Annotated in this window: 99 protein-coding genes, 2 pseudogenes and 1 riboswitch (1 of these 102 cut by a window edge); of the genes and pseudogenes, 53 read left to right on the forward strand and 48 right to left on the reverse strand. The window is 54.8% G+C overall.

Annotated features, from left to right (window positions below; genetic code table 11):
- A protein-coding gene (locus ACR0AL_RS17115) for a Rossmann-like and DUF2520 domain-containing protein (protein ID WP_480639204.1) crosses the window boundary here: on the forward strand, positions 1 to 191 show its end. It extends 664 nt beyond the left edge of the window; only the last 191 of its 855 coding nucleotides appear in the window; its start codon lies beyond the left edge, outside the window; it ends in the stop codon at positions 189 to 191.
- A gap of 146 nt (positions 192 to 337) precedes the next feature.
- Here the strand turns inward: ACR0AL_RS17115 and ACR0AL_RS17120 are convergent, their stop codons facing one another.
- From ACR0AL_RS17120 to ACR0AL_RS17135, 4 genes are all read right to left on the reverse strand, one after another.
- Complete coding sequence (locus ACR0AL_RS17120) at positions 338 to 520, reverse strand: AraC family transcriptional regulator (RefSeq protein WP_480639205.1); 183 nt, start codon at positions 518 to 520, stop codon at positions 338 to 340.
- 98 nt (positions 521 to 618) lie between these two features.
- Positions 619 to 4,302: a class I adenylate-forming enzyme family protein gene (locus ACR0AL_RS17125; protein WP_480663994.1), complete on the reverse strand. Its 3,684-nt coding sequence runs from the start codon at positions 4,300 to 4,302 to the stop codon at positions 619 to 621.
- Positions 4,303 to 4,557: 255 nt separating this feature from the next.
- Positions 4,558 to 5,643 carry a polyamine ABC transporter substrate-binding protein gene (locus ACR0AL_RS17130; RefSeq protein WP_170551065.1) on the reverse strand — a complete coding sequence of 362 codons (1,086 nt, stop codon included), beginning with the start codon at positions 5,641 to 5,643 and terminating at the stop codon, positions 4,558 to 4,560.
- Positions 5,644 to 5,875: 232 nt separating this feature from the next.
- Complete coding sequence (locus ACR0AL_RS17135) at positions 5,876 to 6,280, reverse strand: RrF2 family transcriptional regulator (RefSeq protein ID WP_170351190.1); 405 nt, start codon at positions 6,278 to 6,280, stop codon at positions 5,876 to 5,878.
- A 104-nt stretch (positions 6,281 to 6,384) separates the two neighbouring features.
- On the opposite strand from ACR0AL_RS17135, the gene ACR0AL_RS17140 reads away from it, so the two are divergent.
- From ACR0AL_RS17140 to ACR0AL_RS17185, 10 genes are all read left to right on the forward strand, one after another.
- On the forward strand, positions 6,385 to 7,596 hold the full coding sequence (locus tag ACR0AL_RS17140) for a GTP-binding protein (RefSeq protein ID WP_480663996.1): 1,212 nt from the start codon (positions 6,385 to 6,387) through the stop codon (positions 7,594 to 7,596).
- Positions 7,593 to 8,228 carry a DUF1826 domain-containing protein gene (locus ACR0AL_RS17145; RefSeq protein ID WP_480663998.1) on the forward strand — a complete coding sequence of 212 codons (636 nt, stop codon included), beginning with the start codon at positions 7,593 to 7,595 and terminating at the stop codon, positions 8,226 to 8,228. The genes ACR0AL_RS17140 and ACR0AL_RS17145 overlap by 4 nt, the downstream gene beginning before the upstream one ends.
- Positions 8,225 to 8,497: a DUF6525 family protein gene (locus tag ACR0AL_RS17150; RefSeq protein WP_425082575.1), complete on the forward strand. Its 273-nt coding sequence runs from the start codon at positions 8,225 to 8,227 to the stop codon at positions 8,495 to 8,497. The genes ACR0AL_RS17145 and ACR0AL_RS17150 overlap by 4 nt, the downstream gene beginning before the upstream one ends.
- Positions 8,498 to 8,662: 165 nt before the next feature.
- Positions 8,663 to 8,869, forward strand: a riboswitch (cobalamin riboswitch).
- 102 nt (positions 8,870 to 8,971) lie between these two features.
- Positions 8,972 to 9,328 carry a DUF1636 family protein gene (locus ACR0AL_RS17155; RefSeq protein ID WP_425082576.1) on the forward strand — a complete coding sequence of 119 codons (357 nt, stop codon included), beginning with the start codon at positions 8,972 to 8,974 and terminating at the stop codon, positions 9,326 to 9,328.
- A complete protein-coding gene (locus ACR0AL_RS17160) occupies positions 9,325 to 10,110 on the forward strand; it encodes an ABC transporter ATP-binding protein (RefSeq protein WP_480664000.1) in 786 nt (261 codons plus the stop codon). The genes ACR0AL_RS17155 and ACR0AL_RS17160 overlap by 4 nt, the downstream gene beginning before the upstream one ends.
- A gap of 18 nt (positions 10,111 to 10,128) precedes the next feature.
- Positions 10,129 to 11,076, forward strand: coding sequence for an ABC transporter substrate-binding protein (locus ACR0AL_RS17165; RefSeq protein ID WP_480664002.1), 948 nt, complete (start codon positions 10,129 to 10,131; stop codon positions 11,074 to 11,076).
- 40 nt (positions 11,077 to 11,116) lie between these two features.
- Positions 11,117 to 12,091, forward strand: a complete 975-nt coding sequence (locus ACR0AL_RS17170) for a FecCD family ABC transporter permease (RefSeq protein WP_480664004.1) — start codon at positions 11,117 to 11,119, stop codon at positions 12,089 to 12,091.
- Positions 12,092 to 12,364: 273 nt separating this feature from the next.
- On the forward strand, positions 12,365 to 13,879 hold the full coding sequence (locus ACR0AL_RS17175; protein WP_438826487.1) for an FMN-binding glutamate synthase family protein: 1,515 nt from the start codon (positions 12,365 to 12,367) through the stop codon (positions 13,877 to 13,879).
- Between the two features lie 53 nt (positions 13,880 to 13,932).
- On the forward strand, positions 13,933 to 15,594 hold the full coding sequence (locus ACR0AL_RS17180; protein WP_480664006.1) for an acetolactate synthase large subunit: 1,662 nt from the start codon (positions 13,933 to 13,935) through the stop codon (positions 15,592 to 15,594).
- Positions 15,591 to 16,988 (forward strand): aldehyde dehydrogenase family protein, encoded by a 1,398-nt coding sequence (locus tag ACR0AL_RS17185; protein WP_480664008.1) that lies wholly within the window; start codon positions 15,591 to 15,593, stop codon positions 16,986 to 16,988. Before ACR0AL_RS17180 ends, ACR0AL_RS17185 begins: the two co-directional genes overlap by 4 nt.
- Positions 16,989 to 17,179: 191 nt before the next feature.
- Here ACR0AL_RS17185 and ACR0AL_RS17190 read toward each other — a convergent pair whose 3' ends face one another.
- From ACR0AL_RS17190 to ACR0AL_RS17205, 4 genes are read right to left on the reverse strand one after another with little or no spacing between them, the layout of a single operon-like run.
- Positions 17,180 to 18,982: a metallophosphoesterase family protein gene (locus ACR0AL_RS17190; RefSeq protein ID WP_480664010.1), complete on the reverse strand. Its 1,803-nt coding sequence runs from the start codon at positions 18,980 to 18,982 to the stop codon at positions 17,180 to 17,182.
- Between the two features lie 23 nt (positions 18,983 to 19,005).
- Positions 19,006 to 20,514 (reverse strand): tripartite tricarboxylate transporter permease, encoded by a 1,509-nt coding sequence (locus ACR0AL_RS17195; protein WP_480664012.1) that lies wholly within the window; start codon positions 20,512 to 20,514, stop codon positions 19,006 to 19,008.
- Between the two features lie 13 nt (positions 20,515 to 20,527).
- Entirely contained in the window at positions 20,528 to 21,043 is a 516-nt protein-coding gene (locus ACR0AL_RS17200) for a tripartite tricarboxylate transporter TctB family protein (protein ID WP_480664014.1), read from the reverse strand.
- Positions 21,044 to 21,045: 2 nt separating this feature from the next.
- Positions 21,046 to 22,245 carry an ROK family transcriptional regulator gene (locus ACR0AL_RS17205; RefSeq protein ID WP_480664016.1) on the reverse strand — a complete coding sequence of 400 codons (1,200 nt, stop codon included), beginning with the start codon at positions 22,243 to 22,245 and terminating at the stop codon, positions 21,046 to 21,048.
- Positions 22,246 to 22,337: 92 nt separating this feature from the next.
- On the opposite strand from ACR0AL_RS17205, the gene ACR0AL_RS17210 reads away from it, so the two are divergent.
- The 4 genes from ACR0AL_RS17210 to ACR0AL_RS17225 all read left to right on the forward strand — a co-directional run bounded on the left by ACR0AL_RS17210 (position 22,338) and on the right by ACR0AL_RS17225 (position 25,964).
- Positions 22,338 to 23,321, forward strand: a complete 984-nt coding sequence (locus ACR0AL_RS17210; RefSeq protein WP_480648369.1) for a Bug family tripartite tricarboxylate transporter substrate binding protein — start codon at positions 22,338 to 22,340, stop codon at positions 23,319 to 23,321.
- A 76-nt stretch (positions 23,322 to 23,397) separates the two neighbouring features.
- Positions 23,398 to 24,933, forward strand: a complete 1,536-nt coding sequence (betC, locus tag ACR0AL_RS17215) for a choline-sulfatase (RefSeq protein ID WP_170351204.1) — start codon at positions 23,398 to 23,400, stop codon at positions 24,931 to 24,933.
- Between the two features lie 614 nt (positions 24,934 to 25,547).
- Entirely contained in the window at positions 25,548 to 25,757 is a 210-nt protein-coding gene (locus ACR0AL_RS17220; RefSeq protein ID WP_254428626.1) for a hypothetical protein, read from the forward strand.
- Positions 25,758 to 25,793: 36 nt separating this feature from the next.
- On the forward strand, positions 25,794 to 25,964 hold the full coding sequence (locus tag ACR0AL_RS17225; protein WP_254440255.1) for a site-specific integrase: 171 nt from the start codon (positions 25,794 to 25,796) through the stop codon (positions 25,962 to 25,964).
- 66 nt (positions 25,965 to 26,030) lie between these two features.
- Here ACR0AL_RS17225 and ACR0AL_RS17230 read toward each other — a convergent pair whose 3' ends face one another.
- Both ACR0AL_RS17230 and ACR0AL_RS17235 read right to left on the reverse strand, forming a co-directional pair.
- On the reverse strand, positions 26,031 to 27,137 hold the full coding sequence (locus tag ACR0AL_RS17230) for a ParB/RepB/Spo0J family partition protein (protein WP_170351205.1): 1,107 nt from the start codon (positions 27,135 to 27,137) through the stop codon (positions 26,031 to 26,033).
- Positions 27,134 to 28,441 carry an AAA family ATPase gene (locus ACR0AL_RS17235; protein WP_170362595.1) on the reverse strand — a complete coding sequence of 436 codons (1,308 nt, stop codon included), beginning with the start codon at positions 28,439 to 28,441 and terminating at the stop codon, positions 27,134 to 27,136. Before ACR0AL_RS17235 ends, ACR0AL_RS17230 begins: the two co-directional genes overlap by 4 nt.
- Before the next feature lie 466 nt (positions 28,442 to 28,907).
- On the opposite strand from ACR0AL_RS17235, the gene ACR0AL_RS17240 reads away from it, so the two are divergent.
- From ACR0AL_RS17240 to ACR0AL_RS17255, 4 genes and pseudogenes are all read left to right on the forward strand, one after another.
- Complete coding sequence (locus ACR0AL_RS17240) at positions 28,908 to 29,591, forward strand: DnaA N-terminal domain-containing protein (RefSeq protein WP_480664019.1); 684 nt, start codon at positions 28,908 to 28,910, stop codon at positions 29,589 to 29,591.
- 286 nt (positions 29,592 to 29,877) lie between these two features.
- A complete protein-coding gene (locus ACR0AL_RS17245; RefSeq protein ID WP_480664021.1) occupies positions 29,878 to 30,192 on the forward strand; it encodes a DUF4178 domain-containing protein in 315 nt (104 codons plus the stop codon).
- The gene (locus tag ACR0AL_RS17250; RefSeq protein ID WP_174818681.1) at positions 30,189 to 30,377 is read left to right on the forward strand and encodes a hypothetical protein; all 189 of its coding nucleotides are present in this window, start codon (positions 30,189 to 30,191) and stop codon (positions 30,375 to 30,377) included. Before ACR0AL_RS17245 ends, ACR0AL_RS17250 begins: the two co-directional genes overlap by 4 nt.
- A gap of 44 nt (positions 30,378 to 30,421) precedes the next feature.
- Positions 30,422 to 31,104: pseudogene (locus ACR0AL_RS17255) on the forward strand (IS6 family transposase).
- Positions 31,105 to 31,326: 222 nt separating this feature from the next.
- On the opposite strand, the gene ACR0AL_RS17260 reads toward ACR0AL_RS17255, so the two are convergent.
- Positions 31,327 to 32,310, reverse strand: coding sequence for a LysR family transcriptional regulator (locus ACR0AL_RS17260; protein WP_480664023.1), 984 nt, complete (start codon positions 32,308 to 32,310; stop codon positions 31,327 to 31,329).
- Between ACR0AL_RS17260 and acdA the strand changes: the two genes are divergently transcribed.
- Complete coding sequence (acdA, locus tag ACR0AL_RS17265; protein ID WP_480664025.1) at positions 32,310 to 33,515, forward strand: 3-sulfinopropanoyl-CoA desulfinase; 1,206 nt, start codon at positions 32,310 to 32,312, stop codon at positions 33,513 to 33,515. The genes ACR0AL_RS17260 and acdA overlap by 1 nt on opposite strands.
- A 61-nt stretch (positions 33,516 to 33,576) precedes the next feature.
- Here the strand turns inward: acdA and ACR0AL_RS17270 are convergent, their stop codons facing one another.
- From ACR0AL_RS17270 to ugpB, 6 genes are all read right to left on the reverse strand, one after another.
- Positions 33,577 to 33,870 (reverse strand): NUDIX hydrolase, encoded by a 294-nt coding sequence (locus ACR0AL_RS17270; RefSeq protein WP_170351212.1) that lies wholly within the window; start codon positions 33,868 to 33,870, stop codon positions 33,577 to 33,579.
- Between the two features lie 207 nt (positions 33,871 to 34,077).
- The gene (locus ACR0AL_RS17275) at positions 34,078 to 35,025 is read right to left on the reverse strand and encodes a glycerophosphodiester phosphodiesterase family protein (RefSeq protein ID WP_170351213.1); all 948 of its coding nucleotides are present in this window, start codon (positions 35,023 to 35,025) and stop codon (positions 34,078 to 34,080) included.
- Positions 35,025 to 36,080 (reverse strand): sn-glycerol-3-phosphate ABC transporter ATP-binding protein UgpC, encoded by a 1,056-nt coding sequence (gene ugpC, locus ACR0AL_RS17280; protein ID WP_480664027.1) that lies wholly within the window; start codon positions 36,078 to 36,080, stop codon positions 35,025 to 35,027. Before ugpC ends, ACR0AL_RS17275 begins: the two co-directional genes overlap by 1 nt.
- A 3-nt stretch (positions 36,081 to 36,083) precedes the next feature.
- Positions 36,084 to 36,920 carry a sn-glycerol-3-phosphate ABC transporter permease UgpE gene (gene ugpE, locus ACR0AL_RS17285; RefSeq protein ID WP_480664063.1) on the reverse strand — a complete coding sequence of 279 codons (837 nt, stop codon included), beginning with the start codon at positions 36,918 to 36,920 and terminating at the stop codon, positions 36,084 to 36,086.
- A 20-nt stretch (positions 36,921 to 36,940) separates the two neighbouring features.
- Positions 36,941 to 37,822, reverse strand: coding sequence for a sn-glycerol-3-phosphate ABC transporter permease UgpA (gene ugpA / locus ACR0AL_RS17290; protein WP_170351215.1), 882 nt, complete (start codon positions 37,820 to 37,822; stop codon positions 36,941 to 36,943).
- A gap of 61 nt (positions 37,823 to 37,883) precedes the next feature.
- The gene (gene ugpB, locus ACR0AL_RS17295; protein ID WP_170351216.1) at positions 37,884 to 39,194 is read right to left on the reverse strand and encodes a sn-glycerol-3-phosphate ABC transporter substrate-binding protein UgpB; all 1,311 of its coding nucleotides are present in this window, start codon (positions 39,192 to 39,194) and stop codon (positions 37,884 to 37,886) included.
- Positions 39,195 to 39,374: 180 nt separating this feature from the next.
- On the opposite strand from ugpB, the gene ACR0AL_RS17300 reads away from it, so the two are divergent.
- Positions 39,375 to 40,289, forward strand: coding sequence for a LysR substrate-binding domain-containing protein (locus tag ACR0AL_RS17300; RefSeq protein WP_480664029.1), 915 nt, complete (start codon positions 39,375 to 39,377; stop codon positions 40,287 to 40,289).
- Between the two features lie 410 nt (positions 40,290 to 40,699).
- Here ACR0AL_RS17300 and ACR0AL_RS17305 read toward each other — a convergent pair whose 3' ends face one another.
- Complete coding sequence (locus ACR0AL_RS17305) at positions 40,700 to 41,701, reverse strand: hypothetical protein (protein ID WP_480664031.1); 1,002 nt, start codon at positions 41,699 to 41,701, stop codon at positions 40,700 to 40,702.
- Between the two features lie 536 nt (positions 41,702 to 42,237).
- Here ACR0AL_RS17305 and ACR0AL_RS17310 point away from each other — a divergent pair.
- From ACR0AL_RS17310 to ACR0AL_RS17320, 3 genes and pseudogenes are all read left to right on the forward strand, one after another.
- Positions 42,238 to 42,360 (forward strand): annotated as a pseudogene (locus ACR0AL_RS17310) (IS6 family transposase); the annotation flags it as partial.
- Between the two features lie 72 nt (positions 42,361 to 42,432).
- Positions 42,433 to 42,630 carry a hypothetical protein gene (locus ACR0AL_RS17315; RefSeq protein WP_170351219.1) on the forward strand — a complete coding sequence of 66 codons (198 nt, stop codon included), beginning with the start codon at positions 42,433 to 42,435 and terminating at the stop codon, positions 42,628 to 42,630.
- Between the two features lie 159 nt (positions 42,631 to 42,789).
- Complete coding sequence (locus ACR0AL_RS17320) at positions 42,790 to 45,576, forward strand: bifunctional aconitate hydratase 2/2-methylisocitrate dehydratase (protein ID WP_170351220.1); 2,787 nt, start codon at positions 42,790 to 42,792, stop codon at positions 45,574 to 45,576.
- 151 nt (positions 45,577 to 45,727) lie between these two features.
- Here the strand turns inward: ACR0AL_RS17320 and ubiV are convergent, their stop codons facing one another.
- Genes ubiV through ubiT form a run of 3 tightly spaced genes read right to left on the reverse strand, consistent with a single transcriptional unit; the run spans position 45,728 to position 48,148 of the window.
- Entirely contained in the window at positions 45,728 to 46,624 is an 897-nt protein-coding gene (gene ubiV, locus ACR0AL_RS17325) for a ubiquinone anaerobic biosynthesis protein UbiV (protein ID WP_170351221.1), read from the reverse strand.
- A gap of 4 nt (positions 46,625 to 46,628) precedes the next feature.
- Positions 46,629 to 47,606, reverse strand: coding sequence for a ubiquinone anaerobic biosynthesis protein UbiU (gene ubiU / locus ACR0AL_RS17330; protein ID WP_480664065.1), 978 nt, complete (start codon positions 47,604 to 47,606; stop codon positions 46,629 to 46,631).
- A complete protein-coding gene (ubiT, locus tag ACR0AL_RS17335; protein ID WP_170362670.1) occupies positions 47,606 to 48,148 on the reverse strand; it encodes a ubiquinone anaerobic biosynthesis accessory factor UbiT in 543 nt (180 codons plus the stop codon). The genes ubiU and ubiT overlap by 1 nt, the downstream gene beginning before the upstream one ends.
- Before the next feature lie 125 nt (positions 48,149 to 48,273).
- Between ubiT and ACR0AL_RS17340 the strand changes: the two genes are divergently transcribed.
- From ACR0AL_RS17340 to ACR0AL_RS17350, 3 genes are all read left to right on the forward strand, one after another.
- Positions 48,274 to 49,782: a UbiD family decarboxylase gene (locus tag ACR0AL_RS17340; RefSeq protein WP_480664067.1), complete on the forward strand. Its 1,509-nt coding sequence runs from the start codon at positions 48,274 to 48,276 to the stop codon at positions 49,780 to 49,782.
- The gene (locus ACR0AL_RS17345) at positions 49,779 to 50,351 is read left to right on the forward strand and encodes a UbiX family flavin prenyltransferase (RefSeq protein ID WP_170394548.1); all 573 of its coding nucleotides are present in this window, start codon (positions 49,779 to 49,781) and stop codon (positions 50,349 to 50,351) included. The genes ACR0AL_RS17340 and ACR0AL_RS17345 overlap by 4 nt, the downstream gene beginning before the upstream one ends.
- 91 nt (positions 50,352 to 50,442) lie before the next feature.
- Positions 50,443 to 53,805 carry a DUF3857 domain-containing transglutaminase family protein gene (locus ACR0AL_RS17350; protein ID WP_480664033.1) on the forward strand — a complete coding sequence of 1,121 codons (3,363 nt, stop codon included), beginning with the start codon at positions 50,443 to 50,445 and terminating at the stop codon, positions 53,803 to 53,805.
- Positions 53,806 to 53,822: 17 nt separating this feature from the next.
- Here the strand turns inward: ACR0AL_RS17350 and ACR0AL_RS17355 are convergent, their stop codons facing one another.
- Positions 53,823 to 54,731 (reverse strand): LysR substrate-binding domain-containing protein, encoded by a 909-nt coding sequence (locus ACR0AL_RS17355; RefSeq protein ID WP_480648347.1) that lies wholly within the window; start codon positions 54,729 to 54,731, stop codon positions 53,823 to 53,825.
- A 95-nt stretch (positions 54,732 to 54,826) separates the two neighbouring features.
- On the opposite strand from ACR0AL_RS17355, the gene ACR0AL_RS17360 reads away from it, so the two are divergent.
- The gene (locus ACR0AL_RS17360) at positions 54,827 to 56,347 is read left to right on the forward strand and encodes a trimethylamine methyltransferase family protein (RefSeq protein WP_480648345.1); all 1,521 of its coding nucleotides are present in this window, start codon (positions 54,827 to 54,829) and stop codon (positions 56,345 to 56,347) included.
- 45 nt (positions 56,348 to 56,392) lie between these two features.
- Positions 56,393 to 58,861 (forward strand): GcvT family protein, encoded by a 2,469-nt coding sequence (locus ACR0AL_RS17365; protein WP_480664035.1) that lies wholly within the window; start codon positions 56,393 to 56,395, stop codon positions 58,859 to 58,861.
- 76 nt (positions 58,862 to 58,937) lie between these two features.
- Here the strand turns inward: ACR0AL_RS17365 and ACR0AL_RS17370 are convergent, their stop codons facing one another.
- Positions 58,938 to 59,186: a hypothetical protein gene (locus ACR0AL_RS17370; protein ID WP_170351229.1), complete on the reverse strand. Its 249-nt coding sequence runs from the start codon at positions 59,184 to 59,186 to the stop codon at positions 58,938 to 58,940.
- Between the two features lie 291 nt (positions 59,187 to 59,477).
- Here ACR0AL_RS17370 and ACR0AL_RS17375 point away from each other — a divergent pair, with 291 nt between their 5' ends.
- Together ACR0AL_RS17375 and ACR0AL_RS17380 are read left to right on the forward strand one after the other, a co-directional pair.
- Positions 59,478 to 61,535 carry an adenylate/guanylate cyclase domain-containing protein gene (locus ACR0AL_RS17375; RefSeq protein ID WP_368040049.1) on the forward strand — a complete coding sequence of 686 codons (2,058 nt, stop codon included), beginning with the start codon at positions 59,478 to 59,480 and terminating at the stop codon, positions 61,533 to 61,535.
- Between the two features lie 171 nt (positions 61,536 to 61,706).
- A complete protein-coding gene (locus tag ACR0AL_RS17380; RefSeq protein WP_437436691.1) occupies positions 61,707 to 63,590 on the forward strand; it encodes an SLC13 family permease in 1,884 nt (627 codons plus the stop codon).
- A gap of 199 nt (positions 63,591 to 63,789) precedes the next feature.
- On the opposite strand, the gene ACR0AL_RS17385 is transcribed toward ACR0AL_RS17380, so the two are convergent.
- Together ACR0AL_RS17385 and ACR0AL_RS17390 are read right to left on the reverse strand one after the other, a co-directional pair.
- Complete coding sequence (locus ACR0AL_RS17385; protein ID WP_170351230.1) at positions 63,790 to 64,338, reverse strand: isochorismatase family protein; 549 nt, start codon at positions 64,336 to 64,338, stop codon at positions 63,790 to 63,792.
- A gap of 12 nt (positions 64,339 to 64,350) precedes the next feature.
- On the reverse strand, positions 64,351 to 65,211 hold the full coding sequence (locus ACR0AL_RS17390; protein WP_170351231.1) for a HalD/BesD family halogenase: 861 nt from the start codon (positions 65,209 to 65,211) through the stop codon (positions 64,351 to 64,353).
- A gap of 129 nt (positions 65,212 to 65,340) precedes the next feature.
- Between ACR0AL_RS17390 and ACR0AL_RS17395 the strand changes: the two genes are divergently transcribed.
- The 7 genes from ACR0AL_RS17395 to ACR0AL_RS17425 all read left to right on the forward strand — a co-directional run bounded on the left by ACR0AL_RS17395 (position 65,341) and on the right by ACR0AL_RS17425 (position 74,042).
- Positions 65,341 to 66,210, forward strand: coding sequence for a LysR family transcriptional regulator (locus ACR0AL_RS17395; protein WP_480664038.1), 870 nt, complete (start codon positions 65,341 to 65,343; stop codon positions 66,208 to 66,210).
- A 629-nt stretch (positions 66,211 to 66,839) separates the two neighbouring features.
- Positions 66,840 to 68,285, forward strand: coding sequence for a MocR-like pyridoxine biosynthesis transcription factor PdxR (gene pdxR / locus ACR0AL_RS17400; RefSeq protein WP_170351233.1), 1,446 nt, complete (start codon positions 66,840 to 66,842; stop codon positions 68,283 to 68,285).
- Between the two features lie 179 nt (positions 68,286 to 68,464).
- On the forward strand, positions 68,465 to 69,967 hold the full coding sequence (locus ACR0AL_RS17405) for a CoA-acylating methylmalonate-semialdehyde dehydrogenase (RefSeq protein ID WP_480648334.1): 1,503 nt from the start codon (positions 68,465 to 68,467) through the stop codon (positions 69,965 to 69,967).
- A 565-nt stretch (positions 69,968 to 70,532) separates the two neighbouring features.
- The gene (locus ACR0AL_RS17410; protein WP_170351235.1) at positions 70,533 to 71,039 is read left to right on the forward strand and encodes a TRAP transporter small permease subunit; all 507 of its coding nucleotides are present in this window, start codon (positions 70,533 to 70,535) and stop codon (positions 71,037 to 71,039) included.
- A 76-nt stretch (positions 71,040 to 71,115) separates the two neighbouring features.
- Entirely contained in the window at positions 71,116 to 72,165 is a 1,050-nt protein-coding gene (locus ACR0AL_RS17415; RefSeq protein WP_170351236.1) for a TRAP transporter substrate-binding protein, read from the forward strand.
- 154 nt (positions 72,166 to 72,319) lie between these two features.
- Positions 72,320 to 73,627 (forward strand): TRAP transporter large permease, encoded by a 1,308-nt coding sequence (locus tag ACR0AL_RS17420; RefSeq protein ID WP_170351237.1) that lies wholly within the window; start codon positions 72,320 to 72,322, stop codon positions 73,625 to 73,627.
- A gap of 10 nt (positions 73,628 to 73,637) precedes the next feature.
- Positions 73,638 to 74,042, forward strand: coding sequence for a universal stress protein (locus tag ACR0AL_RS17425; RefSeq protein WP_170351238.1), 405 nt, complete (start codon positions 73,638 to 73,640; stop codon positions 74,040 to 74,042).
- Between the two features lie 830 nt (positions 74,043 to 74,872).
- Here the strand turns inward: ACR0AL_RS17425 and ACR0AL_RS17430 are convergent.
- On the reverse strand, positions 74,873 to 75,292 hold the full coding sequence (locus ACR0AL_RS17430) for a hypothetical protein (protein WP_170351239.1): 420 nt from the start codon (positions 75,290 to 75,292) through the stop codon (positions 74,873 to 74,875).
- Between the two features lie 32 nt (positions 75,293 to 75,324).
- Between ACR0AL_RS17430 and ACR0AL_RS17435 the strand changes: the two genes are divergently transcribed.
- A complete protein-coding gene (locus ACR0AL_RS17435; protein WP_480664040.1) occupies positions 75,325 to 75,528 on the forward strand; it encodes a hypothetical protein in 204 nt (67 codons plus the stop codon).
- 429 nt (positions 75,529 to 75,957) lie between these two features.
- On the opposite strand, the gene ACR0AL_RS17440 is transcribed toward ACR0AL_RS17435, so the two are convergent.
- On the reverse strand, positions 75,958 to 76,986 hold the full coding sequence (locus ACR0AL_RS17440) for a LacI family DNA-binding transcriptional regulator (protein ID WP_170362682.1): 1,029 nt from the start codon (positions 76,984 to 76,986) through the stop codon (positions 75,958 to 75,960).
- A 113-nt stretch (positions 76,987 to 77,099) separates the two neighbouring features.
- Between ACR0AL_RS17440 and ACR0AL_RS17445 the strand changes: the two genes are divergently transcribed.
- The 7 genes from ACR0AL_RS17445 (at position 77,100) to ACR0AL_RS17475 (ending at position 85,795) form a co-directional block, all read left to right on the forward strand.
- A complete protein-coding gene (locus ACR0AL_RS17445; RefSeq protein ID WP_170379681.1) occupies positions 77,100 to 78,611 on the forward strand; it encodes a tripartite tricarboxylate transporter permease in 1,512 nt (503 codons plus the stop codon).
- Positions 78,608 to 79,063 (forward strand): tripartite tricarboxylate transporter TctB family protein, encoded by a 456-nt coding sequence (locus tag ACR0AL_RS17450; RefSeq protein ID WP_170379684.1) that lies wholly within the window; start codon positions 78,608 to 78,610, stop codon positions 79,061 to 79,063. Before ACR0AL_RS17445 ends, ACR0AL_RS17450 begins: the two co-directional genes overlap by 4 nt.
- A 44-nt stretch (positions 79,064 to 79,107) precedes the next feature.
- Positions 79,108 to 80,067: a Bug family tripartite tricarboxylate transporter substrate binding protein gene (locus ACR0AL_RS17455; protein WP_480664043.1), complete on the forward strand. Its 960-nt coding sequence runs from the start codon at positions 79,108 to 79,110 to the stop codon at positions 80,065 to 80,067.
- A gap of 58 nt (positions 80,068 to 80,125) precedes the next feature.
- On the forward strand, positions 80,126 to 81,547 hold the full coding sequence (sauS, locus tag ACR0AL_RS17460) for an acylating sulfoacetaldehyde dehydrogenase (protein WP_170351244.1): 1,422 nt from the start codon (positions 80,126 to 80,128) through the stop codon (positions 81,545 to 81,547).
- Entirely contained in the window at positions 81,544 to 83,055 is a 1,512-nt protein-coding gene (locus ACR0AL_RS17465) for an AMP-binding protein (RefSeq protein ID WP_480664045.1), read from the forward strand. The genes sauS and ACR0AL_RS17465 overlap by 4 nt, the downstream gene beginning before the upstream one ends.
- Before the next feature lie 1,075 nt (positions 83,056 to 84,130).
- The gene (locus tag ACR0AL_RS17470) at positions 84,131 to 84,808 is read left to right on the forward strand and encodes a M48 family metalloprotease (protein WP_368040065.1); all 678 of its coding nucleotides are present in this window, start codon (positions 84,131 to 84,133) and stop codon (positions 84,806 to 84,808) included.
- A 276-nt stretch (positions 84,809 to 85,084) separates the two neighbouring features.
- Positions 85,085 to 85,795 (forward strand): glutathione S-transferase N-terminal domain-containing protein, encoded by a 711-nt coding sequence (locus tag ACR0AL_RS17475; RefSeq protein WP_480664047.1) that lies wholly within the window; start codon positions 85,085 to 85,087, stop codon positions 85,793 to 85,795.
- Here the strand turns inward: ACR0AL_RS17475 and ACR0AL_RS17480 are convergent.
- The 3 genes from ACR0AL_RS17480 to ACR0AL_RS17490 all read right to left on the reverse strand — a co-directional run bounded on the left by ACR0AL_RS17480 (position 85,792) and on the right by ACR0AL_RS17490 (position 88,331).
- A complete protein-coding gene (locus ACR0AL_RS17480; protein ID WP_480664049.1) occupies positions 85,792 to 87,369 on the reverse strand; it encodes a GMC oxidoreductase in 1,578 nt (525 codons plus the stop codon). The two genes, ACR0AL_RS17475 and ACR0AL_RS17480, sit on opposite strands and share 4 nt — an antisense overlap.
- Positions 87,370 to 87,411: 42 nt before the next feature.
- Positions 87,412 to 87,963 carry a gluconate 2-dehydrogenase subunit 3 family protein gene (locus ACR0AL_RS17485; RefSeq protein WP_170362691.1) on the reverse strand — a complete coding sequence of 184 codons (552 nt, stop codon included), beginning with the start codon at positions 87,961 to 87,963 and terminating at the stop codon, positions 87,412 to 87,414.
- Between the two features lie 92 nt (positions 87,964 to 88,055).
- Positions 88,056 to 88,331 carry a hypothetical protein gene (locus ACR0AL_RS17490; RefSeq protein WP_170362692.1) on the reverse strand — a complete coding sequence of 92 codons (276 nt, stop codon included), beginning with the start codon at positions 88,329 to 88,331 and terminating at the stop codon, positions 88,056 to 88,058.
- Positions 88,332 to 88,553: 222 nt separating this feature from the next.
- Between ACR0AL_RS17490 and ACR0AL_RS17495 the strand changes: the two genes are divergently transcribed.
- Positions 88,554 to 88,958 (forward strand): PaaI family thioesterase, encoded by a 405-nt coding sequence (locus ACR0AL_RS17495; RefSeq protein WP_170550969.1) that lies wholly within the window; start codon positions 88,554 to 88,556, stop codon positions 88,956 to 88,958.
- Between the two features lie 329 nt (positions 88,959 to 89,287).
- Here the strand turns inward: ACR0AL_RS17495 and ACR0AL_RS17500 are convergent, their stop codons facing one another.
- A complete protein-coding gene (locus ACR0AL_RS17500) occupies positions 89,288 to 90,076 on the reverse strand; it encodes a class I SAM-dependent methyltransferase (RefSeq protein ID WP_480664051.1) in 789 nt (262 codons plus the stop codon).
- Positions 90,077 to 90,217: 141 nt separating this feature from the next.
- Between ACR0AL_RS17500 and ACR0AL_RS17505 the strand changes: the two genes are divergently transcribed.
- Complete coding sequence (locus tag ACR0AL_RS17505) at positions 90,218 to 91,108, forward strand: DMT family transporter (RefSeq protein ID WP_170351253.1); 891 nt, start codon at positions 90,218 to 90,220, stop codon at positions 91,106 to 91,108.
- 29 nt (positions 91,109 to 91,137) lie between these two features.
- Here ACR0AL_RS17505 and ACR0AL_RS17510 read toward each other — a convergent pair whose 3' ends face one another.
- The 6 genes from ACR0AL_RS17510 to ACR0AL_RS17535 form a co-directional block, all read right to left on the reverse strand.
- Positions 91,138 to 92,307, reverse strand: coding sequence for a cupin domain-containing protein (locus tag ACR0AL_RS17510; RefSeq protein WP_480664053.1), 1,170 nt, complete (start codon positions 92,305 to 92,307; stop codon positions 91,138 to 91,140).
- A gap of 404 nt (positions 92,308 to 92,711) precedes the next feature.
- Positions 92,712 to 93,365 (reverse strand): fructose-6-phosphate aldolase, encoded by a 654-nt coding sequence (gene fsa, locus ACR0AL_RS17515; protein WP_170351255.1) that lies wholly within the window; start codon positions 93,363 to 93,365, stop codon positions 92,712 to 92,714.
- Positions 93,366 to 93,462: 97 nt separating this feature from the next.
- The gene (locus ACR0AL_RS17520) at positions 93,463 to 94,134 is read right to left on the reverse strand and encodes a nucleoside/nucleotide kinase family protein (protein ID WP_170351256.1); all 672 of its coding nucleotides are present in this window, start codon (positions 94,132 to 94,134) and stop codon (positions 93,463 to 93,465) included.
- Positions 94,131 to 94,913, reverse strand: a complete 783-nt coding sequence (locus ACR0AL_RS17525; protein WP_170351257.1) for an ATP-binding cassette domain-containing protein — start codon at positions 94,911 to 94,913, stop codon at positions 94,131 to 94,133. Before ACR0AL_RS17525 ends, ACR0AL_RS17520 begins: the two co-directional genes overlap by 4 nt.
- Positions 94,913 to 95,983: an ABC transporter permease gene (locus tag ACR0AL_RS17530; protein ID WP_480664055.1), complete on the reverse strand. Its 1,071-nt coding sequence runs from the start codon at positions 95,981 to 95,983 to the stop codon at positions 94,913 to 94,915. Before ACR0AL_RS17530 ends, ACR0AL_RS17525 begins: the two co-directional genes overlap by 1 nt.
- 118 nt (positions 95,984 to 96,101) lie before the next feature.
- Positions 96,102 to 97,076: a sugar ABC transporter substrate-binding protein gene (locus ACR0AL_RS17535; protein WP_254428641.1), complete on the reverse strand. Its 975-nt coding sequence runs from the start codon at positions 97,074 to 97,076 to the stop codon at positions 96,102 to 96,104.
- Positions 97,077 to 97,307: 231 nt separating this feature from the next.
- Between ACR0AL_RS17535 and ACR0AL_RS17540 the strand changes: the two genes are divergently transcribed.
- Positions 97,308 to 98,507, forward strand: a complete 1,200-nt coding sequence (locus ACR0AL_RS17540; protein WP_480664057.1) for an ROK family transcriptional regulator — start codon at positions 97,308 to 97,310, stop codon at positions 98,505 to 98,507.
- A 319-nt stretch (positions 98,508 to 98,826) separates the two neighbouring features.
- Here the strand turns inward: ACR0AL_RS17540 and ACR0AL_RS17545 are convergent, their stop codons facing one another.
- The 5 genes from ACR0AL_RS17545 to ACR0AL_RS17565 all read right to left on the reverse strand — a co-directional run bounded on the left by ACR0AL_RS17545 (position 98,827) and on the right by ACR0AL_RS17565 (position 104,570).
- On the reverse strand, positions 98,827 to 99,972 hold the full coding sequence (locus ACR0AL_RS17545) for an ABC transporter permease (protein ID WP_170351261.1): 1,146 nt from the start codon (positions 99,970 to 99,972) through the stop codon (positions 98,827 to 98,829).
- Positions 99,969 to 100,895, reverse strand: a complete 927-nt coding sequence (locus ACR0AL_RS17550; RefSeq protein ID WP_480664059.1) for an ABC transporter ATP-binding protein — start codon at positions 100,893 to 100,895, stop codon at positions 99,969 to 99,971. The genes ACR0AL_RS17545 and ACR0AL_RS17550 overlap by 4 nt, the downstream gene beginning before the upstream one ends.
- Complete coding sequence (locus ACR0AL_RS17555) at positions 100,892 to 101,854, reverse strand: HlyD family secretion protein (RefSeq protein WP_302477203.1); 963 nt, start codon at positions 101,852 to 101,854, stop codon at positions 100,892 to 100,894. The genes ACR0AL_RS17550 and ACR0AL_RS17555 overlap by 4 nt, the downstream gene beginning before the upstream one ends.
- A gap of 353 nt (positions 101,855 to 102,207) precedes the next feature.
- Positions 102,208 to 103,083 (reverse strand): aminotransferase class IV, encoded by an 876-nt coding sequence (locus ACR0AL_RS17560; protein WP_480648303.1) that lies wholly within the window; start codon positions 103,081 to 103,083, stop codon positions 102,208 to 102,210.
- An 11-nt stretch (positions 103,084 to 103,094) separates the two neighbouring features.
- On the reverse strand, positions 103,095 to 104,570 hold the full coding sequence (locus ACR0AL_RS17565) for an N-acyl-D-amino-acid deacylase family protein (RefSeq protein WP_170351264.1): 1,476 nt from the start codon (positions 104,568 to 104,570) through the stop codon (positions 103,095 to 103,097).
- A gap of 564 nt (positions 104,571 to 105,134) precedes the next feature.
- Between ACR0AL_RS17565 and ACR0AL_RS17570 the strand changes: the two genes are divergently transcribed.
- Positions 105,135 to 105,323 (forward strand): methyltransferase family protein, encoded by a 189-nt coding sequence (locus ACR0AL_RS17570; protein ID WP_170351265.1) that lies wholly within the window; start codon positions 105,135 to 105,137, stop codon positions 105,321 to 105,323.
- Positions 105,324 to 105,458: 135 nt separating this feature from the next.
- On the opposite strand, the gene ACR0AL_RS17575 is transcribed toward ACR0AL_RS17570, so the two are convergent.
- The 3 genes from ACR0AL_RS17575 to ACR0AL_RS17585 form a co-directional block, all read right to left on the reverse strand.
- Positions 105,459 to 106,367: a sigma-70 family RNA polymerase sigma factor gene (locus ACR0AL_RS17575; RefSeq protein WP_170351266.1), complete on the reverse strand. Its 909-nt coding sequence runs from the start codon at positions 106,365 to 106,367 to the stop codon at positions 105,459 to 105,461.
- The gene (locus ACR0AL_RS17580; RefSeq protein ID WP_170379721.1) at positions 106,364 to 106,825 is read right to left on the reverse strand and encodes a carboxymuconolactone decarboxylase family protein; all 462 of its coding nucleotides are present in this window, start codon (positions 106,823 to 106,825) and stop codon (positions 106,364 to 106,366) included. Before ACR0AL_RS17580 ends, ACR0AL_RS17575 begins: the two co-directional genes overlap by 4 nt.
- Positions 106,826 to 107,121: 296 nt before the next feature.
- Positions 107,122 to 107,907: a helix-turn-helix domain-containing protein gene (locus ACR0AL_RS17585; protein ID WP_480648301.1), complete on the reverse strand. Its 786-nt coding sequence runs from the start codon at positions 107,905 to 107,907 to the stop codon at positions 107,122 to 107,124.
- 105 nt (positions 107,908 to 108,012) lie between these two features.
- Here ACR0AL_RS17585 and ACR0AL_RS17590 point away from each other — a divergent pair, with 105 nt between their 5' ends.
- The gene (locus ACR0AL_RS17590; RefSeq protein WP_170362711.1) at positions 108,013 to 108,420 is read left to right on the forward strand and encodes a hypothetical protein; all 408 of its coding nucleotides are present in this window, start codon (positions 108,013 to 108,015) and stop codon (positions 108,418 to 108,420) included.
- A gap of 78 nt (positions 108,421 to 108,498) precedes the next feature.
- On the opposite strand, the gene ACR0AL_RS17595 is transcribed toward ACR0AL_RS17590, so the two are convergent.
- Genes ACR0AL_RS17595 through ACR0AL_RS17605 form a run of 3 tightly spaced genes read right to left on the reverse strand, consistent with a single transcriptional unit; the run spans position 108,499 to position 110,802 of the window.
- A complete protein-coding gene (locus ACR0AL_RS17595; protein ID WP_480648299.1) occupies positions 108,499 to 108,876 on the reverse strand; it encodes a nuclear transport factor 2 family protein in 378 nt (125 codons plus the stop codon).
- Complete coding sequence (locus tag ACR0AL_RS17600) at positions 108,860 to 109,852, reverse strand: DMT family transporter (protein ID WP_480648297.1); 993 nt, start codon at positions 109,850 to 109,852, stop codon at positions 108,860 to 108,862. Before ACR0AL_RS17600 ends, ACR0AL_RS17595 begins: the two co-directional genes overlap by 17 nt.
- Positions 109,852 to 110,802, reverse strand: coding sequence for a glutathione S-transferase family protein (locus ACR0AL_RS17605; protein ID WP_170351272.1), 951 nt, complete (start codon positions 110,800 to 110,802; stop codon positions 109,852 to 109,854). The genes ACR0AL_RS17600 and ACR0AL_RS17605 overlap by 1 nt, the downstream gene beginning before the upstream one ends.
- A gap of 112 nt (positions 110,803 to 110,914) precedes the next feature.
- Here ACR0AL_RS17605 and ACR0AL_RS17610 point away from each other — a divergent pair, with 112 nt between their 5' ends.
- Both ACR0AL_RS17610 and ACR0AL_RS17615 read left to right on the forward strand, forming a co-directional pair.
- Complete coding sequence (locus ACR0AL_RS17610; protein ID WP_170351273.1) at positions 110,915 to 111,838, forward strand: LysR family transcriptional regulator; 924 nt, start codon at positions 110,915 to 110,917, stop codon at positions 111,836 to 111,838.
- A 367-nt stretch (positions 111,839 to 112,205) separates the two neighbouring features.
- A complete protein-coding gene (locus tag ACR0AL_RS17615; protein WP_480664069.1) occupies positions 112,206 to 112,961 on the forward strand; it encodes an SDR family oxidoreductase in 756 nt (251 codons plus the stop codon).
- Positions 112,962 to 113,256: the final 295 nt, after the last annotated feature.

Consider the following 113,256-nt stretch of genomic DNA (forward strand, 5'->3'; position numbering starts at 1 on the left):
CTCAGAACGTCATTGCCCTGGGCCCCCGACGCGCGTTGACCGGTCCAGCAGCCAGAGGAGACGATGAAGTTGTCACCTCGCAGGGCAAAGATGTTGCGGACTGGCACCCTGATGCTGGGGAGGTTTACCGAATTTTGAGCGACATGGCCCGGTCACTCAAAACGAGTGGCGTAACCAAATCTGATCGTTGAGTTTCGATAGTCAGTTTTCGAGAGATCGCATTGCCCCAGCAAGAACCAAAAGAAGATGGTGGAGCAGCGCGTGATCTAAAGGCCTGTTTCAATTTCAGTGGTTCCTCGTCGGCCTGGTCAAAATTCAGTGGTGTTTTCTAACTCAGCTATGTCGGAGTGTTCTGATCGGGGAACCGTTCTCTCGGGGCAGCTTTGCTGTTGACGTTCAGTACCTCTGTCGGGCCGACACTGAAAACTTTGCGGAATGTAGCGGAAAAGGCGCTGGTACTGCCGTACCCAAAATCCTGTGCCACAACACCGACGGGCGTGTTTTTGGCAAACGCTTCCAAAACACTCCTCTGGGCCGGAACCTTCCAACATTCCTAGCAGGCTATTGACCCTCAAACTGTTTCAGGCGCTGCGTCAATAAAGTCCGACCCTAGGAACATCAGTTTTCAGACCGCGAGTTAACACAGGCTTTCGGTCCAAGAGCTTCTGCAAGCTCGCGCCAGGTCGCTGATTCCTGACGATCAAAGACATTTGCGGGTGGGATATTTCCAAACTTTTCTTCAATGCTCAGCATGAGTATCAGACTAAGGATGGAATCGAGAAACGGGTGTGTGTTGTCGGGATCAAAACCTGCGCGCGGGACCAACCCCTCGTGATCTGCGAAGTTTCGCAACACCTCAAGCATTGGGGACAGAGATGACTCAGACACAGTAGCAGCCTTCGGTTGCCGCGTTGGCAAACCAGATGTGTCTGCCCCCCCATTTTCCAATATTGATCGAAGCCTTTTACGATCCAATTTCCCACTGGGAAGACGCGGCAGTTCCTCTGTGTGTACAAATCTCAATGGCGCGGCGGCGGGAAAGAAATTTTCGGTAATGGCCTGCCGCAATTCCTTTTCCAGAATGTCGACATCCTTGCGTTTGGTTTCAATGGCAATGGCAACCGCATCTGCCTCGCGAATTTGCGCGACGGTGACAAAGGCCCGCTCGATCCCTGCTACGTTTTCTGCAATTTCGGTAACGGCATTCAGCGACAGTCTACGCCCCCGGATGTTAACCACATCATCCACTCTTCCTAATACATCTAAACTCCCGTCAGGCAGAATGGTCACCCAATCATCAAGAAGAATGGGATCCTTGAGTGGATCAAAAACCGGCTCACCTGCCTGCAAATTCTTGAAATTGCCCAGGGTCCGGTCGTAGCCAACGGCCTTGACCCGGCCAATTTCGCCGGGTTGCAAGTCGTGACCGTCTGCATTGACTGCTTTTGCACCAGCCAAGAACATTCCACCCGGAGATCCCTGATACTTGGCAAAACCTTCGGCGGGAAGCTTTCCATGTGAAACTTCAATAAACTCCGAAGCGCCGTAGGTCGCGTTTAGTTCAGCTTTGGGAAAACGCTTCACTAAATCCCTGATGAGACGCGCGCGACTCGGTTCCCCCCAGGGGTAAAAGACGAACAATCCGGGCAAAAACTCGGGTGAGAAATCGGGGTTTTGCAACATACCGTGCAATACGCTGCACGGTGCGGATAAAGCTGTGGTGGACGTTGCGACCATAAGATCACAAAGCTGCTTTAGATCGGAGAACCCGGTGATTGGAGGCAGAACAATCGTGTGCCCCCCCACAAAAGCAGGCAGTGTTTCCAGCGCAGTTGCCGTGTCCCAACGCACAACTGTTAGCAAAGTTTGCGGCCGATCATAATCGAACACCCGCATCCGCGAGGCCATGCCCGCTGCCAGGACAACGCCTTTGGGCTCGCCCGAGCTGCCAGACGTGTAAACAACATAGGCGGGACACCGAAGATCAAGGGGTGGTAAAGCCGGGGCTTCGGCAAAACTGTCTAAAAGAAAGTCCAGAGCAGCTGCGTCGCAATCGTCGCCGATGATCACAGCGTTCACATTCTCAAGCTCTGGGTTTGAAGCTATCAAACGACTCCAAAGTGAAAACGTGACAAGAACCAAATCAGGGTCAAACGCTTTCAGGCGATCGACAAGCTGTTCGTTTGAATCCTCTGGCAGACCAACGCAAAGCAGACTTCCGGTTGCCGTCGAGGCCAGTTGCGTCACAATTGCCGCAGGGCTGGCCGGTAGCAGGCACAAAACCCGGTGTTGGCACCCAAATTTACGCACGGGGTCTGAGTGATTGGGGGCAATATCCTGAAAATGCAACAACATGCTGGACATGCGCAAACACAGGCTTGCCAAAACCCCATAGGTGATAAACCCAGACGCGGTTTGAATAGCGACATGGTCCGGGTCATGATTGGATAGCCAACACAACTTACTACGGCGCACCGTGTCGCTGCGCGTCCAGGTTTCCAAATCAACCAGTTCGCGCCTTGGCATTGCTCCTCCGTAAGCGGCGATCAAGTGCCGCTGAACCGGCATTTTCTGTGTCAAAACAAAGCTTCGGCAAGTGCGGGCCAGTTGCTGGGTAAGCCACAACCGCTGAACCAGATTTGAACCCGAACGAGGCGGCAGTTTGAGCGGGACGAGGTCAATGATCGGCACGCCATCCTCGTCAATCCATGTCGCAGCAAAGCAGACATCCGCACCGCTGGAAATCGCAAGTTGCGCCGGAAATCCGGGCAATTTGCCGGGGCGTAAAAGCCACGGTACCAACAACCGTTTGCCGGGGGCTCTTTCTCCGTCGAAGTATATTTGAAGCACTCCGCCCGCCCGCAAATGGTCCAGGTATCGGTTTGAGTAGGAATTGCGTTTCGTCACCCGCCGACCCGATAAAGTGATGTCGTAGCCTTCGCGACGCGCGGCGGTCAGAAAGTCCGAGGGTTCAGCAGGGTCGCCAACTTCGGGTGCAACCTCGACAAGTGTTTGTACCGGCTTCCCCATTCCCGCCAATGCGACTTGCAAACGTCTTGAAGCGAAAGTCAGGTTCTGAGAGTGAGGCGAGTACACTACGATCCCGTTGGCGTTTTCAGCATTTTTTTCCAGCCAGGATTTTGCCCGATCGGTAAGCGCAGAGCCGACACCGTATGCTACCCCTTTCGACGAGGTTGCATAGTCCTGATCTGCTGGAAATGCGGTGGGCATTGATTCTGGACCAACCACGCGCACACCCTGAGTTTTCGCCACCTCAATCAATGGATCATTTCCAAACGACACCCAACCCCTCGCAAGGCGTAACAGTTTGTCGAACAACCGCTTCTTGGCCGCGTTCCTTTTTGGCGGAGATATTCGACCCGACATCGCACGAGTAAGCGATGCTTCGACATGATAGGTTTTACCGTCTGAGATTGCCTCATCCAGCGCGTTAACCAGATGCTTTTCATCGACCCAATGCCAGTGTGACAAAATCACGAAACGCGCCATTGGTGGAAGGGGCGATGCAGAAATAATCAGCGTGGATTTGTAGCTGGCATCCAAACCATCGTTCAGAAAAACAACCAATGACAGGGCGCGCTGGGGATCCTTAGAAATGTCGCAAAGCAACGCATCGATATCTGAAGTGTTCCCTGCTTCGTTGGCCAAAAGGGCATTCACAATTTCCTGGTTAGCTGTTCGCCACTCCGTTTCAAAAGGTTGTTCAGAGCCGGGTTTTCCAACCGAAGCTTCGCCAGGACGGCCCGCCAGCCTGTGACCGCATTCCGAAATTGGATCCCCAGTCTCGTGCCTGATTAAGCGTGTCCTAAGCGGTTCATATTTCTCACGCAGTTCGGTCTTATTTTGCGTCAACAATTTGCGCGCGCTATCGAAGGCGCGTAAGCCAATAAGGCTTTGAACTCTTTGCACAATACGATCGGAGTTATCATCCGGCGTGCCGACAATCGCCTTGTTCACCACATTTGGGTATTGGTCGTTCAACGAGCCCGCTGCATCGTCAATTGCCTGTGACAATTTCCAACGGGGGACTTTTGCAAGACCCACATCCCGCATTGATTTCAGAACAAGTCGGCCCAACCTTCTGCGCGGTGTTGCGCCAAACAAAAAAAGCAACCAACCGACTGCGCAAATCTGGTTTTGTCGTACCTGGTAACCGAAATCTGGGCTGGAGAGGTTTGAATTTGGGTATTCAGGCGAAGTCTCTGCTTGCCGATCCAAACCCACGGCGATTGCGCACAGGGTTTTTTCTAACGTACTCGCGCTGCCATCATTCGGCGTCATCTGACTTTTCCTGCCCCAAATTAGCTGTTTGGTCGCGATCCCTTTTCAAACCCTTGGTTTCCGCTTTGAAGCTAAGTCTTATTGCGTCGTCAGCCGGGGTCAAATGTGAAAAAAGCACAGACTGCGACCCACGACACCGGCTGGGGCGTTCTGCAAAGTGCATTGGGGCAAGGTAAGCTTTTCCCAGCCCCAACATTTTGCACGTATCAGTCGTTTTGTGCTTCTTAGACGAATAGGTTAGTGTCAATAGGCGACCTACACGCCAGATTTAACCCGCGTCCACATGCGCGTCACGAAACGCTGCATCTCAGCGTCCCAAGGCATCTTCATATAGAGGTTCTTCATCCCTTCTTCAGACGGATAGAGGCCCGGATCATTCAAAATCGCTTCGTTCAGAAACTCTTGCGACGCAAGGTTTCCGTTTGCATACCAAACATAGTTTGAAATTGCGGCCGCGTTTTCTGGCTCCATCAGGAAGTTAATGAACTTATGGGCCAGTTCCGGATGAGGGGCATCCGCAGGGATCGCGATCTGGTCGAACCACATGCCCGAACCTTCTCGGAAAGCGCTATACTCAATTACAATCCCGTTTCCGGATTCGGCGGCCCGGCTTCGGGCTTGCAGGCCATCACCTGACCAGGCCACTGAAACGCACACTTCACCGGTCGCAAGGTCCGAGATATAGCCTGTCGAATTGAATTTCCTGACGTAAGGACGAACCGCGTTAAGAACCGGTTCAGCTTTGGCGATAACATCGAGATCGCGCGTATTCGGATCCTCTCCGATATAGGTCAGGGCAGCGGGGATAAGCTCGGACGGAGCATCCAGAAAATTCACGCCACAATCGGACAGCTTGGACACGTACTCCGGGTTAAACAGCAGCTCCATCGAATCCAGTGGGATATCGTCACCAAGCGCCTCGCGAACTTTTTCGACATTCACAGCAATGCCCGTTGAACCCCACATATAGTTAACTGAGTAGCTATTCTCCGGATCGAAGGTCGCGGTTCGTTGCTCGATAGCATCCCACAGATTAACCGAGTTGGGCAGCTGGGCTTTGTCGAGCGGTTGGAAGACACCGGCTTCTATCTGACGTTGCAAAAACGTGCCCGAGGGAAACACGACGTCATAACCAGACTTGCCTGCAAGCATTTTGGTTTCAAGCAAGTCATTGGAATCGAAGTTATCGTAGACGACTTCGACCCCCGTTTCGGTGGTGAATTTTTGCAGCAAAGCCTCGTCGATATAGTCAGCCCAATTGTAAACATAGACCTTTTCCTCGGCGTACAGCGCGGTTGTGAAAAGCAAGGTCATCGACGCAGCCGTCAATATTGATTTCATTGTGTACTCCTAGGGCTTTGCAACATGTTCCCGATGGGCTGTGAGAAACGCGGTCCACCCGTCTTATGGTCATGAGGCAGATCCAACAAGCCCGAAGTTAAAGCTGAGCCTTACCAAAGGACGTACCCCCACCCTAGTTGGTGCAACCCTTAAACAGCAGGAATGTTGCACCCATAGCGTCAAACGATGTGGTGAGAATGAAGAGAAACTTGCCGCGATACTTGATCAGGTATTACTTGCCTCTGACTTCGGAGATGGTTGTCTCGCCGAGACGGTCGACTAGGCTTTGCTCGATCTCCTTCATGATACTCGAAACGCGACGGTGCAACGCATGTTCCACTGAACATTTGGGGGCATGGTCTTCTCTGCCAGAGGCGATCAGACTTTCGTCCAACGCAAGATACACATCCGCCAGGGTTATGCTGTCTGGTTCGCGTGCCAGACTCCACCCTCCTGCGTGGCCTTTTTCCGAAGTTAACAGACCCGCGTCACGAAGCCGTCCCAAGACGCGGCGTACCACCACCGGGTTCGTCCCTGAATGCTCGGCGATATCCGCAGATGTACGCTTACGATTCGGATCTCCGGCCATGTGGCCGAGCGTGTGCAGGGCGAGGGATAGGCGGCTATTGCGCTTCATTTGTCGTTCTTCTCCAAGCAGATATCACACGTAACAATAACTGTTGCATTCGTCTAGTAACTGCGTAAGTTACGTGACTCTCAAGGCACCATTCGGAGCAACCCATGTCAGATACCCGACTTCCTGTCACCGTCCTTTCCGGCTTCTTAGGGGCGGGCAAGACCACCCTTTTGAACCGAGTCCTGAACAACCGCGAAGGGCGTCGGGTCGCGGTCATCATCAACGATATGTCCGAGGTGAATATCGACGCCGATCTGGTACGGGCCGATACCGAACTCAGCCGGACGGATGAAACTCTGGTAGAAATGTCGAATGGCTGCATCTGTTGTACCCTTCGGGACGATCTTCTGGAGGAAGTCCGGCGCCTCGCTGCGGAAGGACGTTTTGACTACCTGCTTATTGAATCCACAGGTATTTCCGAACCATTGCCTGTGGCAGCAACTTTCGATTTCCGGGATGAAGCGGGCGACAGCTTGTCGGACGTGGCGCGGCTCGACACCATGGTAACGGTTGTCGATGCGGTGAACTTGCTGAACGATTTCTCGTCCCACGATTTCCTACGAGACCGAGGCGAAACGATGGGAGAGGAAGACGAGCGAACTCTGGTCCACTTGCTTACGGATCAAATAGAATTCTCTGATGTAGTGATCCTGAACAAGGTTGAAGATGCGGGGTCAGAAAAAGTTGATGCGGCACGCAAGATCATCCGCAGTCTGAATGCAGATGCCGAGATCATCGAGACCAACCATTCGGAAGCTGCCGCAGAAAAGATCCTGGACACCGGCCTGTTTGACTTCGAGCAAGCCCATGAACACCCGATGTGGGCAAAGGAGCTGTATGGCTTTGCCGACCATGTGCCTGAGACTGAGGAATACGGGGTTGTGTCATACGTTTACCGGGCGCGACTTCCGTTCGCTCCCGAACGCATTTTGGGCGTTCTCAACGGTGATCTGCCAGGGGTGATCCGGGCCAAAGGCCACTTTTGGATTTCGACACGCCCCGACTGGGTGGCTGAATTTTCACTCGCCGGTGCATTGTCCAGCATCAAACCACTCGGCACCTGGTGGGCATCAGTTCCCGAAGAGCGACGCCCCGCACATGACAGCGCCCGCGCCTATATGCAGGCCCACTGGCAAGAGCCGTGGGGCGACCGCCGTCAAGAGATCGTTTTCATCGGTGCCGGGATCGACTGGCAAAGTTTGAAGGCACGATTGGACAATTGCCTTATTCCAGCAGTCACGGCGACAGGGCCCGGCAATTTGCCGGACCTGCCGGACCCCTTTCCGATTTGGCGCCGGGCAGAGGATGCCGCATGAACTTCGTTAGAAAGCCCGTGGAAGACAAGGTCACCGGTGTGAGCTTCGCAGATGATCCGGCGGCAATCCGCACTTTTGCACAGCCAAACTGTGCCGCTTTGATTTGGCGCCGGCGAACCCCGCCGGATATGCAAAGCTGGCTTGACCAACTTGATCCCAAGGCGTTGCCAAGTGGGCGAGTCATTCTTCCACCAAGCGCCGTTAAGACGACCGTGGGGCAACTCTGCGATATCTCCGGCATGCCTAACGGGACTGAAAGAGCGTGGCTTCAAGATGATATCGCTTCTCTGGCCGACATGTTCTGTGAACTGATGAACGCCAACTTCCTGCGGCTGCGGCTGGATGTTGTCACCACCAATGCTTGCCGTAAATTTCATACCGATGCTGTCACCGCCCGGTTGGTCTGCACCTATCGTGGCACTGGAACACAATACGGCACCTCGACTGATGGAAACGATCCCGCGCTTGTGTTTACCGTTCAGACCGGCGCTCCGATCCTGCTACGGGGAACACTCTGGACCGAGCGACCATCGTCAGGGGTGGTGCATCGCTCGCCTCCGATCGAAGGTACCAGTGAATCCCGTCTCGTCTTGGTTTTGGACCCAGTGGAAAATCCGGAAACCAAAGCATGAGACGTAACCTCGGGCATTGCAGCTTGCGCCGCAAGCATCGATCAACCGATCCGATGGATGTGTTTGACGGCCTGCCAGCCCCGTTGCGACAGTGGTTGTCAGAAGCTGCATTGCCATGGTCCCCGGTATCCGCGCGCCGCATCTGGTCAAAATCGCGGGCCAAGGGGCTTTCATCAGAAGAAACGCTCGTGTCACTCAGCCAGGCCGAAGCCCGAACGCTCGCGCGTGACCGGCAATCGACTGTTTTCAAATTAAATTCTCAAACATGAAGGAAAAAATGCTACCTCTAACACAGTATGCTGTCGCGACCCATGCGGCACTGGGTGCCGCACTTACAGCGAAAACGCATGCGGCAGACTTCGAAACCCTGAGCGTTTGAGTTCCGATCGAAAAGTTGTTGTTTCAAATCGTGATTGACATGGCCCCCAGTCTAAGACAAGCAAGGGCTAGATGGTTCCCGATGGTGCGCCCAAGGGATGAAAAGGGAATACGGTGCGGTTCGCCACTTTGGCGCCAAATCCGTGACTGCCCCCGCAACTGTAAGCGGTGAGCGACGCCAAAATCCACTGGTCATTGGGCCGGGAAGGATGGCCAAGCATCGACCCGCAAGTCAGGAGACCTGCCATCACATGTTCAACCAACCCGGGGCGGGGCGTCCTGGAAGGAGGCTTTGATGGCACGTCTGAAACGTGTGTACATGATCGGCACCTTCTGTCCGCGCTTGGCTTCAAGCGGAGCGGACTATGCCGGAAACACCTGACCACTTCCTTCTGATCTGCTCGACCTGTACCGGCGCATTGCCTGTCGATGTCATGCGCAATGCGTTGACCGGCAGGTTGCCAACCGGGTTCGCAGTGCGCACCGTTACCTGCATGGCGGGCTGCGCGCGACCAACAGCCGTCGGATTTCAGGCTGTCGGCAAAGCACACTACCTGTTCGGCGATATTGAAACTGCCGAAGATTTCGACGCGCTGGCGGAATTCGCACATCAGTACCGCAACGTCGCAGACGGTTGGACCAACGCGACGGACCGGCCGCAACCACTATTTACAAAAACCCTTTCTCGTTTGCCTCGGATTCAATTGGGGGAACCATCATGACGACCTCATCTTTTCTGGTTGCGCGTGATCTCGAATACTATGCGCTCAATGGTGACGTTCTTCTGCAAGGTGTCTCGTTTGAATTGGCCGAGGGCGCGATACTGGCAATTGCCGGTCCAAATGGGGCGGGAAAAACCACGCTTTTGAACCTTCTGTGCGGGGCGGCTGAGATTGTATTGGGCAATGTATTGGTCAAGGAACGCAGCCTGAAACATATGCCCGCAATGGAACGCGCCCGCATGATCGCTGTTGTGGGCCAGCAAGAACAACCGGATGGCAGGTTGCTACTGCGGGACTATGTTGCCATGGGCCAGATTCCGATCTGGGCCGACCGTTCGGCGGATGAACATGCCAGAGAACTGAACAGAATCCTTGAGCTGACCGACCTTGGCGCGCTGGCAGAAAAGCGCATGGCGGTATTGTCCGGGGGCGAACGTCAACGCGCGCATATCGCCCGGGCACTGGCACAGAATCCATCGTTGTTGTTCTTGGATGAGCCAACCAACCATCTCGATCCAGATGCCAAGGGTCGGATGCTGTCTCTGGTCGCCGAACTCGGCATCACGGTTGTGATGATTGTCCATGATCTTGTCATGATCCCGGAATTTGCCACCCACGTGGCGCTGATGAAATCTACGCGGCTCACGGGATTTGGCCCCGTGGCCGAAGTGCTGACCCCCGAGCGGGTCCGCGATACTTTTGGCGTTGAATACCTGTGCTTTCACCACGAAGGCCGCGTGATTCCAGCGCTGGATATCCGAAAATCCACAATCTCAACCTAAACCAAGGAACATTCCCAAATGAAACACATCTGGTCCGTGGCGCTGTTCACAGCCATGGCAGGCGGCGCGTCCGCCCACGAGGTCACCGTCGACAACTGCGGAGCGCCGCTGGTGTTCGAAGCCCAGCCCGAGCGTCTGGTTGTGCATGACATGAACATGACCGATATGGCCTTCGCGTTGGGCCTGCAGGACAAGATCGTCGGTCTGACCGGCATCACCGGCTGGTACAAAACCAGCCCGGAATTCGACACCCTGCGCGGTGATATCCCCGAACTGGCACCGAAATACCCAACTGTCGAAAACCTTGTTGCCGTGGAACCCGACCTGTTCTTTGCTGGCTGGTATTACGGCATGAAGCCGGGCGGAGATGTGACCCCGGATACGCTGGAGCCCTTTGGTATCAAGACCATGATCTTGACCGAAAGCTGTGTGCATCTGGACAAGGATCGCCCCGAAGCCAGCATGGACCTGCTGTTCAATGACGTCCTGCGCCTGGGTCAGGTCATGCACGTCGAAGACAAGGCCGAGGCGCTGGTCACGGGCTGGAAAGACGAACTCTCAGCGATCGAAGCGCAGACTGCCGACCTGGCGAAACCCCGCGTTTTCTTGCTGGACGGCCCGGCGGACGCGCCATTCACCGCAGGTAAGTTCGCCATCCCCGATGCTATGATTGCTGCCGCGGGTGGTGAAAACGTGACCCACGACATGGAAACTAGCTGGGGCCGAACCTCGTGGGAGGCGGTCGCCGCCGCAAACCCGGAATTCCTTGTGCTGCTTGATTATCAAACGGGCAATGGCGCTGCGGACACGTTCAAATTTTTGCAGGAACATCCAGTGATGTCGCAGACTGAAGCCGTGAAAAACGAGCGCTGGATCGGTCTGCGGTACGAGGAATTGACCCCCGGACCGGCAAATATCGAAGCGATTTCGAAAATGGCTCAGGCCATGCATCCAGGCCTCAACTGATATGGGCCGACTGGGCCTGACACTTGTGCTGGGGGCGGTCATGTTGGCCGCCCTCTTACTGATGTCCACCATCTATGGCACCACATCCATCCCTGTCACGGACACGGTCACGGCTATACTGCTGGGAACGGGGCTGAGTGAAGGAGAGATGTCACCGCTGCACCGGATCGTCTTTGACCTGCGCCTGCCGCGCGCCTTGTTCGCGGCCGTGATCGGGGCTGGACTTGGCATTGTCGGCGTGGTTTTGCAAACAACCACGCGCAACGATTTGGCCGATCCGTTTTTGTTTGGCCTGTCCTCGGGCGCGGCGGCAGGTGCCGTGTTCGTCATCACAGTGACCGGGGATATTCTGGGTTTTTGGACCTTACCGCTGGCCGCGTTTTGCGGAGGGCTTGTGGCGTCGGGTATCGTGCTGGCACTGGTTCACGGGTTGCGTACAAGCGCACCCGAGAAACTGATATTGGCCGGTTTGGCCGTGTCCTTCTTGTTCTCTGCAATCACCAACTATCTAATTTTCGCAGGCGACAGCCGCGCCGCGCATTCGGTGATCTTCTGGATGCTGGGCGGTCTGGGCCTAGCCCGGTGGGAGACGTTCCCGCTGGTCTGCGCCGGATTGCTGCTTATTTTGGCCTACGCGCTCTATCGCGCCCGCTGGCTAGACGCATTGCTGACCGGAGACCTGACAGCTGCAACGCTGGGCGTGCCGGTGCAGGGGCTGCGGTTCAGCATGTTCTTTGTCGCGGCCCTTGCAACAGCTGTGTTCGTCTCGGTGGCAGGCGTGATCGGTTTCGTCGGCCTGATGGTCCCTCATATCGCCCGTGGGATCGCAGGGCCGTTGCACCGGCATCTATTACCCACCGCAGCGATTGTCGGGGCGGCCTTGCTGACAGGTTCAGATATTCTCAGCCGCCTATTGCTGGCTCCTCAAGAACTGCCCGTCGGGATCGTAACCACCTCAATTGGTTCCGTTTTCGTGTTCCTGCTTTTATTCAGAACGGCAAGAAACCAGAGGTAGCTTTCTAAGGCCGCCGACCACCCAACCCGGGCAAGACTAAAGCTTTTGCCCGGCCTGCTGAGGGATGCGCATTATTCCACCAACAATCCAATTTGTTTCAATGACCTCACAGATACGGAAAATTCTGTCTCGCGCTTGTCAGCGGGTGTGATCCAAATCGCGCGCAGGCTTACTAGTTCACTCGGATCGGCGCCTTTAAGTGTTGTGAACGCCGCGTGAGGTTACCTTGCGGCAAAGCAGGTCAGTGAAACAACTACGGGAGCCCGCTTCGACATGAATATGGCAGAGTTTTCAGGAGCAGCCTTTCAATTGCTTGAAATACTTACGTACTCTTTTGTCCTTTGTGTCGGCCTGGCGGCGCTTTGGGTTGTGGTTTTATATGTTCGCGACCGGACGCAAACCGAAAGCACGCTGCGCCGCAACTACCCGGTCATTGCGCGGTTCCGTTACGGGTTCGAACATGTCGGTGAGTTTCTGCGGCAGTATTTCTTTGCACTGGACCGAGAGGAGATGCCGTTCAACCGGGCGGAACGATCCTGGGTTTACCGGGCGGCCAAGGATGTGGATTCCACTGTCGCCTTCGGATCAAGCCGGGATTTGAAGCCGTCGGGAACCGTGTTCTTCGCCAACTGTCCATTTCCAACGCTGGAGAAAGACGCCGAGGAACCCGCCGAGGTCGAAATCGGACCTTTTGCGCGTCATTCCTATAAGACCAGTTCGATTTTCAACATCTCGGGCATGAGTTATGGAGCCATCTCAATCCCGGCGGTGCGTGCCCTGTCTTTGGGTGCAAAAAAAGCGGGGATCTGGATGAACACGGGCGAAGGCGGGCTGTCGCCATATCATCTGGAAGGCGGCGCCGACATCGTCTTTCAGATCGGAACCGGCAAATTCGGCGTTCGTAAACCCGAAGGCGGGTTTGACGAGGACAAGCTGCGCGAGGTTGCGGCGCATGATGCCGTCAAGATGTTCGAGATCAAATTAAGTCAGGGGGCAAAACCCGGCAAAGGCGGTATTCTGCCCGGCGTCAAAGTCACCGAAGAGATTGCCGAAATCCGGGGGATCGAACCCGGGCAGGACGCGATCAGCCCGAACCGGCATCCTGATATTGACAGCGTTAACGATCTGCTGGACATGATCGCCTTTGTGCGGGAAGTTACTGGCAAGCCGGTGGGCTTCAAGGCGGTGATCGGCGCGCAAGGATTCTTTGAAGACCTCTGTGCTGCAATTCTGCGGCGCGGTGTTGAAAGCGCCCCGGATTTCGTGACCATCGACAGCGCCGATGGTGGCACAGGCGCAGCCCCCATGAGCCTGATCGACAATATGGGGATGCCGATACGCGAAAGCTTGCCTCTGGTCATTGATGTGCTGAAGGCGCATGGTCTGCGCGACCGGGTCAAGGTCTGCGCCAGCGGCAAGATGATCAACCCGTCCGAAGTGGCCTGGGCCTATTGCGCAGGGGCCGATTTTGTCAACTCGGCCCGCGGGTTCATGTTTGCCCTAGGCTGCATTCAGGCATTGCAGTGCAACAAAAACACCTGCCCAACCGGGATCACCACTCACAATCCCAAGCTGCAATTCGGTTTGGATCCAACCAATAAATCAGAACGCGTGGCCAGCTATGCAATGAACATGAAGAAAGAGATCGGCATTATCGCCCATAGCTGCGGTGTGGCTGAACCCCGACTTCTCAGGCGACACCACGCGCGGTTGGTATTGGAAAACGGCCGCTCTTTACCGATGAGCGAGCTTTATCCCGAACCGCAACATGTGGCGGCGGCTGAATAACCCGCAATTGCTGTCTATAGTTCCCTTCAAACCCCATTTAGGTGAGTGTTTCCATGTCTGCCAAATCTACTCCGACCAAAGCCTCTGACCTGCTTGTTGCCGCCCTCGAAGCCGAAGGGGTCACCCGGGTTTTTGCCGTGCCTGGCGAAGAAAACCTTGATGTTCTAGAGTCTCTGCGCACGTCGTCCATCGAATTGGTGTTGACGCGCCACGAACAGGGCGCGGCCTTTATGGCGGCCACCTATGGCCGTTTGACCGGCAAGGCAGGTGTCTGCATGGCAACGCTGGGACCGGGGGCGACAAACTTCGCAACTCCGGCTGCATATGCCCATTTGGGGGGGATGCCCCTGATTATGATCACCGGGCAAAAGCCGATCAAGAAATCCAAACAGGGGCAATTTCAGATCATCGATGTGGTCGGTCTGTTTGATCCGATCTGCAAGATGTCCAAGCAGATCGTGCATGGCAACACGATCCCTGCCCTGATCCGCGAGGCGTTCCGCGTGGCCGAGGAAGAGCGCCCCGGCGCGGTATTGCTGGAACTGCCAGAAGATATTGCGGCAGAAGCCACCGATGCACCAGTTCTGCAGCCTCATCCGCGCCACTATGCTGTGGCGGATCATACGGTTTTGCAGGAAGCCGCTGAACTGATCCGATCGGCAAAGATGCCCCTGCTTTTGCTGGGGGCCGGGGCCAATCGCAAGGACGCGCGCAAAGCGCTCAGCCGGTTTGTGGCAGACACTCAGATCCCGTTCTTTGACACACAAATGGGCAAAGGTGTCATTGATGAACGGTCTGAGCTGTTCATGGGAACGGCTGCGTTAAGCGACGGCGACTATCTGCACTGCGCCATCGACCGGGCCGACCTGATCATCAATGTCGGCCATGATGTCGTGGAAAAGCCTCCTTTCTTTATGGAAGAGGGCGGCACCAAGGTCATTCATGTGAACTACAAGGCGGCGCAGGTTGATCAGGTCTATTTCCCGCAGATCGAAGTTGTCGGTGATCTGGCCAAATCAATCACGCGCCTGGCCGAAATCCTCGACGGTCCGCTGGAGTTTGATGACAGCTATTTCCGGCTTGTGCGCGAGGAGACGGAAAAACACACATCCGAAGGGGCCGATGATCCGCGCTTTCCGATCATCCCGCAGCGTATCGTTGCCGACACCCGCAAGGTGATGGGTGACAGCGATATAATCGCGCTGGACAACGGCATCTACAAGATCTGGTATGCCCGAAACTATAAAGCGTATGAGCCCAACACCGTGCTGCTGGACAACGCGCTGGCGACGATGGGGGCGGGGTTGCCCTCGGCGATGATGGCGGCGATGCAGTATCCTGACCGCCGGGTCATGGCGATCTGTGGCGATGGTGGATTCATGATGAACAGTCAGGAACTGGAAACCGCCGTGCGGCTGGGGTTGAATCTGGTGGTGACCGTGCTGAATGACAGCTCTTACGGAATGATCCGCTGGAAACAGGCTCATGCAGGGTTTGACGATTGGGGATTGGGATTCAACAATCCCGATTTTGTGCAATACGCCAACAGCTATGGCGCAACCGGCCACCGCGTCGAACGCACCGAAGACTTGGTTCCGACATTCGAGGCCGCCTTTGCATCGGGTGGCGTGCATCTGATCGACGTACCTGTCGATTACAGCGAAAACCAGCGCGTCCTGATCGAAGAACTGGAAGCCAAGGTATGCCTGATATGAGTACCAGCCTGGATGTCGTGAACCCATTCAGCCTTGAGAAAATAGGCGCGATTGACCTGCGAACATGGGACGAGGTCGAGCCGATGCTGGATCGTGCTCACTCTCTGTTTCGGGACAGGTCCGCGTGGTTGCCCGCCTATCATCGGATTGAAATTCTGGAAAAAACCGCTGCTCTGATGTGGGCCCGGTTCGACGAATTGGCGCATCTGATCGCCGATGAAGGTGGCAAACCCTTGATTGATGCGCGGGTCGAGGTGACGCGCGCCATAGATGGGGTGGGTTTGTGCATCCACGAGATCGGGCAGATGTCCGGGCGCGAAATCCCGATGGACCTGACCGCCGCCGGAGCCGGGCGCTTGGCATTTACGACCCGCGAACCCATCGGGGTGGTTGTGGCAGCCAGCGCGTTCAATCACCCGCTGAACCTGATTGTGCATCAGGTCGCCCCTGCTGTGGCAACCGGGTGCCCGGTGCTGGTGAAGCCAGCCCTCGACACGCCTCTGTCCTGCAAGGTCTTTGTCGACATGCTGCACGAGGCTGGCCTGCCGCAGGAATTCTGTCATTTCGTAGCCTGCGACAATGCAGTGGCGGAACAGTTGATCACCGACCCGCGCACGGCTTTCTTTACCTTCATCGGATCAGCCCGTGTGGGGTGGATGCTGCGATCCAAACTGGCACCGGGTACACGCTGCGCATTGGAACATGGCGGTGCCGCACCGGTGATTGTGGACACCGATGCCGATCTGGACGCAATGATCCCGGTTTTGTCGAAGGGCGGGTTTTATCATTCCGGGCAGGTCTGCGTTTCGACACAGCGGGTCTTTGCGCCAATGGATATGGCCGAAGAGGTCGCCACGCGACTGGCCGAGGCTGCATCTCAGCTAAAGGTTGGAAACGCCACTGATGAAACGGTTGATTGCGGTCCACTGATCCGTCCGGGCGAAGTTGACAGGGTTGCAGAATGGGTAGACGAGGCAATCGCTGGCGGCGCGCGCGTTCTGACCGGCGGTAAACGGTTGGGGCCGACAACCTACGCGCCCACCGTATTGCTGAACCCTCCGGCGGATGCCAAAGTCTCGACGCTGGAAATTTTCGGACCCGTTATCTGTGTTTATGGCTATGACACTTTCGATGGCGCAGTTGAGGCAGCGAACGCATTGCCTTTCGCCTTCCAGTCTGCGGTTTTCACCCAGTCACTGGATCGCGCGCTGACGGCGGTACGCACGCTGGATGCCACGGCGGTCATGGTCAATGATCATACGGCCTTTCGGGTTGACTGGATGCCCTTCGCAGGCCGCCGCCAATCCGGTTACAACACCGGCGGGATCAGATACACGATGCACGACATGACACAGGATAAAATGGCAATTATCCGGCTGCCTCAGGATAAGTGACGGCCCTGTATATCCCGGTTCTGGCTCCATTCACTGCAAGGTATCTCCCTTTCAGGTCAGAGGGCGTTGGTTGAATTGAAAATACACGCTCGAATTGGTTCAGTGCCAGTCCAACTGACGCGCCCTATTGTTTGACCCGTAGGGTAGTTAGGTTTGAAAAAGTGCAGCTGCTTTGCCAGCCGTATACGCGTTCATTTATTGCCGACATGACGCGCGCGGACAGTTTCCAAAAGGGGGCGCGGGTTATTGTATCGATCAATCGCACCGTTGCGCACAAAGTAACCACGATCGACATCGGCAAGGGTATCGCAAAACACCCGCGTGTTTTTAAGCATTGCGCTGGTTCCCATTGCCTCAAGGACCCGGGCGTTGGTTGCGTCATCATCCCTATGGGGAATGGCAGGGTTGTCTCCGGCGACGCGCAGATGCACCGATGCTTTCAAGCCGTGGGGCGTAACCACCCGATCTGCGGCTTCTAATCTATCCGCAACCGGCTCGGTGTTGCCCAGCCGGAACACAGCACCCACAAGTCCGCAGGAATTCGGAAGGGTCGCGAGAATTTCTATCTGGTGCCTGTCCTGTGTATCGAACCCGTGATTTATCACATGAAAATACGTACCATCAGCTTTGATATCCTCTTTCGTGCGCATCCGGGAAATGTAGATCGGCAAGCCGGTTTTTTCGTATGCCTTAGACAGCGCATCAACAGATCCCTCCACGTCGCGCCAATTCAACGTGATCTCCCAATCAAACAAGTTGTCAGCGACGGACGCGATCAAATTCAGGTGGTTTTCAGGAATACTGTAACCAAACAACGTGATGCGAAAACCAAGGTGTTTCAGAAGGCCAATCCGGGCGCGGCGCATAGGGTCCAGAAGATCATGCAGAGGGAGACGCACGTCCCGGATGCCCATCTCTTGCAGCGCCAGAAGATGATAGTCATTGCGAACCGGTTTGCGATCGAATTCGTCCAAGCCACCGCTGGGAGGCACCTCTGATATCTCCGCCCAATTCTTACGAAGGTCAAAGCCTATCAGTGGCCGGGTGTTTTCCCTTGGGTCAGGGGCCAAAGGCTGCAGATCGCCGGTTGGTTTTTCACCGGGTGCCAGCTCTGCTCCGTTGGTACGCACAAACTTCGTGACGTGGCCGTTTTCATAAACACTCACCAAAAAATAGCCCAGTTTCGCAGCGTCATTGCGACCGAATTCACTGCCTTCCGGTGGAATTGCCCTCAGCATTTCTGAATAGTCCTGCCGGACAAAACTGGTCGCTGGCGCCAGGTAAAAATCCGTCTCGCCGTAACGATCGTACCAGAAGTTGTGGGCGTGACCTGAAAACATGGCCTCGATCCCATGCTTTTCGAGCAGCCCCAACAGCCATCCCCTACCCGGCTGATCGGTATTGTCATAGTGGTCAAGTTCGTCGGGATAACACAAGTAGGCCGGGTGGTGCAGCATGAGCATAATTCGTTGCCCTTGCGCCGCGGCTAGCTCGTTTTCAACCCAACGTCTTTGATCCGCTTCATCCTGCAGCCCGGAATTGATCAATTGCGCGTTCAGCAGAAGAAAACGCACCCCACCCTTTTCGAAGCTGTGGTATTGGGCGCCAAACTCCTTTTCCCACGCTTCGATCATTTTGGGCGTGGTGGGGCTTGCTGGCCCGCCACTGATTGGCGTGTCGCCGATATCGTGGTTTCCCGGCAGCACATGGATTGGCATCGTCAGGTCCGACACAATTGCGCGGTAAGCTTCGGCGGCCTGCGCAAACAGCTCTCCAGTCTCAGGCACGGGGTGAAGCAGATCACCGAGGTGGACAACAAAGTCCACCTCTCTGCGGTTGATATCTGCGACTACAAAACGAAACCGGCGATTGGCGCGGGCGTTCACGGGAAAGGGCGAGTTGCAGCGATCTTCGTCTGGATTGACATGGGTGTCCGAGATCACCGCAAAGCTGTAGACAAAGCGGCCCAGACCGGCCTTTCCCGTATTAACCATGATGTCTTCCTTGTATCTCGGGATTATCCGCCAGTGGTCAGAACCGATGCCTGCCCTGTGCGTGAGGCACGAATGCGGGATCGGATCAGTACAAAGATCGACAACGCTGTCAGCAGCCAGAACAGCCAGCAAATCGCGTTTCTGACAAAAATTGAAAGACTCCCATCAGACAACAACAGTGATTGACGGAAGTTGTCCTCAAGAAGCGGTCCTAGAACGAAAGCGATCAAAAACGGCGCGACCGGGATATCAAGCCGCATCATGGCGAATCCGACAAGACCCATGCACAGCATTACCAAGATATCGAACAGGTTGTTGTTCACCGCATAGGCACCATAAACACACAGTGTATACACGATCGGGTACAGAATGCGGTTCGGGATCAGCGCGACGCGGCTGAAGGTCTTGATCGCGACCTTGCCCACGATGAACAAATAGGCCGAGCTAAGCAGGATACCCATGAACAGCGCATAGATCATTGGCAGGTTTTCCGCGAAAAGAATGGGGCCCGGACGCAACCCATGGATCATGAATGCGCCCAGAATTACCGCCGTGATCACGTCACCTGGTACGCCCAAAGCCAGCAGCGGGATCATTGTCGCCCCGGCTACACCATTGTTCCCAGCCTCGGCCGCAGCGACGCCTTCAGGCTCACCCTTGCCGAAGTTTTCGGGGTTTTTCGAGTTTCTGCGTGCTTCGCTATAGCTCAGAAAGGCGGCCGGAGCACCGCCGATGCCAGGAATTGCCCCCAATATCACACCGATGAAACTCCCACGGACCACCGATTTCAGCGTCTTGCGGAAATCGGTAAAGCTTGCACCACTCCCCAATTCCTGACGCTGTGCCCCGGGTGGCCTTGCGCGCCGCGTCGCGCGATCCAAGATTTCGGGGATGGCGAACAGGCCGATCAGAACAGGAATAAAGTTCAGACCGGACATCAGCTCGTAGTTTCCAAAGATGAACCGGTTCGTGCCGTAGATCAGATCAAGCCCAACAGTGGCCAACATCAAACCCAGGCACGCAGACAAGACACCTTTGGTCAAGCTGGGTCCTGCAACACCTGCGATGATTGTCAAAGAAAAGACGATCAGCGTGAAAAACTCCGGTGGACCAAAACGCAATGCGAATGTCGCCAGAAAACCGGCGAACATGATCAGCGCTATGTTCGAGATCAGATCAGCCACACAAGATGCATAAAGCGCTATGTCCAACGCCTTTCGTGCTTGCCCCTTCTGCGCCAGCGGATACCCATCTAAAATGGTACAAGACGCCGCCGGGGTACCGGGTGTCTTTATGAGAATTGCCGTCAAAGACCCGCCATAAAGACCGCCCTTATACACTCCAAGCAGCAGCAGGATGCCGGTCACAGGCTGCATCGTAAACGTAAACGGCAGCGCCAGAGCCACACCCATAGGTGTCGTCATCCCCGGTATCGCACCGATGATGGTTCCAATCAGAACCCCGATGCCGATCACCAGAATGTTTTCGAAGCTCAGGAAAAGCTGAAAGGCAGTGGAAATATTCTCGATCATGCTCAGCTCCTACTCAGCTAAACGTTTCGAATATGCCAAGGGGCATTGGCACACCTGCGACGTGCAAAAAGAACAGATAAAGAAGAATAGGAAGAAGGATGCTGATTGGAACGATGTAGTACCATTTTCGCTCACCAAAAAAGAGCATCATGGCAAGCATCAAAACAATCGAGCTGGCAACCACGCCAAGCGTCGTAAGCGCAAAGTAAAACAGGAAAAGTGCAAAGATCAGAATTACCGTTCGTAGCGTTCCCGGCAGCGTCTCCAACTTGTAGATTGCATCTGCTTCCGCGTCCTCATCCGCATCCACCTCGGGTGTTTTGAGGAAGTATGATTCCGCCACCAAACTCAGCGCGACAAAAACAACGGCGAAAGCAATGACGCGAGGCCAGAACTGGGGTGACAACGCCGAGATCTCGACATTGCCCGGAGAATCCACCCCTGACGGTATGAGTATTACGATTGTCAGAATCCCAAGGACCAGGAACAGTGCCCCCGCGAAAAAATCTCTCCGTTTTGATGGCTCCACGGTCAGTTTCCTCCCTTCAGCAAATTCAAATCCAACTCAGCGTTTGCGATGTTTTCGCTGAGCGATAACAGCCGAGCCGCGCCCATATGCGTCATCTCGCTGGACTTGATCTTGATTGGTTGCTGCAGATCCGACTTGAGGGTGTCGATCTGCTTTCGAAACGCTTCAAGGTAGATGGGCGATTGGGCCAACGGCCCTGCAAGCAACACCAGTTCTGGCTGCAAAACCGTCAAACTTAGCGAAAAGCAGTTCGCTGTCCGTGCGCCAAATTCTTCCAAAACCGATCTGTAATCGCCGTCCGTTTCGTCCGCCCCCGAAACGACCTCCCAGATTTTTCGCGCCCTATCCCGATCGGAAAGCGCATTGAAAACGTCCGAAGAAAGTAATTTCTGCAACAGCGCTTTCCCGCCGCACAAATCTGACAACGTCACGGGCAGATTGGACCCCAAGCCGTCGGTGGTCTTAGCTTCGGTCAGAACACCACCAACCCGACTGATCCCACTATAGGGCTGCCCATTGATTTGAAGTCCGATACCAAAGCCAAGCGCGCAGTAGATCACTACCACGTTTTCAATGTTGCGTGCGGCCCCAAATGCAGCCTCGGATTGACAGATTGCAGCGCTCGGTGTTTCCAGCGCAACCGGAACTCCAAGCTCTTTCTGGACCAGATCCCGAACACCCACTTCGCCATCCCACCCAAGTGTCGGGGCCGAAATGACGGTGCCACGCGCCTTGTCCAGATTTCCTGCAATCGTAAGCCCAACACCAAACAACCTGTCTCTGTCAGGAACATGTTGTTCAATGAGCTTTCGGGCATGATCACAGCATGTCTTCAGAAAGCCTTCGCCTTCGGACAGGCCTTCACCACCAGCATCCCAGGACGCAATTCTGTTGTTTGAAAGATCGGCCAGTGTAACGACCTGCTGATAGGCGTTGATACCTATTCCGATAACGTATCCACCAGTGCGGTCGACAGACAGTCTCTTGGTGCGCGGGCCCCGCCGCCCCTCGGATTTGGCGTCGCCGACTTCCTGCACCAAGCGCGCCTCGATAAGTTCGCGCGTGATCCGGGACACGCTTGCCGCGTTCAATTCCAGCTTGTCGGCAATTTGCGACCGGGAAATTGTACCAGACCCCAATATCTCACTCAGAACCCTTTGCCGGTTTCCGCGCCCGATTTCTTCCAGTGATGAACCTGCCATTTTGAGCCTCCCATTTCACATTGACTTATTTATTTACTTACTGCAAGTAATTTATTAAGGTCAATTCATTCGATTCAGGGAGACGCTATAAAATGAAACTGAAAAATACAGTAGTCGCTACGCTGAGCTGCCTTGCCCTGCTCGCAATCCCAACTGTGGCATCTGCGCAGGAATATCCAAGCAAGCCAGTAACTTTGGTCGTTCCGTACGGCCCCGGCGGTGCCGCTGATCTGGCCGCCCGCACTATGAGTACAGAAGCCCCCGAGTATCTGGGTGAGAACATTCTGGTCGTCAACAAAACCGGCGCTGGCGGAGTCGTTGGCTCGACTCAGGTCGCAAAATCACGCCCGGACGGCTACACTTTGCTTATGGCGCGAGTGGGCTCTCAGGCCACGGTTCCTGCGATCAACCGCACAATACCGTACAAGTGGGACGACTTTACCTTTCTCGGCCTGATTGAAAAGAACCCGTTTGTCTTGGGCGTAAGTGCAGACTCGCCGTACCAGAACTTTGACGAACTGAAAGCAGCAATCGAGGGGGGCGAGCGCCTTTCTTATGCGTCTGCCGGAGTTGGCACTTTGTTGCATATGGCAATGTTGATCATGCTGGATGATCTTGGGGTAGATTCCGAAACCCTGATCCATGTGCCCTTCAAAGGGGGCGGAAAGGCGACCGCTGCCGTTGTTGGCGGGCACGCCGATTTGATCTTTCACAACCTTTCAGGTCTGTCCGGCGCAATTGAGAGCGATCAAATTCGCCCATTGCTGACCACCACGCCGGAACGGTTCTCAGCCATACCGGACACCCCGACCGCGCAGGAGCTTGGTCATCCAAATCTGGAAAATGTCGTCGGTTGGACAGGCGTATGGGGCCCAAAAGATCTGCCGGAGGACGTTGTAGCAAAATGGGTCGAAGTGCTGGGCGCGATTTCCGCCGATGCAAGCTGGGTTGATACGACTGAAAAGCTGGGCTCGGTCCCTATTGTTCTGTCGCCAGACGAAACAAAATCGTTTGTCGAGGGTCAGGTCAAAACCTTCAGTGACACCGCCGAAAAGCTGGGAATGGTAATTCAATAAGCAGCTCGGCGTCCCGGGCGGCCGCTCCTCCCCTTGGCCGCCCGGGACAATTTTCTTTCACATTTGGGAACCCACAATGGCACGTCCGAACATCCTTTTTATTCAGGCCGACCAGCTTGCAGCAAATGCGTTGAAAACATACGGAAACAAGACGGTGAAGGCGCCAAACATCGACCGCCTTGCGCAGGCAGGTGTCGTGTTTGAAAACTGTTATTGTAACTTGCCCATGTGTGGTCCGTCCCGCGCGTCGATGCATGCCGGAAAGCTGCCTTTCTCCATTGGCATGTATGACAATGCCAGCGAATTCCACGCCGATATTCCAACATTTGCCCATTACTTGCGCAGCATGGATTACCGGGTTGAAATGTCGGGCAAGATGCACTTTGTCGGCCCCGATCAGCTGCATGGATATGACAAACGCCATACGACAGAAATCTACCCGGCGAACTTTGCCTGGACCGTGGATTGGTCCAAAGGGCGTGAATACAAGCCCACGAACCTGACCATGGCACCCATTCTGGAAAGCGGCCCGGCAGTGCGCACCATGCAGATGGATTACGATGACGAGGTCGAATATCACGGCATTCAGGCGCTGTATGACCTGGCGCGCACGGGCGATGACCGGCCCTTTATGTTGACCGTTTCCTTTACCTCACCCCACTCTCCGTTCGTGATCGGACAGGAATACTGGGATCTCTACGACCATGATGAGATCGAGTTTCCAGCAGTGCCACCACTTGAGCTAAACGAGATGGATCACCTCAGCCGCAACTTACATTATTGCCAGTCGCGCCACGAATTTACCGTCACCCCCGAAGATCGTCGAATGGCGCGCCATGGGTATTACGGCATGATCTCGTATATCGATGATAAAGTCGGCCACCTTGTGGAAGTTCTAGAAAAGACGGGTCAGATGGAAAACACCATCATTATCCTGACCGCCGATCATGGTGAGATGATGGGTGAGCGTGGCATGTGGTTCAAACAACACTTTTTTGAATGGGCCGCCAGTGTACCTTTCATCGTCTACGCGCCAAATCGGTTCAAACCAGCGCGGGTGAAAAAAAATATCTCACTGATCGATCTTCTACCAACACTCACAGACCTTGCCGCTGACGGCGCGTTCCAGGATTTTGCGTCGCCCATAGATGGCCAATCCCTGGTCCCTGCCCTGAACGGAGACACATCTACACTGTCGGATGTCGCGATCTCGGAGTTTGCGGCCGATGGTTCAACCGGGCCCAGCCGAATGGTTAAAAAAGGGCCGTGGAAGCTCATGTGGCTCGAAGGTGAAGACACATTGCTCTATAATATCGACGAAGATCCCACCGAGGTGAGAAACCGCGCGAACGATCGTGACTGCACCGAGATCCGGGCCGAGCTTGAGGCTATCTTGTTCGACGGTTGGAATCCGGAGGAATTAAAAACAACCATTCGCGCCAGCCAGGTTCGCAGGCTTGCAATTCACAACGTGACGGGTGGGGATCCGACATATGTTCATACAGTTCGCCACGATGATGGTGAACGCTACATCCGCAATGCAGGGGCGGCAGACACCAAGGCGCGGGCGCGTCTACCTTACGTGGCTCCGGCAAAGCCAGATCAGGCGTAAATGCACCGCATGACTACACCCTTGTTGGCGCATGCACTGCGGGGTTCTTTTGCGTCGCATCTGCCTTCGGACCAAAATTCCGACCGAGCCAATTGAAATGGAACGCGCTGGCCACCGTAGATATCGAAGACAATCCGTTGATCCTTTAAAAGGACATCAGGGCTAACCGTCACAGATCAGCCCAAATTACACTTTGCTTTCCGGTGGCCGAAACCGGACGTTGCCACGCCTCTTTATTATTGGCGTCCGCGTCGTGGTTAGATGGGCAGAACATAAATGCGTCGTCCCGGATTCCTGGCCCGCAAGAATGTTGGAGCCCAAGTCATCCCTGTTGGTTAGGGAAGCACTGGCTAACAAAATGGCACGGATCGTCTGGGCGTTGATCGCGAAAAATTTGCAACAGAGCCCCCACCAAAGCCTTGGGTTTCCTTTCATAGTAGGTTCAGCAGTATCACTATTCTTATAGCCTGGATTACCTCACGGTCGCTTTATACGCAAAATTTAATGTTTTTGCTCATTACTTTTACTTAACCATAATCCGACCGCCAAACTCGATGAGTACCCCTTTTCGGGATTGATATTTTTTTGTCCGGAAATGAGATCTGAATACACCCATGACAGACCCCGCGTCCTATCTCCCTGCCTCCTCCCCTGCTCTGTCACCTGCAGATCAGGAGACGCTGAACGCTCTCTATGTTCGCGAAACTCTATCCAACACGTTGCGGGTTTATGAGCGGGACTTACTCTACATCACCGCCTGGAATGCGGCCCGCTTCGGCACCGTGCTGGACTGGTCAGAAAGCAACGCCACGGCGCTAGCCTAAATACTCGATCATACCCAGATGAATCAGGGGTGCGCCTTGCCCCACCGGCTGCGCTCGGGCTTTCTGAACCAGGTCGCGCTGGACGGCGCGCCGATCCAAGCCGCCATGCGGCAGTCCTTACGCCGGTCCGTGGCTCAGGTTCTGGCTCAGACTTACTATGATGATGTGGACACTGCAGAAAACCCGGCAACAGATCTGTTGGGATGACACGGCAAAAAAGAAACGCCGGGTTTCGACCCGGCGCTTCCTTGCCCAAGAATTCAGGTGTGAACCTTACCCGTGGGTAAGATCGTCTTCTTCCTGCAAATCGTCGATCAAGGTGGCAATCGCTTGTTCCAGCTTGGCCCGATCAACCCGTGTAAAGTCCAGATCATAGCGCAGCTCGATCCGCCCGCTCGAGGCCGAGCATTTCGCGACCCCTGCCCGCCCCGACACCTGAAATGTGGTTTTTGCCCGGCGCGTTTTACCAGCACCTGACGGTTCAGGCTTTTTCGTCGCGGTGCTATCTGCTTCTATAAACGTCCGCAAAATGGCAATTTCGCGCGGGCCGTCGCGATCCGGTTCGCTCATGATTGCGGTACTGACCTGTCGAACCAACCCGGGATTGGCGTCAAATTTTCGCTTTAATTCGACTCCCAAATTACGCGGAATTTCATTGGGGTGCATCAGCACCTTGTCCAACATCATCAGCAAACTGGCGAACGCGCGAATATAGCTGCGCTTGGTATAGCTGGCGGATTTGAACAGGACCGCAACGGCCTTGTCTACGTCAGCACAATCGTTTGACGGGTCTTCGGCGTACGCTCTGGCCAATGCACCCATCTCAGCAAACGAGATATCTTTGCGGATCAGGTTTTCATCTACCATGCGACGGTAACTGTCGTTAAGGTCTGCCGCTTCAGAGATACCTGCTGGAATACGCGCATAAAGCTCATCCCCCGTTTCCTCATGCAACGCACGATAGGCCGACAGGCGGCGCATGCCCTGTATCAGGTCGAACCGGCCATCCGCACGGCGTTCCAACCGGATGGGATTCGACAATCCGATATCCCGGATCGAGGCCTTCAATTCCTCCAACTCCGGATCGGGGCCGGGCTTGCGGTCACGGGTCAGTTTTTCGGTGACCACATCTGACAAGACTACATGTTCGGTCACCAAGCCATCCGACCGCAACCGGACCAGCTCATGCGCCAGACGATCATTTTCGGCACGAATTGTTTCTTCGGTCGATTGCTGGTCGCGCAACGCGTCCGCGTTTTCAGATATTGCGGTGGCCATCGGTCCGCGCCGCTTTTCCAGCACCTTGTCCGGAGCCTTGCCGACCGGAATGTCATCCATGGCCGGCATGTCGATGTCAAACATTCTGCGTTTACGGCTCATGCGTCATCCTCCAGCTTTTCCCAGGCCGATAGCATCACGTCCCGGAATTCTTCATATACATTGTCAAAGGTCGAGCGCGCGCGACGCCAGGTTTCGCGCGTCATCTCCCGGTAATCCATCTCATAGACAGAACTTAAGAAGCGGCCGGATTGCTCGACTGCGCGGGTCATCTCAACCGGGTGTTCGGCCACGTGGTCACCAAACACTTTCCTAAACGCATCGAACATCGCCAGGTGCAGGGCATTGCCCGGCTCGTAACGTGTCAGCAGAAAGCGCAGCTCACAAAAGGTTTTGGGCAAGCCGATCTTACCCGTGGGTAAGGTCTTGTCGAAACCATAAGCGAGGTCTTCCAACGCCTCGGCCAGCTGACCGATGAACGACGTGGTCGAGTCATATTCCCAGTAGCCGGGACCAGAGGGGACATAGAGCATGTCAGCTGCGAAAACGGCGTTCATGGATTGGTACCCAATCGCCGGGGGGCAATCGAATAGGATCAGGTCGTATGCATCATCCGGGATCTGATCCAGATAGCGCGATACGGCGGCAAAGAAAGACCACTCGGGGTTCAGGTGCCGATACTGCGCGGAAGCAAATTCAACGAAGGCGGCGTTGGCACAGGACGGGATGACGTCAATAGTCGACCAAGAGCTTTGCTTGATGAAATCCGCAATGCGCAAATCGCCCAGCCCCATATCGGTAATCGAGGGTGGCAATTCACGGCGGGGCAGGGTGGTGCCGGATTCGGCGGCAGCAGGGCGGTTGTTCATCCGCTCAGTCTCGCGGATCAAATCTCGGGCCATGATGCCCCAGACGGTGAAATCTTCGGTCACGTCGGTCAAACCCATCGAGTGGCTCAGCGTTGCCTGCGGGTCGAAATCCACCACCAGCACCCGGTACCCATCCAGCGCCGCGGCATGGGCCAGATGCAAAGCAACGGTCGACTTGCCCGCTCCGCCTTTGAAATTGGCCACCGCCGCCCGGATGGCGCGCTTGCCCACGGGGCGGGGTGGCATCAGGGATTTGCGGTTCACCTTAAGGCGGCGGCGCAGCTCGTTCACCTCTTCCAGGCTGAACCAACGCTGGCGGCCATCCGGCTCAACCTCACCACTGGGCAGGGACAGGTCCGCCGCTAGCTTGCCGCGAAAGGTCGACTGGTTGACGCGAAAGATCAGTTCGGACACCTCCCAGCTTGAAAAGCGGCGGAGGGTCTTTTCCATCTCAGGGCTGAAGGTCTGTTGGCGGATCCAGCCCTGCAATTTGAGGGACTGATTGCGCAATGCGTTCAGGTCTTCGTGCGTGTACATGCCTCAAGTCTCATTCTTTTGGACGCTATTTTATACGTTTTTACTATTTACGCTTGATTTGCGCTTTACGCAAAAGAAAATATGATAAGAGTGTAATCTTACCCACGGGTAAGAAAACAAGGCGCTACACCGCATGATCCGATTCGGCTGGCATCCGATTCGACCCCTATGGTTTCCAGGGCAGCGATCCAAGATTTAGGGGGGCGCTAAGCACTGAAATGCCCCATATAGGGGGTCAAAAGTAGATATTAAGGGGACACCCAAGATGTCCCCCATCACCAATACTTCACCTATTTTCATTTTTAATTTGAATTGGATTGGGGGCCGCAGCGATCCAAGATCAGACTCCGCTTGACAGAATCGTCGGTTTGGACGCTAATCAGGTCATCAAGATGAAAAGCGTTGGCAAACAGCGTATCATTGGCGGTATAACCCGTCTGAGGCAGACAGAGCGGTGAGAATAGGAATGCAGGTTGCAAAACCGGTAGGGCGAAATGCGCCTGCCATAAAATACGACATTCTATCAGCGTTGACAGTTTACGCCCTGTCTGGCGACAAACATCGCCAGCGCAGCATTTTACGCATCATTGCCTTGATCACCACCCGGTACAACTGGCGCAACAATGAGTTGTCGATTGGGCGGGAAGAGATCGCGCGTCTGTGGTCAGTAAACGAACGCACGGTGAAACGTGAAATGGCAAAGCTGCGGTCGATGGGCTGGATTGCGGTCAAGCGAGCCGCTGCGCGCGGGCGAGTTGCGGTGTATGAGCTGGACCTGAAACAGGTGATGCTTGATACTTCGGACATCTGGCCCACCATCGGGTCCGATTTTCAGGCCCGAATGTCGGATGATCCCGAACCGGACACAAATATCGTCCCTTTCAAAGTCAAACCTGCACCATTTGAACCGTCGGACGAGGAGGTCTGGACGCAGGTGCAAGCCATATTGCACGGGCGCGATCCTGAACTATGGGCGAGTTGGTTCCAACATCTGACAGAGGCTGATAGGGCAGGGGGGGTCGTCACCCTGATGGCACCGTCGCGGTTCATGGCGGATTACATCGCCCAAAAATGGTCCGCGCGGTTGTTGGCCGCCTACGGCCGGGTTGACCCCTCGGTGCGCCGTCTGCGCTTTGAAACCGCTGAATAGACAGGATTACTGACGCTTGAATTTTCGACTGCTTTGAAAGACCTGAGGGTATGAAAGATTTCAATTGTCCCAATTGCGGGTCTTTGTGCCCGATCTTATTGGACGCGGCCAAGGTCGTGACCTGCTCATCCTGTGGCTCGACACTGTTATTCAAAGGGGACCATATTGCGCTTGCGGGCTATCAGGGTGTCATGCATGACGCTGCTGCTGTTCGGGATCGGGGACACGGTCTAGCTGGGACGAGTTCTGCGGGACGTCTCAGAAAGGCGCGATCTCCTGGGTTTCGGTGGATGAGGGTGACGTGGTCGAACAGATCCGCATTTCCGACGGACGGATGCCAAAGTTCCGACCGCCTTTCAAACCGGGCGAGACGCTGGAGTATGAAAACAACTCCTACACGGTTACCGAAGTGGAACAAGCCGAGTGTATTGCCCTGCGAGGGCGGTTCGACGAGGAACTGCAAGTGGGTGAGACTTATGACCTCGTCAATGCCACGGGCGAAGACAACAGATTGCTGTCGGGCGAATTTTGGGGGGCAGGGTCGATGTGGTTTCAGGGGCGCTGGTTCGATCCGTTTGGCATAAAGATACAGCAGACATGACAAGGTTGCCCGAGCTTACCTCGATCAATTGCACCTCATGCGGTGCCGGGCTGGACGTTTTTGGCGGTGGTCGGGTAATGGTCCAAATCTGCGAATTTTGCGGATCAGAGCTGGACGCGCAGGACAGTTATAAGGTGTTGCGCAAGTTGGTTTTGTCGCAAACTTTGTTCCACCTGTCAGACTGAGTGTCGTTTTGGTAGCGCATGCTCAGATAAGACAGGAGCAGACCATGACCATCTCATTCAAAGGTGCGCACTTTCCGAAAGACGTGATCTAGTACGCTGTTTTCTTCTATCTCCGATGCGACGTGCCAAATCGGGATCTGGAGGAAATCATGGCGGAAAGAGGCGTTGAACTGGATCACGGGACGCTGAACCGTTGGGTGAGCCGATATGCCGGTTTTGTAGCTGATGCTTCGCGGCACAAGAAGCGTCCTACCGACCGTTCGTGGCGCATGGATGAGACCTATGTTAAAGTGAAGGGTGAGTGGGTTTACCTCTATGGCGCCATCGACAAACACGGCAAAACCCTGGACTTCATGCTATCCGAACGCCGGAATAAAGCTGCTGCAACGAAGTTCTTCGCTTGTGCGCTTGAGATGAAGGGTTTGCACGGAAGATTGTCATCGACAAAAGCGGCGCCAACACTGCTGGCATCAAAGCTATAAACAAGATTCTGAAAGGCTTTGGTTATCCGATACCGATCGAGATGGTGAGGCAGAAGTATCTCAACAACATCATTGAACAAGAACATCGATTCATCAAACGTCGGATCAGGCCCATGTTGGGTTTCAAGTCTTTCGATTCAGCTGCATCTGCCCTGGCTGGCATCGAGCTGGTCAACATGATCCGCAAAGGTCAATTCACACCCGGACTCTCCCCGTTTCAGCAGTATGTTCAACTGCTAGGATAATCAAACCGCCTGCGTTGCCTTCTCGTCCTTCAAAGGAATTTGCGACAGAACCGTTTCGGGGAATGGGGGTTTGTGCTGGCCTCACCCGCGCCACTGTCGGGGCGAAGTTTGGGTGTGCCGGATGGGCTGAGTTATCTGACACCCGAAGTCTGGCAGGCCGTACAGGTGTTTAGTGCCGCTATGGACCGCGTTGCGGGCGATCCACCAAACGATTTAAGCAACTTAGATTTCTGTGTTTTCCAGACCGGTTATGCTGGCCTCAAGCAATGTCTTCAGCTTTGAGCGCCATACTTCAGTCAGGGCGTCTTCGCGTGTCACCAGTGAGATGTTGCGAAACAACGGCTGCGGCTTACACGGCAGGACAAGAACCTGTTCAGCGCCATACCGCAATACGTCTGTTTTTGGTAAAAGCGCGTATCCGATGCCGTTTTTAACGCAGTTTACGATGGCTTCGATACTATCAAGGATAATCACTTCCTTCGACTTCAATTGCATCTGATCACGGTATTGGGCGATCAGCTTGCCAATGCCCGACGACGGAATGAAATGCAAAAAAGGGTGTGATCCGGAAAGTCCGCTTAGTCCTTTTACCTTGCTGTCCAGCGGTGCCGCGATCACCATTTCCTCACGGATCACGGTTTCGCAGCAAAGATCATATGTCGCGTCTGCGATTTCAGTTACGATTGCGGCATCCAGTTGACCGTTCCGGACCTGTTCGCACAAAGTCTCTGACAATCCGGTGCTGGTTCTCAACATTGTTTTTGGAGCCAACTGTTCTGCCGTTCCAAGAAACAGAGGCAGGATGCGAGCAGCAGCAGAAGGGACAAACCCGACCCGATACGTTCCGGTCAGTTGATCGGTAGGCACACATCTTGATTTCAGAACTGAGTAGGCATCAACTATTGTCTTGGCGTCCTGAGCAACCCTCACTCCGAGTGGCGTCAGTTTGGGCGGCCGATACCGGCGGTCGAACAACGCTGTGCCAAGCTCTTCTTCCAGCGATTTCATCTGCATGCTGACAGCAGACAGTGTCATGTTGCGCACTTCTGCGGTTCGAGAAAATGAGCTGTGCTGCGCAATCGCAACCAGTGTTTCAAAAGCTGAAATCTGCATAAATTCAATAAAACTTAATTTAAAGGCAAAGTAAATTCGATTGAAAATAACATGCGAGCTCTCACATAATTGTGAACAGAGAGGATCACCCAATGCTTGACCAAGGAACAAAGACGTATCAGGAAATCGCCCGCGAACTTGCTCCAGGATTTGCGGACCGGGCCGGTCACTGGGACGAAACTCGCACCTATTGTTGGGAAAACGTACGTGAACTGACTGACGCAGGGCTTATGGGCATGACAATCCCGCCCAGGTTCGGAGGGCTCGGCGCCTCATACCTTGACGTGGTTTTGGCCGTCGAAGAAATCGCCAAGGCCTGCGCGTTGAGTGCCAGGATTGTCGTCGAGGCCAATATGGGCGGCATCAGCGCGATCATGGCCTATGGAACAGATGAGCAACGGGATTTTGTGGCCCCGCTTGTCCTGTCCGGGGACAAGCCCGCGATCTGTATAACTGAACCCAACGCCGGCAGCGCGGCGACCGAGATGCAGACAACGGCCCGGCGTGTTGGCGGGAAATATCTGATCAACGGCAGCAAACACTGGATCACGGGCGGCGGCGTTTCGAAGCTTTACCTAATTTTTGCGCGTGTTCTGGATGAGGACGGAACCGATCTCGGGATCACCGGTTTTCTGGTTCACTACGATCCTGAAAACGGTATCGCCCCCAAAGGGTTCGATGTGGTCGGTCGCGAACGGACCATGGGGCTGTGCGGCATGCCCGAAACTGAGCTTCGTTTTACCGATCTGGAAGTTGATGAGCGTTTCGCGCTGGTCACCCCATCGGGAATAAAACGTGGCTTTGCCGATCTGATGACCGCTTATAACAGCCAGCGTGTCGGGGCGGGAACGGTAGCCATGGGAATTGCAGCCGGTGCGCTGGAGCACTCAAAAAGATATCTGCGTGAGCGTCATCAATTCGGCCGCCCGTTGCAGGAGTTTCAGGGTCTTCAATGGATGTTTGCAGACATGGACACGGCGGTCCATGCGTCCCGTCTGATGTTGCATGAAGCCGCTGGATCCCTTGGTTCGACTGGGTTTCCCGACATGGCAATGGCAGCCAGGGCAAAAGCCTTTGCGTCTGAACAGGCGATCAAAGTCGTCAACGACTCCTTGCAGATATTTGGTGCGCGCGGATACGGCGCGCAGGAGCCAATCGAGCGCATGTATCGCGACGTGCGCATGTTTACCATCGGTGGTGGAACTGCGCAGATTCTGAAAACACAGCTTGCAGGTAGTTTGTTGGGCATTAAAACGCCACAGACCAGAGACGGGTACGCGAAGCTGGCCAGGGGTTGATAGCCTCAAGCCGCTGCGATTGCGCGTATTGATCTGTTCATTCTTGGATTGTTTTTTAGGTCTAAGAGCAAGTCTTCCAACTCTGGCTGTTTGAGTTCTTTCGCAGTTCCTTTCGGTGAAAGCCAGTGCCTTTTTCTTTCGTGCCTTTCCTTCCACCGGGCTTCACCTTATCGATGTAGAGCGGGTAGACGGTGGCTTTCACTTGGACACTGGTACCGTCGTTAAAAGTCTTAGCGTTCTCAAACTCACCGATCGGCTTGCGAGAAACTGTATCTTCCACACCAGCCTCCGCCAGCGCTTCAATTTCTACCGTGCACCAGTCTTGCTCGCCGTCCATCGGCCAGCCCTTGGGCATGATCCAGCGTCCTGTGTAGCGCGACGTGATAAGAAGTACTTTGGGGCGACCGCCGAACAATTGCAGAGGCAATGCTGCAACTTGTTTAGTACGCTGAGCCGTTATGCTTCTCGCCCTACGCAGGAGGTTGAAGTGAAGATGTGACCAACCCTTTCCGATTGCGACTGGAAGAAACATAATAAACGTCACGAATTAGCAATGCAGAATTCACTGGTTGTCGATATGCCAACCCATGCCTAAATCCGACAGATGCCTTTGAACCCGCCCAGGGTAATCAGATACGATTGCATCCACGCGCAGGTCGATCATCCTGTCTATTTCTTCGTGTTCATTCACCGTCCAAACGGCAACACATAGGCCCAGATCTTTTGCGCGCGCCACATTTTCAGCCGTTACATCCGCGAAGTACGGGCACCAAAGCGAACCGCCAGCTTGCTTGACCAAATAGGGAATTTCATCACAACGACCACGAAAGTCAGGGCAAACCGCTTTCGAGGAATCCTCCCCAACATCATCCGCGTTATCTGGAAGCTGTGTAAGGTAAGAAGACGGCATATCAGGAGCTTTTCGCTGACATTCCTCCAGAAGGTTCCAGTCAAAACTGTGCAGTACTGCGCGCGACGAAAGACCTTTGCCGCGAACTTCCTGTAGAACTCGCCCGACAAAGTTCTCCCTATGAAGCGGATCATGGGCCACGTCAGGATCCGACTTCAGTTCGAGCATCAGATAGGCATCGCCGTATTTTGGTTCACTCACCAATTCTAGCAAGTCCATCAGCCTTGGGACTCGAACGCCTTCCAATTGGGCCTGGTCTGGAAAGCGTTGGCCATAGGCAGAATGCCCGTCTAACCGTCCAATATCGAATTGCTGAATCTTTTCGAAAGTCAGTGACGAAACCTTCGGTTCCTCCCCGGTCAGAAACAGGCCATCTGCGCCGCGAAAGCTCGGTGCGTGCAGACGATGATTATGGGTTATGACCGGCACGTCATCCGCCGTCAGGACAACATCAAACTCAAGAAGCGGGACACCGATAGACAGCGAGAAATCAAAACCAATCATGCTGTTTTCGGGCAAAACGCCTCTTGCCCCTCGATGTCCCACGACCCGGATCAGGTTTTCGCCACCACGGAAGGCTTCGACTTGAGGAAACGTCATTAGCCGCCCAGCCTTTCACCAGTTGATTGGTCAAACAGATGCATGTGCTCTGGGGCGACCGAGAACCGCAAGTTCGGATGCCGGCCCTCGATCGGATGGACTCCCGGAAGGCTTATCGTGATCGCTCCGCCGACTCTCGCTAGTTGACCGTGCAACAAAGTGTTGGCCCCTAACGGTTCCGCCATCTGAATCGCCGATTCCAGCGGACCATTATCATCCAACAGCAGATGCTCTGGGCGTATCCCCAGCTTCAACGCGGTATCGGGACCTGCAGAACGGCCGACCGCAATTTCACCGATCTTGATCGTCCCGTTTTCACGCTGGGCGTCAAACACATTCATCGCAGGGCTGCCAATGAACTGTGCCGCGAACAGAGTTCTCGGTGTTTCGTAGACCTCTAACGGCGTTCCAATCTGCTCGGCGATGCCACCATTCATCACGATCATCCTGTCGGCCATCGTCATGGCCTCGACCTGATCGTGGGTCACATAGAGCGCCGTGATCCCCAGCTTTTCCTGGAGTTCGCGAATTTCCAGACGCATCTGAACCCGCAGCTTGGCATCTAGGTTCGAAAGCGGCTCATCAAACAGGAAAACTGCTGGCTCGCGGACAATGGCCCGACCCATCGCCACCCTTTGACGCTGACCGCCTGATAGTTGTCTGGGTTTGCGATCCAGCAAGGGTTCCAGCTGCAATAGTCTGGCGGCCTCGGTCACTTTCTGGTCAATTTGGGCCTTCGGCAACCCGGCGATTTTCAGCCCGTAACCCATGTTCTGGCGCACAGACATATGTGGGTAGAGCGCATAGTTCTGGAACACCATAGCGATATCGCGATCCATCGGCTCTTTGTCGTTGGCCCGTTCCTCTCCAATCCGGATTTCGCCGGATGTCACGGTTTCCAGGCCCGCAACCATCCGCAACAGCGTGGACTTCCCGCAGCCCGAAGGGCCAACGATTACAATGAACTCACCATCCGCAATGTCGATATCGATGCCATGGATGACGTCCGTCGGGCCAAAGCTCTTTTTGACGTTCTCAAGGGTTACTGTTGCCATTTCTTACTTCTCGCTATCGACAAGGCCGCGGACAAAGAGCTTTTGCATCGACACCACCACGATGACTGGCGGGATCATCGCCAGAATGGATGTGGCCATGATGACTGGCCATTCGGCCACATCATCGCCAGAAGGGAACATCTGTTTGATACCCATCACAATGGTGTTCATTTCAGGATCGGTGGTTATCAAAAGCGGCCAGAGATATTGGTTCCACCCATAGATGAACAGGATCACGAACAACGCTGCGATATTGGTCCGGCTCATCGGCACCACGATATCGATGAAGAACCGCATCGGCTGGGCCCCGTCCACGCGGGCAGCTTCGGCCAGTTCATCCGGGATCGTCAGAAAGAACTGCCGGAAAAGAAATGTTGCCGTGGCCGAAGCGATAAGAGGGAAGATCAATCCGTAATAGCTGTTGAGCATACCGAACCCGGCAACAACTTCGAACGTTGGAACGATACGCACCTCGACCGGCAGCATAAGCGTCAGGAAGATCAGCCAAAAGAATGTTGTCCGCCCGGGAAAACGGAAATAGACAATCGCAAAGGCTGACAGCAGCGAGATGACTATTTTGCCAACGGCAATCCCGATGGCCATCACCAAACTGTTGAACAGCATCGTTGCAACCGGGACATTCACGCCGGAAAACAGCGCGGCCTTGTAGTTTTCCCAGAACTGATCACCCGGCACCAACGGCATGGGCGGTGTCACGATTTCCGGTTGGGTTACGGTCGACGCGACAAAGGCCAGCCAGATCGGGAAAAAGATGATCAACACCCCGAGGATCATCATGGCATGGGTCAGCCAGATCCCCATCCCGCGTTTTTCGACCATTCCGTGTTGTTGGGCTGCCATCAGTAGTGCACCCTTTTTTCCACGTATTTGAATTGGATGACCGTCAGCAAGCCGACGACGATCAGCAGGATGACCGATTGCGCCGAAGAAGAACCCAAATCCTGTCCCACGAACCCATCCGAGAAGACCTTGTAGACCAGAATGGTTGTTGCCTGTTGTGGTCCACCACCGGTAATCGTGTGGATCACGCCGAAGGTTTCAAAGAAGGCGTAGACAACATTAACCACCAGCAGGAAGAACGCGGTGGGTGACAAGAGCGGCAGCACTATGGTGAAGAACCGGCGCCAGAAACGCGCGCCGTCGATCGCAGCGGCCTCAATCACGGACCTTGGAACTGACTGCAATGCCGCGAAGAAAAACAGGAAGTTATAGCTGATGCGCCCCCAGGCCGAGGCGACAACAACCAGCCCCATGGCCTCGGTTCCGTTCAGGACATGGTTCCAGTCATAGCCGAGTTGGCCGAGGTACCACGAGACGACGCCGACGCGTGTGTTGAACATGAACAGCCACAGCACGCCTGCAACAGCGGGGGCAACGGCGTAGGGCCAGATCAGTAGCGTCCGGTAAACGCCCGATCCTTTGATCAGGCGGTCCGCGATGACCGCCAGAAACAACGCCGGGATCATCGAGCAGAGAGTGACAAGCGTTGAAAACACCGCTGTCGTCACGAAAGAGGCTCGGTAGAATTTATCGCTCAGCAGGAATTCAAAGTTACCGAGACCCACAAACTGGGACGACAGCCCAAAGGGGTCAGGTATGAATAGAGATTGCCAAACAGCCTGCCCCGCCGGATAGAAAAAAAATACAGCGGAAATGACGACCTGCGGGGCGATTAGCGCCAATGGCAACAGCCAGCCGCGAAAGGTGACGCGTTTTTCCATCCCTATAAACCACCGAATATAGAAAATGCGGGCCCGAAACAGGCCCGCATCGAGTTACGACTTATTGATTGGCGGATTCGAACCGGCGCAGCAGAGCGTCACCTCGCTCTTTCGCGCTGTCCATCGCTTCCTGAGCGGTTTTTTCGCCGGACCAGACGGCCTCGAGCTCTTCGTCGATGATGCCGCGAATTTGGTCGAACGACCCCAAACGCAGACCTTTCGAATTTGCGGTGGGCTCTTTCGCCGTCATCTGGATCACAGCGATATCGGTTCCCGGGTTTTCGTCGTAAAAGCCTGCGGCACGCGTGGCTTCACCAGCTTCGGCCGTGATCGGAAGATAACCGGTGTTCTGGTGCCACGCCGCCTGAACGTCCGAAGACGACAGGAAGCTGAGGAATTCGCCGACGCCTTTGTATTCCTCGGCGTCATGACCTTCCATCACCCAAAGGGACGCACCGCCGATAATGGTGTTCTGCGGCTCGCTTGTGACGCCTTCCCAATAGGGCAGCGGGCGAACATCGAATTCGAACTCGGCTTCGGAGCTGATGCCAGCGTAACCGGCCGAACTTTCGGTAAACAATGCGCATTCGCCAGCCCGGAAGTTTGCACCACCTTCATTTCTGCGTCCGGTATAGATGAACTTGCCATCCTTGGCCCAGTCACCCATTGCTGTCAGGTGTGCGACCTGCGCCGGACCGTTCAGCATCAGCTCGGTATCCAGACCGGCAAAACCGTTGTCCTGCGATGCGAACGGAACGTCGTGATAGGCCGACAGGTTCTCGAGGTGAATCCAGCTTTGCCATGCAGTCACCAGCGGGCAGTCCTCGCCGCCAGCCTTAAGCTGCTCAAGTACGTCGCCAACCTTTTCCCAGGTCGATAGATCTGTGTCCGGATCAACACCCGCCGCTTCGAAGGCATCGCGATTGACCCACAGAACCGGTGTGGACGAGTTGAAAGGCAGTGAGAGCATTTCTCCGTCCGTTGTAGTATAGTACCCTTTGACAGCGCCAATGTACGCGTCAGGATCAAACGACGCGCCGCTTTCAGCCATCACTTCATAGACGGGTTTGATCGCACCTTCGGCTGACATCATCGTTGCCGTGCCCACTTCGAAAACCATTAGAATGTGGGGCTGCTCACCGGCGCGGAAAGCCGCAATACCCGCGTTCAGAGTTTCCGAGTAATTGCCTTTGTGGCTTTCGACCACGACGAACTCATCCTGGCCGGCGTTGAACTCTTCAACCTGCGCTTTAACAAGCTCACCCAGTCGGCCGGTGAAGGCGTGCCAGAACTGAACTTCAGTTTGGGCCATCGCCGCCACGGGGGACAACGCAGTAGTTACGGCGAGAGCGCCGAGAAATTGCTTATTCATGATTCCTCCCATGCATCAGTGTTGATGCTTCGTTGAATACCGACCGCAACGCGTAATCAGCACACATGACGATTTCACGACGTTAACGTTACAAATTTATAATTCAAGCATTTAATTTTTGAGAAAAACATAACATTACATTATAAAACAACTAAGCAAACAACGAACCAGGATCAAAGTATGAGTCAAACTTTGAGGATCCGCCAATTGGAGGCGCTCATGGCAGTTTCCACAAACGGATCGGTCACTGCTGCAGCTACGGATCTTGGGATAAGCCAACCTGCGGTCAGCCGGCTGCTTTCCGATTTGGAAAAATCGCTTGGCTTTCAACTTTTTGATCGCCGTGAAGGTCGCTTGGTGCCTTCGCAGGAGGTGCGTTATCTGCAACCCAGCGTAGAGCGCGTTTTGGAGTTGATGAAGCAGATCTCGGACGTTAGTCAAGACATAACCCAACGCAAAGCGGGACACATCCGCATCGCATGTTTGCCCGGGTTCGCCACCAGTCACCTTCCCAACGTCATCGCCACGTTTTTACAAGATCGGCCAGGTGTAACCATGACGATCGAACCTGACAGACCGGAACGCATTCTCGAGTGGATGATCGGTGAGCAATATGATTTCGGAATCACAGATAACTTTAACGGGCATCCGGCGGTCGAAAGCAGAGACATCGATGTCCGTACAGTTTGCGTGTTTCCTACCGGACATGAATTGGAGCACCTCTCCGAGGTGACACCTACGGATCTTGCAACCGCCAAGATTATTCACACACGGCGCGACAGCAATTTTTTTGGACAGCTTTCAAAAGCCTTCCAAAGCGCCAACGTCAAACTGAATTCCCACATAGAAGTCAGGCAGTTCACGGCGGCTTGTGAATTGGCTGTAGAAGGTGTTGGGATTTCCGTGGTCAGCGAGTTGGACGCCGTCCAATATGCAGATAAGGGATTGAGCTACCGACCGTTCAAACCGCTCTTGTCACATACGCTTTCCCTTGTGCGTCCGATTTTAAAGCAACCGTCACTGGTGACGCTAGAGTTCATCGAGCAGTTCCAAGAGAGCCTAGCCCCGTTCAAGGCAGGTAAACTCCGTCACTGATTGTAAGGCGGTAAACGCTAACGTTCGCTGCCTACAGGCCGAACATTTTCTATCTTCATAGCTTGAAACCAATTCTTGAGCATTTGGAATAGCCCCAAGATCGACCTCGCCTTATTAGTCAAAGTGGCGAAAGACCGAGTAGTTTTGCCGTTGAGCTTCGATAATTTAGCTCCTAATCCTAGGACACTCTAGCGCCCGCTTCGTCCCGCATTTGGTGAGTTCATAACACTCTGTATATAGCCCGTGCAGCGAACGGCAGTAATGCGGGCTGCAAACGCAGCATTCGAACATAGCGCTCAAGGTCGGCAATGGGCCGACTATACCGGTCCGCTCATAGGCGATTGCGGAAGACACAGCAATGAAGCGGATATCAGATCGATCCCCCCAAGAAGAGGTCGGATAGTAAGATGCTAACCCAATTGAGGCGTGTTCTTTCTAGGCGCGCGAGAGAGCTTTAACCCTAGCAGTGCAATCAAGACGTATGGCCAGATGAAGAGAGCGATCTGTCCAATTGTGGAAGCTGATCGCTCTTTCTCCTTCTCAATTTCGTCGGTAATTTCTCCGCTTTTGGACCGAACATCGTCGATTTTTTGTTTGAGGACGGTTTGTGCCTCTTCAAGGGCAGTGATGTGCTCTGCCATAGAAAATTCGCCGCTAAAGACCGCAGACGCTGTTCCTATCGTCACGCTATACCCGCCGAGCTGTACCAAACGTTGGGATATTCCTCTCTCTTTCAGCACGGTTTGCTCGATATCGCCGAACCTTGTCGCCAGCGGATAGTTTTCGACAAAAATGGCCCGCTCTTGTTCGATTCTCGTTCTTGCTGCAGAGCACATTTGTTGAGCAAATACGCGCTCCATTTCTTTTTGATGGTCATCAATGATTGCATCAACACCAGAGGGCTCATCTAGGCCGAAGTCGGTAGCCCCAAAGTTAAAGCCGCTTCCAATTAAGCATGCGTCCAGTTCTGCTGCGTTCAACTCGATTTGAAGCGAACGAAACTCGGCAATTTCACGACTAATCTCGCGAACTGACTGCTCTTCGTTCTCTCGGATGAATCGGGCCGCGCCCGTTCCATTTTCGACATCGATCTCAAGCCGATCCACGGTCGACTGAGAGTCCTCTAGCTGAGATCTTAGTTCGGCCAGGTCTCGATACCCGAGAAACTCTGTGCGCTCCACTGACTGCGCGTAGAAATAGAGACAAGCTCCCAATATAGCCGATGTGTAGTAAGTTCGGTCGACGGCTTCTCCGTTCAGAGGGTTGGTTTTCGAGATCGCGAGAGAAGCCACAAAAACTGAAACGGCGACAATCACTAACGCAGTTGGGCTTCCCCCAAATAACGCGGTAAGTAGCGCGCCCATACCAAGAATTACTGCGACAAAAGCAATGCAATTTCGATAGTGAATCATGAAATTTCCTTGCTTAAAGCTCTTTTTCAAAACGAATTCGTGTGGTCTTTACCTGCGTGGTATTCGCGATGTTATTTTGACGGGAATGTGCGACTGTGTCATCATCTGAAACTGGCGATAGCCTCGCGAAAACGACTGCAAAGTCCGCTGTGAGCCCGCAGTCTAGAGTTTCGCGACCACCAATTTCGAGCATTTAGAGCGAAGGTCGGCAATGTGGGTTGCTGGCGCAGCATTGAGCAACACCACTAAACGGTAGCTAAGGACCGCCTTGTTGGTGCGGATGGTTTTCCACGAGTCAGATAGTGCGGTGCATCCGAGGTCTGGAAAGAGCACAATCTGCCGGATGCTGCGCCTCGAACGAATGTCCGCTCAAAAGCTATGAACGATACCAACGCTCATGACCTGCCTAATGAAAGTTAAGGTCGATTAACTCGCAGATTTGGCGTGCTCAGCTGCCGTATCGGCGAAGATTCCAGCGAAGTCCGTCGCTTCGCGTTCCGTCTGACCGCCACTTTTCAGGAAGGCCTTGATCATCGTTTGAGTCTTTCGATTCAGCTGCATCTGCCCTGGCTGGCATCGAGCTGGTCAACATGATCCGCAAAGGTCAATTCACACCCGGACTCTCCCTGTTTCAGCAGTTTGTTCAACTGGTAAGATAATCAACCCGCCTGCGTTGCCTTATCGTCCTTCAAAGGAATTTGCGACAGAACCGTTTCGGGGAACGGGGGTTTGTGCTGGCCTCACTCGCGCCACTGTCGGGGCGAGGTTTGGATGTGCCGGATGGGCTGAGTTATCAGACACCCGATGTCTGGCAGGCCGTACAGGTGTTTGGTGCCGATATGGACCGCGTTGCGGCCAAGCCCAACACGCTGCAGACCCATGTGCTGGCGGGGTACTACTTAGACGGGTGGGACTATTGGTTCCGCTGAACTGCGGCCCATACCGGACTTTGTGATCGCATTTTTCAGATGGTCACTTGAAGTCTTAGAAAAATTAGTATACCGCCGCATACAATTCGATACCGGCAGTGGTCAGCCCGCTGAAAACCCGGTAGGCACCCACACGAAACGCTAACAGCCGGAACAGCCATGAGCCTTTATACAGATTACCTCAGCGAGATCGAAACCCGCAAAGGACAAGGGCTGCATCCTAAGCCCATCGACGACGGCGCATTGGTGAAAGAGATCGTCGCCCACATCAAGGATGTGGCAAGCGAACACCGGGACGGGGCGCTGAACTTTTTCATCTATAACACGCTGCCTGGTACAACCAGCGCTGCCGGTGAAAAGGCCAAATTCCTGAAAGAGATTATTCTGGGCGAAGCTGAGGTCGAAGAGATCTCGGTTCCTTTCGCGTTTGAGCTGCTGTCGCACATGAAAGGTGGTCCTTCGGTTGAGGTTCTGCTGGACCTGGCACTGGGTTCGGATGCCTCGATTGCGGATCAGGCCGCCGAGGTGCTGAAATCGCAGGTCTTCTTGTACGACGCCGATACAGACCGTCTCAAGGCGGCCTATGAAGCTGGAAATATTATCGCGAAGGACGTTCTGGAGAGCTATGCCAAAGCAGAGTTCTTTACCAAGTTGCCAGAGATCGACGAAGAAATCGAAGTCGTAACCTATGTCGCGGCCGAGGGTGACATCTCGACCGACTTGTTGTCGCCGGGCAATCAGGCGCATTCGCGGGCTGACCGGGAGTTGCACGGCAAGTGCTTTATCTCGGATAAGGCGCAGCAGGAGGTCGAAGCACTGAAGCTGCAGCACCCCGACAAGCGTGTCATGCTGATCGCGGAAAAAGGCACCATGGGTGTGGGCTCGTCCCGGATGTCGGGCGTGAACAACGTGGCGCTGTGGACCGGTAAGCAGGCCAGCCCCTACGTGCCATTCGTCAATTTCGCGCCGATCGTTGCGGGTACCAACGGCATTTCACCGATTTTTCTGACCACCGTGGGCGTGACCGGCGGTATCGGTCTGGACCTGAAAAACTGGGTCAAGAAGGTGGATGAAGACGGCAACGCGATCCTGAACAATGACGGCAACCCGATCCTTGAAGAGAAGTACTCGGTCGCAACCGGCACGGTTCTGAAGATCAACACCAAAACGCAAAAGCTTCTGAGTGAAGATGGCGAAGAACTGGTTGACGTGCCTTCGTCCTTCACTCCGCAAAAAGTAGAGTTCATGAAGGCCGGCGGATCCTACGCCATCGTCTTCGGCAAGAAACTGCAGGCACTTGCGGCCGAGACGCTGGGTGTTGAGGCACCTTTGGTGTTTGCACCGTCGAAAGAAGTCAGCCACGAAGGTCAGGGCCTGACCGCGGTCGAGAAAATCTTTAACAAGAATGCCGTGGGCTCAACCCCAGGCAAGACCCTGCACGCCGGTTCGGACGTACGTGTGAAGGTCAACATCGTCGGTTCGCAGGACACCACCGGCCTGATGACCATGCAAGAACTTGAGGCGATGGCCGCCACCGTCGTGGCACCCAGCGTTGATGGAGCCTATCAGTCGGGTTGCCATACCGCGTCGGTCTGGGATGCCAAAGCTCAGGCAAATACGCCTCGTCTGATGAAGTTCATGAACGACTTCGGCCTTGTCACTGGTCGTGACCCGAAAGGGGTCTATCACTCTATGACGGACGTAATCCACAAGGTGCTGAACGATATCACCGTGGATGACTGGTCGGTGATCATTGGCGGCGACAGCCATACCCGGATGTCCAAAGGCGTGGCCTTTGGTGCCGACTCGGGCACTGTGGCACTGGCGCTGGCCACCGGCGAAGCCTCGATGCCGGTTCCGGAATCGGTCAAGGTGACCTTCAAGGGTAAGATGGCTGAGCATATGGATTTCCGCGACGTGGTGCATGCCACCCAGGCGCAGATGCTGGAACAGCATGGCGACAACGTGTTCCAGGGCCGCGTGATCGAAGTGCATATCGGTACGCTGTTGGCAGACCAGGCCTTCACCTTCACCGACTGGACGGCCGAGATGAAGGCCAAGGCTTCGGTCTGTATCTCGAATGACGAGACCCTGATCGGTTCGCTGGAACTGGCCAAGTCGCGCATCCAGATCATGATCGACAAGGGTATGGAGCATGAAAACGGGATGCTGCAAAAGCTGATCGACATCGCTGATGCACGCATTGCCGAGATCAAGTCGGGTGAAAAGCCTGCTCTGACACCCGATGACAACGCGAAATACTTTGCTGAGGTTGTTGTCGATCTGGATCAGATCGTCGAGCCGATGATCGCCGACCCGGACGTCAACAATGCCGACGTGTCAAAGCGTTACACGCACGATACGATCCGTCCGATCTCGTATTACAATGCCGAAAAACATGTTGATCTGGGCTTTGTCGGATCGTGCATGGTGCATAAGGGTGACATCAAGATTGTCGCCCAGATGTTGAAAAACCTGGAAAAGGAAACCGGTAAGGTCGAATTCAAGGCTCCGCTAGTGGTTGCGGCACCGACTTACAACATCATCGACGAGTTGAAGGAAGAAGGCGACTGGGAAGTGCTCGAGAAATACTCGGGCTTCGAATTCGACGACCTGTTCCCGAAACAGAAGGCGCGCACCGAGTACGAAAATATTCTCTATCTTGAGCGCCCCGGCTGTAACCTGTGCATGGGCAACCAAGAAAAAGCCGCTAAGGGTGATACCGTTCTTGCCACGTCGACCCGCCTGTTCCAGGGCCGCGTCGTGGCAGATGCACCGGACAAAAAAGGCGAGAGCTTGCTGGCATCGACCCCGGTTGTTGTCCTCTCAGCGATTTTAGGCCGGACGCCGAAGATCGAAGAGTACAAATCCGCCGTGGAAGGCATCGACCTGACAAAGTTCGCACCGCCCGTCGCGCCGGAAGGGACCAAGTCGGCCCATTTCTAAGTTCTGCACGGCCGGTTCACCTGTCGCAGGTTGGGCCGGCCCGCTTCTTTACCAGATATGACGTCCGGGATGCTCGGCTAGCTTAGGGCGGCCGTGCGCTCAGGAACAATGTCGTGCAATCCGGGCCAAGCAATAGAAGTGTTGCATAGAATCAGGAAGTGCCTGACCAGTCCGCCCCGCAAGCGCCGGTCAAGAATCCATCGCTTAGGCGCAGGGCGGGGTCTTCCGTCGTGATCGCTTTTGCAACACCGCCTTGGGGCAAGGTCTGATCCAGACGCTGGCGGTACAGTATACAAAGTTTCGCAAACCCCTTGGATTGTGGCGACAGACGCAAGGCTGACACTCCGACCCAGCGCAATTGGTCAATTTGATGGTCGGTGCAGGCATAGCTGTCGGATAAGGTCTGTACCCCGTTCATTGCCATGAAGGGCCTGCCGTCGCCGGTCAGAACCTCGAGCCCGTCGGGGTCGTCTTCGCAAGCGAATTGGCAGTTGTCCTTGGTGCGCCCATGTAGGCGAGCGTGATAGCAGCGGCCAGAGATGGCCAGCGGTAACCGGCCGTGGCCCCAGACCTCGATCGCGATATCCAGGTCATTGGCAACCCGCGTCAATGCCTCAACTGATTCCAGGGGCAATTCCGGCGGCAGACAGACTCGATTTGCGCCGCGGGCTGCCAGCCAGTTCAGGGTGCCTTCATTGTAGACATTAACCAGCGGTCCTACCGTGAAAGCGCAGCCCTTGGGCAGATGGGCCAGGGCGGTCAAATCATTGACCTCGACCGTCACACCCATTTCGGCCAGTTCGGCGGTCAGTTTGCGTTCGCGTTTCAGCGTGATCAGCGCAAGACTGGTGAGGGAAACCTGTTTCCCGGCCTCGATCAACGCGGAAATCACATCGGGGATGCGGTCCTGGTAGAAGGGCAGGCGTTTGGAACAGACCAGCTCGCCGATCACCACACGATCGACCGGAGACTGGGTTAGGTCCTGATAAAACCCAGTCCAGAAATCGGCGGGCCAGAAGAACTGGCTGGGCCCGACTGTCAGTTCCATCGCGTTATCTCCATGTTTTCTTGTAGGCGCCGGTTGTCATGGCCTGCCCCTCGGACAGGCGGGCCAGCATGCCCTCGGGCATCGGGCGCCCGGCCTCAAGCGCATCCACCGCCGCGCGGAAATTGCGCACCACTTGCGCGACATAGGATTTCGACCGCTGCCGCCCTTCGATCTTCAGCGCCGTAACGCCCGCTTTTTGCAATTGCGGGATCAACTGCTCGGCATTCAGGCTGACCGGATCTTCGAACAGATGTCCGGTTTGGGATCCTGCGGTGAAACACCCCTTGCACAGGGTGGGGTAGGGGGCCGGTTCCCCCTTATCGACCCGGTGGATTAGATAACCGCCCAAACGCGCATCCAGAACGCCCTGATCTTCCGAGTAAGCCACATGGCTGGCGGGTGAGCAGACCCCGTTCATGTTTGGTGACAATCCGGTGGCATAGGAAGAGAGCGAACAGCGTCCTTCGGCCATCACGCACAGGCCGCCGAAGACGAACACCTCAGTCTCAACCTCGGTTTCGGCATTGATGGCGGCAATCTCGGGCACGGACAGAACGCGTGGCAGGACCACACGTTTGACGCCAAACGTGTCTGCATAGAAATTGATTACATCGGCATTGGCAGCGGCGGCCTGCACAGACAGGTGCCGTCGCAATCCAGGGTGGGTGCGGGCGGTGTGGTCCAGCAGTCCAAGATCGGCCAGGATCACCGCGTCTGCGCCGCAAGTTTTGGCATCTGCTACGGCGCTGTGCCAGATCGCCTCATCCCCTGCGCGCGGGAAAGTATTGATGGCAACCAGCACTTTTGAGCCGTGTTGATGGGCGAAACTTACAGCATCGCGCATTTCGCTGCGATTGAAGTTGAGGCCCGGAAAGTTTCGGGCGTTGGTTTCATCGTTGAAACCGCAATAGACCGTATGTGCCCCCGCCTTAACGGCGGCCCGCAAGGCGGCAGGCGTTCCTGCCGGGCAGACGATTTCCATCACCATATTACTGCGTCCTCGGGTCGGGTCAGGCAGAGGCCGGTTTGACGCTCGGCCAGGGCAATCAGCTGCTGTACCGGACGCGCGAATGGCCCGGTAAGTCTGGCCGCTTCCTGCGCCAGGTCCAGTTCGGCATCGTCCACGGCATTGCGCAGGGCGAGGGCGGCGCCGGTATCGCCCTCAACCACCAGATCGCGCGAGAAAAACAGCGCATCGCCATCAAAGGCCCCGTGTACCAGACCAAGCAAGGCCGCAAGCGGACCCGAGATCCGGGCCACTCCTTTCCCCCGACCGCGAGTCAGGGTCACCTTTGGTCGACCATCGTTGGGATTGAGACACAGAACAATCGGCAGGTCGACCGGGTCGAGTACAAAATCGGTCTGCCTGTATTCGCCGAGGCGCTGAAACAGGCCGGGTGAGGTGCGGGCGATCTTGCGCGAAAAAACCGTCAGCGACAGGGACAGGGGTGCAAGCGGTACCAGTCGAAGCGCCGCCGCCAGAGGGGCGGGGCAGTGCGGTATTGTTATGTGAGGATCGGACAAACTGACCTCCGGCGGTTTAGCAGGTCCTGCTGTCGTAGGCGGGTGCAGGTGCCCGTTAATTGACTGTTGTCAATTCTGCGCGACAAAATCGTTGTTAGGGAAAGGCAGATTACCGGAGCTGTCCCATTCGCACCTTACCGAAATTTCCCACCCTTCGTGATTTTCTTGTTTGGAGCGAAAGCACCGGCCAATTCCAGGCGGTGTCCGAACCCATCTCTTTGCGCCACCAGATGACGGCCGTGCATCGCGCTGTTTTGGAAGCACAAGGGCCGGTTCTGCGGTTTGATCACCCGGTAACGGCGCAGGGCGACCGATTGGATTTTCCCGTCGTAGTCAACCTGTTCGGCACAGCCCGGCGTGTCGCCGCCGGGCTGGGCGTTACGCCAGATGGCCTGGATGAATTGGGGTCCTTTCTGGCGGCGCTGCGCAGCCCCGCGCCGCCGGATGGGTTGCGCGATGCCCTGTCACACTGGCCGATGTTGAAGGCGGCGTTGGCAGCGCGTCCAAAAACCGTTCGGTCGGCGGCGGTTCAGGATGTTGTCCACACCGGGACAGATGTCGACCTGTCTGCATTGCCGGTACAGACCCATTGGCCGGGCGATGCCGGGCCACTGATCACATGGCCCGTGGTGGTGACCCGCCCGTATGACAGCGATGCCGGGGATGTCAGCCGCTACAATGCTGGCATTTACCGTGTGCAGGTTCTGGACCGGAGCCGATTAATCATGCGCTGGCTGCCTCATCGCGGCGGGGCGGGGCATCATCGCAGCTGGGTTCAGCGTGGTGAAAAAATGCCTGTGGTCATCGTTTTGGGTGCTGATCCGGCAACGCTGTTGTCAGCGGCGTTGCCGCTGCCGGAAACCGTGTCAGAGTTGAGTTTTGCAGGTGCCTTGAACAGCACACGACCCCGGATGATACCAGCCAAATCTGTGCCACTGTTGGTGCCGGCCGACGCCGAGATTGTGTTGGAAGGCTGGGTTTCCCCAACCGATACCGCCCCCGAAGGACCGTTTGGCGACCACACCGGATACTACAACCCGGCCGAGCCGTTTCCTGTGATGCATGTCACCGCCGTGACCCTTCGTGAAGCACCAGTCTACCTGTCCACCTATACCGGTCGCCCCCCGGATGAACCTGCCATCATCGGCGAAGTGTTCACCCGACTGTCTTTGCCGACCATCCGCGCGCAGATACCCGAAGTGCGTGACCTCTGGCTGCCACCTGCCGCTTGTTCGTATCGCATGGCGATTGTCAGTATCGACAAACGCTATCCCGGACAGGCGCGGCGGGTGATGATGGCGCTTTGGGGGATGTTGCCGCAATTCAGCTATACCAAGATGATCGTGGCCGTGGATGACGATATCGATCCGTCTAGCTGGGACGACATCGCCTGGGCGCTGGCCACCCGCATGGACCCTGTGCGCGATGTGATGTTGCTGGAAAATACTGCCATGGATTACCTCGACTTTGCCTCGCCCCAACCCGGATTGGCGGGCAAGATGGGCATCGATGCCACAACCAAGATCGGTTCGGAAACCTTGCGCGAATGGGGTGAGGTCATGCGAACTTCGGATGCCGATGCGGCCTTTGCTGCTGATCTGTTGGGCCGGATCATGCCGGGGCTGAGCCAATGAGCGCTGCCCGTGTCATATTGGGGGTGTCCGGTGCATCGGGCGCAGCGCTAAGCCTTGCTGTGGCGGGCAATTTGTCGGGGTTGGGAGTTGAGATTGATCTGGTCGTCAGCCCGGCGGCCAATCTTACGTTGGCGCAGGAATGCGGCGCGGATGCGTTGGACGATCTGTGCAATCTGGCGACCCGGCACCATGCCACCGGCGATGTGGGGGCAAGTATCGCTTCCGGCTCGGTCCCGGTTGCGGGCATGATTGTAGCGCCTTGTTCGATGCGCACGCTTGCAGCGATTTCGTTGGGTCTGGACGACAACCTGCTGACCCGAGCGGCCAGCGTGCAGCTTAAGGAACGCCGCCCTTTGATCCTGCTCACCCGCGAAGCGCCGTTGACGTTAGCGCATCTGCGCAACATGACCTCTGCAACGGAAATGGGGGCCGTGATCATGCCGCCTGTGCCCGCCTTTTACCTCAAGCCGCAAAATTTGAATGACGTGATCGATCAGATTGCTGCGCGGGCTGTTGATTCCCTGCGTTTGAGTTCCCCCACCGCCGCGCGCTGGAATGCGGGTGCCTGAACAGGGCGCGATTTGGACGTTACGGAATCCATAATTCTGCCACTATGGTGCAATCTATTGGCGAGTATTAGATTTTTGGGATTCTCTTATTGTGAACGCTCTTTTTCCTGACATTTCGGCAGCACCAGTCAAAACACCCATTTTTAACGTTGAAACCGAATTGAATGGCGCCGTTCGGGCAGAGCTGCGCCAATTGGAGGCGCGCAAGCAGTTTGCGCTGAACCTGCTTTTTGCCCTGGCCTTGAGTGTCTGGGCTGCCATTTTCCTTGCTGAATCCGTGGGCACTTTCTTTGTTTCATGGCATTCGAATCTGGGCCTTTCGGCGGCTGGTGAACAACCTTGGACCGCGTTGTTCGTCGGGCTGCTATGCTTGTTCTTTGCGCGGTCGAGCGCGTTGAAAGCAGGCAGTTTCTGGGCGATCTGGACGGGCCGCGCGCCTGTTATTCTTACTCCAACTGAGCGTGTGCCCGAGGCAGTGACTTATTCGATTGAGCAAGACCACGTCATCGCACAAGAGAAGGATTTCACCGAATCTTGGCATTTTGCGCATATCTCTAAACTTGAACGCAATGGGCGGTTCGTGATGTGGCGCAGCCCCGATATGCGGTTGCTTTTTATCCCCTTACCGACCGAGCAAGATGCCCAGCACCTGCTGCGCAAACTCAAACAGGAAAGCCGTTCGGGCAAAGGCAGTTTTGCGCTGCAAGACGCACCGGATGCGGCGTTGGTGCAGAATATCTCGGCCCGGGACGCGTTTGAGGCGCTTGAAGGAGTCGCAAGGAAAACAGGAACCAAATGCCCCAATAGGTTGGATTCTGTTTTCAACTATTTGACCTTCTTGATCCTCACCGGGTTTGCTGCGCTTGGCCTGTGGTCCCTTGTTTCGGGTAATACCGTGCAGGCAGGTTTTCCGCTGTTCAATCAGCTGTGCCTCGTGCTGTTGGTCACCGCACTGATGGCGCATGCGTCGTTTTTTCGAAAGCATCTGCCCCGTCTGCGGCATCTGCACTTTGCTCGGTACGGGCTTGTGCGCGGCATCGCCTGGGGACCGACCGCAGTGACCTGCGACACGTCAGGATTAGAGATCTGGCGGGAAGGCAGGGTTTTGCGCATCGGCTGGAACATGGTGCGCGCGGTACACTGCGAAAATTTTCTGACTGTTGTTGAGCTGACCGACGATCAGGTTTTTGTCATCCCTGAAATCCCGTCGGCGACAAACTTATTTGCTGCCCACCGTACATCGCGAGGATTGGGCCCATGGGATGGCGCCAGACACGCCACGGTACCGAAACAGGGAAAAAAGAAACGGTGGTGGTCGTTCCTGATCAGCAGTGTGGTCTGGTTGATTGTTTTCGTGACGATCTTGGGATTCATCGGCTGGCTTCAATCCAAACCCGCCGCAGCCGAGATGCTGCGAAATCCAACCCTGCCTGCATGGTACGAAGAGGTTTCGCCACAGGATCGAGGGGCCGCTTTGGCAGCAGACAGATCCGTGAGCCAACCCCTGTTTGATGAGAAAATGCGGGTCGAAGAGGCCGGGTATGAAATCGTCAGACAGAGATTTTTTGTTGTTCACGACCGGTCCAGTCTTGAGGATTTCGGTGAGGTTCGCCTGACGGTGGATCCGATTTTCGAACGCGCCACATTGCATCGGCTGCGGATACATCGGAACGGAAAGACATTTGACCAACTCGACTTGCCGTTTCGAGAATTGAGTCTGGAGCGTGAACTCAAATCCGGCGTGATGCAGGGCGATATTGAATATTTCGGCCAGATCGCCGATCTGCGCGTGGGGGATGGCCTTGAGATCATCTGGTCGAAAAAAGCGACAACACCGGTTTTTCCTGATCAGTTCCACTATTGGGCAGACAAGCCCAGAGTCAGCAGTTGGACGGAGAGGCGGATAAGTATCGACCTGCCAGCGTCGACCCGTTTTGGTCTGAATCATACCGAAGACTTCTCGATCACCCGTTACGAAGCCAATGGGCGCACGGTCTTGTCGTGGGCTTTTGGCGAGATTGAGGAGGAAGACAGAAACCTGCATGCGGCAGAGGCCTGGGATGTCTCGAATGACGGGATGCAGCTGTCCACGTTTCTCGATTGGGGACAGATCGCACAGCGCTTTGCGACAGATTACCGACCTCGTCCTGATCTTTTGCCCGATGATCTGATCGCGATACTTGAAGAGATCGCGGCGCAATCGGACGACCCCGAATGGCGCGCGACCCAGGCCCTGCGGCTGGTTCAGGACCGTGTGCGGTATTTCAGTGTTTCCATCGGGGAAGGCGGTTGGATACCCCGTACGCCGAATACGGTCTGGTCCACAGCTTACGGGGATTGCAAGGATAAGGCGCTGTTGCTGATTTCGATGCTGGCGCATCTGGGTATTCAAGCCGATGCGGTCATCGTGGATCATGAAATCGGACCTGCCTTGCCACGCATGTTGCCGTCGCCCTTTGTTTTTGATCATGCGATTGTTCGCATTCGCGATGTACAGGGCGATTGGTTTGTTGACCCCACCGACTTGTTGCAGGGCGGAGTCGGCCGGGCCATTTCGCTGACCGATTTCACCTGGGGGCTGCCGCTGTCACCGGACAGCACCGAACTGGTCGAGATTGTGCGGCATCTTCCAGCTGAGCCCACGTCCGAAGTTCTGCAAGAGTACACTTTGTTGGATGAAGGTCCGGTGGCTGCCATTCTGGATGTGACCGAAACCTGGCGCGGTGTGAACGCAGATTACAGGCGGTGGCTTTTTGATCGTCAGGATGAGGAAAAGCGGCACAAGAATTACGAAGATTGGTATGCCGATCGCTTTCCCGGTGCCACGCATCCCGATGCGATGGTTGTTGAGGATGATCTTGACGCCAACGTCATTCGGCTGGTGCAGCGATATTCCCTGCCGCGCGACGGGTTCGAAGAAGATGGCCTTTGGGCGGACCTGAGCCATTTTGGCTATGTGGTTTCGGATCAGCTTTACGAGCTTGATGATGACGCAGCGTTGGCAGGGCAATCGCAGGTTAATAATCCGATCCACGCTGTACACACAGTGGTCATGCGCAATGTGCCGGCATCCTTGAACCAACCGGTCGGTCACAGCTTTGAAAACCGCTTTGTCGATTTTGAAACCAAGGGCGAGTGGAACGAAGCTGACGGGTCCTTGCGCTATGAGTGGGTCCTGAAAACCAAGAAAACCACACTAAAACCCGGAGATGAAGACGCCTGGCGCGAGGCGGCTGATTACGTTGAAGATCATGACATTTACAACGTCAACCTGCATCAAAACCTGTTCGGCCTGGAATTGGATAAGCCGGTCTATCTGGGGATGAACGGAACCCAGTTGATGGTTCTTCCCCTGCTTGTGTTGGTGGCCATGATGATGTTTTTGATGTTCCGCAGCGGTGTCAGAGCTGAAGTGGCAGCCAGCCGCGCAATGATGGACGCGGACCGGCGCTGACGCCCGCCCCGCCCTTGTTATCCCTCTTGCCGGGAAGACAGGATCCAATCCCGCACAATCTCGGCCTTTGGTGTCAGGGGGCGAGTTTTGGACCACACCAGATAAAACCCCTTGCCCGTTTTCCAGGCCCATTCAGGACGCGCCGCCAGCATGCCCTGCCGCACCAGCGGAGCTACGACATGATGCCAGCCAAAGGCAAAGCCCTCGCCCGCCATCGCGGCCTGCAAAACCAAGGCATAATCGTTCAGCCGCAGACCGGTACGAGGGGTGACCTCGGCGATGCCAAAGGTGCGAAACCACTGTTCCCATGTGGGGCGTTCACGGACCGGCTCCTCTAGGTGAATAAGCCGTTGATTCAGAAGGCCGGGCACATTCTTGAGCGTGACGGCGGCGGCCATGACGCGAGGTGAAGCGACGGGATAGATCACCTCATCCGATATCAAATGCGCGTCGCAATCGGGCCAATTGCCATCGCCCAACCGCACGGCAAGGCTGATAGTTTCCACATTCAGGTCCGGCTCGCGATCGCTGGATTGCAGGCGCAGCTCAATATCGGGATGATTTTGCTGAAACGATGCTATTCGAGGCATAAGCCAGTAGTTGTTGAATGCCGAGGAAGCGCTGAGTGTCACGTGATCATTGCTGGCAAATTGCCGGATCGAAGCTGCAGAATGCGACAGCAGCTCGAACGCGCGGGTGACATCTGAAAACAGACGGTTTCCTGCATTGGTCAAAGTGATCCTGCGATGGCTGCGCCGAAACAATACGACGCCAAGTGAGGTTTCCAATTGCTTGATCGAGGCACTGACGGCGGGTTGCTGCACATTCAACTCCTCTGCCGCTTTGGTGAACGATCCCGTGCGTGCGGCAGCTTCGAAGACGACCAGATGGCGAGGAGAGGAGAGGAGGGACCAGGGTTTTTGCATAACTTCAGATTATGCTAAACATCAATATTTTCAACCGTCACAGAGATGTGGTTGAGCGCTATGGTTCTTGAAGAAACATGGCGATGAGGGTTTCAATGGCACGGCGCGCTCGGACATCCAGAAAACGGCAGGACACACATATCGCTGTGCCCGCCTCACCCTTTATTCAGCGCCAGGCCCCGTTTTACGATCTGCTTGACGAGGAGCAGGTCGTTCGTCTGGAACGTCAGGTGGATTGGTTTTTGCAGGACGTCGGCATCGCCTTTCGTGACGACCCCGAGGCGCTTGCGCTATGGAAGTGCGAAGGGGCACAGGTCGACGGTGATATCGTGCGCGCCCCTGCAGATTGGATTCGCGCCCTTTGTGCCAAGGCACCGCGTGAGTTTACTCAGTTGGCCCGCAATCGGGATCGATCGGTTGTCATCGGCGGTCGAAATCAGGTTTTCGCTCCGGTCTATGGCGCCCCTTTTGTGCGTGATCTGAAAGGTGGGCGGCGTTATGGCGATCTGAACTCCTTTGAAGACCTGGTGCGCCTTACCTACCTGCACCCAAACTTGCATCACGGGGGTTTTGTGACCTGCGAGCCGTGTGATGTTCCAGTCAGCAAGCGGCATCTGGATATGTTGCTGGCCCACATGACGCTAAGCGACAAACCGCATCTGGGCGCAATTACCGAGATGAGCCGCGCTCAGGACAGTGTCGACATGGCCGAGATCGTATTTGGCGCGGATGTGATGGCGGAAAACTGTGTCATCATGGGCAACGTGAACACCAATTCACCGCTGCTGGTGGATCGGGTGGTGACGGAATCCGCGCGGGTCTACAGCAGCCGGGGGCAAGGTATGATGGTGGTGCCGTTCATCCTGTCCGGGGCGATGGGGCCGGTGTCGACCGCCGCCTCGGTGGCCCAGGCATTGGCCGAGGCGATGATGGTCTGTGCATATATTCAGCTTATCCGTCCCGGTGCGCCTTTTGTACTGGGGAACTTCCTGTCTTCGATGTCGCTGAAATCCGGCGCGCCGACTTTTGGCATGCCCGAGCCGGTGATCTCGAATTATGCGATCGGGCAACTCGCGCGACGCGTGGGCCTGCCTCTGCGCTGTGGCGGATCGCTGACAGCGTCCAAGATCGAAGATGCGCAAGCCGCGTATGAAAGCGCGGATACGATGCATTCGACCATGTTGGCCGGGGCGAATTTCGTGCTGCAATCGGCGGGCTGGCTGGAAGGTGGACTGTGCGCCGGCTTCGAAAAGCTGATCATGGATGCGGACCGGCTTGGGTCTTATCAAAAGGTTCTGGACCTGGGGCTGGACACATCAGACGAAGCGCTGGCCAGTGACGCCTATGAGGAGGTTGGTCCCGGCGGTCATTTCCTGGGCTGCGGTCACACCATTCGTAATTATCAGGATGCGTTCTATGAACCCGCGCTCAGCCACAGTGAAAACGTCGAAAGCTGGGAGGATGAAGGTGCCAAGGACATGCGCACGCGGGCTTATGAACGCTGGAACCAGATGCTGAAAGATTATGAGGCACCTCCCATCGACGTGGCGTTGAAAGAAGAGTTGGAGGCATTCGTTGCCAAACGCAAAGAAAGCTTGCCCGACGCCTGGTACTAAGTTCCCCGACCTTTCACCTATGCCGGTCAACCAAGGAAAACACGTATGCCCGAGATTCAAAAAGACGAAACAGCCACCGGCAAACCGTTGCCGTCCCACGCCAAGGTCGTTGTAATTGGTGGCGGTGTCGTTGGCTGCTCGATCCTGTTTCATCTGGCCAAATTCGGCTGGAAGGACGTGGTGCTTCTGGAACGAGATGAGCTGACCTCGGGTTCAAGCTGGCATGCGGCGGGGCAGATTCACACGATCAGCTCGGACCCGAATATCAGCCGTCTGCAAAGCTATACCATTGATCTGTATAAAGAGATCGAGGAGACCTCGGGCCATTCGGTTGGATTGCATATCACTGGAGGTTTCTACGCGGCCTCGACCAAGGAGTGGTACGACTATCTGAAACGCGAGCGGTCCAAGGCGCGCTATATGGGCCTGCATCAGGAGTTCATTTCTCCGTCCGAGTTGGCCGAACGGCACCCGCTGGTCGATCCGAAACACTACTATGCAGCGCTGTGGGATGATCAGGACGGCGATCTGGACCCGTCGGGGGCGACCTATGCATTTGCCAAATCTGCGCGCGTTTATGGTGCGCAGTATTTCACCCATTGCGGTGTCACCGCGATGTCGCAGCGACCCGACGGCTCGTGGGACTTGACCACGCCCAAAGGTCAGATCAATGCCGAACACGTGGTGAATTGTGGAGGGCTGTGGGCGCGCGAGGTCGGGCATATGTCTGGCATTCACCTGCCGGTTCAGCCAATGGAACACCATTATCTGATCACCGAGAAAATCCCTCAGATTGCTGAGCGGATGGAGATCATGGGAGAGGCGGGGCGCCTGCCCGCCGGGATCGACTATGAGGCCAACATCTATTTCCGGCAGGAACGGCAGGGGATGCTGCTGGGCACGTATGAACCGAAATCGACCCCTTGGAAGGTGAACGGCACGCCGTGGGATTTTGGGCATGAGCTGCTGCAACCTGACCTTGACCGCATTGCCGATCGGCTGGAGATGTCGTTTGAACGCATTCCTACCATTGGCGAGGCTGGGATCAAGGACATGATCAACGGTCCCTTCACCTTTGGTCCTGATGGCAACCCGATGATCGGCCCGGTGCCGGGGATGAAAAACTATTGGGTCGCAGTGGGCGTCATGGCGGGCTTTTGCCAAGGCGGCGGTGTGGGGCTGACCATGGCTGAATGGATGATCGACGGAGAGCCTTCGATCGACGTCTGGGCCATGGATGTGGCGCGGTTTGGCGAGTTCGCAACGCCAGACTGGGGCACAATCAAATCCTCGGAAAACTACGAACGCCGTTTCGTGATGACGTTTCCGAACGAAACGCTACCCAAGGGACGGATGCAGAAAACCACCGCGCTTTATGATCGTTTGGTCGCAAAAGGCGCGCGGATGGGGCAGGGCTTTGGGTTGGAAAACGCGCTGTGGTTCGCCGATGGCCCTGAGGACGCGCATGAAGACCCGACTTTTGAGCGCAATCGCAGTCACGACTATGTCGCGCGTGAGGTGAAAGCGGTGCAAGAGGCTGTTGGTGGGATCGAGATTGCCAATTTCGCCAAACATGAATTCAAAGGCGCGGGTGCGCGGGCCTATCTGGATTACGTGCTGGCCGGGTATGTGCCCAAACCGGGGCGCCTGACGCTGACACCGATGTTGACGCCCAAGGGTAAGCTCTTTGGTGATTTGACCGTGGCCTGCTTGGCCGACGATCACTTTATCCTGTTTGGTTCAGGCGCCATGCAAGAGGCGCATCGCCGCTGGTTCGAAAAGGACCTGCCGGATGATGTGAGCTATGCCAACGTGTCGGACGATTGGCACGGAATCGCATTGTCTGGCCCCAAATCCCGCGAGTTGTTGGCGCGGCTGACGCGAGAGGATGTCTCGGCCGAGGCCTTCAAGTTCCGCGATCTTCGCCAGACCTTTGTGGCCGGTGTACCGGTGATCCTGAATCGCATCTCGTTCAGCGGCGAACTGGGCTATGAGATTTATTGCAAGCCGCAATACCTGTTGCGCTTGGCCGAAGCGATTGAAGAGGCCGGGGCCGATCTGGGCTATCGCTGGTATGGGGCCCGCGCGTTGATGTCGATGCGGCTGGAGAAAGGGTGGGGTGTCTGGACGCTTGAATTCCGCCCGGATTTCAATGCAGTTGAAAGTGGCATGCAAGCCTTCATCAATTGGAACAAAGAGTTTGTCGGCAAGACGGCGACCGCGGCGGCCCGCGCGGAAGGCGCCAAACAGAAGCTAGTGACCATGACAATCGACGTCGACGGAATTGATGTGTCGAATGATGAGGCGATCGTGAAAGACGGCACTGCCGTCGGTTATGTCTCGTCCGGTGGCTATGCGCATCGGGTCGGGGAGTCGATGGCCATGGGGTATGTTGCCGCGGACCATGCCGCGCCGGGAACGATCCTACAGGTGGAAATCCTTGGCGCGTTCTATGACGCCACGGTTCTGGGTGCACCAATTTACGATGCCAATGGAGCCAATATGCGCACCTGAGTAGTTGGTCGAAAAGCCATCCGCGCACAGGTTACAAGACCGTCATCATTTTGTTGGCTTGTAACCTGGCCTGCCATCAGCGTTCGTCAAAAGCGTTGTTCACGGTGTGATGCACCGGCTTCAGCATATAGGCGAGCAGAGTATTCTCGCCTGTGGTCATCTCTGCCACCACGGTCATTCCGGCCTGAAGAGGACGTTCATACGCGCCGCTGCCAATAGATTTTTCGGCCAACTGTATCGAAGCCCGGAAATAGGTTTCGCCTGTCATCTCATCGACAAGCGACACCGAATCCAGCCCGCCTGAGCAGATTACGATCGTTTTCATATTTTGAACCCTTGTTTTGTTACCCGGGTAGGCTGCGACCGGGATGCACCCTGTTACACACGGGGGCTAGGCGTGCCAATCCTCCATTCCCGCAATCACGCGCTTGTGGTAGATGACCCGTGGGTCGTACGGCGTGACCAGATATTCACTTGCTGTGTTCAACACCGGGTAAACTAATCGGCATGATCCTTGAAACTATCTGGAAACAAGAAATTGCACCCTCTAATCTTCCACTGACATTTGGCCGATCAACCCCGGGTTTAAGCCACCAGCAGCCGTTTTGGACCACAAGTGCGAGTCAGCGTAGGAATTGCCGTATCAATACTTGTCGCGCTTTCAATCGGCGCGTCGACTTTTGTGGTGCATTCGCTGTGGTGGACGACCGCGAGGGAAAACAGTCGGATGTTGGCGGCCGAGATCAACAGTCAAATCGCCAACACGGTGCGGATTGAAGTTGGATTGACCCTAAGATCCGCCGAAGCGGCCTGGGCCGCGGTCCGGACAATATTTGTCCAGAATGTGATTCAGACACAGCAAGCCGACAAGCGAGAGTTTGTGTTTCTGTCGCAATTGCAGGCGCAGCCCAACATATCGTGGATTACCTTCGGCTGGCCTGACGGGGACTTTTTCGCCGCCCACCGTTTAGGCGACAGTGGGCTGGAGATGATCGAAATCAACGACGAGATCCGGGATCGGAGCCTGCGTAAGGACCGTTACATCTTTATTCCGGGGGACATCCAATTCGAAGACCGCTCGTTTTCGCCAACCCAATATGATCCGCGCGATCACGCCTGGTACGGTAATTTCATTGATCGCGATACGCCGGACTGGATCGAGGTGCGCGACCTGCCGGGTAGCGACAAAACGGTCTATGCCTTTGCCGGGGCAATCGACGTGAACCGCAGACGCCAAGGCGTGTTGACGGTGGCCATTGAAACGGATCGCCTGTCGCGCTTTCTGGGATCATTGCGGCCGGGTGAGTTTGGCGCGGCCTATATTCTGAGCGCGGATGGCAAGGTGATCGCCGTACCGGACCCGGATGCAGATGAGGTCACCCCGGCGCGGATGGGTGAAGGTGAGCTGTACGAAGTTGCCAAGATGTCTGGGGAAACCCTTTTGGCGACCTCTGGTCCGAATGTCGCCGGCAGTTTGACGACCCGTGTGGTGTATGACGACGTGCCCTATGCCGTGGCACTGACCCCGCTTGGATTTTACGGGTGGCGCGTGGCCACGGTCATCCCCGAAGCCGCCTTCCTGTCAGGTATCGACCGGACGCTCGTCAATCTGATTTATGCGCTGCTTGGGGTGGTTGTTGTGGCGACCGGTCTTGCCATTTGGTTAATGCGCAAGGTTGTGGCAAACCCTTTGTCGCGCGTTGCCGAAGACCTCAGCCGAATTGAACGTTTCGATGTCGAGCAGGTCTCGCGGCGTCCCTCGCGCCTGAAAGAGCTAAATAACCTGTCCGCAGCGACGGCCAACATGGCGGCGGGTCTGTCGGCGTTTCGAAAGTATGTGCCGACCGATCTTGTGCGAATGCTGGTGGCGGCAGGTATCAAGACGCAGCCCGGAGGGGAAACAAAAACGATATCTGTGCTGTTTTGTGATGTGTCGGGTTTCACCGGCCTGACCGAAAAGCATGGCCCGAAGATTGTCGAGTTGATGGCACCATTCTTCAGCGCTGCGTCATCGACCATTGAACGGCATCATGGAACAATCGATAAGTTCATCGGGGATGCGGTGATGGCGTTTTGGGGTGCCCCGCGAGAAAATCTCGACCACGCTGAAGATGCCTGTCGTGCTGCGCTGGAACTCGTGGACGTGGTCGAAAGTGCTGGCCTGCGAAGTGACTCTGACGATTCCCTGCGCGTCAGGGTCGGTCTGAACAGTGGTGAAGCTCTGGTTGGGAATATCGGATCGGAACAGCGGCTGAACTACACGGCAATTGGGGACGTCGTAAACGTAGCAAGCCGTCTGGAGGTGGCCAACAAGGCCTATGGCAGCGCGATCCTCATTGGACCCGAAACACGGCGAGAGGCAGGTGACGCGATCATCGTCCGGGAACTGGATACGCTTGAAATTGCCGGCCGGTCCGGAGAACTGGTTGTTTTCGAACTGATTGCCATGACTGACAGTGTCGCTGAGACCCCACCGTGGATCGAGGCTTATGAAACAGGTCTTGCCCATTACCGGGCCAGACGCATGTCCGAGGCGGTCGCGTCCTTTGAGACCGCAGATAATTTGCGCGGGGGCGATCCTGCGTCCGTTTTGATGATCAAGCGAGCAAAAGCGTTGCTGGCGGACCCTCCGCCAGGCGATTGGACGGGCGTTGCATTCATGGATGATAAGTAGTGTTTCCTTAGGATGTTTGAGGCGTGAGGCGCTCGTCACTGTGTTTTCTGGCGTCATCGCCTTGAAATTTTGTTTCGTTTTGCCGGTAAATACTGAAACATCATGACAGCGCGAGCTTGATAGTTTAGTTGTTCAATTTAAAGCAAAATTGACAATGTCTCGGTGAATATAGTGGAACACGTAACCTTCACGTTCGAGATGGGAGTGGTGTGCGCTTTGTTGGCCTTCACCGTTTTCCTTTTCGTATCGGAAATTGTCAGAATAGACCTTTCTGCGATACTGGTTTTGGTTCTGGTCGGCCTTCTTAGCTACGCTCCGGGGCTTGAGAACCTTGCCAATGTTTCGCAACTGTTCGACGGATTTGCGTCCAATGCGGTGATATCCATCATCGCGGTTATGATCGTGGGGGCGGGTCTGGATAAAACCGGCATCATGAACAAAGTTGCGGCGGTCATATTGAAATATGGGGGCACCGCCGAGAACCGGGTGCTGCCAATTGTTTCGGGCACGGTCGGCGTTATTTCATCCTTTATGCAGAACGTCGGTGCGGCCGCATTGTTCTTGCCCGTGGTCAGCCGAATTTCCTCTAGGTCCGGAATTCCGCTGTCCCGCTTGCTGATGCCCATGGGGTTTTGCGCCATTTTGGGCGGCACGATGACAATGGTGGGCTCATCACCGCTGATTTTGCTTAACGATCTCGTCATCACTGCAAACAAGGGTCTGCCCGCTGATCAGCAGATTGAACCATTTGGTCTTTTTTCGGTTACACCAATCGGAGCGGTCCTGATCTTAACTGGGATCGCGTATTTTCTGCTGCTTGGGCGGTGGGTATTACCGGGCGATACCGGATCTGACAGTACCGGCACAGGGCAGGGTACGCAGGAATATTTGCAACGGGTGTACGGGCTGCAGGCAGATGTTTTCGAGGTGATCGTGCCCGAAGATAGCCCGCTGGTGGGGCGCATTCTGGCTGATATCAACCACGAAGAACACCTATACATAATCTCTACGTTTTATCGTGGCAAAACGTCGATGGTTCAAGTCCTGACCGCCGAGATTGCAGCACCTTGCAGATTGGCCATCATCGGAAACCGCTGGGATGTAGAACAATTTGCACTGAAATTCGGTCTAACGGTTCTGCCGGATTTGGATATCTTCGTTGAAGAATTTGCGCCGACCAATGCCGGCATAGCCGAAGTCGTTGTGACGCCCGATAGCAAACTGATCGGAAAATGCCCGCGCGAGCTTTTGTTTCGCAAGACCTATGGCATGTCGTTGCTTGCAATTCACCGCGGTGAAGAAACGCTTAGCCATGTTGAAACCGACACGCACGAATCCACTCAGATCGGGCTCGAGGAATTTCACGCAGGGGACATGCTTGTTGCACATACCCGATGGGACAACCTGATGCGCATTAAGCGTGATCCTGATTTTGTCGTCGTGACAACGGATTTTCCGCAGGATGAATTGCGGCCGCAGAAGGTCGGTTGGGCCTTGGCCTTTTTCGCAATTTCCCTGTCGCTGATTTTGTTCACCGACGTTCGTTTGTCGTTGTGCCTGCTTACCGGAGCCGCGGGAATGATGCTCACACGTGTACTGAGTGTGGATGAGGCCTATCGCGCAGTCGGATGGAACACCGTATTCCTGCTGGCCTGTCTCATACCGCTTGGGCAGGCGGTGCAAAACACCGGAACGGCGGCATGGATTGCCCAGCAAATCATGATCATTCTAAACGGCTGGCCGATATGGGCGCTGCAGGCTGGTGTCGCGATATTGGCCACAGCCTTTTCGTTGGTCATGTCGAATGTCGGGGCCACTGTCTTGCTTGTGCCGCTTGCCATTTCGATTGCGGTGGCGGCAGGAGGCAACCCAGCTGTCTTTGCACTGACCGTAGCAATCTCGACCTCGAACAGCTTTATTATTCCAACCCATCAGGTCAACGCGCTGATTATGGGCCCTGCAGGTTACAAGGTTATGGATTTTGTGCGCTCGGGTGGAGTTATGACAATTCTGTTCCTGGTTGTTTCCTTGTTGATGCTTAACGTCATCTACTGAACTGCCCGGGCGCGCAGCCCGATCAGAGGTGCTTGTTTCTGAAAAAGGCGCTAGTTGACTAGGTAATTTGTCGGCGGACGTTTCGGTTCAGTCTGCTATTTCTTTCACGACGGAAAAAACGAAAAAAGTGTTGAGAAATCATGCTTTTGAATTCTGACTTATCATTAATCAACGCAGCGCTTCTTTTTGATCGCCAGTGTTATTGGGCCAGAATGTCGTTTGTGGATTTCACATCCGCGATTTCACCGTCAAGCGTTGCCATGCTAACCGAATGAACTTGAGTGGCATTGTGGGATTTTCCGTCCGGGCCGGTAAGCCCATAAGTCCAAACAGCATCGGCTGCATAGATTGGCTGAAAGCCAAGATCAGCTGCACTGCGCGTGGTCGATTCTACACAATGATTGGCGGTCGCACCGCACAGGATAACACGCTCGACGCCAGCGTCTTGCAGAATTGCCTGCAATGGTGTTCCCACAAAACCGCTGCTGCCGGTCTTGACGACGATAGGCTCATCGGTCGCCGGGGCCGCGAATGGTTGAACTGCACACCCCGGGGCGTCGGGGTGAAACGGGTCCTCGGGATCCGTACCATGGTGGTGAATATGGACGACCGTGCTGCCGTCGCGGCGGAATTTTTCCAGCAGCTGGGTAATATTGCTTTCTGCCTCGGGACAAGACCGTTCCGTGCCCAAAGCATCCTCGTGCGCCAGGGCCATTTGAACATCAATCACCAAAAGTGCGGTTTTCATTCATTTCCGTCCTTAGCCCGTGGTTTCAGCCTTGCGGCTGGCCAGTATGTTTTCCACCCGCTTGCCGTAAATGCGAATGTTGATCTCATCGCCGATTTCGCGGTCGGGCTGTTCGTCATAAGTCATCGTGGCCGTAATACGGGGGCGGTCTCCTTCAACCTTGGTCACGCCATGTAACGAGTACCCGCCACGGAACAACGTCAGCGTTCCCGCCCCGCGCGCGAAGGTCTGGGCATGAGACAAGTCCCCATCCAACAAGCGGTCCACCGCCTCTCGGTCTTCATCCGAGTCTGTCCGGGAATTTGGAATAAATGTGAACTCGCCACCTTTTTCGGCAGCCTGCAACAACAGCGTGACGGTGCATTCGGTCGTATCATAGTGCCAGGCATGTCCGCTTCCGGGTTGCAGGGCGACGACGTTGAGCGCCTGAAACTCATCCGCGCATCGATACAGTTGGTCTTTCATCTGCACCCGCCGCACAAACTCGGTCAAAATTTCTGACTGGTACAGCTGCTTGAGGCCGGACTCTGCCGGTATTTGATCATCTGCAAGCTGCACGGCGCTATGGATGAATTCTTTTCGGCGTGGATCATCGTCAGGCAGCGAAGGGTCAATCGCCCCCTGATAGATGTTTCGCTTCACGTGCAAAATCTCCGCCGTCGGAAGCAGGGCGTTTGCCTCTGAATTCACCTGTTTCAAAGCCTTAGAATGCAGAAAGCCATCCAGATTGCACCAGCCGTTGGTGTCGATGCTGAGCTGACATTGGGCTAATAATTCTGCACCCGGGCCATTGTCCAGATCGGCAATCGGGTAGCGGTCGAGGTCTACAAAATCCAGAGCGACATCCCGTTTGGATTGGCTGGTGTCAGTCATGATGATCTCCTTCAGGAAAACTCAACCGGTCAGTGCGCTGTCGCACACCCCGATACTATGCAGAGCAGTCTTGATCAGATAAAACGAAACAAAACGGGCCCATGAACAAAAAATTTTTATGGAAAGCTGATGCGCCACAATCTGAACCTCAACTGGTTGCGGAGTTTCGAAGCCGCAGCGCGATTGCTGAGCTTCACATCTGCGAGTCAAGAAATCGGCCTGACACAGACTGCCGTAAGCCAGCATATCAAAGCCCTTGAGGCGCAGCTGGGCGATAAGCTGTTCGTGCGCCGCCCCAAAAGTCTGCAATTGACCGATGTGGGCAAAGCTTACTTACTGCCTGTCCGCGAAGCACTGGGCACGATTGAGATGTCGACGACCGGTCTATTTGGTCCCCACGGGGCAGCAACGATCACTATACGTGCCTCGATGGCCTTCATCATGTGGTTGTCTCCAAGGTTGGATGGCTTTCTGCGCGATCATCCCGACACCAGCGTCAAACTTTTAACCTCGATCTGGAAGGATTCCTCGGAACAACACCCGGTCGATGTTGATATCGTCTTAGCGTCCAAAGACTATGTTGGCCCTAATTTGGAGCCGCTTTCGGACGAGGCGATTGTCCCGATTGTCAGTGCCGTGTCCCATGAAATGATAAAAGGACCCAAGGACTTACTGCAGCACCCCTCAATTCATATCTTGGGTTTTGACGATCATTGGGCGCGCTACCTTTCCGCCTTTTCGCTGGAATCAACGCGCCCTGGCGCGCGGCTGGTGACCGACACCTCAACCGCCGCGATCGAAATGGTTGGTGCTGGTTTGGGGTGTGCCGTGGTCATTGAACGTTTTGCGGCACGGGCGATGGCGGCCGGACAGAACATTCGTATCGCTGGCGAAGCGGTAGCATTGGAGCAATCTCATTACCTCATTAGAACAGATCACCGCGCTGCTGTTCGTCCACAAATCGAAGCGTTCAATTCTTGGCTTCGGCAGCAGTTCTGAGTTCAGCACCCTGATGTTGCCAGATGAGGTGAACTAAGCCACAGCTGACGAAGAATGAGGCCCTGCACTGTTTTTCTTAAGAAACATGGGGAAAACCCCCATGTTAACCCGCGAATCTTCACGTGAACGAATCTTGCGTAGTCAGTGATAGGGTGAGACCATCGCAGTACAGTCCGAGCAAACATGCGATAAAAGGAGTGTTTATGGAACCAGGCAATCTCAGGCTATTGCCAGTTTACAACGGGAATACACTGGCCGACCTGTTTCAGGCTTGTTCAAGCCCTTCTTTATCGTCGGCGATTTGCGGTTTGTGGGGCAATTCTGACTTCAAGCTGGGCAATCACATCATTGATCAGCCTGAACAGAGCTCGATTGTCCATCCACAATGCTTTGGCAAGGCGCTACCCTTTGTCGGATGTCGGTTTTGAGAATGGAAAGCCCAGAGGCTTTCTATATTCCGGGATACGTACACAATTCGCGTAGCCCCCAAAACTCGGATGCAGGATCACAATAATCATGCGTCTTGTGTTTGATCAAATGGCCAGTTCACGATGAGCAAAAATCTCTCTTGCAAAAATCAACCAGAGGCATCCGATGCACAGCGTTCGGCGTCAAATCTGGTCAATGTGATGAACATCGACCGCGATGACGCATTAGGTATACGCGATCAGATACGCGCAGAGTTGGCTTATTTGATTTCAAGCGGCGTACTGCAAAATGGAGCGAAATTGCCCTCCTGCAGAGCACTTGCGCGTGATCTCAAGGTGTCTGTGAACTCGGTGTTGGGTGCATATTCCAGGCTTGTTGACGAAGGTACGATCATTTCGAAGCCAAAATCTGGCTACTATGTCTCTCTCAATCTGAACCGGACGCAGGCCAAGGCAGATCAAGAGATTAACGCGAATTTCCCGAACATCGTCGAAAGAATAACCAGAAGGCGTTTACCATCCAAAGCAGGCTGTATCACGCGGCCTGCGGATTGGCCGGACTATCAGTTCCCGTTCGTGTGCAATCAGGCGGCCTCGAACAGGTTTCCTTTGGCTGAATGGCGTGAATGTTCCCGACTGGCGTTGAACATGCGCGACCTCAGCAATTGGACAGGTGACAACCAGTATCGTGATTCCGACACCTTTGTTGAACAAATCTGTAGCCGGTTGTTGCCGCATAGAGGCATCGTCGCCAAGCCTGAAAACGTGCTGATTACCATGGGTGCGCAGCAGGCCATCTATATAGTGGCGGCTTTGCTGCGTGGCTTTGGCCGCGTCGTTGCAATTGAGGATCCAGGATATGCCGACGCGCGTAACATATTCGAACAGACCTTTGATGAGGTCCGGTTCATCCCCGTCGACAGTGAGGGTCTTGTTGTCGATGAAAGACTGGCCGGATGCGATCTGGTCTATGTGACGCCAAACCGTCAGATGCCAACAGTTCTGTCTATGTCGCAGACCCGAAAACGTCAGCTGCTGGACATGGCAAAGAAGGAAGATTTCCTGATTATCGAAGACGATTATGAAGGTGACATGGACTTTGATGAGAACAGTCTGCTTCCTTTGTATAGTGGGCATTCTCAGGGGCGGGTGATCTATACTGGCAGCCTTTCAAAAAGCTTGGCTCCGGGTCTGCGGCTGGGCTATCTGGTCGCCCAGGAATCTCTGGTGCAAGAAGCGCGCGCCCTACGCGGAATGATGATCCGCCATCCACCTCACGTCATTCAACACACCGCATCTCTGTTCCTGCGTTTTGGTCATCATGAGACGCACCGGGCAAAGATGCACCGGATTTTCAACGAACGCTGGCACGTCGCATCGCAGGTCATCCAAGAGCTGTTTCCCGATTTCGAGTTGCAATACGAATATGGCAGCACGAACTTTTTCTTCCGCAGCTCCCAAGGGCACAGCGCCTATCAAATCGCGGAAGCTGCACGTCAAAGGGGCGTGATTATCGAGCCGTCTAGCGTCTGTTTTTCTGATGAAAAAAAGGGTGAAATAACCTTCAGGCTTGGCATTTCCGCCGTTCCGGCAGGCAATATCGAACAGGGTCTTCGCACCTTGCGCAGCGCCATTGATGCGCTCTAGCTGTGCCCACACTTAAATTCATCTGTGTCTATCCAACAGGCCAACAAACTTACCTTTATTGATGGGCAAGGCCAATCGGGCTGGTCTGATCGAGTCACTTGCCCACGCGAAAGCAAGTTATTTTTTTGTTGATTTACCGCGCCCATAGGTCCGTCAGGTCGAATGTAGCGAGGTGAGAGATGAATATTCTGGGGCACTTTGTATCCAACGAATTCTGGCCAGGTGCGAGCAACAGGATTTCTGAAATTGTAAACCCGGCCACCGGGGCGGTGACCGGAAAGGCAACGCTGGCCTCTGTCGAAGACGTAGACACCATCGTTAGAACAGCGGCTGAGGCGGCGCCGGGCTGGGCTGCAACACCGCCTGCCAAACGCGCGATGGTTATGTTCGAGTTTCGCGATCTTCTCAAAAAACATACCAATGAACTGGCTGAACTGCTGTCGTCAGAACATGGAAAAACTCTGCCGGACGCAAGAGGCGAGATTGCGCGCGGCATCGAGGTTGTCGAATTCGCGTGTGGGATTCCTCAGCTTCTTAAAGGCGAGTATTCAGAGGCCGTTGCAGCAAACGTAGATTGTTTTTCTGTCAGACAGCCTTTGGGCGTTGTTGCAGGTGTAACACCCTTCAATTTTCCCGCCATGGTCCCGCTTTGGATGTATCCGGTGGCCATTGCCTGTGGAAACACCTTCGTGCTGAAGCCTTCCGAAAAAGACCCCTCGGTCGTGATGCGCATCGCGGAATTACTGGCGCAGGCCGGGTTGCCACCGGGCGTTTTCAACGTCGTGAATGGGGATAAAGTGGCCGTGGATGCGCTTTTGGATCATCCATTGGTTGAAGCGGTCAGCTTTGTCGGCTCAACGGCAATTGGGCGTTACATATACTCGCGTGGCTCGGCGAACGGGAAACGCGTGCAGGCGTTGTGCGGCGCAAAAAATCATCTGGTCGTTATGCCGGATGCGGATTTGGAACAGGTTTCGGACGCGCTCATTGGGTCGGCCTATGGCTCTGCGGGTGAGCGATGTATGGCCATTTCCGTTGCCGTACCCGTTGGTGAAGACACAGCAGATCGGCTGATCGACGTACTGGCACCCAGGGTGCGGGCTTTGAAAGTTGCGCCATTTACCGACCCGTCCTCAGAACTTGGTCCCGTGATCAGCAAGCAAAGCTACGACCGCATCTATTCCTATATTGAACAGGGTCTTGAAAAGGGTGCCGAGCTTGTTGTCGACGGGCGCGAAATCTCGTTACAGGGGTACGAAGCCGGCTATTTCATCGGCGGGTGCCTGTTTGACCGAGTGACGCCTGATATGCCCATCTACAAGGATGAAATCTTTGGTCCGGTCCTTTCCGTGGTGCGAGCTGCCAGATACGAAGACGCAGTTGGTCTGATAAACGATCATGAATATGGAAACGGGACGGCGATCTTCACCCGCGACGGTGACGCTGCGCGTGATTTCTGGGCGCGCGTGCGCATAGGTATGGTCGGAGTAAACGTGCCAATCCCGGTTCCGGTCGCTTATCACTCTTTCGGAGGGTGGAAGCGGTCCTTGTTCGGCGACCATCACATCCACGGCATGGAAGGGGTGCGATTCAATACCCGACTCAAAACCATGACAACCAGATGGCCATCCGGAATTCGCACGGGGGCTGAATTCGATATTACCGGCGGAAAAGTTGTCTGAGCCAAGGCTGAGAGTGAGCGGCCATTCTTAAAATTCTCGCATCGAGACATTGAGGCGCCACGTCATATTCCGGCGAGGTTCTATTATTTGAAGTTGATCCCAAAGGCCTCGTGAAAACACTAACACGTGCCTACGCAAAATCTGTGTAGCATCCTATTGCTTTTCTGAATCTCATCTTTGGATTGCAACAGGACGACGAAGAACCACCGTCTGGTCGATCCATTGAAGCAATGTGCGTTGGACGGGCGCTAACTGTTACCATCGACATTGAAATTACCCGCTTAATTTCAAGTCGATATCGAATAATATTGTTATTTTACAATGTGATAAGCATTGGATTGATCTGTGCCCATATTTTCATCGATCTGTGCCTTTCGCTTATTGGCCTGCATAATCTTAACTTGACCCGAGGAGGACGATGCAAGCCTTCTGCGAAATGAGGGGTTGCGCCTGCTCGCGTATGGAACGCATCATATTCCTCTAGGGAAGACAGAGCTGGGTCTGCAAAGTCATTGCAACGCCTTGTTCAAAATAGGCATTTTCACGGGGAGGACAAAGCGTGCTGATGCGAGGACTTGAAGCTCTTACAGGGGCCATATCCGAATTCGCAGGTTGGATCGGATGGTTTCTGATTTTGTACTGCATGGCGTTTGGTGTTTCCGACGTTTTCATGCGTTACCTGCTCAACAACCCATCGCAATGGATCGGCACCACCTTGCAGGCCGCAATGGTGCTTTTGGCATGTGTGGGTGGTATCTATTCGCTGCAGCATGATAGCTTTGTGAAGCTTGATCTTTTCTACGCGAATGCGACAACGCGAAAGAAGGCGATCCTAGATGTGTTGACCGCGCCCATCGCGATCCTCTTTCTGGTGACTCTGATCTGGAAAGGATACGAAGCGGGTTCGCTTTCACTGATGCTCAACCAGTGGACGCCGACATCGGTGCCGATTCCGATCTACCCAATCAAATTTGCAATCCCACTCGCCGGGTTCTTTGTTCTGCTGATCGTCATCAAGAAGCTTCTTGTGGATTTGCAAACAATCTTCGGCGGCGAACCTGATGAGGCGTAAGCCGAAACCTGGCGACGTCCTAATCTGAACAAGATCAAAACGAAAAAAATCATCTCTACAAACAAGGAGGATACAAATGAAACTTGAAAAATCCATAAAGACAGCCTTTTGGGCCGGTGCTCTTGCCACCAGCGCAAGCGTTGCTTTCGCTGCAGACGGCCCGCCGGATGAGGTAACAGAATGGGTTTTCCAGCCGGCATTTGACCAAACTGACGCTGGTTGGGACAACGGCCTGATTCCTTGGGTTGAAGCCGTTGAGGAAGCAACACAAGGTACCGTTAAAATCCGTGTCGAGCCTGCTGGCGCACTGGTAAGCGGCGCCGAGGCCTTCTCTGCGGCCGCAGCCGGCCAAACAGACGGCTATGCCGGCTGGGGATCCGTCTATGGTGGTGACATGCCGGAAGGCATGCTGGCTTTCGGTATGGCAATGGGCGCCAACAACACCGAAGAAGCATGGGAAGTGATGTGGGGAAATCCTGATTATCGCGTCGGCGATATCGTTCAGGAAGCTGCCCACGCGCGTAACCTGCACTGGGCTGGTTGGACCAACCAAGGTCCAAACGCGATGTTCACCAAATTCCGGGTTGAAAAAATGGAAGACCTGGAAGGCCACAAAATGCGCGCAGGTGGTCCTCAGGCGATCTTCCACTCGACCATGGGCGGTGCACCCGTTTCCATGAACGGTGGTGAAATCTATACTGCCATCAAGCTGGGAACGATCGAAGGCACCTACTGGGATACCGGTGGGATCGACGACATGTCTTTCCAGGAAGTGATCGACTACGCGATCATGCCGGGTTGGAACCCCGCACAGCACCAGGAAATCTTCATCAACCTGCAAAGCTGGAATGCCCTGACGGACTGGCAGCGTGAGCAAATCGACGGTATTTTCGAAGAAACCTACTTTGAAACCAGCCGTATGCACGCGGAAGGCGTTGAAGAAGCGCTGCAAATCCTGCGCGATGCCGGTGGCGAAGTGATCATGCTGAGCGACGAAGAAGTGGCAAGAATGCGTGAAAAGTCCATCGCAGAAGTTTGGCCCCAAGTTGCTGCAGCATCTAAAGGAAACGCCAAAGGCGTCGAAATCTACAAAAAGTTCCTCGAAGATAAAGCTGCAGGGAACTAATCCACCGAAAATTCGTCATACGTGACGCACAAAATGACCGCTGGCTTGTTAAACGAGCCAGCGGTGCCCCGGAAAATGCCGCCAACAATACGGCATTTGGAACCGCGCATTAGCCGACGTTCCTAGGCTGCCACGTGCTAAGGAAAGACAAAAAATGAGCCTTGAACTTATCACAGCGCTGTACTTCATAGTGCTTTTCGCCATTCTTTTCATGGGTTTGCCGGTCTCATTTGGCCTTGGCGGTACAGCCGTACTGTTCGCGATGATCATAGAACCGCGAGCGCTCTTGTCGGTGCCAAGTGCCTTTTATTCGACTCCGTGGAGTTCGATTCTGGTGACCGTGCCGCTCTTCCTGTTCATGGGATCCTTGATACGATTTTCCGGAATAGCCGAGGCCGCCTATGACGCTGTCTATAAGCTGATTGGTCATGTTCATGGCGGACTGGCGATGGGAACGGTTCAGGTCTGTACCGTTTTCGCAGCTATCACTGGCATCACGCCACCTGCGACGACAACCATGGGGCAGATCGCATACCCCTCGATGATGCGATACAATTATGACCGTAGGATCGCCATCGGATGTATCGCGGCAGGTGGCGCTCTGGGCGCGCTGATCCCGCCGAGCGTTCCGTTCATCTTCTATGGTCTTTTGGCAAAAGTATCCATCGGTGACCTGTTCATGGCCGGTCTGATGCCGGGTCTGATGCTTGCCATGTTCTATACCATCTACATCGGTGTCCGTTGCCGCATTCAGCCGGAACTTGGGCCCGCTCTGCCGGCAGATCAGAAATTCACGGTGAGTGAAAAACTCACCGCCGTGCTCAGTATCTGGCCCTTTGCCCTTTTGATCGTGATCGTTTTGGGCGTTATCTGGGGCGGCATCGCAACGCCTGCCGAGGCTGCTGCGTTTGGTGCTGCGGGCGCATTCGTCATCAACTTCATCTATGGCAAACTGACCAAGGAAGTTCTGGTTGAATCGCTGGTGTCGACAGTAAAGCTCAGCGGTATGGGCCTGTGGATCTTGATTGGCGCAACTGTCTATCTCAACGTGTTCAATACCTTAGGCAGCCAGGACCTTCTGACCAATCTGGTTCTATCTATGCCAGGCGGAAGCACAGGCATCCTGTTGATGATGATGCTGATCATCTTGATCCTGGGTATGGTCATGGATGACTGGGCCATCATTCTGCTTTGCACCCCACTGTTCATCCCGATCATTGATGAACTAGGGATCGACAAACTGTGGTTCGGCGCTTTGTTCATCGTAAACATTCAGATCGCCTATCTGACCCCTCCATTCGGCTTCGTTCTGTTCTGGATCAAGGGCGTTTTGCCCAAGGACGTGAGTATGGGCGATGTTTACAACTCGGTTGGACCCTTTGTTGTACTTCAATTCGTTGGTCTCACGTTGATTTTCATCTTCCCGGAAATCGCCACCTGGCTGCCCAACGCGCTGAAATAGAGGATATCAGATGTTCAAACATATACTTGTCCCCGTAGCTCCCGGACATGAGAAAGAGTATTCGGCATCCATAGAAGCAGCTAAAAAACTGTTGGCGGACGGTGGTCGGATTTCGGTCTTGTCCATTATGGAAGAGCTGCCATCCTACATGGCGTCATATTTTCCGAAGGATCAGCTTAAGAAAGCAATTGAGGAGCTTGCGGATACTTTGACGGCAGAGCTGGGATCGGACGTGATCGATGTTCATGTTGTGTCAGGACATTCGACCAATGCAATCCTCAGTTGGCAGGAAAAGCACAAGGCGGATTGTGTCGTCGTGTCCTCACACCGGCCCGGTCTTTCTGACCTACTACTGGGATCTACGGCCGCCAGGGTTGTACGGCATTCCAATTGCAGCGTGGTGGTCCTTAGATAAGGTCAAGCAAAATCAATTGGTTGCAAAAGATGGGGTTTCCGGTTCCTCTTGGGGAGGGGCCGGAAACTTTTTTCATTCAAAGTACTGTATTGAAAAATGTAAAACTCTCAGGCGCTTGGTTTCATTTTATTGAAAGCCAACAGTTCTTGTCGGATCGCTTAATTACTGAGACTGCGCATGCAACAGATTCAGTTACTTAGGTTTTCGAGTCTTTGAGATCCGGAAACGGGCCAAAATTTCCAAAACTTAAGAACACGACTTTCGGTTGACAGGTAGGGAATGCTTGGAAAGAGACCAAGAGAGCTTCCTTTGTGGCGCTCACGGCACGGAGATTTCTGCGGATCTACGTTTTCGTGTATTCTGCGCAGCGAATAGACCGATCATTGATCCAAGCTGAAGACTAAAGTTTCAGGAGCGCACAGATCGCGCCTATGCACGCCATGCTGAAAGGCAGGCCCTGATCCCCCGGTTTTCAATCAACCAAAGCAGCCTCATCTGACTGGTTTAAGTTGATTGTTAGTACATGATTGAACTTGGCTCTATCGGTATGATTGCTTCTGGCACGGGTGGGCTAAGTTTTCATAGAAAGAAACCCAATGACCTAGCCCAAAGGAAATGAAGTGGGGCGAGCAGGGTAACTCCAATCGGGAAGTAAGCTAGCAGCAGGCGAACCGCCTGCGCTGACGAAATTCGACCGATTGACATTGTCAGTAGCAAAGGCGGAACCAGGTATGGAAACGGCACGAGAATCCATGTTGGAACTTGCGCCGTTAAGACCCACTCAACTGGCCAGCCAGTGGTTTCTGCCAATTGTCCTGCCAGTGGCGTCATTACACCTGGCGCAGTCGGAACCGTCGTACACACCGCCACCAGTGATCCGATGGCGGCCAGAGAGGCAAATATTGCCGTATTGCTGGAAAGGTTTGCTTCATGAACATGGTCACCAGATACACTCCGGCCCAGGCATTTATTCCGGAGTGAAAAACCACAGCTCCGAAGCCAATGACCCCGGACACAAAGAAGATTGGCGCAATGTTTACTTTCTGAGGAAGATCGCTGAAGGGGATGACACCGACTACAGGTAATGCACAGATCAGAGCGGCCCCAAGTGCGATCCACGCAGGTGCGATTCCATGCCAGCTGTCTGTAACCCAAAGTAAAATGGTAACTCCGAGTATGCCGGATATGGCGACCGGGCCGAACGCGACATCCGCCATCTGGGGCATCAATTTGCCGAAATCGTTTGCCATCCAAGCCTGGCCGCCTCGCTCAGTCGCAACCTGTGCCTGAAAAATTGGCCGAACGGGCTGTCCAGATCATCGGCTCAGAGGCGGACTGGGATCAGATGGCGGGGAATGCTGGCATAGAGTTGCCGGACCACACTGCCATGAAGGTGGGTTCTTCACTGATTGCCTTGCAGATCGTTTCCCGCGGCCAAGGCGCGGCGACTATCTCGGAGGATTTTTTGCGCAGCTACATCAAATAAGGACTGCTGGTCTCTCAACTCGATGATCGGCTGCCTACGCCCGCAGTGTATTTTGGTCGTTCAGGTCACCTCGGAAAAACGAAACGAGGTGAACCAGTTCTGCAGGTGGCTTCAAGACTACTATAAAGCAGCGCAAAGTTTAGGACTGAGGCTAACAGTTGGAGCGTAACGCCGCCGCATGGCGTCCAAGAGGTGCAACTACTCGGCTAATGAATTGCTACAGTCTGTGTGAATCATAACTTTTCTACTGCGCGGAAGCGAACTATCCGGCGCTCATGCAGCTGTTTTCACAACGCAAGCACTTAAAGCGAGAAAATTGCCAATATGCTATCAGTTCATCGCGACCAGCAGGGGCGTTCACACCTTCACACCCGTAAACGCTCAATACGAGAATTTTCCGGGGGCAAAAAATATTGCCTTGAATAGCCGCTAAATCGTCACTGGACCCGTTGTTCCTCTGACGATGCACTCCAATTCGCAGCAGACTCTGAATGGCTCCGGATCGTCTGAGGTAATGTAGTCGGTGAACTTTTCCCCCGCCAGCGTTCCGATGGTTTCTGCCGGAATACGAATGGTCGTTAGACCCGGCTCTACGTCTGACGACCCTTTGAAATCGCCGATGCCGATAATCGACAGGTCTTCGGGAACGGTCAGGCCCAGACTCTGCGCGGCAAACAAGGCACCCTGTGCAATAACATCGTTTCCGCACAACAATGCCGTAGGGCGCGGATGTTCCGTCAAAAGGGAAATGGCAGCCTGCTTTGCCTGCGAGACACTGTAGGGCGCTTCGGAAACTCGCTTGTCCGGAAGGCAAATATCCCTTTCCGCGAGCGTATCATGTACGGCTGTGAACCGGTGCTGCGCTCGATCATTGCCATTGGTTTTGGGAAAAATCAGTCCGATGTCCCGATGCCCCAAGGCCAGAAGATGCTCGGTCGCAAGTCGCCCGGCCAGAAGATTGTCTGCCCCGACACAGGGCAAGTCTGAATCTTCGGAGTAGTTCCATATCGCCAGCCCCGGAATTTTCTGCTGTTCGATCAGGCGGGCGGTTGCCTCGGCGTGTTCCAACCCGACAAGCGCAACCCCGTCCACACGATGCTCGAGCAACTTGCGAACCATCGCGTATTCCCGGTCAAGATCGTATCCGTGCGACGCCAGCAACAGGCTGAAGCCGGCCTTGTCGATCGAATCCGAGAATGCCTGAATGACCTCAGCAAAAATGGCATGGTTGATTGTGGGCACAACTAGGCCGATGGTCCCGGACCGTTTGCCATGCATCGTCTGTGCAGCACGGTTGCGGATATACCCCAGTCTCTGAACCGCTCGGTTGATCTTTTTGCGAGTCGCTGGGTTCACCAAATTCGGGTGATTAAAGGTACGTGACACCGTGGACGGAGAGACTTTTGCAGCCTTTGCAACTGCCACAATATCCACCTTACCCTTCTGAAAAATAGTCATAATTTTCTTCCATTTGGTCAATTTTATGAAAACATTTGCAAAACTATTTTCATTGCCTAACCTGATTTGTCAACAAAAGTAAAAACATGAACCGACGGGTTGGGAGGCCCTGAATGGAATTCATTTATTACTTCGGAGACGTGTTTACCCCGCTGTCATTCATGCTGCTGCTCGGCGGTACAATTGGGGGCCTGATTCTGGGTGCCACGCCCGGGCTTTCACCGACCATGGCTGTCGCGCTGTTGATCCCGTTTACCTTCCAGCTTGAGGCGGCGCAGGGTCTGATCTTGCTGGGAGCCGCCTATACATCGACCGTGGCCGGAGGGGCAGTCAGCGCAATTCTCCTCAAGATCCCCGGCGCGCCTGCCAATATTGCCACAACACTGGACGGGCATACGATGGCCAAACAAGGCCAAGGTGCGCGTGCTTTGCAGCTTTCGTTTCTGGCTTCGGCGGTGGGCGGAATATTCGGGGTTCTGCTTTTGATCTTCCTGACCCCCGTTTTGGCCAAATGGGCTCTGGCGTTCGGCCCTTCGCATTTGTTCTGGCTGGCCATTCTGGGCGTGACGGTGATCGGGACTCTGGACTCCGCGTCGGTGGTAAAGGGGCTACTGTCAGGCTGCATCGGCTTGTGGCTGGCCACTATCGGCTTTGATGACATCATGGGGGCGCAGCGTTTCATCTTTCACCCCGCTTTGGGTGGTGGAATCAACATCATTGCCGCGCTGATCGGCCTGTTTGCAATCCCACAGGTGCTGACGATGTTCGCCAAGGGGCGCCATAACGCAGGGGCCGAGGTCATTGAAGTGCAGCGCCATTCGATCGTCGCGGCATTCCGAGAGTTGTTCAGCCGCACCCGTGCGCTGGGTATCGGAACGATGACAGGCTCAATCATCGGCCTAATCCCGGGTGTCGGCGGACAAATAGCGGGTCTTGTTGCCTATGATCAGACCAAAAAGTTCTCGGCTGAAAAAGACAAGTTCGGCACGGGTCATTCCGAAGGAGTGATCGCTGCGGAATCCGCCAACAATGCCATGGTCGGCCCATCTCTGGTACCTTTGCTGACGCTGTCCATTCCCGGCAGCCCCACCGCCGCTGTTCTGTTGGGCGGCTTGCTGATTCACGGTATTTTCCCTGGCTCAGACCTGTTCGACAATCACCCCGATGTCGCCTGGACCTTCATCAACTCGATGCTGATCGGGCAGATACTGATGTGCATCTTTGGCCTTTATGTCGCAGGGCTAGCAGCCCGCGTGGCGCAGGTGCCGCAATCGGTCATGGCCGCCATCGTGCTGGCGCTGTCGGTCTTTGGGGCCTATTCGGTGCAGGGATCGATGGGCGACGTCTATGTCATGGCCTGTCTTGGCATCGGCATGTTCTTTCTGGAACGTTTCGGATTCTCTGCCGCACCCCTGGTGCTGGGGCTGATCCTTGGACCCATCGCCGAGGCCAACTTCATTCAGGGCGGAATGATCGCCGACGCCACCGTTGGCAAGGCTTCGTATTTCCTGACCGGCGGTTTGAACCTGTTGCTGATCGTCATTGTGCTGGCCTCGATCGCCTATTCGGTCTGGATGGAACTGCGCAGCCGTCGCTACACCACCAAAGAGGAGGCGCAGGCATGAACCGCTCGCAGCACATATTCGGGTCGGGTCTGGTTTTTGCAGTTGGTCTCTGGGTGACGTGGGTCAGCTATACCCAGCAACCGGCCGAAGCCTTTCTGTTCCCGCGCCTTATCGCGTCTGTTTTCGTGGTTCTGGCCGGCTGGACATTTGGCAAAGCCCTGATGGGCTTGTCCAAAGTCGGAAACGGCGTGACGCGCGCCATGTTCATCAACATGCTGCCCGGCCTGATCATCACGCTGATCTACGTGTTCTGGGCGGCAAAAACGCTTGGGTTCTATACCGCTACGACCATCACCTTTTTTGTCCTGCTGTCGATCTACGATCCCGCGCCTCATGCCGAAGCAAAAAGCTGGATCAAACGCGGTGTCATCACAGTGGTGTTTGTGACGGTGATGTACGGGCTCTTCGCCATGCTTCTGAACGTCTACACCCCAAGGGAAATTCTGTTCTGACCGCACCAATTTGCGGGTGAACCAAATCAGGGAGGAAACGCAAAATGAAACGATTGATCGCAGGGGCCGCACTGGTTCTGACTGGCCTGACAGGCCAGGCAATGGCCGAAGAATACCCGGAACGACCACTGATGATGATGGTCAGCTATGGGGCCGGAGGTGCAACCGACTTTCAGGCGCGGATCGTCACCATGACGGCCGGGAACGAGGATGCGCTGGGAATGCCCATTGCCATCATCAACAAACCCGGCGCAGGTGGTCGCGTTGGCTGGAACTGGTTTGCCACGCAGGCCGACCCGGACGGTTATACTTTGGCCGCCTACAACGTTCCCCACTTCATCGCCCAATCGATCAAGGGCGGCGTCGAATACTCGACCGACAGCTTTGAGCCCATCGCCAATTGGGGGGCCGATCCTGCTGTGTTCGTGGTTGGTGCGGACAGTGAATTCAATTCAATGCAGGATGTTGTCGCCTTTGCGAAGGAAAACCCCGGCAAACTGACCGTTTCGGGTGCAGGATTGTTTGTAGGCCACCACATTGCTGCACTGCAACTCGACAAGGCCGCCGGGACCAAAATGGCCTATATCCCGACCAAAGGTGGCGGGGCCGCAGCAATGAAAGCGGTGATCGCGGGCGAAGTCATGGGCGGCATCAACAACCTGTCTGACGCGTTCCGCGCCCAAGAGGCGGGTAACGTCAAAATCCTGGGCGTCGCCGATCTGGAACGCAACGCCTTCCTGCCGGATGTTCCGACGATGATGGAACAGGGGCTCGAGGTCGACAATTCGTCGGTCAACTTCCGGGGTGTGATGGTGCCCAAAGGAACTCCGCCGGAGGTTATCGAGAAACTGGCTGCCACCGTGCCCGAGATGTTCGCCAATTCCCGCGTCGCCAAAAAGATGGAGGCAGGCGGTTCGCCAATGCACATCATGACACGGGACGAAGTGATCCAAATGTGGGCTCAACGCCAACAGACACTGAACGAATTGCTGGCCGGCCTCTGATCCGGCGATCATAGCGGGGCGGAACGGGTCCGCCCCGAACAACCATTCGAGGACCAAGATGAACGCTCAGGACGGGATTTCCCCCGAAATTGCTGAAATAGATCGTATTGTCGCACGCGCGCGAAAAGCTCAGGCGGCTTTTGAAGCCGGTGCTAGCCAGTCGCTTTACGACAAAGCGGCACTGGCGGCGGGCTGGGCCATCATGGAACCGACGCGCAATCGGGCGCTTGCCGAGGTAGCCGTCGAAACCACCGGACTGGGCAATGTGCCCGACAAGATCACAAAGAACCACCGCAAGACACTTGGCCTGTTGCGGGATATCGCGAGCGTTAAAACCCAGGGCATTATCAGCGACGATCCGGCCACCGGAATTACCGAGATTGCCCGGCCGATCGGGGTCATTGGCGCGGTCGTCCCTTCGACCAACCCTGCCGCCACGCCCGCGAACAACATCATCAATGCGCTCAAGGGTGGCAATTCCATCGTGGTGGCACCGTCGCCCAAGGGTGTGGCTTCTTGTGAGCTGCTAGTGGGTTACATCCACGCTGAGTTTGACAAACTGGGGCTGGATTGTGATCTGGTCCAGATGATCGCAGCGCCCGGGTCAAAGGCGAAAACCCAGCGGTTGATGGAGACCGTTGATCGGGTGATCTGCACTGGCAGTCAAAACAACGTCCAGCGCGCGCAGTCCTGCGGCACGCCTGCGGTGGCGGTTGGCGCTGGCAACGTAACTGTGATTGTCGACGAAACCGCCGACCTGCAAGATGCCGCAGCCAAGATCGCGGCGTCTAAATGTTTCGACAATGCAACGTCCTGCTCTTCCGAGAATGCTTTGGTCGTGGTGGATGCGGTTTATGACGCATTCGTCGCCGCGATGGCGACCGAAGGCGGCGTTCTGGTACCGTCTTCGGAAACAGACGGTATCATCGCGCGGCTCTGGCCTGACGGTCACCTCAACCGGTCCGTTATCGCGCAGGACGCCGACAAAATGCTAGACGCCTTGGGGATGGCAGGCAAAGTCCCTGAAGGAACCAAGTTTCTTGCGGTTGAGACCGACGGTATCGGCGCGGATCATCCATTGTCTGGCGAAAAACTCAGTCGGGTTCTGGCACTCTATCACGCGGCGGATTTCGACGACGCTAGGGAAATTGCAACCCGAATTCTGGCGCATCAAGGGGCGGGGCATTCGGTTGGCATTCATACGAATGACGATGCGCGTGCCATCGGTATGGGGCGTGATCTGCCCACCTGCCGGGTGATCGTTAATCAAGCACATACCTTTGCCACTGGCGGCAGCTTTACCAACGGGATGCCTTTTTCGCTGTCGATGGGCTGCGGCAGCTGGGGCGAGAACTCAATCGACACCAATTTGCACTGGCGTCACTTCGTCCAGACCACGAAAATTGTGCGTGAAACGCCGCCGCGCGAACCCGGGCTTGATGAGATTTTCGGGGCCTACTGGTCGGAGGTCGGACAATGACCAACCCGCCCGAAGGCACCATCCGTGATTGGCTGGACTACCGTGCGATCCAAGGTGGGACCGGCTTCGTCTTCCCGGACGGCACGGCGGACCTGACTTGGAGCGAGTTGCGCGAAACCGCGCGTCGTGTTGCCGTCATGTTGACCGATCTGGGCGTGGAAAAAGGCGAAAGTGTCGCCATCCTCTACCCAAATTGTCGCGAAGCGTTGGAGGTTCTGTTCGGTGTTCTCTATGGCGGATTTCGGGCAACGATGATCAACCTCGTCGCCGGAGACAGCGCCGTTACCTATGCTCTGGAGCACAGCGATGCACGTTATGGGTTCGTGCATTCCGACCAAACGGACCTGTTTGCCCGAACAGCCGATCCGGCAGCGATTACAGCGCTGCATGTATCGGACGCCAAAGACACCGGCAGCAACCTGCATGGCATCTCATCAAGCAGTCATGCGCTGTTGATGTACACTTCGGGGACGACCGGGCGTCCTAAGGGGGTAGTTCACACTCACGCCAGCATGTTGGCGGGCGGTTGGACAACTGCGGTCGCGCACCAATTGACTGACGCTGACCGCGGGTTTTGCGTCTTACCGATCTACCACATAAACGGGCTGTGCGTGACGGTGATGGGAACATTGGTATCGGGTGGTTCGCTGGCCATGTGCGAAAAGTTTTCGGCCAGCAGATTCTGGGACAATCTTGGCAAGGTCGGCGCAACTTGGTTCTCGGTGGTACCAACCATCATTTCTCATCTGCTGCACTCGGACACCAGTCCGGATGCCGATACCCGACAGCGCGTACGCTTCGGACGATCCGCATCTTCAGCATTGGCGCCGGACGTTCAGCGCAGTTTTGAAAACCGCTTCGAAATTCCGATCATAGAAACGATGGGCCTGACTGAGACGGCGGCGCAGATTCTGTCGAACCCGCTGCCTCCGGGTGTTCGTAAGATCGGGTCGCCCGGGGTTGCCTTTGGAAACGAAGCGGCAATCCTGGACGCCAGTCTTCAACCTGTGCCGCGCGGAACCGAAGGCGAATTGGTCATTCGTGGTCCCAATGTGATGCTGGAATACCTCAAGGACCCCCGCGCGACGTCGGGAACGTTTACGGTTGATGGCTGGTTGCGCACCGGCGACCTCGCGCGCATGGACAAGGACGGATATGTTTTTGTGACAGGACGCTTGAAAGAGTTGATCATCAAAGGCGGTGAGAACATCGCGCCGCGTGAGATCGATGAAGCGCTTTATTCCCACCCAGACGTTGTCGAAGCGGCAGCTTTCGCACGCCCCTGCGCCAGCTATGGTGAAACCGTAGAAGCCGCTGTTGCAATTCGCGAGGGGTCTCAAGTGACCTCTATGGATCTATCGAAAATTTGCGAAGCGCAGGTCGGCCGGTTCAAATCGCCCGATCGCGTTCATTTTCTGCTGGAACTGCCAAAAGGGCCATCTGGGAAAATCCAACGAAACCGTATACTTGAGATCGTTAACGAGAGAGCTGGTGACCCAACTACCTGAACATCCGCGACATCGTTAATTAGATTACCCAGTGTTCGCGCTGGCGAAGCCGCGCTGCAGCACCAACAGAGTTGTCACTTGACGACATTGAACCTCAGTCCCAGCTTGTAATCAGTGACTTCGTTTCGATTGGCTGATACCGAAGATGGCAACTCATTTTATTTTTCGCGTAAGAATGTGTGAATTGTTTCTGTGGCTTCGAAAGGGGACCTGATCCAGAAACTTCTCAAGGGCATCGAAACCGGTGATGCGGCAGCTGCGGCTGTCGCAAACGAGGTACGCAATATGACCCGAGGCTGCAGCCGACAAGTCGCTGTAGAAGCATTCAAAAAGCGCAAAAATCTTAAGGTGTTGAATTCAATGGGTGACGAGTCTCAATTATTCGGTCCCATTATTTACGTACTCCGACAATTCTTGTTGGGCCACCTGATTGGTGAGACAATCTCTTCCGGCTTCGGTCGCTTGTTCGCCATGTGGTTCCTCCATTTTCTTAACCATAGCGGCGGACCACTTCAGAGGGGGAGGATCAACACAAAGTCAGCTTGATATCGGCGGTTGGAGATACTGTTGAGCAGCTTCATCTGACTGGTCCAAGTTTCCCAGACGTTGATTTTCCGGATTTAAACTGCATCCCAAAGGGTTACGACACAAACCTGTTATTCAATAGCGCTTAGTGTTGCCAATTGAGTTAACCTTATAGGAGTAGTTGTTTTTCTTAGTCTGCGGTCATTCGATCTCTCCGAAAAACGCCGCAAAACAGATAGGTTTCAAGCCGTGGTGCCGCGAGAATGGCGGCTGTCTATGTGTCGATCAACAAGGTTTAGGTCGTTAGCGAGGAGGCCGTGGGCTAGTTGGCTGTTCGTTTCAACGCCATTTACGGTGCTCACCATTCTGGCGACAGCTGAATCGGCCTGCGACTACAGACAATCTCCGCTGTTATTGAATAACAATTCACACAAGCTCTATTATCGGATTTGGATGTTGGCTTATCGAAGACTATGGCCTCTATTTCTGTGTTTTGAATTGCTAGAAAGATGCTTTTATGAAGCGAGCTGTATTGGTAATATCTATTTTGATGTTGGCGGGATGCGTATCAACCAACCCTCCTCCATCTGCACCTATCCCAAACCCCGGTCGCGCAAGCGCCCCCGTCAGTTCACAGCAGGCACAAGTAAGGTTTCGGCAGGTCGCCGCACGGATAGAACCCGTGGCAGAGCGAGAATGCCGCCGCCGTACTCGGGGAGTGAATTGCGATTTCTTGATCCGCATTGATCCAAACAAAAAAGCACCCTCAAACGCATATCAGAGCTTAAGTAAGTCGGGGCGCCCGGTGATCACAATGACCCAAGCGCTGACACGAAGTGTGAACAATACCGATGAACTTGCATTTGTAATGGCGCATGAAGCCGCTCACCATATTCAAGGGCATTTGGCGCGTCGCGCTCAAAATGCGGCGGCTGGTGCAGTAATTTTGGCTGGTCTGGCAACAATTGCCGGGACCGGGCCGAATGATATTGCCGCTGCACAAGATCTTGGAGCGTTTGTCGGCGGGCGCAGCTATTCAAAGAACTTTGAATTGGAAGCTGATCAACTAGGCACGGTAATAGCCCATAAAGCGGGCTATGATCCACTCAAAGGTGCGCTGTACTTCGCGCGAGTTCCTGATCCTGGTGATCGTTTTCTGGGCACACATCCTCCCAACGCACAAAGGTATCATGCGGTTCAAGCTACGATGACTCAGATTGGCGGCTGATTCATTAGGTCAATAGGTAGTCGCAGAGTCACAATGCTAAAGTTCGTGCAAGCCTTGATACCGCAGTTTCAGTGAATGGCCGCTTCGACAGGGTGCGCCGCAGCACCAGTGGGCAAAGCCAATGTCGGCTCAGAGCCGAATGATGGCGTGGCGGCTGCTCAACTGCGGTTGCGGACAGCCATTAACCAGGACTCCCTTGCGCGAACATAACGCAAAAGCAGCCTCAGTCGTTTCTGGCAATGTGATAGACTGCCGTGAAACAGAATGGGCCCCAACATGATATCGCACGAGAACAAGCGCAGGCTCTTTGAAGTTGTTGGTGAAAATCCAAAAGCCCATTTGAGTCCGTACTGCTGGCGCAGTCGCATGGCGCTGGCGCATAAACAACTAAGTTTTGACTCAGAGCCATGGCGCATAACCGAAAAGCAACGGATCGCAAGATCCGGGGGTGTGACGGCGCCGGTTCTGGTGGATGGCAATCAGTGGGTCCGGGACAGTTGGTACATTGCCTCTTATCTGGATGACACCTATCCGGGCCATCCACTGTTTGCCAGCCCATCCGACAAGGCAAAGTCGCTATTCGTCAATCACTGGGCAGACAACACGCTGCACCCTCTGATCTTTCGTGCTGTCATAGCGGAGCAATTTCCCCTGACGGCGAAGTGCGACAAGGATTACTATCGTGAACGAACCCTGCGCAAATTCGGCCAGACCGTCGAAGAAATCGGAGCTGACCCTGAATCCGCACGTCACGCGACCAAACAAGCACTGATCCCGCTTGAGGTAACTCTCGCCGAAACGCCTTTCCTGGGCGGCGTAGCACCAGATTATTCGGACTATATATTGTTCGGTACATTCCAGTGGCCTCGGGTTGTCAGTCTGACGACATTCTGGCCACCAGAGAGTGCTCTGCACCGTTGGTTCGAAGAACTGCTCGGCGCATTCGATGGAATGGGGCGGGCACAACTGCCGCGCAGCGCTCTTTAGGGCAGTAACTCTGATCGATGGGTGCGAATATAATCTGCCGTGCGAAACACTAACGCAGCCAGCGTAGCCGTCGGGTTGATGGCGCCGGGCGTTGGAAACAGGCTTGCGCCGGCGACAAACAGATTGTCGATCTCATGCACCTGCCCATATGAATTCGTGACCGATGCCGATGCATCGTCGCCCATGATTGTTCCGCCCATCATGTGCATAGGATTTCGCGGGCCCGCCCAGGCATCAGTAGCCCCCGCCGCATTGAAGATACGGAGACCCTCGGCCCTGGCCAGATCTGATCTGGAGGCATTTGCCTGTGGAAGAGAGTTTTGCACATGGGCTTGCGGTAACCCATATCGATCTTTTTTTGATGGATCGAGCGTGACGCGGTTTTCCGGAATACTATCTTCCTCGCACAACACAGTCATATTGCCATAATGCAAACTGGCTTGACGCAAATATGCGTCCAGAGCCTCGCCGCACAATTCGGGTTTGGCCAGAGCAATTCCCAACAGATCGTTGGGTTTTGCAGCCTGTCCAACAAGCCACGCGCGGCTGCCAAAGGTATCCTTTGCCGGTTGTTTGTCGTCATAGCCATCCAGGCAGAGCGTATTTGCACCGGACACACCCAAATGGGGCTCCGTTTCCTGAGAAAAAAGCCCGTGGATGGTCGTTAGCGCGTGAGACGTAAAATAGCGTCCCAGGGTTTTGCTGCCATTGCCAAGCCCATTAGGATGCTTGTCGCTGGCGGACAGCATCAGCAACCGTGCATTCCAGATTGTGTGGCACGCCGAGATAACAATTTCGGCAGGTTGCAGGTTTTCCCGACCCTGCTCATCGACATATAAGACTGCGGTTGCCTTAGATCCCGCAGGGTCAGTTTCAATTCGTGCAACATAGGCGTTGTGGCGTAGACCAACCCCAGCTTTTCGGGCCCGTGGCCATTGCAGAACTAGTGGATTTGCCAACGCCCCGATTGGGCAGCCCGCGTCGCACCAGCCGTCAAGCAGGCATCCTGACCGGCCATCATAGGGAACGGAGTTTACTGCCAATGTGTTTGTCGTGAGTTTCAGCCCCTCTGCTTCAAACCCGGGCTTGATGGTCTGTGACTGTTTGGAAATTGAAATGGCAGGCATGGGATAGGCCTCGCCGGGCGGCGCATTAGTATCTTCATCGCCAGAAACGCCAAAATAAGACTGCGCACGGTCATACCATGGCCGCAGGTCTTCATAATCAATGGGCCAGTCTAGACTGCGCCCGTACAAGGATTTGACGTGAAAGTCGTCCGGATGCAGCCGGTACCAATTTGCGTACCAATGCAAACCGGCCCCGCCGGTCCCCCAACCCATGGCGAAGTTTGCGGCCCCCACAAGATCGCCTGACTCCCGGACCTCCGGCCCTGCCCATCTGAGCCGCCGGGACCAGATCTGCGAGCTGATCATATCCGAAAGCTGGCGCTCCGGCCCGGCTTCCAGGACCAGCACGGTGAACCCCGCTTCACCCAGCTCCGCCGCCATCGTGCTGCCGGCGATGCCAGAGCCGATGATCACGACTTCGACCTTATCATGTGAGATTTTGGTCATTGGTTCTCTGTGTTTTGGGTTTCTCCTAGGTTAGCAGAATTGCTACCAAGGCCGGGGTGGCGGAATATGCGCGAGATAAGGAATATTCAGATCCGCAAATCCCGCCTGCGTGCCATAAACAACATCCACCGCGTCGCTGCGTGAAATGAAATAAAAAAAATTCGGATCTGGATCGGTCCAGACTTGCATCTTCGAGGCTATCGCAGCCTCAACCAATTCCAGTCGGTTACCGGCATCCGCCCGTGCAAAGGACAAACCAAACCGGTGCAGGCATTCTTTTTCAATGCCCAAGATCCCATTGCGGTAAAATCCTGCCATGTCGCTGGCATCAAGGTATCTGAGAAGTAACAAGGACGCGGCCTGATCTCCTGCGAGGTTTTCGTCGACAAACCTAGCGACCCCGGCCTGGTCTGCGCCGGACACGATCGCCGCGCACCAGGCAGCCAGAGTCTCTACTTCGGCTGCCGTGAGTACCTTGTAGCTTGTGTTTTCGACGGTCTTTGCCTCCGCGTTTATGGAAAGGCTACGCATTACGATGTTTGCCCAGAACGTGGTCGGGATCACACGAGTCAAAAAGCGTCGTCGTCCCATCATTCGACCTGTCTCCACCTATTGCAAACAGATGCCCTGATCACCGGGCTGGGCCCACCTTATCAGTTTCTGTTCAATCCGTCATACACGTCTAACTACCGGCGAAATCCAAACTCGGTGTCAAAGATTGCGGGAGACATCCCATTGAACAGATCGCCCAGCTTTTCAAGCTCAGCTTGAGGGCCATGTAATTCGACCCCGGTGATCTCGACCAGCTGTTGCGTGAGCTCAAAGATGTGGTTGCCCAATTCCATATGGCGGATCACTGCATCGGCGTTGTCATAGTCTTCGCGGGATACAACTTTTCCACCGGCACCGAAACTGTAGGCTGACGCCAAATGGCCGGGTTCTAGCCTACGCAGTTCAATCATTTTGGAACAATTTTCTCTAAATGCCACTGCATGTGATTCTAGGATCGTCATATAGCCAACGACAGTTACAATCTGCGGGACGGACACGGTAACTTCTCCTACAATTCGATTTTGAATACACCACAAGAATAATTGTATTCCGCCTGCAGGTAAAATGGTGGTGGGTACCCTAGTTCGGACACCAAGGAACACAGATGTATTCGTCCATGAGTAAAATCGTACATGCATAACAAAAACATCCAGCACTGGTTACCACCTTACTCCCAATCTCTGGGTCTCGAACTAGTGTCCGTTTCAGTGGAGGAGGTGGTGGCGAAACTGCTCGTCCGAGAAGACATGGGCAACCGAAACGGGGTGATGCATGGTGGTGCGATCATGGGGGCGGCAGACTCCATAGGAGGAGTAGCTGCGGCAGTGAACCTTGACAAAGATGCCAGTACAACAACCCTGGAGAGCAAGACGAACTTCATCCGATCTGTGCGGATTGGCGACGAGATCACTTTGACCTGTATTCCCCTGCATCGCGGTCGAAAAACAATGATTTGGCAGACCACGATTACCCGACCCGATGGCCGTACTGCGGCGATCGTGACCCAAACGCAACTCACTCTGGATTGGAAAGGTTAAACCACCAGGTTCATAGCTGGCTGAGCTTGCAATCGGAAGCCATAACCAGGATTTGTCCGTGATCTGTGAGTTTGGTGCTTTCATAATTCGCACGTTCAGTGATAGTCAGCAAAGCGGGCTGCGCGCGCAGCAACTATGCACCTCACTGAGTGACCGGATTGGGCCGTCCGTAAGGCCTGTGTGATGTGGGGCAGGGGGCAATGCTGCACTGGCTCTGATGGCCGCCTTGAGCCCTAAGTACCACTTTCTGCATATTGCACGAATGGCGCTTGCTTCAAAATAGCAGACATCCACAAGTGTTTCTTGTTGAGGATAAGTTGCCCCTCGGGTTAGGTCATCGGTCGCCGCGCACTGGTGACCATGAAGCCTGGTCCGGCCGTCCAAGCTTCGGGGTTACGGATGATCGAAAGTGCTTCGGTCAGCATGCCTTCGGTCATAAAACCGCCACCGATCAATTTAGGCGCCAATGTTGCCAATGTTAGTGACCAGGTCTGCGCTTCAGCCGCTCCTGCGGTATTTCCGGAGAGATTTAAAATGGGCTGAATGTGCCGTGCATCAATTTCCGTAAAGCCGGTTTTGGCAAGAAAGCCCGGCAACGTTGCACCAAACTCTAAATTCCACCCTTGAGATGCGGTGAATTCGAGATACGCGGTCCAGAACGTAGCCCAAAAACGGCTCGGACCGGAAGCAACTCGCCTGAAGTCCATTTCAGTAACAACAAATGCGCCGCCGGGTTTGAGCGACTTCAGGATCGCTGACAAAACCTCTGTTCGGGTCGGTAAAAAGCACAACACCGCGCGACAGTGAACCAGGTCATACAATTCTGAACCAAGCTCATCGACTCGCAGATCGATCTCCTCCAGGGCTATGTTGGGTAAGGTGTTTTCTTTCACGGACGACACGTCCAGATCGCTGGCGATGACTTTTGCGTGGGGCAATGTCTCGGCCAGCCAGATCGCGACGCTTCCGCGCCCGGCACCTATATCCAGGCAATGCGCATTCTCTGGAAGGTTCAGTCTTTCAATTGTTGCAAAGGTATCGGGGTCGTGCGCACGTGACATGCGATCAAGCCGCTCGGCCTCAGTCGGCAATGTGTGAGGTAATAGATCTTCGTACATCTGGTGCCTCCCATATCTATCCAGAAAATACACTGTATTCACGCATGTTAATACCCGGGCGCACGGTCTCCTTGCTTGTGGTAGGATTAGTTGACTTCATGTTTTTGTGGTGAATCACGTGTTCGAAAAAGCGCATTCGTCATGAACAGGCCTGTTGCCCTCGACTATCTGTTATTGGTCGGGATCAGTCTGATTTGGGGGTCTCAGTTTGTTCTGAACGAACTGGCCATTCAGAGTTTTTCGCCGTTGGTCGTGGCGACCGGGCGGGTGCTGATCGGATTTGTCACCCTGACGATCATCGCCGCTGTGATGTACGGACGTTCAGCGGGATCTTCGATAAAAGTCGGCAGACAGCCTTGGTCGCTTTACTGTGCAATCGCGGTAGCTGAAGCAATCTTGCCGTGCTTTCTGATCCCCTGGGGGCAGCAACACGTCGACAGCAGTATTGCTGCCATCCTCCTTGCCACAGTGCCAATCTTTACCCTGATACTGGCCCCGTTTTTCGTGAAAGACGAGCATTGGAGTTTGATCGCAGCGCTGAGTGTCGCTGTCGGCTTTGTAGGGATTCTGGTTCTGATCGTTCCAAGTATCAAAGGCAGCTGGCTGGCGGACATAATCGGCGAACTGGCGATCCTGGGCGGCGCACTGAGTTTCTCGGCAAGCCTGATCATGATGAAACATCTGTCAAACGTGCCACCTGTTCTTGCGATGCGAAACGTCTTTATGATCGCGTCCGCAGTACTGGTGGTTTTGACGTTGATCCTCAGTTCCGCGTGGAAGCCGGACCCGTCGTGGCAAAGCGTAACAGCGCTGGCAGGCCTAGGCGTCTTTTGTGGCGGCATAGCCTATGTTCTGTTCATCTATATGGTTGGTCGAACCGGCCCGACCTTTACTGCCCTTTCCGGTTATCTGATCACGCTGGTTGGCGTTTTCATCGGCATTGCGTTTCTTGGAGAGCGACTACAGGCGAATGACATCCTTGCGCTTATTCTGATCGTCGCGGCGCTGATCATTGGCAAGTTCAAGTCTTAGTATGCCGCCATTGTACGTTTGCCTTGTACCTACCTTGGAGCGATGAAGACGTCCTGCTTCGGGAGCTTTTCGACAACATCCAGTTTCTGATCAAAATGCGCGGCAAGCAGGTAGTTGGGATTACCTGCAATCCATTCTGAAAGGTCGATTGCCTGATACTCACCGGTGTTAAACGCGATCAGTATTCGGGCTTTTTCCTCACCAGCATTTTCAATCGAATGCCCATAACCCTGAGGAATATATCCCACATCCCCCTTGTTCAGAGATTCTGTGGCGAAGCGGCCGTTTGCACCAAATATGGTAATTCCGATGCTACCGCTCATTACGTATTGCCATTCATCCGCGTTCGGGTGCCAGTGGAACTCCCTCATCCCCTTAGGCTCAAGTTCCAAAACCACGCCCGTTACCGTGGTTGAGATGGGGAATTCCGATTGGCTGACCAGCCATTCTCGACCGCCTGCGAAAGAAGAATTCGGCTCTTGGTCGAGCAGCCTGTATTTATGCGTATTCCGAGGTGTTGCCAGATGCCCCTGATGAGGCAAAGCAGGTTCTTCCGGCGGCGGGTCGCCGTGAACGAAATAAACTTCGCTCTTGGGAAAAGAATCAAACGCTGCTGCGGGCAAGCCAAGGGATTTTGACAACAGGTCTTTCGGCGCGTGGCCAATCCAGTCCGTGATGCTGAATGTACCGAATTCAGAGAAATACCCATTGTCGAATATCAGAATGAAGTGGCAGGGCTGGTTGCCCAGACACTGTATCGAATGCCCGTAACCACGCGGGAAATACCATACGTCACCTGGTTCAAAATCGTTCGTTTCGGATTTTCCAGCCGGGTTGATGACTGTTGTCCGGCATCGCCCCTCCATGACAAATGCCCATTCCGCAGCAGTGGCGTGCCAGTGCAATTCACGGGCGACACCGGGTTCCAGTTTCATTGAGACACCGGCGATTCCCGTTGAAACCGGAAGTTGGCGCACGGTGGCTTCTTTTCCGAAACTGCCACCGTCTTCACGCCCTTTGGATTTTTCCAGTTCAAACTTGAAGTTTGGAAGCTCTTGCTTGGAAAGTTCTGGATCAGGAACATTGTTCCAAAAAGGGCCCGATGGAAACTCTGCGGCTGAAACTTGCATCGCAGCAGTTCCTCCGAGACCCGTTGCTGCGGCTGCTTTAAAGAATTCTCGCCTGGATGAACTAACCATATTGGCCTCCTAATTCTCGGGGAGAAGTCTCAAAAGTGTAACACAGGATATTTGGCTCTCTAAACTTGCCACAAATTGTTTGGCACGGTCGAATAGCGAGACACCCGTGCCATCTCATCTTCTATGTGTAACCACCTGTGTAGCTGTGCTTTAGATGACGCAAGGCACGGGAAGTGGACCTTTGCCGCGGCCGCACCAAAATCTCCCGTCACTTCAGAAAGCGGACGTTGAAGATTTAGATCGTTGCCGTTGTGTTTATGCCACCACTGAAGCGTAGTGCCGGCAATTTTCCGAACAACTCGACTTTCTAATCACTTAAGGTAACCTGTCATTGAGGTTTTAGTCCCCCGACACACAGCCGTTCAGTGTTCGGTGCCTTCTGTCTCAGGCAAAATGACCCTCCATTACAGAATCGATTGCCCGGTCGACTTCCAATCATTGAGAAACTGCTCAATGCCGGTGTCGGTTAGCGGATGCCTGACTAATTTGCGGATAACGGACGGGGGGACCGTGGCTATGTCTGATCCGGCCAAGGCCGCCTCTGTAATATGATTGGGGCTTCTGATGGATGCTGCAATGATTTCAGTTTCAAAACAATAGGTGTCGAAGATGCTTCGGATATCACGGATGAGATCGGCTCCGTCCAGATTGATGTCATCCAATCTGCCAATGAAAGGTGATACATAGGTCGCGCCCGCCTTTGCCGCCAAAAGAGCCTGATTGGGTGTGAAGCAAAGCGTGACGTTTGTTCTAATACCCTGCCTCTTGAAATGAGCACTGGCTCTCAGGCCATCCAAGGTCAGCGGCAGTTTGACAACCACGTTGTCTGCGATCGCCGAGAGGTACTCTCCCTCCGCAATCATTCCTGCGGCATCTAAAGCTGCGACTTCTGCCGATACGGGCGTATCTGTCAGAGTGCAAATTTCAGCAATGACCTCTTTGAAATCGCGGCCAGACTTGGCGACAAGGCTTGGATTCGTGGTAACACCGTCCAGTAGTCCAAAGTCTATCAGGTCTTTGATGTCGTTTACTTCTGCGGTGTCCACGAAGAACTTCATAAGCTTCCCTCATCGTGTATGGGATGATGTTAATTGCACTGAAAAACGCCAGGACGAGTTAGTATCAACGGATCGCTTCTGCGTCGGTTGAACCGGATCAAAACGCGTAACGCATTCCGAATTCGGTGTAATTATGGTTCAATGTCAGATCAGCCTTCCTGCTCTCTCTGATGACAAGTTCAGCATTGGGCAGATCATTCGTTGTGGCGCGTTGCAGCGCGGATTTTGGGTCAAAGCCATGCTTGATCCAGCGGCGTTGCAGCCTGCATTTAAGCTCCTCTAAAGTTGGGCTGACAAATACTGTTGCGGCATAGACATCTGCCAATGTTCTCCACGGGTCGCTATTCATCAGAAGGTAGTTTCCCTCAACGACGATAGTCGGAGTTTCTGGGTGAACAGCAATCGCGCCTGCAATGGCCAGATCCATTTGGCGGTCGAATTTGGGGTGAAAGGACTCATGTCGCGCCGACTGCAGTCCTCTGATTGCCTTGCAAAACCCAACTCCGTCGAAGGTTTCTGGTGTCCCTTTTTTATCCAACAAACTACGCGTCTCAAGTACCCGATTGTCCAGATGATAGCCGTCCATGGGTACCAGCGTGGCTAACGGAACCGCAGAACTCTGATGTGCATTCAGTGATTGCACAACGTTATCTGCCAGCGTCGACTTGCCGGATGCAGGGGGGCCGGCGATTGCGACAATCGTCCGAACCCCAACTTGCCTCCGGGACGAGATCAGGTCGCAAACGCGCATTATGTCCTGCCCGATCACGCGGCGTCCTCTTTCGGGGGCTCTTTGGCACCAGTCATGAAGGCCACGGCATCGGACATTGTGTAGTCCTTGGGATCGATTGTGCAGAGCCTTTTGCCCAGCCGGTGCACATGGATGCGATCGGCGACTTCGAAGACATGCGGCATGTTGTGGCTGATAAGTATGATCGGAATGCCACGCGCGCGCACATCCTGGATGAGTTCGAGAACTTTCCGACTCTCTTTCACCCCCAGTGCAGCCGTTGGTTCGTCCATGATGATGAACTTGGTCGCAAAGGCTGCGGCGCGCGCAACGGCAACACCTTGGCGCTGACCGCCCGACAGTGTCTCAACCGCTTGATTGATCGACTGAACGGTCATGAGGCCAAGCTCGGTCAGTTTTTCACGGGCGAACTTTTCCATGGCGGGTCGGTCAAGTTGACGCAGATATTGCCCCATGAAGCCCTGTTTGCGGATCTCACGACCCATGAACATATTGTCCGCGATTGACAGAGCGGGCGACATGGCAAGTTGTTGATAGACGATCTCGATCCCCATGTTCCGGGCGTCGATCGGAGAGGTAAAGTTAACCTTCTTGCCTTCGATGAGGATTTCGCCCTCATCCGGGATCGTGGCTCCGCAGATCGCTTTGACGATGGATGATTTTCCGGCGCCGTTGTCCCCAATGACCGCAAGGATTTCTCCCTGACGCAATTCAAAATCGGAATGGTCGATGGCGGTGACGTGGCCATAGCGCTTCACGATTCCGCGGCCTTGGACGATTGGTGTTGTGTCTGACATTAGCCCGAAACCTTTCTAATCCACTGGTCGACTGCGACCGCTGCGATGATGAGGAGACCGATGAGCAGGAAGGTCCACTGCGCATCTGCGCCCAAGAGCCTCAGCCCAAGAGTAAACACGCCAACGATCAGTGCTCCGAACAACGATCCCAGAATGGATCCTCGCCCGCCGAACAGTGAGATGCCACCGATCACAACCGCGGTGATACTTTCGATGTTGGCCAGTTGGCCAGAAGTTGGAGAGACTGAGCCGATGCGGCCGATCAGAGCCCAGCCGGCGAAGGCGCAGATCAGCCCGGAGAGCATATAAACTGACATCAAGGTCTTGTGGACGTTGACACCGGACAGTTCGGCCGCTTCTGGATCGTCGCCCACCGCATAGACATGACGGCCCCAAGCCGTGTGTTTGAGTGCATAGGCCAGCACAAAAATCAAGACGAGCATGAATATGACGCCAACTGTAAAAGTCGCCCCACCGATGCTAAATTTCGTGCCGAAAAACTGAAGGAAGGGGGCGTTTGCCTCTATGTCCTGACTACGAATTGTCTCGTTTGCGGAATACAGGAAGTTGGTTGCCAGAACGATCTGCCACATTCCAAGTGTGACAATAAAAGGGGGGAGTTTAACGCGGCTGACAAGCCAACCGTTGAGGGCTCCGATCATCGTTCCGACAGCCAGACCGCACATGACGGCTAATGGCACAGGAATGCCATATCGGAAGGTGAACTGACCCATGATAACTGAAGAAAAAACCATGATCGCACCGACGCTCAGATCGATGCCAGCGGTCAGAATAACAAGGCTCTGTGCTGCTGCCACGATGCCGACGATCTGAACCTGTTGAAGGATCAAGGTCATAGCGAAAGGCGAGAAAAATTTTGAACCCAATAGCAGCCCAAAAACCAACATCGCTCCGACTAAGACAATAAGTGGCACAAAGGACGGGTTGACATGGAGAAGGTGCTGCAACTTCCCCAGTGCGCCGCGCCGGTGATCCTCAAACTCCGCGACGGTTTCCGCCCTGCTTGCTGCGGTTTCAAATTCCGGGGTGCCTTGGTTTGTTTCAGACATATCTCACCCTTTCGTGGCTTGCTTTGGGGTCACGAGATCAGTTTACAGGAAGTATCGGATTGCTGGTTAAAGCAATGGAGAGGCGCTCATATGAGCGCCTCTCCAAATGGGCTTGTACTTAGCCCCAGCAGAGTTCCAGGCCCTCTGCGACTGAAATCGATTCAACACCATCGGCGGGTTGATCAGTAATCAGCGCCACACCGGTATCATAGAAGTCTTTTCCAGGTGTGTTTTCAGGCTTCACGCCTTCGTCTGCCCATTTCTTTACGGCTTCAACACCAAGCGAAGCCATCAGCAAGGGGTATTGCTGGCTTGTGGCGCCGATTACACCGGCCTGAACGTTTTGTACGCCGGGACACCCGCCATCGACTGAAACGATCAGAACATCGTTTTCACGTCCAATGGATTTCAGGGCCTCGTAAGCGCCCGCCGCTGCCGGTTCATTGATCGTATGCACAACGTTGATCGTCGAGTCCTTGGCCAGAAGGTTTTCCATGGCGCGGCGCCCGCCTTCTTCGTTGCCGTCGGTCACGTCACTACCAACCAGCCGCGCGTCCGTTTCGTCGCCAATAACATTGGGATCAGCCAAGTCCACTCCGAATCCGTCAAGGAAGCCCTGATTGCGCAGAACGTCTACTGTTGGCTGGCTGACATTCAGATCAAGCGTCGCGATTTTTGCGTCCGCTGCAGCGTCACCCATTTTGGCCTTTGCCCATTGCCCGATCAACAGTCCGGCCTTGTAGTTATCCGTTGCGAAAGTTGCATCAGCTGAATCGATCGGGCTGAGCGGTGTGTCCAGCGCAATAACCAAAAGTCCTGCATCCCGCGCTTGTTGGACCGCTGGAACAATCGAGCTCGTGTCCGATGCCGTTAGTAGAATTCCCTTTGCACCGTCCAAGATGCAAGTTTCAATGGCCTGAACCTGAGTTTCGTGGTCGCCGTCAATTTTACCAGCAAAGGCTTTCAACGTCATGCCAAGCTCTTCAGCCTTGGCCGTCGCGCCTTCTTTCATCTTTACAAAGAAGGGATTGGTGTCAGTCTTCGTGATTAGGCAGACGGTTTCTCCGGCTGCCTGAGCAGAGGCCGCTGCCATCGTGAGCACAGTCGCAGATGCGGCAATCTTGAATAGATTTCTCATATTTGTCCTCCCAGAAATATTTGTTGCCCCGAGCGGCGTACCAACGAGGCCTACCTTCATCCTCTAATGAAGGTCTCATTCAAGAAACTGTGATTCTGGTCTCTCTGTCAATAAATAAATAAAGTTTATTTATTAATTTGATCGACCGTCTTTCCATAGTAAAACAAGGTGGTTATGTTTTGAGTTATGGAGAAAGACGCGCTGAGAATGCTGACAGGAGGCGTAAGTCAAAGCGGTGTTCGAGACCACAACGAACGTCTGATTTTGACAGTTTTACAACGGCATGGGCCTACGGCGGGTGCCGACGTTGCGCGGTTGACAGGTCTGTCTCCACAGACCGTTTCAATCATTTTGCGCAAGCTCGAAAAAGACCAGATTCTCAAACGCGGAGCCCCGTTGCGAGGAAGAGTTGGGAAGCCCTCGATCCCAATGGAGTTAAATCCGGAAGGCATCTTGTCAGTCGGGATGAAGATAGGGCGACGCAGTGCCGATCTGCTTTTGATCGACTTTACAGGCAAGCCGCGCCGCCAACTTTCCACAACCTATGATTATCCGTTGCCAGAGGCCGTTTTCGGGTTTTTGGATTCTGGCTTGGAAACGCTACTGGCTCACGAACCGCAAAGGCTTCGTGATCGCGTATGCGGGATTGGAATCGGCACACCGTTCGAACTTTGGAAATGGCACGACCTGTCTGGGCTTGCCGCCAAGAAGTTTAGTTCCTGGAAAAACGTTAACTTCTTCTCGGAGGTCGCCAAGTTCAGCGACTTGCCGGTTTTTGTAGTCAACGACGCGACCGCAGCGTGTCACGCGGAGCATCTATATGGTCGTGGGGCTGAGTATCGCGATTATTTTTATTTCTTCATTGGGTCAATGATCGGCGGCGGAGTCGCGTTGAACGGCACCGTGTTTGAGGGCAACCAAGGCAATGCTGGTGCCTTGGGCGCGATGCGCACGACGGGTCCATTGGGTGAAAGCCAGCAACTGATCGACACCGCCTCACTGTTTCTGCTTGAGGACAGGCTGATCGAAGGGGGCGTCGATCCCGCGATTCTCTGGAAGAAGCCGCAGGACTGGACCAGCATCACACGGTATGTCGAGCCGTGGATTGGAGCGACTGCGCAGGAGTTGGCCAAGGCCTCTCTTTCAATTTGTGCCGTCATCGACTTCGAGGCCATTTTCATCGACGGGGCGTTCCCGCCGGACGTAAGAGAAGAGTTGGTGGCAAGGGTTCGACGCTATCTGGTCAACCAGGACAAACGCGGTCTTATCCCTCCGGTCGTGGAAGCCGCAGCAGTCGGAGAAAACGCCCGTGGCATTGGGGCGGCAAGCAGCCCAATTTTTCGCCAGTTCCTACTAAACACCAATGCAGGCCTTTCTGGGATGTAGCAGCAGTTCGTCGTCAAAACTCCTAATCAGGAAAGAGTCGCGGATTTCGGAGGGGGCGGGGGACTCGCCTTTCTGGCCGGGGCCAGCCGTAGGTTTTCATTTCTGGGGTTGGTTTTGGCGGCAGCGATTGCCGTTGCGCCTTTTCCCATGATTTTTATCTTCCTTGGCTAACCGTCGTGTGCCCGAATGGGTGCGCTGCGTTTTTTTTCTGCTGAGCCGATAGGCCTCTTGCAATACCTTCGGCGTTTGCACCGTCCGCTATCGGGAGGCTGCAATGCTGTAACGTCAAAATCGACGAATGTTCGGAACGGGCCGCAATTCAATCCAACTGTTTCTTGAATCTCAGAGTTGCCGCCAACAATCCGAATACTGCAAACCCGATCATCCAGAGAATCCCCCATCGCAACTCATAAAGCGAAGCATCTCGCAGGACCACGCCGCGGATCATGTCCATAAAATGCGTGGCCGGCAGGACTTGTGCGATGGTTTGGACAGGTCGCGGCATGCCGTCGAAGGGGAACATGAACCCGGACATCAGGATCGAGGGCAGCAGGACAAAAATGGTCATCTGCATCGATTGGAGCTGGTTCTGTGCAAGTGTTGAAATGACTAACCCTAGCGACAGGCTGGCAATGATAAACAGCAGTGTCACCACAAGAAGAACGCCCAACCCACCATTGATCGGGACATCGAACAACACGTGCCCGATGCCAAGGATGATTGCGACCTGCAGCAGCCCCAGGAAGATATAGGGTATGATCTTGCCAATCATCAGCTCGATGGACTTGATCGGTGTGTTGATCAACATCTCCATATTTCCCCGCTCGCGTTCACGGACGATAGCGGCCGAGGTGAACAGGATCATTGTCATGGTCAGGATAACCCCAACCAAACCGGGTACGATGTTCACCGCCGACCGCTGTTCGGGGTTGAAATAGAGCGTGACTTCAAACGTAGGCACCTGTCGGTTGGGCGGTTGCTTGAGCAACTCGGTCAGTGGCATCGTGCGCAGGGACTTGATCGCGCTGGCGACCATCGTGTCCGAGCCGTCCACGATCCAATGGGCAACAGGCCGACTGCTGGTCTGGTTGGTTGCGTCGGGCAATCCCAATCCGACGGAAGGGCTTCGGGCAAGGCGGTGGCTCACATCCTGAGGAATAATTAAAGCGGCGCGTACGCGAGATTCGGTGATCGCGCGTTCGGCCTCTTGCGGGCTGGTCAACTCCTCGGTGATTGTTACGACCTGCGTGGCCTGAACAATCTGCGCCAGCGTGCGCGACAGTTCAGTTCGGGATTGATCCACCAGTGCGACGGGCACATGACGCAGATTTGTGTTTATCGCATAGCCGAACAGCAGCAGTTGGATCAGTGGTATCATGACAACCATGGCAAAGGTCATTCGATCTCGCCTCAGCTGCAGCAGCTCTTTCTTCAAAACGGCTGTGATACGACGCGGCGAGATCATTGTCCCGGCCCCCGCGTTGCGCTGACAAAGACGTCTTCAAGGTTTGGACGTTGAGACGTCAGGGACAGGTCCGCAAACGCATCAAGCCGGGCGCGTAGCATATCAACTGGCCGAGGTTCGGACTTGTCGACCAGCACGCGCAGCCGCGAGCCGACCTGAGCCGTTGAGAGTATTTTGGATTTGCCATCCAGCTCGTGTTTGACTTTTCTCAGGTCCGGCCCTTCCACCTCTACAACATCGGCGTCCAGATCATCCATCAATTGACGGGGTGACCCATCCGCCTTTTTTACGCCGTGCTGCAGTATCGCCAGCCTGTGGCAACGCTCTGCTTCGTCCATGAAATGGGTCGACACAATCATCGTCGCACCCTGATCGACCAGATCGAACAGCTGCTCCCAGAACGTGCGGCGGGTTTCGGGATCAACGGCCGACGTTGGTTCGTCGAGAAACAGAAGTTTTGGCTGATGCATGACGGTTGCTGCCAGCGCCAGTTTCTGTCGTTGTCCGCCGCTCATGCTGCCGCTTAGCTGATGCACATTCGTTGTCAGGTCATAGGTGTGCAGCAACTCGTCAATCCGGTCCGCGGCTGATTTAGCCGGAACGCCGTAAATTTCCGCCGCGAACCGTAGATTCTCAAGAACGGTCAAATCGCGATAGTACGAGAAGATCTGGGTCATATACCCAATCTCGTTCTTCAACGGTTCCGCCGCTTCGGGCATGGACTGCCCCAAAACCGAGATCGTTCCACTGCTGGGGGTTAGCAAGCCGGTCAACATGCGCATGGTAGTGGTCTTGCCACAGCCATTGGGGCCAAGAAACCCGTAGATCTGGCCCGTTCTGATCTCAAGGTCCAGATTGTTGACCGCTGTGTTTTCCCCAAACCGGCGGGTCAGGCCTTTCGTCGAGACAACGATGTCGCTCATGGTAAGGGAACCTGCACAGGCACTCCGGCGGGTAAGTCCGGCGATGCGGTTGGCAGGTCAATTTCGGCGAGATAGACAAGCCGCGTACGGTCATCCTTGTTCAGCCCGTAATATGGCGTGAACGACGCATCGTCGCTGATCCAGCGGATCACGCCGTCCAATGGATCGGAGAGTCCGTCAATGCGCACTCTCAGTTTATCGCCGGGCTTTAGTTTGACGCGATGCGGTTCGGGCACATAGACACGCGCATAGGGTGTTTGACCGGTGACCATAACCGCAACCGGGCTGCCGGATGTTACCCGCTCGCCCAGATTCCAAGGCAGTGAATCCAGTACACCATCGCGGGTCGCAACAACTGTCAGGTCATCCAACACGGTCTGCTCGGCAGCAACCGTGGCTTCTGCTGCACGTACGTTGGCCTCGGCGACAGCAAGATCTTCGGGACGGGTGCCGTTTTGCAGCTCTTTCAAAGATTCCTGAGCGCTGGCCAACTCGGCACGCGCAGAATCGCGTAAGGCCAGATCATTTGCCACCTGTGCTTCGGTGACGACCGAGTTTTCGACCAGTTTGGCGTTTCTTTCATAGATGGCTTCGGCGTCAACCAGTCGCGCAACAGCACCTGCGACCTTGGCTTCGGCAATTGCAATCTCTTCTTCCCGCGGTCCGACTTGTAGCTTCAACAGCGTGGCCTGCGCCTTTTGAAGCTCGGCCTGTGCCAGGCTGAGCTTGGCAGTCTGTAATGTTGGATCGAGTTGAACCAGAATATCTCCTGCTTTGACGACAGTTCCTTCGGCGATCGGTAAGTCGACAACGATTTCACTGGCCGTCGCAGTCAAAGCCACCCGGTCGCGGGCCAGTACGCCCAGGGCCACGCTCGTGTCTGAACCAGAGCACCGATCCAGAACGGCGGGCAAAACGGCGACCAATATCAAGGGTATGGGAATCGTCAAATTCAGCAAGGCTACCTTCCGGTTTCTGGCCGCTATTCAGGTGGGCCGGTTATTGAATCATACAATCAGGAAATTCGATTTGTATATATCGTCCTGCAGCAGCGTCACTCAAGCAGGCACCCCAGCCAATCTTCGAGGTTTTGGATGTTCTGGCGGCAGCATTCGACTTCATTCGGGCCAATGACACCGCTGGGCGTGGCGTGAGCAACGTATTTTAAGCTCACTTTGTCCCGCGTACTGTGTGTTTATACGCATCGATATTTCGCGCACGCAGCGAACGGTGGGCTTTATGGCTGCGACTGCAGCACCACGGCATTAGGTTGAATGTCGACTCTGGGCCGCGAACGCCTATCTGTTGCTATCTATTGAAGACTGGCGCGGTTGTTTCGGAAGGAGGCGCGCACGGCTTTGAGATATTCGCGGCGCAGCAAGGTTGTAACAGTGCCCGTCTCACCGTCACCTATTTGTCGGCCATCGACTTCGGGCACCGGCTGAACATAGCTGGAAGCGCCAGTGGCAAAAGCTTCATCCGCCCTGAAGACGTCGTCTAGCGTATAGGTGGCATCGACCACTTTCAGCCCCAGGTCGTCGGCAACGCGTAGCATGGTCTGGCGGGTGATCCCTGGCAGAATATCACGGCTGAGGGGGCGGGCGTAGATGCAGCCATTTCTTACGATGAAAAACGACATTGCCCCGCATTCTGTCACTGTGCCATCGGGCGCAATCATCAGCGCCTCATCCGCACCGGCCTTGCGGGCAATTTCTTTCGCCAGAACCTGACCTAACAAGTTGCTGGTCTTGATATCTCGCCGTGCCCAGCGAATATCCGGTGCGCTGGCCAGTCGCAGAGGTTGCGGCGGATCGGCGGCCAGCCCCCCGTGCAGCGGCTGGGTGAAGGCAAAAACGTTGGGTGACAGGCCGCCGGGGTAAAGATAATCGCGATCATGCGCGCCACGGGTGACGTGCAGATAGAGAAACGCTTCCTCCACCCCGTTGCGCGCAATCAGCCCCATCAGCCCGTCATATAACGCACCCTCGCTCATCGGTGGCCGCATTTCCAACTCGGCCAACGACCGGTTCAGACGCTGCATATGGTAATGGAAATCGATGATCTGCCCGTCCAGAATGCCAAAGCCTTCATATACAGCGTCAGCAAACAGCAGGCCCCGATCAAAGATTGGCAATTGCGCTTTTTCCTCGGGCATATATGTCCCGTTCAGCCAGACTGTTCTGCTCATGTTTTTCCCCGCTATTGTTTGTTGTTGTTCAGGAAGCGACCTGCGCGCGTGTGGGTCTGGTGCCCCTGAGAAAGGGTGACCTGCCCGTTTACAAAAACGTAATGAATGCCTTTGGCGGGCTGCTCTGGAGCGTCGAAATCAGCCACATCCGAGATTGTCTCTGCATCAAACAGTACAAGGTCTGCCTTTTTCCCGACTGCAACTTCTCCGCGATCGGTCAGGCCGAACTTTGCTGCGGTCAGGCCGGTCATCTTGTGCACAGCCTGTGCCAGCGAGAACAATTTCAGATCCCGAGTGTAATGCCCTAAGACCCGTGGAAAAGTGCCCCAGAGCCGAGGATGCGGTTTTTCGGTGCCAGGCAGCCCGTCCGATCCGATCATCGACGCCGGGTGTTGTAGGATCCGCTGTACATCCTCTTCGTCCATGTCGAAATAGATAGCGCCAGCGGGTTTCAACTTTGTACAGGCTTCTTCCCGCGACACGCCCCATTCTGCAGCAATGTCATCAAGCATCCGTCCTCCAACCTCCGGGTGCGGGGCGGACCAGATGACAATCACATCTTTAGCGGCATCAATGAAACGCTCCATCAGAGCAGAAGACGAGGCGGTATAGGGGTAGACATCCATGGCGACCTCTGCTTTCGCGCGGGCTGCGTCAATCATGGCGAGCGTCGTTTTGCTTTTACCGAAGTTGCGAAAACCTGCGCATTTGTGGTGCGACAGGATCAGAGGAACATCGGCGCGTTGTCCAGTGGACAGGGCTTCTTTGATGGCTTCGATCACGCCGTCACCTTCATCCCGAACATGGGTTGTGTAAACGGTGTTCGGGTGGTGACGTAGCACCCGTGCCAACATCACAACTTCTTCCCCAGGAGCCGCCATCGCGGCGGGATAGTCCAATCCACTGGAAAGCCCGGCCGCGCCCTCGGACAGCGCCTTATCAAGCAATTCTGCCATTCGGTTGATTTCTGCACTGGTCGCGGCATGCTCCAAATCCGACCCCATTACGGTGGCACGTAGTGATGAATGCCCGGCCAGCAGTCGCACATTGACGGCGGGCGCTTCATCCTTGATCGCGCGTCGATACTCGGTGACGGTTTCAAAGCTGATTGACTGCACGTCCGGAGTGACATTGAACGGGTCTGGCAGATCTTCCTGCACCCTGAATGGAGCGGCGCTGATCCCGCAATTCCCAGTCACAACCGTGGTCACCCCCTGTGTCACCTTAAACGACATATCCGGGGTGCGTAGAAGCGCCCAGTCGTCATGAGTATGTGCGTCAATGAAACCTGGGGCGAGGCACAGGCCGGTCGAGTCAATTTCCGCCTGCGCACGAATACCGTCCAGTGGCCCGACACCGACAATTTCGTCTCCTGATACTGCCACATCTGCATTGCGGATGGAGCCACCGGTACCGTCAATTACCGAGGCATTGCGGATCAGAAGGTCACATTCTTCCAACGTAGTTTTTCGAGTACTTCCTGGCATGGCGACCCGTCCCAGTTTTCCCCAGACTATTGCCAATCGCGCCGCAAAGGTGGTTTCAAATGAACAATTTCTGGTCGCAAATGAGCAAATACCTCTGACAATACACCATCCAACCTCGACAATTTTTGAGAGGTTGTAAGTATTTCTGGTTCTGATCCAAGGATTTACTATAGCCAATCCGACGTTGCACTGGGTGTGGTTGCGAAGAATACGATCGACAAGCTGTGGTAAGATTCCTCTATGTTTTGGCGCATGACTAAAGCGGTACTTATCCTTCCGGGTACAGCACTGATCTACATCCCGATTTTGGTCCAATGTTTCAGCGACCAATGGCCATTTGGTGCAAGTGTGGGAACGCGTCTGCATTGGGCTGTGGCAGCGATGTTGGCTGGCCCCGCGCTTGCCTTGGCCGCGAACACGATGAAACTGTTTGTTCTTGAGGGATACGGAACTCCTGCACCGTGGGATCCACCTCAAAGATTTGTGGTCAGTGGACCTTACCGCTACGTGCGTAACCCCATGCTTTCATAGGTTATTCTAATGATACTGGCGGAAGCACTAGCAATGAGCAGCCTATTCCTGTTGGGTTGGGCGATAGTGTTCTTTCTCCTCAACACACTTTACTTCAAATTCGTAGAGGAGCCGGGGCTGGAACGACGCTTTGGCGAGGACTACCTGCGGTACAAGGCGAAGGTGCCGCGATGGGTTCCCATGTTTCGGCCGTATGAGCCCTCAGGCGCGAACGACAATTGAATAGCAGGTTTTCCCGCGACGTGTGAGTTTGCTTATGACTTGATTTCGCTGTTTCTGCGAATGACTGCAACGATGAGCCGCACCGCGGCATCACGACACCTGAGCGCGTGCCCGCTTTGGGCCGATGTAGTCATCCTAGTCAGATAGGCCGCCATTGATGGGAGTGTGTCCGTCGAAAGACAGATGACGAGTCTTTTCTGGATTACGCACGACGTAGATCGCTGTGATCATCCCACTTTCTATCTCCAACGACGTGGTTTGCAAAATGTCCCCCGTTTCGTGGCTGAGGATCGAAGGCAGATTGTTCAGGTGGCAGAATTGCCATTGCTGGGCAGGTTGATCAGTGTATTTACGCGCCAGTCCAGACAATAACCGCATCACTTTGTCTCGGCCCAAAATCGGGTTGAGTGTCGCCAATACTTTGCCGCCGCCATCCGAAACAAACCTTACGTCTTGCGCAAGTAATTTGGCGAGAACGTCAGTGTCGCCGCTTTTGGCGGCCATGAAAAATGCCTTCGCGATGGCTTCGCCTTGTTGGGGCTCAACCTGCGTTCGAGGTTTGTTGCGCTGCACATGTTTCCGAGCTCGGCTAACAAGCTGGCGGCAGGATTCAGGTGTGCGTTCCAATGCCTGTGCCAATTCGTCATATGATTGCTCGAATACATCGTGGAGCAGAAAGGCTGCCCGCTCGAGAGGTGTCAGCCGCTCCAGCGCCAGAAGGAGTGCCACCGAGACGTCACGATCCAGTCGCTCGGTGGCATCATCTGTGATCAGTGGTTCCGGCAACCATTCACCGGGATATGTTTCGCGTCGAGTATGCGCGGCCCGCATGTGATCCAAACATAACCGCGTGACCGCTCGGATCAGAAACCCAGTCGCGTCCCGCACGCTAGCATGATCAACCTTCTGCCAACGCAAAAATGCATCCTGTACTACATCCTCTGCGTCACTAACAGTGCCCAGCATTCGATAGGCGACCGCGAACAAGCGCGGTCGCAGATCGACAAATGTTTGGTCGTTATCGAGTGAAGTTATATGACTCATTCGGCCGTGGCCTCCTTGGCGGCAGGATGTGGCGTTGCAAACCCAATAGCAATGCGGTTCCAGGCGTTGATCGTTGTCACTACCAGCGTCAGGGCGATTTTTTCCTGATCTGAAAACTGAGCGGCCATCTCATCATAGGTGTGATCCGGTGCACCATTCTGCTCGATGCGGGTCAGCGTTTCGGCCCAGGCAAGAGCGGCGCGTTCACGCTCGGAATAAAGAGACGACTCTCGCCACGCATTCAGCAAGTGAAGCCTGTCTTCACTCTCGTCCTGCGCACGCGCGTCATTGGTGTGCATATGAATGCAGAAAGCGCAGCCATTGATCTGCGACACGCGCAACTTTACTAATTCGATGAGACTGTGCTCAAGGCCCGCTGTTTTGAGGCATTCCTCCATGTCGAGCATTGGCTGCATCAGTTGCGGGGCAACGGCGAAATGGTTGAGACGGGATTGCATGAGGTGCTCCTGTATTTGGGTGTATAGAAACAGGACGCGGCAGGCGTGGAGTTTGTGACATGGGTGCGCAACAAATCAGTTTGTATTGCGTGGCAAGGACAGCTGAATCTCAATCGAGTTGCGCAATTTTCACCAGCATTTCGCGAAAGTTTTCTCGAGAGGTTACGCAGGCCGACGAGATCAACCAACAAAGCCGGCAAGTGCAGAGGGAACCGCATGGAAGAGGTAGCAAGTATCGAGACAACTTCAAACTGCTAGGCCAACTAGGCAAATTCCGACCGTTCGGAGACACAAAGTCAGCTTGATATCGGCAGTTGGAGGTCCTGTGGCTGACTGGTAAGTGCCGTCAGCAAGACAGCGCTCTGTTCATCAGACGGGAAGAACAATTCAATTTTTAGATCGTCGAGTGTTTCGTCGGCTACAGTGCTGAACTGCGCTATCGTTCCGAACATCGAAAGGCGATGTCCGGCAAATCGATAGACCGTGGGAATGGATGGTCCCACTATTGCGTCACTTGGTGCATGCGCGTGCGCCGCCAGTTCTCTTATCGCAACCTCCAAATCAGGTATGCCACCTGCCGCTGCACTTTCCGCGCGAAGGCGAAGCATGGTGTAATGCGCCACTTCAGGCCAGTTTTCAACAACCTGTGCCATCGTAGGGCCAGTCAGCAATTCAAGGAGGCTATTGCCTGCAGCCAATCCGAGAGGTGCAAACAGCACCGCAGCAGGACCGTTTAATTCTACAACCCGCCAAAGACGATCAAGCACCAGACCCGGGTAGGGGGCATGTCTTTCCAACGTCCATGTGACAGCGTTCCGAATGGGTTCCATCGCCGCATTGTCAAGCGGCGTCGCCGCATATCTCGGCGCGAAACCAACCGCCTTCATCATATGATTCCTGGCGTCAACAGGTACTTCCATAACCTCTGAAAGATGAACGATCATCTCAGGGCTAGGTCGGGAACGTCCGGTCTCCAGAAACGATATGTGTCGCGCACTGACGTCGGCTTCAACAGCTAGATCGAGCTGGCTCATCCGACGGCGCTTGCGCCATTCCTTCAATAGAACTGAGTAAGAAGTCATAAGGTAATCTTACACAATCAATTGTCAGAGATCACTTACCTCTGAGGTAATTGCTTTGAATACTCCTGACCGCGCATGACAGATCAAGTGAATTAGGAGGAAAACATGACATCACAACAATCTGCCATGCGTCGTTCAGGATGGATCCTGATTGGAGCGGGAGCGCTTTTTGCTTTGGCAGGGTTATCGATACTGCATCCCGTCGCCCACCTTTTCCTTAAGGTTGCCTATTGGCCGATGCAGGAGGTTGCGCCCGACATGGCGATACCGTCGCCATTGCTATTGGCCATCACCGGTGGGCTGACCGTCGGGCTCGGCGGAATGTCATGGGCATTAGGTACATATGTTGCGCCAATTTCCCCGGATGCGGCTCAAAGAGTAACCTGGGTTGCAACATGGTCCTGGTTTTGCACCGATAGCACTTTCTCAATCCTGGTTGGTGCGCCGTTCAATGCGGTGCTTAACCTGACATTCCTGGTCCTGCTTCTGGCTTCTTGTCGAAATCGTCGTTGATTGAACGGAATACGGTATGGTGGTTTGTAGCGGCTTTGAGGGAGTCAAAGCCGCTTATCTGTACCACCATCAATCCCTCTAGAGTCCTGAAATATCCACGTAGACTACGTAATCAGCCACTTTTCCCTCTTGCAGGCCAAGTCGTGTGGCGAAGGGGACTTCATGCTCGCTGCTGTCCTTGCGTGTATAGTGGACCGTGCCGTCGCAAAATACAGTGCTACTACTGGACCAGATGCCGGTTATCGTATGACGCATGGCGGCGATGGTCTGAAAGAAACATTCGTTGGCATGCTCAACAGGCCCGCGCCCGTTGATCGGGTCGAAATTCCCGAGGCGAAATGTAACGTCCTCTGTCAAATAGCTAACGACGTCGCTGGCGTTCATTGCGTCGACGGCCGCATAGAGTCCGGCAACCAGTGGTGCATGGGGCGAATTGTGTTTATTGGCAATCTGCATCTTTGTTCTCCTTGGCGGGTGATTGAAAACTTGTGATGTTCAGCGGCGCTTCGGCCTGCGATTTGTACGGAAGGCGCAGGATGTGGGCGAGGCGGATGTGCCCATTGGTTATGGCCAACCCAAGAAACAGCACCGCGAGCGCCGCGACCAATGTGAGGTGTATTGGTTCGTCAAAGGCCAGAGCCCCGAAGCCAATGCCGAAAAGAGTGGCGAAATATCCGACCTGAGCAAATCCGACGCCATCGGTGCGCCGCTGGACTTCGAAAGTCAGCACATAACTGAGTGCGGTGATCAGTCCGATCCCGGTTAACGCGGCAACCGGTCCAGGACCTGGCATCGAACCGGCCGCGATCTGACCACTTACAATGATCGGAAGACCGATCAGCAACAGTTGAAGCCCCAGTGTTCCGGCCGCCAGCGCTATGGGATCAGCACCCTGCGGGTAGGCCCGACTGCGAAAGACATTGCCCATTGCCAGCAGGAGAGGACCCGCCAGCGCAGCGGTGATCCAGCGCGGCGCAACGCCCGACAGGTCAAAGCCGCTATGGGTGGCAAAGCTGATGCCGACCAACCCGATCAGGATTCCGATCAGCCGGTATGACGGTAACATTCTCTTTTCGACCAGGGCCGTGATAGCGAAAGTGAAAAGCGGCGACAGTGTAACCAGCGCAGAGTAGAAGCCGGTCGAGACGTAGCCTAGTACTGTAAAGCCGATCAATGAAGGACCGCTGATGCCCAAAATCCCCGCCCCCAAGTAGTAGAACAGATACTTGCGATGTAGTGGCGGGCGGTTACCGGTGATCGCAACGATGGTGAATAGTACAACGCTCGCGACCAGAAGCTGCCAGAACAAAGCTTGCTGTGGCGCGCTACCTGCTATGGCTACATATTTGGACAATGTAAAACTGACCCCAACCAGCGCACCGATCGCGATGATCAGGGCAGTCGGCGGAAGGCCTGTGGCAAAGCGGGGCATCACGCGGCACCCTTTGTCAGATCTGCAATGAAATTCGTCGACTCCGGTCCGATCGGGATGATGCCACTCGGGTTAATGTGGCGGTGGCTAAGAAAATAGTGGGCGCGGATATGCTGCAAATCGATGGTTTCAGCGACGCCCGATAAACTTGATACGTCCGTCAGATAACGCGAAAGGGCCGGATAATCCGAGATCCGTTTCCAGTCGATCTTGAAATGAGTCACATAGACAGGATCGAACCGCAGGAGCGTCGGAAAGAGCTTCAGGTCAACCTCAGTCGGCACCGCTCCAGCCAGGTATCGCCGCATCATCAGCACTGCTTCTACGGTATCCAGCCCTGCATAAAGCTGATGGATCGCCTCGTCATATGCTTCCTGCGTGGTGGCAAAACCGACGCGATAGACACCGTTGCGAATGGGGGCCTGGATCATTTCAGCCAGCCGATCGATCTCAGCGGCGAATTCGGTTGGATAGAGGTCCAGAATGGCCGCGTCGACGAAGGCAGTGTCGATCATCCGCATGATGTCGGCGGATTCGGTGCTGATGATCTGACCGCTTTGCTTGTCTAATAGCACCGGGACCGTAATCGCGCCGGTATAAGAGGGCACAGCGCGTTGGTAAACTTGATAGAGGTAATGATCACGTGGCACACCGGCGGACTCGTCAAAGTCGGATTGGTCGATGACCCAACCGTCCTCAGACATCACCGAGTCCATCCAGGTTATGCTAATTACCTCGCGCAGCCCCTTGAGTGCCAATACCAGGTCGACACCATGACACCATGGGCAGGCTTTGGACAAATAGAGGTGATAGCGGCCAGACGCGGTCGGAAAGTCTGCCTCAGCGTCCGAACTGATCCAGCCACGAAAGGAACTGGGCAACCGGTGAAAGCGCCCGTCGGATTGCGCTGGCTTGTCGCGCAGAATTCCGTTGATGAGCATTTTGGGCATGGCCGTCTCCATCCAACATGTGTTGAGGACGACCTAATGTGTTTCCAATGGCATGATAATTGGCTATCAGGTTTACATTAGGGTGAGAAAAAGTTGACTATACGAGAGAAACATGATCGAAATCGGCGCTATCCCCGTATTTGTCGCTGTGGCTGAATGCGGCGGTTTTGCTGCAGCTGCGCGGCGATTGGGGATCACCAAGTCAGCCGTCAGCAAACGGATAGGTGCACTGGAAGCGCATCTTGGCACCCAACTGTTTCATCGCTCGACGCGCAGCATCTCGCTGACCGAAGCCGGTGAAATCTACCTGACGCATGCAATACAGGCGCTTGGATCGGCGCAGGAGGCGGAAGACGCGGTTGCGGCCGTTCAGGGTCACCCGGTCGGACACCTGAAGATCAGTGCGCCCATGTCCTTTGGACGGCTGCATATTGCACCGATGCTCACCGAGTTTCTGACCACTTATCCTGATATCACACTGGACCTGACTATGGATGACCGGGTCGTTGATCTGGTCGATGCGGGGTTGGACATGGCCGTTCGGGCCGGCACCCTGCCTGACTCTGCCATGATCGCGCGTCGGCTGGCGCCTATCCACAGTGTTCTTGTCGCCGCGCCGGATTATCTATTGCGGCGGGGTAATCCACAGCAACCTGAAGACTTACTGACGCACAACTGCCTTCACTATGCCTATTCACGCGATCCGATGGAGTGGGTGCTGCATGGACCACATGGTGAACTGCGGGTACGCACCAAAGGCACTCTGCGCATCAACAATAGCGAGACGCTTTGCGCTGCCTTGCTTGACGGACTTGGTATTGGGCGGTTGCCGACCTTTGTGGCGGGTGCTCATTTGGCCACCAGCGATCTGGTCCGGGTCTTGCCGGATTACGCATTTCCGGAACAGGCGCTTTATGCCGTATTCCCCGAGCGACGCCATATGCCAATGAAAGTTCGCGCCTTTGTGGACTTCCTCGCCGAACGGATCGGGAAGGACAGACCGTTCTGGGATGCCGAAGCGAGGCTTGATGCCTAAAGTTGCCGTCATTGATTATCGCGATCGTTACGCTCGGCGCAAAAAGCGACTTAGCACGCGCGGTAATTTACTTCTATTGCGGTCCAGGAGGCATCGGCCCGTGAGCCTGATCAAAAAGTGATAGGCGCGTGTTATTGGCCAACACTGATGAGGCCAGAGATCGCACGGGAAGGGTGGGATTGGCATCGTTGAGAGCAAAATACCGAGTGCTGCGGGACCCGCAAATGACGGTTTCCGTTTGAAGGTTGTCTGCCGACCCGGTTCTTGCTCATTCGATATTGGCCGCCCGACAAGCACAGGAAACGGATCGCTCAGCACGGATGTTTTTTCTTAACTGACTGGCATGCAGAAACTGAAAGGCATGACCATGGAACTGAAAGACAAAACGATCATCATCAGCGGGGCGAGCAGCGGAATCGGTGCAGCCGCAGCGCTTTTGTTTGCATCAGAAGGGGCAAACCTCGTTTTGGGCGCGCGTAGAGAGGCGCGGCTGAAGTCAATTGTTGAGCAGATAGACCAAAGCAATGGGCGCGCCGTTTATCTGGCAGGTGATGTTCGCGATGAGGCATTTGCCAAGGGCCTGGTTGACTTGGCAGAACAACGGTTTGGTGGCCTCGATGGCGCATTCAACAATGCAGGCATTGTGGGTGATATGAGTCCAATTCCGGAAATGGAACTAAGCAACTGGCAGTCTGTCCTTGCAACCAACCTTACCAGTGCATTCCTTGCGGCCAATGCCCAGCTTCCCGCTTTGCAAAGACGTGGCCGTGGGTCAATCGTCTTTACGGGAACATTTGTTGGCTTCAGCAACGGCGGCATGCCGGGCATGGCGGCGTATGCTGCATCGAAAGCAGGACTGATAGGATTTACACAGTCGCTGGCATCGGATCATGCGGCGCAAGGCATTCGCGTCAATACAGTTCTGCCGGGCGGAACAAAGACTGACATGGCGGGTGACGACCCGGCGACGCACGACATAATCGCGGGTTTACATCCCGTTAAGCGCATGGCTGAACCGACCGAGATCGCTCAATCAGCCTTGTTCTTGTTGTCGGACCGAGCAAGCTTCGTGACTGGCTCTCCGTTAGCTGTTGATGGTGGTATGGCGACACGCCTGCTTTGAATACCTGCTGTTGGTCGCTTCATGGTCAACGGCAGCTGTGTCCACGTTTCCGGCGGGGCGGATCAAATGTCTGCCACCGCATGTTCACTCCGAACCCACATGTTCAATTAGCCAAATCGCAGCAAGAGATTGGCCTATTGCTTGGTGGTTGCAATCAGTCTGAGCAGGCGCTTTCATCGCTTTTGAGCGGCGACGGAACGCGACGCAAACTCCATGAGGCGCCTGAACTTTGGGCAATCCATATGGGTCTCTGCCGGACAATCCGCCACGTGACGCAACGCATCGCGTAGCCGGG

This window comes from Ruegeria sp. BB1 (assembly GCF_056539465.1).

Bases quoted from the DNA above. Each gene is read 5' to 3' on its own strand.
- ACR0AL_RS17220 (WP_254428626.1), top strand. From the start codon at position 25,548: ATGACAGACCCCGCGTCCTATCTCCCTGCCTCCTCCCCTGCTCTGTCA.
- ACR0AL_RS17450 (WP_170379684.1), top strand. From the start codon at position 78,608: ATGAACCGCTCGCAGCACATATTCGGGTCGGGTCTGGTTTTTGCAGTT.
- ACR0AL_RS17565 (WP_170351264.1), bottom strand. From the start codon at position 104,570: ATGCCAGGAAGTACTCGAAAAACTACGTTGGAAGAATGTGACCTTCTG.
- ACR0AL_RS17585 (WP_480648301.1), bottom strand. From the start codon at position 107,907: ATGACTTCTTACTCAGTTCTATTGAAGGAATGGCGCAAGCGCCGTCGG.
- ACR0AL_RS17595 (WP_480648299.1), bottom strand. From the start codon at position 108,876: ATGCAGATTGCCAATAAACACAATTCGCCCCATGCACCACTGGTTGCC.
- ACR0AL_RS17475 (WP_480664047.1), top strand. From the start codon at position 85,085: ATGATATCGCACGAGAACAAGCGCAGGCTCTTTGAAGTTGTTGGTGAA.
- ACR0AL_RS17410 (WP_170351235.1), top strand. From the start codon at position 70,533: ATGCGAGGACTTGAAGCTCTTACAGGGGCCATATCCGAATTCGCAGGT.
- sauS (WP_170351244.1), top strand. From the start codon at position 80,126: ATGAACGCTCAGGACGGGATTTCCCCCGAAATTGCTGAAATAGATCGT.
- ACR0AL_RS17530 (WP_480664055.1), bottom strand. From the start codon at position 95,983: ATGTCTGAAACAAACCAAGGCACCCCGGAATTTGAAACCGCAGCAAGC.
- ACR0AL_RS17540 (WP_480664057.1), top strand. From the start codon at position 97,308: ATGGAGAAAGACGCGCTGAGAATGCTGACAGGAGGCGTAAGTCAAAGC.
- ACR0AL_RS17155 (WP_425082576.1), top strand. From the start codon at position 8,972: ATGCCGGAAACACCTGACCACTTCCTTCTGATCTGCTCGACCTGTACC.
- ACR0AL_RS17385 (WP_170351230.1), bottom strand. From the start codon at position 64,338: ATGAAAACCGCACTTTTGGTGATTGATGTTCAAATGGCCCTGGCGCAC.
- ACR0AL_RS17480 (WP_480664049.1), bottom strand. From the start codon at position 87,369: ATGACCAAAATCTCACATGATAAGGTCGAAGTCGTGATCATCGGCTCT.
- ACR0AL_RS17600 (WP_480648297.1), bottom strand. From the start codon at position 109,852: ATGCCCCGCTTTGCCACAGGCCTTCCGCCGACTGCCCTGATCATCGCG.
- ACR0AL_RS17490 (WP_170362692.1), bottom strand. From the start codon at position 88,331: ATGATTGAACTGCGTAGGCTAGAACCCGGCCATTTGGCGTCAGCCTAC.
- ACR0AL_RS17605 (WP_170351272.1), bottom strand. From the start codon at position 110,802: ATGCCCAAAATGCTCATCAACGGAATTCTGCGCGACAAGCCAGCGCAA.
- ACR0AL_RS17275 (WP_170351213.1), bottom strand. From the start codon at position 35,025: ATGACGTTTCCTCAAGTCGAAGCCTTCCGTGGTGGCGAAAACCTGATC.
- ACR0AL_RS17550 (WP_480664059.1), bottom strand. From the start codon at position 100,895: ATGAGCGACATCGTTGTCTCGACGAAAGGCCTGACCCGCCGGTTTGGG.
- ACR0AL_RS17405 (WP_480648334.1), top strand. From the start codon at position 68,465: ATGAATATTCTGGGGCACTTTGTATCCAACGAATTCTGGCCAGGTGCG.
- ACR0AL_RS17575 (WP_170351266.1), bottom strand. From the start codon at position 106,367: ATGAGTCATATAACTTCACTCGATAACGACCAAACATTTGTCGATCTG.
- ACR0AL_RS17355 (WP_480648347.1), bottom strand. From the start codon at position 54,731: ATGCAAAAACCCTGGTCCCTCCTCTCCTCTCCTCGCCATCTGGTCGTC.
- ACR0AL_RS17580 (WP_170379721.1), bottom strand. From the start codon at position 106,825: ATGCAATCCCGTCTCAACCATTTCGCCGTTGCCCCGCAACTGATGCAG.
- ACR0AL_RS17305 (WP_480664031.1), bottom strand. From the start codon at position 41,701: ATGATTCACTATCGAAATTGCATTGCTTTTGTCGCAGTAATTCTTGGT.
- ACR0AL_RS17160 (WP_480664000.1), top strand. From the start codon at position 9,325: ATGACGACCTCATCTTTTCTGGTTGCGCGTGATCTCGAATACTATGCG.
- ACR0AL_RS17145 (WP_480663998.1), top strand. From the start codon at position 7,593: ATGAACTTCGTTAGAAAGCCCGTGGAAGACAAGGTCACCGGTGTGAGC.
- ACR0AL_RS17440 (WP_170362682.1), bottom strand. From the start codon at position 76,986: ATGACTATTTTTCAGAAGGGTAAGGTGGATATTGTGGCAGTTGCAAAG.
- ACR0AL_RS17395 (WP_480664038.1), top strand. From the start codon at position 65,341: ATGCGCCACAATCTGAACCTCAACTGGTTGCGGAGTTTCGAAGCCGCA.
- ACR0AL_RS17465 (WP_480664045.1), top strand. From the start codon at position 81,544: ATGACCAACCCGCCCGAAGGCACCATCCGTGATTGGCTGGACTACCGT.
- ACR0AL_RS17165 (WP_480664002.1), top strand. From the start codon at position 10,129: ATGAAACACATCTGGTCCGTGGCGCTGTTCACAGCCATGGCAGGCGGC.
- ACR0AL_RS17130 (WP_170551065.1), bottom strand. From the start codon at position 5,643: ATGAAATCAATATTGACGGCTGCGTCGATGACCTTGCTTTTCACAACC.
- ACR0AL_RS17430 (WP_170351239.1), bottom strand. From the start codon at position 75,292: ATGGCAAACGATTTCGGCAAATTGATGCCCCAGATGGCGGATGTCGCG.
- ACR0AL_RS17495 (WP_170550969.1), top strand. From the start codon at position 88,554: ATGCATAACAAAAACATCCAGCACTGGTTACCACCTTACTCCCAATCT.
- ACR0AL_RS17135 (WP_170351190.1), bottom strand. From the start codon at position 6,280: ATGAAGCGCAATAGCCGCCTATCCCTCGCCCTGCACACGCTCGGCCAC.
- ACR0AL_RS17170 (WP_480664004.1), top strand. From the start codon at position 11,117: ATGTTGGCCGCCCTCTTACTGATGTCCACCATCTATGGCACCACATCC.
- ACR0AL_RS17230 (WP_170351205.1), bottom strand. From the start codon at position 27,137: ATGAGCCGTAAACGCAGAATGTTTGACATCGACATGCCGGCCATGGAT.
- betC (WP_170351204.1), top strand. From the start codon at position 23,398: ATGGCACGTCCGAACATCCTTTTTATTCAGGCCGACCAGCTTGCAGCA.
- ugpA (WP_170351215.1), bottom strand. From the start codon at position 37,822: ATGGAAAAACGCGTCACCTTTCGCGGCTGGCTGTTGCCATTGGCGCTA.
- ACR0AL_RS17195 (WP_480664012.1), bottom strand. From the start codon at position 20,514: ATGATCGAGAATATTTCCACTGCCTTTCAGCTTTTCCTGAGCTTCGAA.
- ACR0AL_RS17415 (WP_170351236.1), top strand. From the start codon at position 71,116: ATGAAACTTGAAAAATCCATAAAGACAGCCTTTTGGGCCGGTGCTCTT.
- ACR0AL_RS17545 (WP_170351261.1), bottom strand. From the start codon at position 99,972: ATGATCTCGCCGCGTCGTATCACAGCCGTTTTGAAGAAAGAGCTGCTG.
- ACR0AL_RS17345 (WP_170394548.1), top strand. From the start codon at position 49,779: ATGAGCGCTGCCCGTGTCATATTGGGGGTGTCCGGTGCATCGGGCGCA.
- ACR0AL_RS17455 (WP_480664043.1), top strand. From the start codon at position 79,108: ATGAAACGATTGATCGCAGGGGCCGCACTGGTTCTGACTGGCCTGACA.
- ACR0AL_RS17615 (WP_480664069.1), top strand. From the start codon at position 112,206: ATGGAACTGAAAGACAAAACGATCATCATCAGCGGGGCGAGCAGCGGA.
- ACR0AL_RS17270 (WP_170351212.1), bottom strand. From the start codon at position 33,870: ATGCCCAAGGGCTGGCCGATGGACGGCGAGCAAGACTGGTGCACGGTA.
- ACR0AL_RS17420 (WP_170351237.1), top strand. From the start codon at position 72,320: ATGAGCCTTGAACTTATCACAGCGCTGTACTTCATAGTGCTTTTCGCC.
- ugpB (WP_170351216.1), bottom strand. From the start codon at position 39,194: ATGAATAAGCAATTTCTCGGCGCTCTCGCCGTAACTACTGCGTTGTCC.
- ACR0AL_RS17425 (WP_170351238.1), top strand. From the start codon at position 73,638: ATGTTCAAACATATACTTGTCCCCGTAGCTCCCGGACATGAGAAAGAG.
- ACR0AL_RS17470 (WP_368040065.1), top strand. From the start codon at position 84,131: ATGTTGGCGGGATGCGTATCAACCAACCCTCCTCCATCTGCACCTATC.
- ACR0AL_RS17185 (WP_480664008.1), top strand. From the start codon at position 15,591: ATGAGTACCAGCCTGGATGTCGTGAACCCATTCAGCCTTGAGAAAATA.
- ACR0AL_RS17500 (WP_480664051.1), bottom strand. From the start codon at position 90,076: ATGTACGAAGATCTATTACCTCACACATTGCCGACTGAGGCCGAGCGG.
- ACR0AL_RS17235 (WP_170362595.1), bottom strand. From the start codon at position 28,441: ATGTACACGCACGAAGACCTGAACGCATTGCGCAATCAGTCCCTCAAA.
- ACR0AL_RS17205 (WP_480664016.1), bottom strand. From the start codon at position 22,245: ATGGCAGGTTCATCACTGGAAGAAATCGGGCGCGGAAACCGGCAAAGG.
- ACR0AL_RS17360 (WP_480648345.1), top strand. From the start codon at position 54,827: ATGGCACGGCGCGCTCGGACATCCAGAAAACGGCAGGACACACATATC.
- fsa (WP_170351255.1), bottom strand. From the start codon at position 93,365: ATGAAGTTCTTCGTGGACACCGCAGAAGTAAACGACATCAAAGACCTG.
- ACR0AL_RS17505 (WP_170351253.1), top strand. From the start codon at position 90,218: ATGAACAGGCCTGTTGCCCTCGACTATCTGTTATTGGTCGGGATCAGT.
- ubiU (WP_480664065.1), bottom strand. From the start codon at position 47,606: ATGGAAATCGTCTGCCCGGCAGGAACGCCTGCCGCCTTGCGGGCCGCC.
- ACR0AL_RS17175 (WP_438826487.1), top strand. From the start codon at position 12,365: ATGAATATGGCAGAGTTTTCAGGAGCAGCCTTTCAATTGCTTGAAATA.
- pdxR (WP_170351233.1), top strand. From the start codon at position 66,840: ATGAACATCGACCGCGATGACGCATTAGGTATACGCGATCAGATACGC.
- ACR0AL_RS17535 (WP_254428641.1), bottom strand. From the start codon at position 97,076: ATGGCAGCGGCCTCTGCTCAGGCAGCCGGAGAAACCGTCTGCCTAATC.
- ACR0AL_RS17300 (WP_480664029.1), top strand. From the start codon at position 39,375: ATGAGTCAAACTTTGAGGATCCGCCAATTGGAGGCGCTCATGGCAGTT.
- ACR0AL_RS17240 (WP_480664019.1), top strand. From the start codon at position 28,908: ATGCAGGTTGCAAAACCGGTAGGGCGAAATGCGCCTGCCATAAAATAC.
- ACR0AL_RS17510 (WP_480664053.1), bottom strand. From the start codon at position 92,307: ATGGTTAGTTCATCCAGGCGAGAATTCTTTAAAGCAGCCGCAGCAACG.
- ugpC (WP_480664027.1), bottom strand. From the start codon at position 36,080: ATGGCAACAGTAACCCTTGAGAACGTCAAAAAGAGCTTTGGCCCGACG.
- ACR0AL_RS17150 (WP_425082575.1), top strand. From the start codon at position 8,225: ATGAGACGTAACCTCGGGCATTGCAGCTTGCGCCGCAAGCATCGATCA.
- ACR0AL_RS17445 (WP_170379681.1), top strand. From the start codon at position 77,100: ATGGAATTCATTTATTACTTCGGAGACGTGTTTACCCCGCTGTCATTC.
- ACR0AL_RS17365 (WP_480664035.1), top strand. From the start codon at position 56,393: ATGCCCGAGATTCAAAAAGACGAAACAGCCACCGGCAAACCGTTGCCG.
- ACR0AL_RS17125 (WP_480663994.1), bottom strand. From the start codon at position 4,302: ATGACGCCGAATGATGGCAGCGCGAGTACGTTAGAAAAAACCCTGTGC.
- ACR0AL_RS17610 (WP_170351273.1), top strand. From the start codon at position 110,915: ATGATCGAAATCGGCGCTATCCCCGTATTTGTCGCTGTGGCTGAATGC.
- ACR0AL_RS17250 (WP_174818681.1), top strand. From the start codon at position 30,189: ATGACAAGGTTGCCCGAGCTTACCTCGATCAATTGCACCTCATGCGGT.
- ACR0AL_RS17525 (WP_170351257.1), bottom strand. From the start codon at position 94,913: ATGTCAGACACAACACCAATCGTCCAAGGCCGCGGAATCGTGAAGCGC.
- ACR0AL_RS17560 (WP_480648303.1), bottom strand. From the start codon at position 103,083: ATGAGCAGAACAGTCTGGCTGAACGGGACATATATGCCCGAGGAAAAA.
- ACR0AL_RS17180 (WP_480664006.1), top strand. From the start codon at position 13,933: ATGTCTGCCAAATCTACTCCGACCAAAGCCTCTGACCTGCTTGTTGCC.
- ACR0AL_RS17320 (WP_170351220.1), top strand. From the start codon at position 42,790: ATGAGCCTTTATACAGATTACCTCAGCGAGATCGAAACCCGCAAAGGA.
- ACR0AL_RS17190 (WP_480664010.1), bottom strand. From the start codon at position 18,982: ATGGTTAATACGGGAAAGGCCGGTCTGGGCCGCTTTGTCTACAGCTTT.
- ACR0AL_RS17210 (WP_480648369.1), top strand. From the start codon at position 22,338: ATGAAACTGAAAAATACAGTAGTCGCTACGCTGAGCTGCCTTGCCCTG.
- ACR0AL_RS17485 (WP_170362691.1), bottom strand. From the start codon at position 87,963: ATGATGGGACGACGACGCTTTTTGACTCGTGTGATCCCGACCACGTTC.
- acdA (WP_480664025.1), top strand. From the start codon at position 32,310: ATGCTTGACCAAGGAACAAAGACGTATCAGGAAATCGCCCGCGAACTT.
- ACR0AL_RS17390 (WP_170351231.1), bottom strand. From the start codon at position 65,211: ATGACTGACACCAGCCAATCCAAACGGGATGTCGCTCTGGATTTTGTA.
- ACR0AL_RS17140 (WP_480663996.1), top strand. From the start codon at position 6,385: ATGTCAGATACCCGACTTCCTGTCACCGTCCTTTCCGGCTTCTTAGGG.
- ACR0AL_RS17570 (WP_170351265.1), top strand. From the start codon at position 105,135: ATGAGCAGCCTATTCCTGTTGGGTTGGGCGATAGTGTTCTTTCTCCTC.
- ACR0AL_RS17590 (WP_170362711.1), top strand. From the start codon at position 108,013: ATGACATCACAACAATCTGCCATGCGTCGTTCAGGATGGATCCTGATT.
- ACR0AL_RS17370 (WP_170351229.1), bottom strand. From the start codon at position 59,186: ATGAAAACGATCGTAATCTGCTCAGGCGGGCTGGATTCGGTGTCGCTT.
- ugpE (WP_480664063.1), bottom strand. From the start codon at position 36,920: ATGGTCGAAAAACGCGGGATGGGGATCTGGCTGACCCATGCCATGATG.
- ubiV (WP_170351221.1), bottom strand. From the start codon at position 46,624: ATGGAACTGACAGTCGGGCCCAGCCAGTTCTTCTGGCCCGCCGATTTC.